This window comes from Mobilicoccus sp., assembly GCF_032060985.1.
Lineage (GTDB): Bacteria > Actinomycetota > Actinomycetes > Actinomycetales > Dermatophilaceae > Mobilicoccus.
In genome coordinates, this window is sequence record NZ_DAMBGD010000007.1 from 1 (window position 1) to 112,330 (window position 112,330).

A 112,330-nucleotide genomic window follows, 5' to 3' on the forward strand; every position below is an offset into this window, starting at 1 on the left:
CCGGGACCGTCCGGAGGGTGCCGAGTGAACCGTTGTGGCTGGGGCTGGGGCTGGGGCTGGGGCTGTGGCTGGGGCTGGGGCTGGCGTCTCGTCGCGTCCTCCCTCCGCGTCATCAGCCCGGGGCTGACGGCGTTGGCCCTGATCCCCTCCTGCGCCAACTCCAGCGCCGGTCCCCGGAGAAGGCGAGCGTCAGCACCGGCACCGTCCTGGACGTCAGTGGTGGTCGCCGACCGGTCGGCGACCGCCGGTCCGAGAGGCCCTGCGCAGAATGGTGCCCATGGCTCGCCGCTCGTTCGCCCTCGTCCCCGCCTCGTACGTGTTCCTCATGCGGGGACGAGAGGTGTTGCTGCAGAAGCGTCACAACACCGGCTACATGGACGGTTTCTGGGCCGCAGGAGCCGCCGGACATGTCGAACCGGGCGAGACCGCTCGGCGGGCAGCCGTCCGGGAGGCGCGGGAGGAACTCGGGGTCGCCATCGAGCCCGCAGGCCTGCAGCTCGTGACCGTCATGCAGCGCACCGACGGCACCGACACGCCACGGGAGCAACGCGTCGACTGGTTCTGGACCGCTCGGGAGTGGCACGGCGATCCGGTCATCGTCGAACCGCACAAGACCTGGGGCCTGGAGTGGTTCCCACTCGACACGCTCCCGACCCCCATCCCCGATCACGAACGCCTCGTCCTCGACGGCCTTCGCAAGGAGCAGCTTCCGACGGACACGGCCCACGGGTTCCCGGAGGAAGCGGCTCATCTGCGGTCGTCCTGAGGGGCCCTCCCGCGACTTCGGGTGAGTCCTCCTCTCATCGAGCGCGCACGGTGTCTCGTCGTCCAGACGGGGAGTCTCGAGGAGACGTCGTCGACGGGATCCATGCGATGACGTGAGGTGGGGGTCGGTCGGGTCGATTCCCGCGCTGTGGGCACCCACGTCCACGGCGCGAGGGGGCACACTGCGGGTGCACCGGTGGTCTGACGGGTGTGGCGGCGGATGTGGCCGTTTGCCGGAGACCGAGCGGAACGCGACACGTGTGACCGAGCGACGGACGATCCGCGGGGGACGACCATGACGACTGCTTTCGGCCAGGGAATGCCCGACCAGACCACACCGCCGCCCGGGCTGCGGCCCTCACACACGGGGCTGGTGAACAGGCGCAGAGCGTCCGACGCAGATGTCGCCGCGGAGATCATCCAGTTCGCCATCGACGGGCACTTCGTCATCTCGCCGACGATGGCGCGGCAGGGTCTGTCGCTGAGGAAAGAGCGCGCGTGGCGCCTCGACCGCACGCCACAGCCCCAGGCGGACCTCTCCGATTCGAAACGGCGCGCCGTGCTGGACGCCGTGTTCGCGTGGGCGTCCAGCACGACGGTGCGCGCCGGCATGAGAAGCAGCAGAAGGCAGGCGCGACGGCCGCGCTCGCACCTCAAGTCGGAGGCTGCACGCGCGGGCGTGGTGCGGGTCACGGGTCTGCAGAAGGGCGCCTCCTACGCGTTGTCCGGTCTCGGGCTGGTGGTTTTCGCGGCGTTGTTCGTCAAGATCGTGACGCATGGGACGTGGGGGCCGCCGTTGCCGGTGCTCTTCGGGATCTCCGCCATCACCTTGTTGTCGGGGCAGTTCGTGACCTTCCCCCGGGCCACCCCTGAAGGTGTCGACGCCAAGGCACATCTCGAGGGGTTCGCCCGATTCCTGGGCTCGGGCGACGACCGGTTGTTGCGCGGGAGGACAGCAGCGAGGTGTTCGTCCGATATCTCCCATGGGCCGTGGCGAGCGGGCAGGCCCGTCAATGGTGCCGCACGTTCGCGGTGGCGTCTCGGCGTCTTCCGCTGAACGATCCGGCGTTTCGGCGGCAGTGGGAGCAGCCTCTGTCGTGGTTCCGCGGGGGACTCGTTCCGGAGGCGGCGGGGGACGCGGGTCGGCGCGACGTCGTCTACCCCGGCGGTCTGCTGAGCGGTGGCGGTGGTGCGGCCGCCACGACCGGGGACGTCGGAGCGGCGCTCGATGCGTTCGCAGCGGATCTGAGCGATTTCGTCGACGACCTGGTCAAGGATGTGGGCCGGGCCGCCAAGATCGATGACTCCAGAAACCTCTGACGGTCTCTCGGGGCCGCTTGTCGGACGGGGAGAGGGGTGGTCATGGCCGCCACCGACATCGAGAAGGAGATCGCAGCCGGGCGCCTGCAACCGAAGTGGTCGCAGGTTGCCATCGACGAGGACGAGTCATTCGTCGGAGTGCCTCCTGGTGGGGCCGAGACGGTCAGGTCCCGCCGGCCCTTGACGCGGGGATGCGCGCCGCGACCACGCTCGGCGTCTCGACACCCGGGCGTCGCGACGCGGACCTGTCGCGTCAGGACAGCAGCGCCAGGGTGAGGACGCCGAGCGTGGTCGCGATCAGCGCGCATGTCGATCCGGCCAGGGCCAGACGACCCAGGCGCCAACGGATTCCGGCCGCGCGGCAACGCTGCAGCCACAGGAGGGTGGCGAGTGATCCCCAGGGGGTGATGATCGCACCGGCGTTCGTGCCGATGAGGGCGGCCATGAGCCGAAGGGGTGGTCCGCAGCGACGGGCTCGATGGCGAGGTAGGCGGGCAGGTTGTTGACGAGGTTCGACGCGGCCGCCGCCACGGCGCCGATCCGCAGCAGGTTGGGAATGGCGGTTCCTCGGCCGGCGAGGACTCCCACCCACGCCAGTCCACCGGCGGCCTGGGCCCAGGCGACGGCGACGGCGAGCACGCCGAACCCCGCCGCCATGAACCACGGGATCGGCAGTGAGCGCAGCAGGTGTGGTGCCCGGATCGCCGTGGCGATGAGCAGGACCGCTGCCGCCGACGTCGCGACGGCCCACGGGGCGAGACCCACCGCGAACGCCGGCCCGACGACCCCGCAGATTGCCATGCCGATCTGCAGCAGCCGCGTGTCGTGCGGCTGGGGAGGGGGATCGACCTCGTAGCGCGCCGTCGCCATCCGCGGGTGCAGGGCGAGGATCAGCGTGAGGGTCGACGCGATGCACACCATCCCGGGCACGAACGCGAGCCGGACGTAGGCCCCGTGGTCGATCCCGAGCTCGCCGAACTTCGTCAACGCGAGCAGGTTGGTGAGGTTGGACACCGGCAGCAGGAGCGAGCCCGTGTTCGCGATCCACAGCGTGGTGAGGGCGAAGGGTCGAGGGGGGACGTCGATCTGGGTGGCAACGGCGAGCGCGACGGGCGTGAGGAGGACCGCGGTGGTGTCGAGAGAGAGGAACACGGTGCAGGTGACCGCGTAGGCGGAGAAGAGCAGCCACAGAACGAGCAGGCGGTGTCGCGCGTGGCGCGCCAGCCAGTGGGCGACGGCGTCGAACACGCCCACCCGATCGCTCACCTCGGCGAGGACCGCGGCGCTGAGGAGGAAGACGACGATGGGTCCGATCCGCCCCACTGTCTCCAAGGCCACGTCGATGAGCACGCCGCCCATCTTCCCCGGCCCTCCTCCCCGCTCGCTCTGCTCGACACGCCGTCGCCGTGCGCATTCGGGGTCGCCGCCGCGTCGTCCGTCTGTCGTCACAGCGAAGGTCGGCGCGGCAGGGGAGTGCAACGAACACCCTTCAGGCGTGGCGGTGTCCGGCAGGTGCGTCATGCGCTCATCGCGGGGCGATGGGGCGTTCCACCGATGTCGAGCAGGGTCCTTCAGCGGGCTCTCGCCGCGGCGTCCTCCCGGGCCGCGCGGGCGGCGTGATCGACGTGCAGTTGCACGGCCACGTCGCGTCCTGCCGCGACGTGGTTGCGAGGCGCGTGGGCGTAGAGGTCGATGGTGCGGCCGCGCACCTGCCACCGTGCGGTGAACCCCTCCACCGGCCGATCCGTCGGCGGCTCGTCGACGGGTTCGCCGGCGACGTCGGAGAGGAGATCCCGCAGCTCCGTCGCGCTCGCGAGGACGTCACTCCACGGCCGGCCCTCCCACAGGAACCAGTGCAGCCCGACGAACTCGTCCTCGAAGACGTGCCAACCGCAGGACGGGCTTCCCCAGGCCCGCGGTCCGACACCGGAGAAGGCACCGGCCTCGTGTCGTACGTCCTCGACGTCGAGGTGCTGTTCGGCGAACCAGGCGCCGCGATCGGCTTCGGTGGTCGGCCACGTCGACTCGACCAGTCCCCGGACGAGCGCAGCCACGGCGGGGGCGGTCGGCACGAGCGGCGGGTCGGTGGTCATGCGTCATGGTAGCGGCGGGTGCCCCGGCTCTCCCCGGTGCAGACGCCGGCTCTCCCCGGTGCGCGAGCCGCGCCGACGGCGGTCATCCGGCCTACGCCCACGCGTACGTGTGTCGCGGCGTCCCCATCCCGTTCCCCCCTGCCCTGGGTGCACATTTGCGCGGCCAGCTGGGTCGGCTGCGAAGGCTGAACATCCCGTGCGCGAGGCAGGGGGACGCTACCGGGAAAGGCCGGGCACGACGTCGTCGTCGCCAGCATCAAGGGCGGCGTGGTTTCGATGCGGCGTGGTCGCGGATGCGATCGGTCACGTCAGGCTGGAACGCTGTCGCTTCAACCGCGCGGGGAACCCGGCATCGAAGGCGTCGACCTCGACTGGGTCGACGTCGAACAGCGAGCTTTCGACGAGCTTGCCGCCCGCCAAGGCGTCGTCGATCAGCTCGAGACCCATGAACTCGGGGAAGTTGTCGCCCTCGGTGGTCGTCACGTCGAGGTGTTTCGCATCGTGGAATCCGAAGCGGGGGTAGTAGTGCGGGTCGCCGTAGAGGAACGCTGCGGGGAACCCCGACGCCCGGGCCGCGTCCAACGTGGCGTTCATCAGGGCAGTGCCGATCCCGTGGCCCTGATACCTCGGCGCCACCGCCACGGGGCCCGGGGTCGAGACCTGGATCTCGCCGGCGGCCGGTACGCCGAGCGAGGTGCGGACACGCTCGGCATTGAACGAAGCCCTTGATCCCAGTGCCGCGCCAGCCATCGATCCGCTGATGGGGTTGTGGATTCGCGGCGCGAGGGGGAACTGCCTGTGCAGCGATCGGCCCATGGTCTGCCGGGTGCGGCAGCGGGGGTGGCCGCTTGGTGGAGACTGAGCGTGACGCCACACGCGTGACAGAACGATGGACGATCCGCGGGGACGACCATGGCGACTGCTGTCGGCCAGGGACTGCCCGACCAGACCACACCGCCGCCCGGACTGTCGCGGCCGCTGGCCGTCCCGGTGGCCGGCCTCCCACCCGAGTGCTGGGGCGGTGGTGGCCGACGCGGTGAACGCTTCCGATCGGGCGGTGACATCCGCGGTGGGCTCCGGGGATGGAGGTGTGCGTTGCGAGCGATCTGTCCGAGACGCATCGCTCTGACCTGCGGAGGGACAGAGAGTGGGGACGCTTGCCGTCCCACCATTTTGCCCGAGTCCTCGGTGGCGCCCACGATGACGCCACAGTCACACTCGCTCGCTCATGTCGAATTCCGTGCGTTGACGCGTGTGGGAGGATCAACGAGTGGGCGACCTTCATGTGCGGCCTGCGACACCTAGCGACGACGCAAAACAACTGCTGCTCGATGCCTGGTATGGGCCCGACGTGGTCGTGCACGGCCGCACGTTTCGTCTCGACCGGCTGCCGACCCTCGTTGCTCTCGACGGCGAGCAGGTCATCGGAGTGCTGACATACGAGCTGCGCGTCGGCGAGCTGGAGATCGTCTCCTGCAACAGCCTGCGTCGCAGGGCGGGCGTCGGACGGGCTCTCGTCGAGACGGCGCGCAACGTCGCGTCCACAGCCGGGGTCGGCCGGGTTGTCTGCACCACGACCAACGACAACACCGATGCCCTCGCGTTCTGGCAACGCATGGGATTACGCCTCGAGGCAATCCGCTCGGGTGCGGTCGACGAGGCGCGCCACATAAAGCCGTCTATCCCCTTGATCGGTGATCACGGCATCGAGATCCACGACGAGATCGACTTGATCGCTCCTACCGACGACGTTGCGCGCCGCCCTGCCGCTCTGCGCGCAACGCGCGACTGAGCCACTCCCGAGTCGCTGCCAGGCCGCCGAGATTCGGGTCTCGCTTCCGTCCACGGAGACACGGAATCGGGACGTGAGACATGCGTCATACGCCAAGTTGGGATCGGGACGAACCCGCCCGCCGCTGTAGGTTCCCGCTGGTCTTGTCACCGGAACACGCGGACGTCCTCAGCTCCCCGCGCTCCGCCGTGGAGCAACTCCTCGGGAGCCACTGAACGCGCGGACATGCCGCGTCCCGGTGGTGACAACAGCGCCCTGTCGATGAGCGGGAGTCCGCGCGATCTTCGCAGCATCTTGTCCGGTGGAGGTCCATGTAGGTTCGCGGTCCAGCAGCAGACCGAGAGGTGGTCCGATGGGCAGAATCGATCAGGCACGGCTCGAGACGGCTGCCCAGGATGCCGGGGCACGGTTCACCGTCGAGGCCGTCGACATCGAGGCGTATCTGGCCTCACAGGTGGCCGACACGACCCACCGTGAAGTCGCCGGTCCGCTGTCGCCGGCCACCGGAGCCAGCGGGGTGGTCATCGTCGACCGCCGTCGGGTGGTTTCGTGGGGTGATCCCGCCGCGGTGGAGATGACCTTCAGTGTCACCAAGACCGTGGTCTCGCTCGTCGCGGGCGTCGCGTTCGACGACGGGCTCCTCCGGCCGGACGAGGCCGTGCACGTCACGGTCCCCGTCGCCGAGTTCGAGGGCCCGCACAATGCGCGGATCACGTGGCGACACCTTCTGCAACAGACCAGCCAGTGGGAGGGCACGCTGTGGGGCAAACCCACCAGTGTCGATGCCCAGAGCTACCGGGAGGGGACCGAGGTCCACGGCACCCCACCCGGCGAGGGGTGGGCCTACAACGACGTCCGCATGAACCTGCTCTGTTATGCGCTGACCCTGCTCTTTCGCCGTTCCCTCCCGGACGTGCTGCGCGAGCGGGTGATGGACCGCATCGGAGCTTCCCCGAGCTGGTCGTGGCACGGCTACACCCTCAGCACCGTCACCGTTGGCGGTGAGGACGTCGAGGTCGTTTCGGGCGGTGCGCATTGGGGCGGGGGCCTGTTCATCAATGCCGAGGACCTCGCCGCGATCGGTCAACTGTTTCTGACCAGAGGTCTTCACCACGGTCGACGGATCCTCAGCCAGGAATGGATCGAACAGTCCTGGACGCCGTGCCCGGTCAAGCCCGAGTGCGGCTACCTGTGGTGGCTCAACGATCGGCAGATCCCGTGGCCCGGTGCTCCGGCGACGGGTCGCAGCGCCCGGGGAAATGGTGGGCGGCACTTGCTGTGGGTCGACCCGGACCGCGACCTCGTGCTCGCCTCCCACTGGACCAACGACCCCCTCCACCTCATCCGCGCCATCTCAGACTGCGTGGCCACCCGTTGACGACATGCTCGCTCGTGCCGCTGAGGGACTGCTGCGGCGGACGGCATTCAGCACGGGACGAAGGGCTGGCAGGACTGCCTTCGCAGGCGGAGGCAAGGAGCGCGTGAGCTCGGTACGAACCATTGCCTCAGCGCGCCGGGCTGACCTTCGTCTTCGACCACGACGCGCACATGACCACGATCGAGTCGTCTCGTTCACGCGTCGCCGCGTTCCTACGACCATCTGAGCCACCACGGTCGCGACTTCCGATGGCCTTGGCAATGGGGTTGGCGACTCCCGAGACGCTGACGCCAGCCACAACCCGACGAACGCGCTTTCCAGTGTCGGCGCGCAGCGTCCGACCATGCCGTCCTGCGCGTCATTGGCGTGGCCGGCGGGCGACGCACGGAGCGCGTCCGTAGGTTGTCGGCATGAACGAGCCGGGGCAGTGGGCCACCACGACTCACGTATGGGCATGGGACGTGGATCGAGAGCACCTCAGGGACCTGCGCCGGCAGCTGGGTCCAGGGACCGCCGCCGGTGGGCGACGGCACATGATCCTCGAGGTCCTCGCCTACGCACAGGACGAGGCGGCCAGCCTCGGCACGACCGGCCAGGTCGTCGTCATCCACCACCCCGATGGCGGCGTGAGCGTCGACGACGACGGTCGGGGCACGGACACCCGGACCGACGACACCGGGCGCGTCATCCGCAAACCGGTGATGGCGACTGCGGACGTGCGCTTCACCGACCCCGACTTCGCCCCCGTCCTGCCCGACGGGCTGCCCCGCCGCGGAATGTCGAGCGTGGCCGCCGTCAGCGAGGTCCTCGTTCACACGAACCACCGGGTCGATGGCTCCTGGTCGCAGACATACCGGTACGGCATCCCCGACCACGATCTCCACGCGGTCTCACCACGCGCCCACAGCGGAACGATCGTCACGTTCCATTCCGACATCACCGGCCCCAGCGGCCTGACCCCCCAAGACCTGCGCGCCTTCCCCAATCTCCTGATCCGAGTGCACTGAGAAGACTCCTTTGCCGCTGTCGGCGCGCAGTGTCCGAGCATGCCGCGGCCCGCGCCCCGATAGGTCATCAAGCAGGACGTCGTAACGACGGGGTGTCGCGGCTCCGGCACCTCGACGCCACCGTCGTCGCGGACCGCCGAGACATCCACGGACCCGGCATCGGCTGGGTCAGCATGGCCGGCCCCGAAGGAATCCAGTTCTGCGTCCTGCGCTCCGAGGAGGAGCGCTGGCCGATGTCCTGATCTGCCGCGCCGATGACGTCAACGGCCCAATGCTCGGGCGGTGTCCTTCGCCTGGGTGACGGGGTCGATGTCGGGTGCCAGCGGGATGGTCAGTGCGTCGAGCACGATGCCGTTGACGAGGTGATGTAGCCGTAGGACGTGCTCACGGCCGCCGGGCAGACCCCTGGCGGCATGGAACTCGACGTCCATGTCGAACCCTGCTCGCAAGAACTCGGTCAGGGGCTGGGCAACCTCGGGAGAGCGGGGGGCTTCCAGGCGTAGCTCGACGAGTGCGCGGGCCAGGTTCGGGTGGGCCAGGAGGCGCTCGAGGGCATACCCCGCGTAGGCCGGGCCGGCATCATCGACGGGCAGCTCGGCCAGCTCGTCCAGCCGGTCCGGGTTCGGAGCGAGCAGCACGAAGATGCGCTGTGCTATCCCCGCCAGCAGGTCCGACCTGGACCGGAAGTAATTCGCGCACGTACCCGTCGGCACCCGGGCCTCGGCGTCCACGGCGCGGTGCGTCACCGCCCTCGCGCCCTCACGTCCCAGCAGCTCCAGGGCGGCATCGGTAACGGCGGCACGGCGGGCAGGGTTGGCAACCATGGGCAGACACTACCGCCCAACCACAACACCTGCTTTAGTTGCAGAGACCGATACATCTGTGGTGATTGGAGCCCCCATGCGCGACCTCGTCTACTACGTCGCCGCCTCGATCGACGGCTTCATCGCCGACACCCACGGCGACGTCTCCGCATTCCCCCAGGACCGGGCGACCCTCGCCGCGCTCTTCGATCGTTACCCGGAGACCTGCCCAGCCCATCTGCGCGACGTTCTCGGGGTGATCGGGGCTCCACGCCGGTTCGACACCGTGCTCATGGGCTACCGCACCTATGAACCGGCCTTGGCCGTGGGCCTGCCCGGTGGCGTGTACCCGCACCTGCACCAGGTCATCGTCACCCACCGGGACGTGCCCGCCTCGCCGAACCTCACCGCGATCAGCAGCGATCTGCCCCACCGGATCACACGACTCAAGGACCAGCCAGGACGCGACATCTGGCTGTGCGGCGGCGCGAACCTCGCCGCCCAGCTCATCGACCACATCGACGAGATCCAGATCAAGGTCAACCCCGTCATCCTCGGCGCCGGCACACCCCTCCTGCCCGTCCCCGGCGCTGCACGGGACCTCCGCCTCGCCACCATGGAGGAACTTCCCGGTGGGGTCGCACTGCTGACCTACCGCAGCGGGAACCATCGTGAGGAGCCGGCTCGATCGGCTCAATAGGGTTTGGGCCTGTGTGCGACGCGAGTGACAGGGCACGGCCGGCGGTCGCTGCTGTCGACCGGCGGTGCGACGGTGGCCCGTTGGACCGGTCGCTGCGGATCACAGTCAACTTCCACCCGGACCGCACCGCCGGTGAAGGCCGCGCCGACGGGAACGTTCTGGAAGCCCTCGCCGACGGTGGCGTGTACCGCTCCCAGCTCGAGACCGGCACCGGCATCGGCGGCCTGACCGCGCACCCCGGCGGGGACCGGTGGCTGTGGGAACGAGCCCTGTTCGACGGCGCCTACGATGACGCGCCCCCAACAGAGCGACCCAGGTACGGGGCGCTCAACCACCGCCGGTGGCCCCTCGGTTGCGTCTCTGGCGTCCCGGTGGGCGTCCAGGGCGGTGGTGCGCTGGAGCTTGGAGCGGGGTTCGCCGTCGGCGAACCGACGGGCGGAGTGAAAGGCGGCGGTGATCCTCAGGTCGGGCGCCTCGCCCAGCAATGCGAGGACGTCCTCGACCGGCCCGGCAGCGAAGCGGGCGACCTTCCTGATCTCGTCATCATGTGCCGGACCATGTGTTCGAGCGCGCCATCGCCGACCGCTAACGGGTCCTCGTGCCTAGAGGCGTCCTGCTGCTGGGTGGTCACGTCGGAGACACCCGGTCCGTGAAGACCCAGGGCTACGGGGCCCCTCATGGACGTTCAGATCAATCGGCGCCCAGCCGGCAGCTGGGAGGATGCCGTCCGCGCAGCGGGCCTTGCTGTCGAAGCCCACACCGTCTACGACCCCGGCACCCCAGACGTGAGCCACGCCGTGTTCGCAAGGAAGTCGTTCCATACGACGTCCTGACTCACCGTATGCCGGGTGTCCAGCCGGGGGCGGGCTCGGCCATGATGTCGCATGACATCTTCCGGACCCGACCTTGAGGCGAGGGCCGTGGCGGCGGTTCTCGCCGACCCCGTGTGCGTCGCCATCCTCGAGCGCATGCCTTCCCTCGGGTTGAGCGAGTGGTGGCTCACCGCCGGCGCCGTCTTCCAGAACGTCTGGAACCTCGTTGAGGGACGCGCACCCGGATGCGGCATCAGGGACTACGACGTCTTCTATTTCGACGCCAGCGACCTGTCCTGGGAGGCCGAGAATGCGGTCATCGAAGAAGCCGCTGCGCTGTTCGCGGACGTGCCCGCCCGCGTCGAGGTGCGCAACGAGGCCCGCGTCCACCTCTGGTACGAGGACAAGTTCGGCACTCCTGCCGCCCCGTTCACCAGCGCCGCTGATGCGATCGACGCCTTCGCCTCGACCACGTGCTGCATCGGCATCACCCGCGCCCAGGGTCCGATCCACGTCTACGCGCCGTTCGGTCTGGACGATGTGCTGGCCATGCACATGCGCCCGAACCGACGCCTTGCGCCGCAGTCCGTCTACGACACCAAGGTCGCGCAGTACCAGCAGCGATGGCCCGCACTCACCAGTGACCCGTGGCGGGGTTGACTCCGGCCCTTGCAGCTCGTCGCGAAGCCGTCCGCTCATGCCGCTGAAGGCGCGTCCTGGCATGGTCATCTCCGATGGGGTCCGACAGTGTTGGAGGTTACCGCGGGTCTTGTCACCGGAACACGCGGACGAGGAGGTGAGTGACATGTGCACGAGCATCCGGGCGTCTCACTTTCCTGTACGCATCCTCGGCCGGGGCTGCGGCCGCGGCCTCGGTCGGTCCCGGTGGCGAAAGGACGGCTCTCCGCGCCTGCGCGCCTGACTGGCGGCGATGGCGAAGGCGAGGTCGAGCGCACAGCTGGGGTCTGCGAACATCGGGGCGTGAGTGCTGCCGAGATCCTCGCCGCGTTGTGCACCGCAATCGACGAGCGCAGGTGGGACGACCTGGCGCCGATGCTCGCTGAGGACTTCGTCTGCCGCTACGTGCACACCGGCGAGCAGTTCGATCGGGACGGTTGGGTCCGACTGAATGCCGAGTACCCCGGTTTCGATCACCTGACAGTCGAGGACCTGGTGGACGGTGGTGACCGGGCCGTGGCCAGGTGTCACGTCACCGGCCGCGACGGTGAGGGGCTCGCTCACTTCGAGGTGGCGACTTTCGTGCACGCACGCGGCAGCGTGCTGGCCGAAATGACCGAGGTCTGGACGGATGCGGGCCAGCCGGTGCCTCAGGAGAGTCGACCCAGCTGATCTCACTCATCTGCTGCGGACGTGTGTTTCATCCGGAGTCGGTGTCCGGTGGATCAGGTCTCGCGGAGGGTGAGGTCGAGCTCGCACCAGGTGGGCTACCCGGTTGCGGCCCTGAGGGAACGGCGGGTACCGGTGCAGGACCTCCCTGTAGGTTCCCGGTGGACTTGTCATGGGTGCTTGGCGCTGACCTGCGCGATGGCACGTCGCGTGGACGGCGGCCAGTCCCACGTTGGTGTCCGAATCCTCAGCGGTCGACCTCAGCACGACCATGGACGGGCGTGGACTCACGCTTCTGTTCTATGTGCCGACGTGGGAGGCGGGCCTGTTGGACTGGTGACGCCGGGCGTCAGACGGGAGGATGCCCGCATGGGCTCGATCATCGATGTACCCACGAATCTCGGACTGCGCCCCCCAGAGCCCGGTTGCGTGCCCGGGGCGGACAAAGCTCCGCAGGCTCTGCGTGCGGCGGGGCTGCACGCTGCGCTTTGCCGGCAGGGCTGGATCGACGGCCCGCCGGTGCTCGCAGGCCGCTATCACCCCGAGATGTCTCCGGGGCAGGTGCGCAACCAGGCCGCAATCGTTGAACACGCGCACCGGCTGGCGTCCCGCGTCGCGCAGGCCCTGGACCGCGGAGAGCGGCCTCTGGTGCTTGGGGGAGATTGCTCCACCCTGTTAGGTGTGGGCCTTGGACTCGCCGCCCGTGGGCGGTACGGCCTTGTCCACCTCGACGGTCACACCGACTTCCGGCATCCCGGCAACGCTTCGCAGCCGGCCAATCTGGCTGGCGAAGACCTCGCATGCGCTGTCGGCCTGCACTACCCCGAGCTGTCACAGATCGACGGACTGGGCCCGTACTTCGAGCCGCAGGACGTGGTTCACGCTGGATGCCGCGATGACGACGCCCACCTGGATGAAGCCCGCGGCCAACTGGGCGCGGTCGTGAGCGCTTCCCAGTGGGTCGCTGACCCACGAGGCGCCCTCGCGGCGATCGTGGCTTGGACAGAGCGCGACGGCCTCGACGGCTTCTGGGTTCACGTCGACGTCGATGTTCTGGATCCCGCCTACATGCCAGCCGTCGACAGCCCCGACCCGGGCGGCATCAGCCCCTCCCTATTGAGCGAAGCGTTGGCCGGGCTGTGGCCACGGGCCGCAGGTATGACCGTAGGGATCCTCGACCCTGATCTGGACCCCGACGGGCAGTACGCGGGTCAGGTGGCGAGCATCATCCTCGGCGCCGTCGCCGGCTCGGGGCCACAAGCGAAGACTCTTTGACCGGGCAGCCCAACCGGGGCCCGCCGTGCCATGGTCGCGGCGGAGCGCGACCAGCAACTTCGGCAACCGCTCATGCCGTTGACGGTGCGTCCTGGCATGGTCTCAAACGGAGTGATCACAGGCGGCCCATGCCAGGTACGTGGAACTGATGACACGCCGGCGACAACTCCGATGGGACGGTGACATCTCCGATGAGAGTCGTCGACGAGGGGGCGTTGAGGTTGCCCGTCGGCCCGGGGAATGAACCCGCCCCACCCGTAGTTGAGTCCAGTAAGCGCAACTTTGCAGCGTGGATCGCCCGCACAGTTTGACAGCGGGCCCGACGCCTCGCAGAGTTGAGTGCTAGAGCATCAACCTTGCCGCCGCGGCGGGCGAGGCGCCTCCCGGGCGGGTTCGGCACCGGGTTCGTCACGACGAACCCGGCAGCACGGACCGACCCCGAACGGGTGGCGTTTCGCTCAGCGGCGACATCCCCCACAGACACGAAGGAGCACACCCCATGGCTCGTGCAGTAGGCATCGACCTCGGTACCACCAACTCGGCCGTCTCCGTCCTCGAGGGCAACGAGCCGACGATCATCGCGAACGCCGAGGGCGGTCGCACCACCCCGTCCGTCGTCGCGTTCTCCAAGAACGGCGAGGTGCTCGTCGGCGAGATCGCCAAGCGCCAGGCCGTCACCAACGTCGACCGCACCATCCGCTCGGTCAAGCGCCACATGGGCACCGACTGGAGCCAGGAGATCGACGGCAAGAAGTACACGGCGCAGGAGATCAGCGCCCGCATCCTGATGAAGCTCAAGCGCGACGCCGAGTCCTACCTGGGCGAGCCCGTCACCGACGCCGTCATCACGGTCCCCGCCTACTTCGACGACGCCGAGCGTCAGGCCACCAAGGAAGCCGGTGAGATCGCAGGCCTCAACGTGCTGCGCATCGTCAACGAGCCCACCGCCGCGGCCCTCGCGTACGGCCTCGACAAGGGCAAGGAAGACGAGCTCATCCTCGTCTTCGACCTCGGTGGTGGCACGTTCGACGTGTCCCTCCTCGAGGTCGGCAAGGACCCGGAGGACGGCTTCTCCACCATCCAGGTCCGCGCCACCCACGGTGACAACAAGCTCGGTGGCGACGACTGGGACGACCGCATCGTCAAGCACCTCCTCACCACGGTGAAGAACAACACCGGTGTCGACCTGTCGAACGACAAGATCGCCATGCAGCGTCTCCGTGACGCCGCCGAGCAGGCCAAGAAGGAGCTGTCGACCGCGACGTCGACGAACATCTCTCTCCAGTACCTCTCGATGAGCGAGAACGGCCCCATCCACCTCGACGAGAGCATCAGCCGCACGCAGTTCGAGCAGATGACCTCCGACCTCCTGGACCGCTGCAAGGCGCCGTTCCACCAGGTCATCAAGGACGCGGGCATCAAGCTGTCCGACATCGACCACGTCGTCCTCGTCGGCGGCTCCACCCGCATGCCGGCCGTGAGCAGCCTCGTCAAGGAACTCACCGGCGGCAAGGAGCCCAACAAGGGCGTCAACCCCGACGAGGTCGTCGCGGTCGGCGCGTCCCTCCAGGCCGGTGTCCTCAAGGGCGAGCGCAAGGACGTCCTCCTCATCGACGTCACCCCGCTCTCCCTCGGCATCGAGACCAAGGGCGGCCTCATGACCAAGCTCATCGAGCGCAACACCGCGATCCCCACGAAGCGCTCCGAGGTCTTCACCACGGCCGAGGACAACCAGCCCTCGGTGCTCATCCAGGTGTTCCAGGGCGAGCGTGAACTCGCCTCGGCGAACAAGAACCTCGGCACCTTCGAGCTCACCGGCATCGCGCCCGCCCCCCGCGGCGTGCCGCAGATCGAGGTCACCTTCGACATCGACGCCAACGGCATCGTCCACGTCTCCGCCAAGGACCGTGGCACCGGCAAGGAGCAGTCGATGACGATCTCCGGCGGCTCCGCGCTGCCGAAGGACGAGATCGACCGCATGGTCCGCGAGGCCGAGCAGCACGCCGAGGAGGACAAGTTGCGTCGCGAGGAGGCCGAGGCCCGCAACACCGCGGAGCAGCTCGTCTACTCCACCGACAAGTTCCTCGCCGACAACGGCGACAAGGTCCCCGAGGACACCAAGAAGCCGGTCGAGGAAGCCCTCACCGACCTCAAGGTCGCGCTCGGCAAGACCGGCGACGAGGCTCCCTCCCCCGAGGACCTCAACACCAAGGTCGCCAAGCTCAACGAGGTCTCCCAGGCGATGGGTGCCGCGATGTACGCCGCCGCCCAGGCCGAGGGTGAGCAGGCCGGTGCGCAGTCCGGTCCGTTCCCCGGAGCCGGGGACGCCGGTGCCACCGGTGGCGCGAGCGCCGGTGGCCAGAGCGGTGCCGACGACGACGTCGTCGACGCCGAGGTCGTGGAGGACGACGACAAGAAGTGATCGTCCGGGGCGGGACACGCCCGTGTCACGCCCCGCCGTTCCGCCCCGGTCTCACCCATTCCGTGAGGCCGGGGCGGAGCCCCACCCCCCACCGTTCCGCCCGCCCACCCCCGCGCAGGAACCCTAGGAGCCGCACATGAGCACGCACGACAACCAGAAGGGCGCCGGTGACCACGCCTTCGGGTGGCCCGGTCAGGACCCGCAGGCCCACGCCGATGGGGACGGCATGGCGAACACTCGCCCGACCTCCCCGGCCACGGGCGCCGCGTCCGCCGCCGCCGCGCGCGCCGCCTACGCGGGCGCCGAGAAGGACGCCGCCTTCGACGGCCCCGCCGACGTTCCCGACACCGGTGACGGTGCCTCCGTCGGCGCCGAGGACGACGGCAGCCTCCCCGACGAGGCCGTCCAGGGAGACCTCGCCGGGGACACGTCCCCGGCCGACCGCCCCACGGGCCCGTCCGTCGAGCCGCCGAGCGCCTCGTCCGTCCCTCAGGCCGGTGCGAGCGACGCCGAACGTCTCGCCGCCGAGCGCCTCGCCGACTATCAGCGTCTCAACGCCGAGTACGTCAACTACAAGCGTCGGGTCGACCGCGACCGCGCCGAGGACCGCAACCGCGCCACCATCGGCGTCGTCGAGTCCCTCCTGCCGGTGCTCGACGAGATCCACTTCGCCCGCCAACACGGCGAACTCACCGAGGACAGCCCTTTCTCCAAGATCGCGGCCAAGCTCGAGGGAGTCCTCGCGGGCTACGGCGTCGCGATGTACGGCGAGGTCGGCGAGACCTTCGACCCCGTCGTCCACGAGGCCCTCATGCACACGACCGCCGAGCTGCCCCCCGGCACGACCGACACCACCGTCGTCATGGTCATGCAGCCCGGATACCGCATCGGCGAGCGCGTCGTGCGTCCCGCGCGGGTGTCCGTCGCGGACCCCGCGTGAGGGTCGCGGGCATCGACGCTCGTCCCCACCACCCCGTACCCGTTCCCACGATCACCCACTGAGGAGGCGAGATGGCCAGCCAGGACTGGTTCGACAAGGACTTCTACGCCGTGCTGGGCGTCTCGGCCGACGCCGACGCCAAGACGATCAAGGCGAAGTACCGCAAACTCGCCCGCACGTACCACCCCGACAGCAACGCGGGGGACGCGGCGGCCGAGCAGCGCTTCAAGGAGGTCGGTGAGGCGTACTCCGTCCTCTCCGACCCCGAACAGCGCAAGCAGTACGACGCCGTGCGTGCCATGTCCCGCGGTGGCGCCCGGTTCACCGCCGGCGGCGCCGGTGGCGGGACGCCCGGGGCCGGCTTCGAGGACGTGTTCAGCACGCTCTTCAACTCCGGCGAGGGCACCCGCTTCACCACCGGTGGTGGCGGGTTCTCCGGACGACCCGGTGAGGACCCCGACCTCGAGGACCTGCTCAACATGTTCTCCCAGGGCGGATTCGGCGGCGGGGGCGGGCAGTACGGCGCGCCCGGCGGACGGCCCGGCGGGTTCGGCGGCACCGGATTCCGTGCGCCCCGCAAGGGTCGCGACGTCCACGCGACGGCCGGACTGAGCTTCCGGCAGGCCGTCGAGGGTGACACGGTCGTCGTCAACGGCGTCGGCGGCGGCAAGCCGATCACCGCCCGCATCCCCCCGGGCGTCAAGGACGGCGCGACGATCCGACTCCCCGGCAAGGGCGAGCCCGGCCCGGGTGGCGCTCCTGCGGGGGACATCCTCCTCAAGATCACCGTGCACCCGCACGAGGTCTTCACCCGCGACGGCGACAACCTCCGCATCGAGGTCCCCGTGACGTTCGCGGAGGCCGCGCTCGGCGACACGATCACCGTCCCGACGCTCGGCGGCGACACCGTCAAGGTCAAACTCCCCGCCGGGATCTCGAGCGGAAAGACGTTGCGGGTCAAGGGGCGTGGTGTGCGCCGAGCCAAGGGCCAGCCCGGTGACCTCCTCGTCAAGGTGCTCGTCACCGTCCCGCAGCGACTCACCGACGAGGCCCGCGCCGCCCTCGAGGCCCTCAAGGCCCAGGAGGCGGGCGTCGATCCCCGCGAGGCCCTCTTCCGCAAGGCCCGCGCCTGAGACGAACGGCGGGCCACACCGGCCCGCCGTTCGCTCATCCCACCCGTTCGACCCATCCCCAGACCCCGAGGCCGACGACACCGACCCGCCTCACCGTCCGCGACGAAAGGAGATGACATGGCCGCCGCCAGGAACGCCGGTTCCACGTTCGCCCCGGACGACGACACGCCCGTGTTCGTCATCTCCGTCGCTGCGCAGCTCGCGGGCATGCACGCCCAGACCCTCCGGCAGTACGACCGCCTCGGGCTCGTCGTCCCCTCCCGCACCCGCGGGGGAGGGCGGCGCTACTCCAACCGCGACATCGCCCGCCTGCGCGAGGTCCAGCGTCTCTCCCAGGAGGAGGGTGTCAGCCTCGCCGGCATCCGCCGCATGCTCGAGCTCGAGAACGAGGTCGAGGTGTTGCGGGCGCAGGTCGGGGAGATGCACGAAGAGCTCGGCCGGGTCCGCGCTGCCTTCGGCATGAGCGGTCGGGTGTTCGCGGCCGGTCGCGCCGGAGACGTCGTGGCGGTCCGAGCCGGCGAGCGTCCACGTCGCCGCTTCTCCGACTCCCGCGCCCTCGTGCTCTACGGCAGTCGCCGCGCCTGACCTCCTCGCCCCGGCGCCGCACGGCGGCCGAGCCAGCCCTTCAGATGGGCCGAGCCGTTCCGCGTGACCACGAGGGTGCCGAGTGAACCGTGTGGGCTGTCGCTGCCGTCCGCATCCGGACGCGAGGGTGCCCAGTGAACCGTTCGGGTCGCTGGTCGTGTTCGCGAGCGGACGCGAGGGTGCCCAGTGAACCGTTCGGGCTGTCAGTGCCGTCGGCGTCCGGACGCGAGGGTGCCGAGTGAACCGTTGTGGCTCCGCCGAGTCCGAGGTCGGGCGCCCGACGGCCTGTCCTTCGTGCCGTGACCCCGGCGCCGCCGACCCATTGTGCCTACCGTCCTTACTGTCTATAGTGCACATAGACAGTAAGGGGGTTCAGCGTGCGCATCGTCATCTCCAATGCCTCGGGGAAGCCGATCTACGAGCAGATCGCCTCGCAGATCAAGGCCGCGATTGTCGCGGGCGAGCTCAGTGAGGGTGAACGACTCCCCTCGATTCGCGGCCTCGCCCGCGATCTGCGCGTCTCCGTCATCACGACGACCCGCGCCTACTCCGACCTCGCCACCGAGGGCTTCGTCGCCAATGTCCAGGGCAAGGGGAGTTACGTCCTCGCCCGTGACGCCGACCTCATGCGGGAGCACGCGCTGCGGGAGGTCGAATCCCATCTCTCCCGGGCCGTCGATGCGGCCCGCCTCACCGGTGTCGCCGATGCCGATGTGCGCACCGCGCTTGACGCCCTCCTCGCCGCCGACGAGGACTCCGACACGACAGGGGAATCGCGATGAACGACAAGCCGATCGATTCCGCCGTCACCTCCACCGGTGCAGCCGCCGACATCCCGCGCTCCGACGCCGGTGTCACCGACGGTCCTGCGTCCCGGGCGGCCACGGCCGGCACGACGGAGGCCGCGTCGACGGGGGTAGCGTCGGAGAGGGCAGCGTCGACGAGGGCAGCGAGTGAGGCCGGCGACATCACGACCTCCGCGCTGGCGATTCGCGGCCTGGTGAAGCGCTTCCCCGGTTTCACCCTCGACGGCATCGACCTCGACGTGCCACGCGGCTACGTCGTCGGACTCGTGGGCGCGAGCGGCTCCGGCAAGACGACGACGATCGGGGCCGCCATCGGCACGATCGTGCCGGACGAGGGGCAGATCGCGGTTCCGCCGATGGATCGCGTGGGTGTCGTCCTCGACACCCCCTACTTCATGCGTTCCTGGACCCCGGGCCGCATCGAGCAGGCCGTGCGGCCGTTCTATCCGGCCTGGTCGGAGGACCGATACCGCGACCTGCTCGCCCGTTTCCGCATCCGGACGAGCATGAGACTCAGGACCTCTCTCGCGGTCAGGGGATGAAGCTCCAGGCGGCCGTCGCGCTCGCACACGACCCGGCCCTCCTCATCCTCGACGAACCGACGGCGGGCCTCGACCCGCTCGCCCGCGACGAGTTCCTCGACGTCGTCGCCGAGGTTATGGAGGACGAGGCCCACGCGGTCCTCTTCTCCAGCCACATCAGGAGCGATCTCGAACGCGTCGCCGACTACGTCACCGTGCTGGACCACGGGCGTGTCGTCACCTCCGCCCCGACGCAGGACCTCATCGACGGCTTCCGCGTCGTCCGCGGCGACGTCCGCGGTCTCGCCGACGACATGCGGCGCGCGATGTACGGATTCCGCCTCTCCAGCGCCGGATTCGAGGGGTTGGCACGGACGGAGGAGGCGGCCACGTGGCGAGGGGACCTCGTCTGTGACCCGCCGACCCTCGACCAGATCGTCGTCGGCGTGGCGAAGGGTCGGCCGTCGTCATGAGCGAGTCCACGCGGACCGACACGCTGATGTTCGTCGACGGCCGCGATCTCGCCCGAGGTCGGCTCGAGGACAGCGCGGGAGCCGCCCGCCTCGACCACCTCAGCACCGGCAACGGGGTTCGGGGCGGCGCGGTGCTCGTCGGTGTCATCGTGGGTCTCATCGGCCTGTTCGGCGAGGTGCACGCGGCGATGTTCGGCGCGATGTTCCCCGCCTACGTCTCGGCGCTCGGCATGGCCTGGGACGCCGAAGCGAAGGAGCATGGTGGGGTCCTCCGCCGCGTGGTCGGGCTGTCCCGCCGCAGCATCGTCACGGCGCGCTACCGGGAGATGGGGGTGGTGGCGGCCCTGGCGCTGGGCGTCGCCGCGACCCTGAACGTGGGCGTTCTCGCGCTCATGGACGAGGACCCCACGCCCGCCGCGTTCGCCTACTGGGCGATGGCCTGCTTCGTCGTCGTCTGCCTCTGTGTCGGCATCCCGATGCGGATCCGCGACAACGCCGGCCTCACCTTCATCGCGACGGCAGTCGTCGGGGTCGCGGTGGTGGTCGTCGTGCTGCTCGTCACCGAACCGTGGATCGGTGGAGGCGGGCCGCCCTTCCCGGGTGGGCCCGCGGCCCTCGCCCTCGCGTGCCTCATGGTGCTCGGCCTCCTGGTCGCCGTCGGGGTGCCGATCTCGCACCGGGTCGCCGTGCGTCTCTATGAGGAGAGGGACCTCTGATGCTGCGCGCGTTCGTGCTCGACCTGCGCCTGTCAGGCACACACGTCTCCTACGGGGGTCTGACCCTGCTGCTGCTCGCGGTGGGCGCGATCAGCGGAGATCTGTCTCTCGCCGGGACCTTCGCCTTCCTGTGGCTGGCCGTCGCGGGGCAGGTACACCACGCTCCGTCGGCCGCGGGGCCGGTGCCGACGTTGCAGAGCGTCCTCGGGGTGCCCCGACGGCATGCCGTCCTCGCCCGGTTCGCCCGTCTCGTCGCGCTGGCGGGGCTGCTCGGTGTCGTCGCCGGTGTCGTCGCGGTGGCGTGGCACGTCGCGGGGGTGGGAGATTCGTGGTCGCTCTGGAGCCTCGTCCTCTCCCTCCTCGCGGGGACACTCGCCGGCGCGGTGTCCCTCACGCTCGGCTACGGCCTGCCCGGACGCACGCAGCGGGTGGTCGCGACGGTCGCCATCGTCGGGTTGTTCCTCGCGTTCGCCCTGCCATGGCGCACCGTCACGGAGGAGGGAGGAACCGTCCGGACCGACCCGCTCTGGTGGGGCTCGGCGCCCATGGCCGGAGTTCTCCTCCTCCTCGTCACGGTCGTCCTCCTCGTCGGTGCCCGCTTCTCGGTCCGTGCCTTCGAACGCACCGACCTCTGACCCGGGGGAGAGATCGCAGCCAGGGATGTGGGGAGGCGGTCGCGATGGCGACCACGAGGCCACATCCCTGGCTGCGACGTCCGTTGCCGGAGACGGGAGTCTACGAACCGGAGTCCGGCCCCGCGTACTCGAGGTGTAGGTGGTGGGTGCCGTCGTCGTCGATGACGACGGCACCGGTGCCGGTGAGGCCCGCGAGGTCACCGGTGCCGCTGCCCGGGACGATGACGACGAGCTCGTGCTCGCGGCCGCGTTCGGGGCGCGTCGTCGCCGAATGGGCGATGGCGAGAGTGCCGGCGCGTCCGTCGACGCTGCCGGTGAAGGACTCGATCGCGAGGTAGGTGCCGGTGTTCGTCGTGGGGTCGTAGGCGGCGAGGAAGTGCGTCTGTGACCACCCCTCGATGTCGCCGTGGAACTCCTTGCGCATGAGTGCCAGGCCGATCGGTGTCCCGGTCGTGACGGTGGACTCGACCGGCTGGTCCTGCCAGTCGACCACCTCGAACGTGGCCTGCGTCCGGTGGGTCATCGCGCACCTCCCGAGCCGGCCGTCGCGGAACGCGGCGGGGTGAGGGTGCGATCGGGTGACCACCCCGGATCGCGACCCGAGAGACCGACCAGCCGGTCCAGCGCAGGCGCCTCCTCCGGAACCGGTACCGGTGGCGCGAACGGCTTGCCCTCGCCCTGGTAGTCCGGCGTGAGCATGGCCGGCGCGAAGAGCAGCGACGCGGCCACCCCGTCCTCGTCCGGATCCCAGGTCGCGCCCGTGGCGGCGGCGAGGTCCCAGCCGTGCACCTGGTACTCCCAGAGGATCATCGACAACGCCATGTCGCCGGGCATCCCGGCCTCACCGATGACGAGCGGCGAGGCCGCCGCCCCCGGAAGCACCCCCGCAGCCGGGCGGCGAGGTCTCGGACCTGCCGGGCGCCGTCACCGTCGATCGCGACCTGCTCGGGGTCCGAACAGCGTCCCTCGGGGTCGGTGAAGCCGTCGGTGAACGCCGTGAGCCACCCGAGGACGTGGCCGCGCAGTGCGGCGACGTCGTACTCGTGGCACGGCGTGCGGGCGTGGGCCCGGTCGGCGCTGACGCCGCTCATCAGGTCCGCCAGCTCGATGAGGACCGCGTCGAGATGACGGGCGGTCGTGGTCGTGCTCGTCTCGTCCATGGCGCCGACGGTAGGGCGAGCGCCCGCGGCGGTGATTGAAGAATCGCGACACGGTGAGCGCTCTTGCGCGCGGCCACGGGTGCGCCTCCGCGTTACTGTCGCCACCGTGGACCCGAGGCAGGACACGCGCGGCATCGTCGCCCCGACGCGGATGATGCAGCACGTCCGGTTCGCCCGGTTCCCGACGCCGGAACCCCTCACCGGACTCGTCGACTGGTACTGGCTCGTCGAGTGGGATCTCCCGCCGGGGCGCAGACACCCTCAACAGGTCCTCTCGCATCCGGCGGTGAACATCAGCGTCGGGGTCGCGCCGCCCCCGGGCGTCGACCCGCCGCCGGGGCCGTATCCCCTCCGCACCATGGTCAACGGGGTCGACGTGACGATGACGACCCGGACCCTCTCGGGACGGGGCTGGAACCTCGCCGCGAAGACGACGACCGGTGGTTTCGGTGCCTGGGTGGACGACGTCCGAGCTCTCAACGGCGCGTTCCTCCCCCTGCGCGCGGTGATGGACGAGGACGGGGACGCCCTCGCGCGCCGCTGCGCCGGAGACGCCCGAGACGCCCGAGACACCGGAGACGCCGGGTCCGCCAGGTCTGCCATGTGCGACGCGGTCGAGGACGGGTCCGACGGCGACACCGACCCGTGCGACGAGCCCCGAGCCCCCGGCGAGGACCGGCTCCACGACGTCGATCACGCCGTGAGGACCCTCGATGCGGCGCTCCTCGCGGCGCTGGTGGCACGGCCGGCCGAGCGGATCGCACTCTCCCGCGAGGTGGCCCGGATCGCCGCGGTCGCCGAACGGGATCGGTCCGTGCGACGCGTCGGGGAGCTGGCCCGCCTCGCCGGCGTCACGACCCGCACCCTCCAGCGCATGTTCGCCTCGTGCGCCGGTGTCTCACCGACCTACGTGGTGCGGCGGTTCCGCCTCCTGGACGCCGCCGAGATGGTCCGCGACGGTCAGAGCGTCGAGTGGGCCTCGATCGCCCACCAGCTCGGCTACGCCGATCAGGCGCACCTGACGAGGGACTTCACCGCGTCCCTGGGGCGCACGCCCGCGGCCTACGCCCGGGAATGCGCGACCGCCGATCCGACGCCCCCGATGATCGCAGCCGAGGATGACCCCGAGGGGTCGCCATGACGACCATGCCGCAGCATCCTCGCCTGCATCCCTCGTCTCGACGCCGTGCACGGATCCCCGTGACGGCACCGCACGGGCGGAGGTCCCGCGCCATCCCGAAGGAGTCGCCCACATGGCCGAGCACCGCATCTTCACCACCGCATTCGCCGACATCTATCCGCACTACGTGGCCAAGGTGACGCGCAAGGGCCGCTCCGAGGAGGAACTCGTCACCGTCATCGAGTGGCTCACCGGCTATGACGAGGCGGCGTTGCGACGGGTGGTCGCGAACGGCGTGGACCTGCGCACCTTCTTCGCCGAGGCGCCCGAGCTCAATGCGCGGGCCGCGCTCATCACCGGGGTGATCTGCGGGCACCGGGTCGAGGACATCACCGACCCCCTCATGCAACGGATCCGCTGGATGGACAAGCTCGTCGACGAACTCGCCCGAGGGAAGAAGCTCGCGTCCATCCTGCGCGGCAGCGACGTCGAGCCACCGTCGGCGACGCCGGCCTGAGGGCGCCCGAACCCGCCCGACTCCGACCCCGGGCGCCCTGAGGAACGCCTCGAGAGCGCCCCGTCTCCCCTCGTCACGTCGTGACGGCGGCCGCGTGGAGTGGCGCGAAACGAGGGGCAGGTCAGGTCGATTCCGTCGGGGCCGCGCGGCGGAGGACGGGCCAGACGACGAGCGTCGTCACGGTCATGATCGCCGCGCCGACGAGGCACGTCGTCGCGACGCCCTGCTCGAACGCCGTCCGGGAGGCGGCGCGGACGGCCTCGGCGAGGGGGGCGGGGAGGCGGTCGGCCGCGGTCATCGCGGTGCCGATCATGTTCTCGACGTCGGGCCGCACCTGCGCGGGCACACCGTCCGGCACCTGGAGCTCGGCGCGGTAGACCGCGGTGAGCAGGCTGCCGAGCACGGCGACCCCGAGCGCCGATCCGAGCTCGTACGCGGTCTCCGAGATCCCGGACGCCGCGCCCGCGCGTTCCGGCGGGACCGAGGCGAGGATGACGTCGTTCGTCAGCGTCTCCGCGAGCCCGGCCCCGCTGCCGACGAGGACGAAGATCGTGATGACGAGGGTCACCGGCGAGTCGGCCGTCATCATCGCGCCGAACGCGTACCCGACCACTGCGAGGGACAGCCCGACGCCGATGACCGTCGACACCGCGAACACCTTGGCCGCGGCCACGGCGAGCAGACCCGCGAGGATCGCGGCGGCCGCACCGGGGATGAGGACGACCGCCGCCTCCATCGGGGAGCGGCCGTCGACGAACTGCAGGTGTTGGGTCATGAAGAACATGAGTGCCGCGAACGCGAAGATCGAGAAGAAGTTCGCGGAGACGGACGCGGTGAACGCCGGACGCACGAACAGTCGCAGGTCGAGCAGGGGGTCGGGGCGGGTGAGCTGACGCCGCAGGAAGACGCCGCCGAGGATCGCGCCGGTGAGGAAGGCGGCGACCGTCATCGGCTGGAGGCCGCCGACGACCCCCTGCTTGATCGCGAAGACCATCGGCATCATCGCGCCGATCGAGAGGAACACGCTGGGGATGTCGAGGCGGCCGGCGTCGGGGTTGCGCGATTCGGGGAGGAGGAACGGCCCGGCGACGAGCAGGACGAGCACCGCCGGCACCGAGATGAGGAAGATCGCGCCCCACCAGAAGTGTTCGAGGAGCCAGCCGCCGAGGATCGGGCCGATGGCCGACCCGCCGGAGAAGCCCGTCGCCCAGATCGCGAGGGCGAGACGACGTTGGGTCGCGTCGAGGAAGAGGTTGCGCAGCAGCGACAACGTCGACGGCATGAGGGTCGCGCCGAAGATGGCGAGGAGGACCCGGGCGGCGATGAGGTGTCGGGCGTCGGGCGCGAGGGCCGCATACACGCTGACGGCCCCGAAACCAGCCGCGCCCACCATGAGGAGCAGCCGCCGACCCACCCGGTCGCCGAGCATCCCCATCGTCACGAGCAACCCGGCGAGGACGAGGCCGTAGACGTCGACGATCCACAACAACTCCTGCGCCGTGGGGGCCAGCGAGGTGGAGAGCTGCGGGACGGCGAACGAGAGGGCTGTGTTGTCGATGCTGACGACGAGGACCGGGAGGACGAGGGTCGCGAGTGCCGCCCACTGCCGAAGTCCCGCCCTCGGGGGGATCTCCTGGCCGAGGGCCGGGGGCGTCACGTCGGCCACGGGGGTACCTCCTGATCGGTCGGTCGGGGCGGGACGTCGTCCGCGCCGCGCAGAACCGTCCAGACGGCACAGTAGGCCGCGGGTCGGAGTCGGGGCGAATCGCCTCGTCGGTGAGAATGGGGGGACGACGACGTCAGGAGTCACCGCCGTGCGCGAGACCAAGGACCGCATCCTCGACGCCCTGGAGTGCGTGCTCATCGAGTCCGGACCAGCCGCGGCCACACTCGAGACCGTCGCGGCACGGGCACAGGTCTCCAAGGGCGGGTTGCTCTACCACTTCGGCGGCAAGGAGGCCCTGTTCAACGGGCTGCTCGACCGGCTGCGGGAACTCGGCGCCAAGGATGCGTCGACCCAGAACGATCGCGGCGCGCTCGCCGCCTATCTCGCGACCTCCTCCCGGGCCGAGGACGCGTACACCCGCACGCTCCTCGCGTCGATGCGACTCATCGGCACCCCCGGCATCGACGTCGAGAACGCCATTGCCGACAGCCTCGACCACTGGGCCGACGTCCTCGCCACGACCATCGACGACCCGCTCGTGCGTCGTCTCGTCATGCTCGTCGGCGACGGCCTCTACCTCCGGGCACTCCTCGGTGCGCAACGTCGCCCGCTGGACGACGACCTCGTCGGGCTCATCGAGTCCCTCGCGACGCGCTGACGCCGGCGATCGCCCCGTTCACGGCACGCCGAGCCCACCAGGTCGGGGGGCGACAGACGCGGATGCCCGGCCCGCGAGAGGACCGGGCATCCGGGAGCGTGGATCGCGTGGGTCAGAGCGAGGTGACAGGCGTCTCCGGTGCCGTCCCCGCGAGCACGGCGAGCGCGTTGCGGGCGGCGAGTTCGGCCATCGCCGTACGCGTTTCGACGGTCGCCGAGCCGAGGTGGGGGAGCAGGACGACGTCGTCGCGGCCGATGAGGCCCTCGTGGACGGCGGGCTCGTTCTCGAAGACGTCGAGGCCGGCGCCGGCGATCTCGCCGTTCTCGAGCGCCTCGACGAGGGCGGCCTCGTCGATGATCGGCCCGCGAGCCGAATTGACGACGTAGGCCGTCTTCTTCATCGCCGCGAGCGCCGCCGCGTCGATGAGGTGATGCGTCGACCCCTCCTGGCCCTTCGGGATGAGGGGGCAGTGCAGGGAGACGACGTCGGCGGTGGCGAGCAGCTCGTCGAACTCGACGCGGCGCGCGCCGAGTTCGGTGGCGACGGCCGGGTCCATCTCGAAGGCGTCCGTGTAGACGACGTCCATCCCGAACGCCTTGGCGCGGCGGGCCATCGCGATGCCGATCTGTCCGGCGCCGACGATGCCGATCGTCTTGCCCTGCAGGCCCATGCCGAGCATGTAGAACATGCCCCACTGCCAGGGAGTCCGGGAGCGGATGACCCGTTCGCCCTCGCCGAAGCGGCGGGTGACCATGAGCATGAGACCGAACGCGGTGTCCGCGGTGGTCTCGGTGAGCACCTTGGGGGTGTTGGTCGCGACGACCCCGCGCTTCTCGCACGCGGCGACGTCGATGTTGTTGAACCCGACCGCGACGTTGGCGACGACCTTGAGCTGCTCCCCGGCGGCCTCGAGGAACTCGTCGTCGACCTTCTCGGTGAGCAGGGTGAGGATCGCGTCGGCGCCTGCGATCATCCTCAGGCACTCCTCGCGGGGGATGCACTCCTCGTGGTCCCACATCGTGACGTCGTGCTCGGCCTCGAGCAGCTCGACGCCCTCGCGGGGGATGCGGTTGGTGATGACGACCTTGGCCATGGTGTTCCTCAGCTCTCGATCCACTGCTTGAGAAGGCCGAGGCCCTCGCGGATGTCCTCCTCCGGCAGGCCGGAGTAGGCGAATCGGACGTAGTGGCGGTCCTCACCCGGCTGCGGGCGGCCGAAGTGCTTGCGGGTGCAGAACGAGACGCCCGTGGCGTGCAGGGCCTCGGTGGCGAAGGCGTTGACCTCGTCGATGCCCTTGCGTTCCATGACCTCGGTGACGTCGGGGAAGAGGTAGAACGTCGACTCCGGCTTCGCGAGGCGCACCCCCGGGGTCTGCGAGAGGACGTCGAACGCGGCGTCTCGGCGTCCGCGGAGGGTGTCGCGGATGGCGGTGACCTCGCTCTGGTCACCGGTGAGACCCGCGGCCCCCGCGTACTGGATGAAGTGCGTCGTACACGACTCGTTGTTCGTGTTCATCGTCGAGATGACCCGCGCGACTTCGGGCGGGGCGATGGCTGCGCCGAGGCGCCAGCCGGTCATCGCGAACTTCTTGCTGAACGTGTAGAGGATGACCGTGCGCTCGGCCATGCCCGGCAGCGAGGCGATGCTCGTGGACGTCCCGGAGTACCGCATCTCGAAGTACGCCTCGTCGGAGAGCACCCACAGGTCGTGCTCGATCGCGAGCTGGGCGACGGCCTCGCGTTCGGCGTCGGTGGACTCCGCCGAGATCGGGTTCTGCAGGTCGTTGTAGATGATCGCCCTGGTCCTGGGGGTGATGAGCGAGCGGACCTGGTCGAGGTCGATGGCGAAGCCGCGTTCGGTGGGGACGTACCGGTACGCCTTGGCGACTCCGCCGAGGTACTCGATCTGCGACTCGTAGATCGGGAAACCGGGGTTGGGATACAGCACCTCGTCGCCGGGGTTCATCACGGCCTGGAGGAACTTCGTGATGACCGGCTTGCCGCCCGGCTGGACGACGACGGCGTCGGGGGAGTAGCTCGTGCCGCGGCGCGCGTTGACGTCGTCGGCGAGGGCCTCACGCAGGACCGGGATGCCGGCACCGGGGCAGTAGCCCGTCTTGCCGTCGGCGATCGCCTTGGTCATGGCGTCGGTGATGACCCGGGGGGTGGCCAGATCGATGTCGCCGAGATGGAAGGGGAAGATGCGGTGGCCCTTCGCCCCCCACTCACTTGCCGCGAGCGACACCGCGAACGCTGTCTCCGTTCCGAGCCTGCTCAACCGCTCCGCCAATGCCATGGCGATCTCCTTTCGGGTGCTGTCCGGCCAGCGTATCGACGGGGTGATGTGGCGTCCGGTGCTTCCGGAAATCGCGGCCTCACCTGCGAAGATGTCCCGGTGGGGAGGCCGGTGACTCGACCTGCGGGGAACGGGAGCGTCCCCCTGCGACGCCCCCCGCGACGTCGTGTCCGCACCCGGGACGTCGCGGTCTCCGCCCATCTCGTCGGAGCCGACGAAGACACATGGGTGGAGAGGTCTCGACCGTCGAGCCGGGCACGGGATCCGGAGAGCTAGGGTGGACGGGATGTCCGCCCTGCGCGACCGACGACGTGCGCCTGCAGCCGGACCGGACGACGTTCGACGACACCGAGGACCCCGATGACCCCGACGACCAGCGACCTGCACCCCACCTTGCGGCCCATGTACGAGACGGTGCTCCGTCGTAACCCGGGTGAGTCGGAGTTCCATCAGGCGGCACACGAGGTGTTCGAGAGCCTCAGCCCCGTCGTCGCCAAGCGGCCGGAGTACGTGCAGGCCTCGATCATCGAGCGCATCTGTGAGCCCGAGCGGCAGATCATCTTCCGGGTGCCGTGGGTCGACGACGCCGGCAAGGTGCAGATCAACCGTGGTTTCCGCGTGGAGTTCAACTCGGCGCTCGGCCCGTACAAGGGCGGGCTCCGCTTCCACCCGAGCGTGCTGCTCGGCACGGTCAAGTTCCTCGGCTTCGAGCAGATCTTCAAGAACGCCCTCACCGGCCTGCCCATCGGCGGCGGCAAGGGCGGTTCGGACTTCGACCCCAAGGGCCGCTCCGACGGCGAGGTCATGCGCTTCTGCCAGTCGTTCATGACAGAGCTGTACCGCCACCTCGGCGAGTACACCGACGTGCCCGCCGGTGACATCGGCGTCGGCGGCCGCGAGATCGGCTACCTCTTCGGGCAGTACAAGCGCATCACCAACCGCTACGAGGCCGGCGTCCTCACCGGCAAGGGCCTGAGCTGGGGCGGATCGCAGGTGCGCACCGAGGCCACCGGCTACGGCCTCGTCTACTTCGTCGACGAGATGTTGCGCGCGCAGCAGACCTCGTTCGAGGGCAAGAAGGTCGTCATCTCCGGCTCGGGCAACGTCGCGATCTACGCCGCCGAGAAGGTGGCCCAGCTCGCCGGCACGGTCGTCGCGATGTCGGACTCCGGTGGCTACGTCGTCGACGAGAACGGCATGGACCTCGAGGTGATGAAGGACCTCAAGGAGATCCGTCGCGGGCGCATCTCCGAGTACGCCGAGGGCCGCGAGGCCCGCTACCTCGAGGGCGGCACGATCTGGGACGTGCCGTGCGACATCGCCCTGCCGTGCGCGACGCAGAACGAACTCGACGAGACCCACGCCGCGACCCTCGTGAAGAACGGCGTCCGCATCGTCGCCGAGGGCGCGAACATGCCGACGACGCAGGCCGGCACCCGTGCACTGCGTGAGGCGGGCGTGCAGTTCGCGCCGGGCAAGGCCGCGAACGCGGGCGGCGTCGCGACCTCGGCCTTGGAGATGCAGCAGAACGCGTCACGCGACTCGTGGAGCTTCGAGACCACCGACGCCCGACTGCGCGACATCATGCAGGGCATCTACGGCAGCTGCATGATGACGGCCGAGGAGTACGGCATGCCCGGCGACGTCATCGCGGGCGCCAACATCGCCGGGTTCACGCAGGTCGCCGACGCGATGCTCTCTCAGGGCGTCATCTAGTCACCGGAAGTCATCCAGTCACCGGAAGTCATCTAGTCACCGGCTGTCATCACACCGGCCGGCACGACTCACGACCGGTTCCCGACGGGCCTTCTCGACGCGGCCGCGTCTCTCACGACCCCCGGATGGCATCGGCGTAGGGGTCGGAGATGCCGCCGGGCGGTTCGGTCGAGCGGTCGCCGGAGAGGAGCCAGGCCCCGTCGGCGTCGTGGACGAACTCGGCGCGCCGGTTCTCGCCCATCCCCATGGTCTGGGGGGCGCCGGCGGCGACCTCGGAGGCCGGACGGACGAACTCCGTGATCACCCGGTCGTCGACCTCGCAGGTCGACCCGGCGCACGAGGGGTCTGCGGGGTCGACCGAGGCGATGACGGCCTCGTAGCGATCCGTGGTGAGTCGCGTGGCCGCCTCGTGGATCGCCGTCTGTTGCCGGGAGACCTCCTCGGTCATCGTCGCGGTGAGACCCCCCGGCACCGTCGCGGTCGTCATCCCGAGTGCGTAGGCGGAGGCGCGCGCCTGGTGAACGGCGTGCAGGGTACGGGTGGCGGCCGCCACCTCGAGCGGGGCAGGCTCCGCCATCGCGGTGGAGGACAGGGCGAGGGCGACCGCCCCGAGGCCGCCGAGGACGAGGCCGGTCACGGTGCGCATGCGTTCATCATCGACGCCAGGTGCCCTCCCGATCGGGGGATCGGGAGGGCACCTGGTGTGTGTCGTGTCTCAGCTCCCCGAGACCGCGGAGGCGAGACGCGACAGGGTGTCCTCGAGGGCGTCCTCCTGGATGAGCGGGAACCTCACCTTCTTGAGCAGCTCCTTGTCGGTGACCTTGCTCCAGTCGTAGGTGAGCTGCACCTGCGTGGAGTTCGGTCCCTCGGGGGTGAGCTGATAGAGCCACTCCCAGCCCTTGGGCTCGGTGCCGGCGGGCGCGGTCTGCCAGGCGAGGAGCCGGCTCTCGTCGTACCCGGTGACATGGTTGTCGGTCTGGTAGTCCCCACCCATGTGGGGGGCGTTCATGTTCATCGTGAAGACCTGCCCGTTCGCGGTGATGCGGTCGGTCTTCTCGTCGGACACGATCTGGCCGGAGCCGTCGATCTCGCGGTGTCGTGCGGGGTTGGAGATGACGGCCCACACCTCCTGCGGGGAGGCGTCGATCGTGCGGCTGACGGTGATCTTCTTGTCGTCGCTCATGATTCCCACCCTGCCCCCTCGTCGGAGGAGACGCCAGCGGGGCCGTCGCCGAACACGCCACCCACCGGCACGTCGTCGGTCCCGTCGAACGCGGCCGTCACCGTTCCCGGGTCGCCGCTGCCCAGGAGGATCCGCGTCATGCGGCTGCGGGTGTCGAGGAGACCGTCGACCGCGGCGTCGAGATCCTCCGCCGTCGCGATCGGAGGCCCCGCGACCGATGTCGCGTCGTGCCCTCCGCCGCCGAGACGGTCGGCCCGCTCGGCCGCGACGAGAGCGGTGCGCCGCAGCAGTTCCTTGAGGAACGAGGCCGTGACCCCGGCCGCCCGGGCGAGCGCGGCGTCGATGCGCGCATCGGACGCCTCGAGCACGAGCGACCGGCGGTAGAGGTCGAACAGGCGCCGACGCGCGTCGAGGTCGGGCAGGTCGATGGCGACGGCCTCGTCGATGCGGCCGGGCCGGGCGGCGAGGGCGGGTTCGAGCAGGTCGGCCCGGTTCGTCGTGAGGACGAACGCGACGTCGACGTCACCGGCGATCCCGTCCATCTCGTTGAGGAGCTGGAAGAGCAGCGGGTGCTGCCCGGGGTGCATGCCGCGGTCCTCGGCGATGAGGTCGACGTCCTCGATGACGACGAGCGACGGCGCGAGCGAGCGGGCCGCGGAACACGCCTCGGAGATGAGGTGCAGGGCGCTGCCGCTCACCTCGAGGACGGTGACGTCGGTGAGGGTGCTGACGAGGTACCTGATCGTGTGCGTCTTGCCGACACCGGGCGGACCGTAGAGGAGCAGCCCGCGCTTGAGGTGTTGACCCGCCGCGAGGAGTGCCTCGCGGTGGCGCGCGACGCCGACGACCTGCCGTTCGACGGCCTCGAGCACGGCGTCGTCGAGGATGAGGTCGGCCCGCGTCATCTCCGGGCGCCGGTGGAAGGCGAGGACGGAGTCCCCGCCGTCGAACATGTCGCCGCCGAAGGAGAGGACCTGGCCGCGGAACACGTTCAGTTCGGAGGACAGCGCCTTGATGCGGGCGACGACGCGTCGCGCCGCCGCGGCGTCGTCGGCCGTGACCTCGACGGAGGCCCGCGTGATCCCGTACTGCGGCGTCGCGCTGCGGACGAAGACCACGTACCGGCCCTGCTCGTCCTCGACGAGGTACAACGCCCGGTCGACGCAGGGCAGGGTCGCGCCGTCGGGCCCGGAGGAACGGTTCGTGCGCTGAACGGCTCCGAGGCGCGCCTGGTCGGCATCGCGGGGCTCGAGCAGGCCCGCGAGTCGCACGGCCTCGTCGTACCCGTGGACGCCGTGGACGCGGTGGGTGCAGCCGGGCCGGGCGAGCCAGGCGTCGACGGCGGTCTGCACGTTGACCATCTCGTAGGACGCCCACGTCTCGGCGACGACGTCGCTCGTCTCGGCGGCGCCGAGGTGCTCGCGGATCGCCGCGCTCGGCACCGGCCGGTCCTCGAGGCGCGCGACCTTGACCGCACTGCGTACCCCTCGACGGGCAAGACGCCCGAGGTCCGCGAGTTCCGGCGGCCGGTTCTCGTCCAAGCCGGGCGCGACGGTGACGGTCGTCGTCCCGCCGCCCATGTCACCCGTGTCCGTCGATGACGACGGTGCCCCCGGCACCGTCGTCGGCGTCGCTGCGAACCACCCGAAACCACTGCCGCGCATGGCGACTCCCTTACCCGATCGGCCCGCCGTGCGGGCGCCGGCCCCCGTGACCGGACTCCTCACCCTGGGCCACGGCGTGGGCAGGGCGCAACCGAGTTCCCCCAGCTCGCCGCGGGCGAGGAGGGCCGTCGTGCCGTCACGCAGTGCCGGGCATGGCTGGGGCCCGCCCACGGCGTGCGCCCGGCCCCAGCCCGGACGGCCCGCGAGCGACCGCGTCTCCCAGACCGCGGATGACGTCATCGCTCATGCCCCCTCCGTCACAGGGGACTCAGGGGGAGGGGTGGGGCAGGGCGGGGATGCGGCGCAGCACGAGGGTGAGGAGGAAGGCGAGCCCGAAGAGCCCGGCGCACAGGAGGACGACGGAGTCCCACCCGCCGGACTCCCACGCGTGACCGGCCATCGCGCCGAACACCGACGATCCCGCGTAGTAGGTGAAGAGGTACCCCGAGGACGCCTGTCCCTTGGCCGCGCTCCCACGCGCCGCCCGCGCCGCCACCCAGCCGCTCGCCACACCGTGCAGGGCGAAGAAGCCGCCGGTCATGACGGTGAGGGCCACCGCGACGAGCAGGATCGGGGTGAACCACGTGCCGAGCAGGCCGACGAGGGTGATGAGCGCGCACACCGGCGCGACGGTGCGCTGGCCGAACCGCGCGGCAGCCCGACCGGCGTAGGTCGAACTCACCGAGCCCACGGCGTAGGTGAGGAAGACGAGTCCCACGACGCCGACCGAGTACCCGTACGGCGGGGCCATGAGCCGGTAACTCGTCGCGTTGAACACCCCGACGAACGCCCCCATCGCCGTGCCGCCGATGCCGAACAGGCAGAGGAACGCGGGGTCGCGGAGGATGACCCGCGCGGCCGCGAGGAGATGAGCGGCGCTCGCGGGCGCCGGGGTGAACCCCCGGCTGCGGGGGAGGAGGACGCGCACGGCTACGGCGCACGCGAGGCTCACGAGACCGACGCCGAGCAGCGCCGTGCGCCACCCGGTGACCTCGGCGATCGCTCCGGTGACGAGCCGCCCCGACATCCCGCCCATCGCCGTCCCGCCGATGTAGAGGCCGGCGGCGCGAGCGGTCGCGGACGGGTGGACCTCCTCGGCGAGGTAGGCCATCGCGACGGCGGGGAGCCCGGCGAGAACGACACCCTCGACGAGCCGCAGCGCGAGCAGCACGTTCCAGCCCGGCGCGAGGGCCCCGGCGAGGGCGATCGAGGACGCCGCGAACAGCGACGCGTGCATGAGCGGCGTGCGGCCTCGGACCTCCGACATCGGGCCCGCGACGAGCAGCGCGAGCCCGAGCCCGGCCGTCGCGACCGACACCGACAACGCGGCGGTGCCGGCGTCGAGGCCGAACTCCTCGGACAGCAACGGGAGGATCGGTTGGGTGCTGTAGAGCAGCGCGAACGTCACGACCCCGGCGAGGAACAGCGAGACCGTGATACGGCGGTACTCCGGGCTGCCCGGCAGGTACCCCTCGAACGCCGCCCCGGAGGGGGACGGTGTCCCGCCGGCGGCGCTCATTCCCCCTCCGGCAGGCGGAAGCGGCGGGAGAACCAGACCGCCCACACGAGGGCGCCGACGATGTACACGAAGAACGGCCACGAGCCGATGGCCTCGCGCCCGCGCAGGGTGAGCGTGACGAGGTCGTACATCCCCGCGGCGACGAGGAGGTTGGTGGCGGCGAGCAGGAGCGACAGGTGGCGGGAGACGAGCGCGACCGTGGCGTCTCTCCGTTCAGGGGCGAGCCAGTAGTCCCTGTTCGGCATGTTGAGAAAGGTCGCGGGCGGCCGGATCGCCGCCTTGACCACGATCGGCATGACGACCAGCAGGAGGAGGGCGAGCCAGGCGTTCACGCCGAGGAAGCCCGCTCGGGTGCCCCAGCCGTTCACCGTGCCGTCCAAGCCCACATGCGACGCGACCCCGTCGGGCGGCAGCACGAATCCCGCCCACACGACGACGCCCGCGTAAAGGAGCGCACTCGCCACCCACACCGTTTTCGCCATGGTCACAGGTCTACCAGCACCGCCCGATCCCCGATGCCGTGGTCGATCATGTCGACCTCATCGACCGCCATGACGCCCGGATACCGCCCGGGTGACGCCGGGATGCCGCCCGGCGACCTCCGGTCGCCCGCCGCGCCCGAGGAGGTCGTGGGTCCGTCCACGATGACCGGGCGCGCCCACCGTGAGAGCGCCCCGCGACCCCGGTCCTCTCGGGGCGTGCGACGACCTCCCGGCGACGCGCGCCGTCAGCCGACGGCGACCTCGCTGCCGTCGCCGGACCAGAGCGTGTGGAAGCTGCCCTCGGCATCGGTGCGGCGGTAGGTGTGGGAGCCGAAGTAGTCGCGGAGGATCTGGGTGAGGGCCGCGTTGACGCGCGGCGCCCGGGCCATGTCGTAGTAGGCGAGCGCCCCGGCGAATCCCGGCACGGGCACCCCGGCCTCGACGGCGCGGGCGACCGAGCGGCGCCACCCGCCCTGTGCGGCGGCGAGGCCTTCGGCGATCGAGGGGGCCTCGAGGAGGGTGACGAGGTCGTGGGCGGCGTACTCGTCGCGGATGCGGTCGAGGATCTTCGCCCGGATGATGCAGCCGTCCCGCCAGATCTTCGCGAGCTCGGCCATGTCGACGTCCCAGCCGTACTCCTGGCCCGCCATGCGGATCTCGTCGAGGCCCTGGGCGTAGCCGACGACCTTCGCCGACCACAGCGCGGCGCGCAGGTCGTCGACGAACGCCTCGCGGTCCTCCACCGACAGGGTGGCGTCGGGCCCGGTGAGGGCCTGCTGCGCGTGGGCGCGGAGCTCGTCGTGCGCGGACGTCGCACGGGCGAACACGGCCTCGGCGATCGCGTTCAACGGCGTCGCGAGCTCCAGGGCGTTCTGGACGGCCCACGTTCCGGTGCCCTTCATGCCGGCAGCGTCGACGATGACGTCGATGAGGGGGGCGCCGGTCTTGCGATCGACCGCACGGAGGACCTCGGAGGTGATGCCGATGAGGTAGGAGTCGAGGTCGCCGCTGTCCCAGGTCTCGAAGACCTGGGCGATCTCCTCGAGCGAGAATCCCGCGGCGCGGAGCATCTCGTACGCCTCGCCGATGAACTGCATGTCGGCGTACTCGATCCCGTTGTGGACCATCTTGACGAAGTGACCCGACCCGTCCGGGCCGATGTGCGTGCAGCAGGGCTCGCCGTCGACGTGCGCCGAGATCGCCTCGAGCATCGGGCCGACGATCTCGTAGCTCTCGGCCGGCCCGCCGGGCATGATCGACGGCCCCTCCAGCGCGCCGACCTCACCGCCGGAGACCCCGGCCCCGACGAAGTGGATGCCGCGTTCGCGGAGGGCGGCCTCACGGCGCCGCGTGTCCTGGAAGAAGGAGTTGCCACCGTCGACGAGGACGTCGCCCTCGTCCAGCAGCGGGGTGAGGGTGTCGATGACCTGGTCGGTGACCTCACCGGCCTTGACGAGCAGGATGATGGACCGCGGTCGCGACAGGCTCCGGACGAAGTCCTCCACGTCGCCCGCGGGGACGAACGCGCCCTCGGACCCGTGGTCGCGCATCATCGTCTCGGTGCGGTCGGGCCAGTGGTCGTACAGGCCCACCGCGTACCCGTGCCGGGCGAGGTTGCGGGCGAGGTTGCTCCCCATGACCGCCATGCCGACGACGCCGATGTCGGCCGAGGCCTCGGCCGGAGTCGGGATCTCGTGGGAGGGCCGGTGATCCGGGCCCCCGACGTCGGTGCCGGTGTCGGCCGCCGCCGCGCGCTGCTGAGCCGGGCGGTTCTCCTCGGTGGCGAACTCCTGATCGCCGTCGTGGGTGTCGCGGACCTGCTCGTCGGGCGTCGTCATCCTGGCTCCTGTGTGCGTCGGTGAGCTCTCGCTGGGACCCACGCTACGGCCCGTCCACCCGGGCGTGCGGCGGGACCTCCGTCGTCGGGATGCCGGCCCGTCGACGAAGCACCGGCGCGTTTCCTCCCCGACAGGCCCTGCCGGGGGCACGATGCTCCGGAGCACGCGACGGCGTGCCGACCCCTCCGAGAGGAACCAGCTGATGCGTCACCTCCGTCCTGTCACCGCGGTCGCCCTGAGCGCCGCGCTCCTCACCGCGCCCGGGATCGCCACCCTGTCCCCGGTGTACGCGGCCTCGTCGGCGACCACCGTCGCCACGGCGAACCCCGACCCCGCCGCCCTCAAGGCGCGCATCGCCGCCCTCATGCCCAAGGGCGACACCGCCACGAAGCGGGCGTTGGACCGCCTCATCAGCGAGCCGAGCAGCATCGACGGCACCCAGTACCAGTGCGGTCCGACGGAGTTCGCCGCGTGGCAGAAGCGATCGACCGCGAACTGGACGGCCGACGACTTCACGATCCTCGACAACCTCGGCGCGTTCGACCTGCCCACCTACGACGCCCTCGTCGACGGCTCGGAGAACGACCCCGCCTACGCCCTGCGCGCGGACGCCCAGGTCATGACCAAGACGATGCGCAAGCTCGAGAAGTTCTGGGACATCAAGAGCGACGACATTCAGCTCATGGCGATGCACGGCGACATGCTCCGCGACACCGCCCGCACCTCCCGCATGTATCAGATCGCGTACGAGCTGCCCAAGGCCCAGGCCGACGAGCTGGCCGCGATCCTCGCGCAGTACATCGCACAGCCGAAGTTCGAGTACGGCAACCACCCGATGTTCACGCTCAACGCCTTCGCGTTCACCACCTACGGCGAGCCGATCGAGGGCGTCGGCGTCGTCGGCGACCGCATCGTCATGGGCGACGGCATCCTGCGCGCCTACCGCGAGATGGGGTACGGCGATGTGGCCCCGCAGGCGATCCTCGCGCACGAGTTCGGCCATCACGTGCAGTTCGAGCTCCGCATGCACGACGACCACCCGAGCCCCGAGGCGACCCGCCGCACCGAACTCCACGCCGACGCCTCGGCCGCGTACTTCCTCTCCCACCCGCGGGGGATGAGCATGCAGATCAAGCGCGTGACCCAGTTCCTCCGCGTCTTCTACTCGATCGGCGACTGCGGGTTCTCCAGCGACGGTCACCACGGCACGCCGCTCCAGCGCGAGCGCGCCGGCAACTGGGCCTACCAGCTCCAGGAGAGCGCCCGGCCCAAGGGCAGGATCCTCGGCTCCGTGGAGTTCGCGCGTCTCTTCGACGCCGTCCTTCCGCGCCTCGTCGCCCCCGACGCCAGGGCCGCCTGAGCCCACGCTCGAAGACGTCACCGCGGCGGCGTCAGGTGCAGGTCCCTCATCGGGGCCTCGCGCGCGGGGCCGTCAGGTGTGGGCGATCTCCGCGGGGTCGTCGACGCGACCGAGCGCGGCGTCGCGGCGGGTGAGGGCGACGTGGGCGACGCGGTGGACGAGCAGAGCGAGCAGGGCGACGAGGGCGATGACCCACAGGATCGTCGCGTAGCGCATCCCGGCCGGCGTGGTCGCGGTGCTCGCCCACGTCATGAAGCGGGGATCGACGTCGAGCAGCGCCGCGGTGGCCGCGATGCCGAGCGGGATGGCGATGTTGATCGTGAGGTTGTAGAACCCGATCGCGACGCCGGAACGCTCGGGCGGGATGTCCCGGATCGCCGTCGACACGAGGGGCGCGTACAGCAGGGCGAAACCCGAGCCGAACAGCGTGATCGACACGATGAAGATCCACGTGCCCGCCTCCGGTGCGATCGCGGGGCCGGCGAGGGCGACCACGATCATCCCGATGGCGAGGGTGATCGCCGGGGCTGAGTCCAGGCGGCGCGCGATCCGACCCGACGCCACGCCCACGAGCACGGCGCACAGGTAGCCGGGGACGAGCAGCAGGGAGGCGGTGCTCTCCGGCAACCCGTACAGGTCGCCGACGAGGAACGGAAGCATGAACAGGTAGGCGAGCTGCGCCGAGTAGAGGATGAAGACGACGGCGAGCATGCTCGGGTAGCGCGGCTCGGCGAAGAACGATCGGTCGACGATGGCGCCGTCGTCGCGGCGCACGTGCCAGACGAACAGTCCGGCCGCGGCGGCGACGGGCAGCATCCACCACCACGAGAACTCCTGGAGGAACATCATCACGCCGGTCGCGACGACCGCGACGAGGAACAGCCCCAGGGCGTCGACGCGGTTCGCGGTCACCTCGTGCTTGGGCACCGTGCGCAGCACGCTCGGGAGCGCGAGGAGGCAGACGAGGGGCACGAGGAAGAACATCGTCCAGTGCACGTAGGTCGCGATGAACCCGCTGGCCAGAGCCCCGATGAGCAGGGACGACTGGAACGCCGCCGTGCTGAATCCCAGGTAGGTCTTCTGATCCGCGCGCGGCAGGTACTTCGTCACGTAGATGACGTAGAGCGTCTCCGCGGCGGCGAGGCCGGTGGTCTGGACGACGCGGCCGGCGAGGATCCCCGGGAACGACGTGCGGAACGCGAACCCGATGAGCGATCCGGCGCAGATGAGCCCCACCGCGACGATGAGCAGCTTGCGGATGCTCACGCTGTCGGCGAGCGCGGCGTAGACGACCGCCCCGATGCCGACGATGACGCCGGCGAGGGTCGCCTGCAGGCTCACGGTGGAGGCGGACAGGCCGAGGTCGTCGCCGATCGACTTGGAGACGAACTTGAATCCGTTGTCGATGACGAGGGAGAAGACGAAGAGGAACAGGATGACGGGGACGGCCCGCTTGGGGTTCGGGCCGCTGAGCACCCGGGTGGAGGCGTCGGAGGAGGCGGGGTGGTCGGCGGGGGTGCTCATGCGGTCACCGTCGCGAGGGCGACCTCCATCATCGCGGTGAACGCGGTCTGGCGTTCCTCCGGCGTCGTGTGGGTGCCGGTGACGAGGTCGTCGCTGACGGTGAAGACACCGAGCGCCTCGACGCCGGCGGCGGCCGCGTTGGCGTACAGACCGGCCGACTCCATCTCGACCGCGAGGACGCCCATCCGCATCCACCGCTGGAGCGCCGACTCGTCGGCGTTGTAGAAGATGTCGCTCGAGAGCACGTTGCCCACGTGGACCCGGTGCCCGCCGTCTCGGGCGGCGGCGACGGCGCGCTCGATGAGCCGGTAGGAGCCCGTGGGGGCGTACGTGCCGGGGACGCCGAACTGGGAGAGGTAGTTGCTGTCGGTCGAGGCGGACTGGCCGATGACGATGTCGTAGAGCCCGACGCCCTCCTGCATCCCGCCGCACGATCCGACTCGGACGAGGGTCTTCACGCCGAAGGTGTGGATGAGCTCGTGGCTGTAGAGGGAGATCGAGGGGATGCCCATGCCGCTACCCATCACGGAGACCTCACGCCCCCGGTAGGTGCCCGTGAAGCCGAGCATGTTGCGGACCTGGTTGAAGCAGACCGCGTCCTCGAGGTACGTCTCGGCGATGAACTTGGCGCGGAGGGGGTCGCCGGGCATGAGCACGACGTCGGCGATCGGGGCGCCCTTGGGGTCGATGTGCGGGGTGGAGGGCGAGGTCACGGCGGTGCTCCCTTGGACGGCGACGATGGGGTCGCAACCGACGCTATGAGGCGATGGAACATCGATCAAGGGGGTTGGAAACAAATGTTCCGCACCTGATCCGACGGGTGTCTCGGGGGGCGCCGCGCCTCGCCACTGGCTACCCTTTCGAGGAACGAGCGTGCCCGTCCCCAGACGTGTGCGCCCCTGACGAAAGGACGCATCCATGGTCGTCTTCGGTCTCCTCCTCGTGCTTCTCGGCCTGGGAGCCGGCGCGTTCGCCATCTGGGTCGCCACGGCCGGCACTGCTCAGACGACGGTCGAGGGCGCCTCCGGCATGGCCGTCGACATCGGCGGAAGCAGCCTCGTCGTCCAGACACTCACCCTCGTCATCCTCGGCATCGTCGGCCTCCTGCTCATCGCGTTCGGGTTGTGGCTCATGGTCGCCGCGAGCAAGCGCAAGATGCGCGAGTCCAAGGAGCGCCGCGAGCTGCGCAAGACGCAGAAGCGCCAGGAGAAGGACCTCGCCGAGACCCGTCGTCGCCTGGGTGAGGAGCCCGCCCGTCCGACGGCCCCCGCGCCTGCCCCCGCCCCTGCTCCGGCGGCGACCACCGCGCCCCCTCAGGCCCGCCCTGCCGGCCGTGAGGAGGTGCGTCGTGTCGACGTCGGTCATGACGAGGCGCGTCGTGAGGACGTGCGTCGCGAGGACGTGCGTCGTGACGGTCACGGCCGTGGCGGGCTCGACCGCGAGGGCGTCGTCGAGGAGCGCGACGGTCGCCCCGCCGCCGACGGCACCGAGTACGAGGGTGGCAGCTCGCCTGCCGGCCGTGACGACCGCATCCCGCCGGTGGACGGCCCCGGCCGGCGCTGACGCACCCAGCCCGCGGCGCGGCCGCGACATCCACGCGATCCCCCGTCCTCACCTTCGAGGGCGGGGGATCGCGCATCGGCCGTGTTCGTCTCGGTCCGTGGTCGTCGTCGTGCCGGCGTGCGGAACTGTGGGCGCCGCGGGTCTCGTCACCGGGGCGCGCGGATGACCAGGCGCGTGGCGTGTGCACGAAGGGCCGGTGTCTCACGTTCGTGTCCGAGTTCCCGGCCGCAACCACGTCGGGGTCGACCCGGTCGAGTGTCGTCGGCGCCCGGTCATGCCGAGGATCGGCCGTCTGGTGGCGGGCGATCAGCGCCCGCGATTGCGGGGGTGGTCTCGGGCCTGGCGCTCGTTCCCGCGTCGATAGTTGCCCGTGAGCCGCGCCATCAGTTCCTGCGGGTCGTCCTTTTCGACGTCTTCGAGAAAGGCAGCTGCTCTGGCCCCTCGGAGGGTCGTGGCAGGCTTCCCGCTGTGAGTGATGACGATGTCCTCGCCGCGCTCGAAGTAGTCGAATCCGACAGGTGCGGGCATGTCCGTGAGTCTACGGACGGCACTGGTCCCGACCACCGAATATTCGCCCGCGCCGCCGATGGTGCGGTCCCGTGTCGAGGTGTCGAGGGGCAGGTTCGCCGGGACCCGGGACCATCCGGCCGGTCAACCGTCGGGAATGCTGGGATGCCGGACCGAGAGGTCTGTTCCCACGACGAATCCGTCTCGGGCACCCGTACGGCAGTCATCGAGGATGAGCCGCGATCCCGTGTCTCCCTCCACGGCGGCGAGTCCTGCACTGCCGGCCGGACCGACACCATCGACATCACCGTCGCCGACCTTGCCCACGTCATCGACCGGGCCCAGCGCCGGACTCACGGCGACGAGACCCACGCAATCGCTCTGGTGGTCGACGACGAGGCCGAGGAGTCGCTCGACCGCGGACACGGCTCCCTCGGCGCCGATCCACGGCGTCCCATGGTCCTGAGCGCCCGCATCCGCCGCTGACAGAGGGCGCGTGTCTGTGCCAAAGTTGAGTGGAATAGACGCAGGTTTAGGGTCGTTGTGACTGGTGACACGTGGACTGTGGTCCACCGACACATCATGACGACAGATTCACGCCCATGAGGAGGGCCCGGATGTCTCTTCAGCTCACCACGAAGGCGCAGGACGCCTTCTCGACGGCCGTGCGTACCGCCGCCGCGGACGGGCACGCCCACGTCGAGGCGGCCCACCTGCTCAAGGCCCTCACCGACCAGGCCGACACCACCACCGGTCCGCTGCTCGACGCCTCCGGCAGCTCGATGCTCGCCGCCCGTCGCGCCGCCGACGCCAAGCTCGCGCAGCTGCCCACCGTCTCCGGCTCCACGGTGACCTCGCCGACGCTGTCCCGTGGCGCGCAGAGCGTGCTCGAGCAGGCGCGGCAGGTCATGGAGGCGATGGGGGACACCTACGTCTCCACCGACCACCTTCTCCTCGCGCTCGCCCGCACGGGCGAGTTCGGGCTCGACGCCGAGGCCATCGACCGGCTCGTCCCGCAGATGCGCGGCGGGGGCAAGGTCACCTCGGAGGACCCCGAGGACCAGTTCAACGCCCTGCAGAAGTACGGCACCGACCTCACCCTCGCCGCCCGCGAGGGCAAGCTCGACCCGGTCATCGGGCGTGACTCCGAGATCCGCCGCGTCATCCAGGTGCTCTCGCGGCGCACGAAGAACAACCCCGTGCTCATCGGCGAGCCCGGGGTCGGCAAGACCGCCGTCGTCGAGGGTCTCGCCCAGCGCATCGTCGCGGGCGACGTGCCCGAGTCCCTGCGTGACAAGCGGCTCATCGCGCTCGACCTCTCGGCGATGGTCGCGGGCGCGAAGTACCGCGGCGAGTTCGAGGAGCGGCTCAAGGCCGTGCTCACCGAGATCCGCCAGGCCGAGGGCAAGGTCATCACGTTCATCGACGAGCTGCACACGATGGTGGGCGCCGGCGGTGGCAGTGAGGGCGCGATGGACGCGGGCAACATGCTCAAGCCCCTGCTCGCCCGCGGTGAGCTGCGGCTCGTCGGCGCGACGACCCTCGACGAGTACCGCAAGTACATCGAGAAGGACGCCGCGCTCGAGCGCCGGTTCCAGCAGGTGTTCGTCGGCGAGCCCAGCGTCGAGGACACGATCGCGATCCTCCGCGGCCTCAAGGAGCGTTACGAGGCGCACCACAAGGTCGCGATCGCCGACTCGGCGCTCGTCGCGGCCGCGTCGATGTCGGACCGGTACATCCAGGCGCGCCAGCTCCCCGACAAGGCCATCGACCTCGTCGACGAGGCCGCCTCCCGGCTGCGCATGGAGATCGACTCCAGCCCCGTCGAGATCGACGTCCTCCGTCGCCAGGTCGACCGGCTCAAGATGGAGGAGCTGCACCTCTCCCGCGAGACCGACGAGGCCTCCCTCGACCGCCTCGACCGGCTCCAGGCCGACCTCGCCGACCGGCAGGAGGAACTCGCCGCCCTCACCGCACGATGGGAGGCCGAGAAGGCCGGACTCAACCGCGTCGGTGACCTCAAGGCCCGTCTCGACGAGCTGCGCAGCACGTCCGAGCGGCTCCAGCGCGAGGGCGACTTCGCCGAGGCGTCGAAGATCCTCTACGGGGAGATCCCCGCGCTCGAGAAGGAGATCGACGCCGCCAGTGCGGCCGAGGACGCGGCGGTCGCGGCCGACCCGATGGTCAAGGAGGAGGTCGGCGCCGACGACATCGCCGACGTCATCTCCAGCTGGACGGGCATCCCCGCCGGGCGCCTGCTCGAGGGGGAGACCGAGAAGCTGCTCCACATGGAGGAGTACCTCGGTGCGCGCCTCGTCGGGCAGGGTGAGGCGGTGCGAGCGGTGAGCGACGCCGTGCGGCGCAGTCGGGCCGGGATCGCCGACCCCGACCGCCCGACGGGCAGCTTCCTGTTCCTCGGCCCCACCGGCGTCGGCAAGACCGAACTCGCCAAGTCGCTCGCCGACTTCCTCTTCGACGACGAGCGCGCCATGGTGCGCATCGACATGAGCGAGTACAGCGAGCGGCACGCGGTCGCTCGGCTCATCGGCGCGCCTCCCGGCTACGTCGGCTACGACGAGGGCGGCCAGCTCACCGAGGCCGTGCGTCGACGCCCGTACTCCGTCGTGCTCCTCGACGAGGTCGAGAAGGCCCACCCCGAGACCTTCGACATCCTCCTGCAGGTGCTCGACGACGGTCGCCTCACCGACGGCCAGGGCCGCACGGTCGACTTCCGCAACGTCATCCTCGTGATGACCTCCAACCTCGGCAGCCAGTTCCTCATCGACGAGACCCTCACGTCCGAGGCCAAGCGGGAGGCCGTCATGGCGGCGGTGCGGGTCGCGTTCAAACCGGAGTTCCTCAACCGCCTCGACGAGACGGTGATCTTCGACCCGCTGTCGACCGACGAGCTGTCGCGCATCGTCGACCTGCAGGTCGACGCGCTGGGTCGTCGACTCGGCGACCGGCGCATCACCCTCGAGGTCACCGACGGTGCCCGCGAGTGGCTCTCGATGACCGGCTACGACCCGGCCTACGGTGCCCGCCCGCTGCGCCGGCTCGTGCAGAAGGAGATCGGGGACCGGCTGGCCAAGGCGCTGCTCGCGGGGGAGGTGCGCGACGGTCAGAGGGTCACGGTCGACGTCGACCTGCTCGAGGACCAGCTCGTCCTCACCGGCGCGGAATCTGTCCCGACCTCCGAGTCCGCCCCGGCCGACGCCGAGGAGGACATCGTCGACGCGGAGGTCGTCGAGGACTGACGCCCCGTCTCCCGGCGGTGCGCCCCGCCCGTCCCATCGACGGGCGGGGCGCACTCCTATGTCGGTGAGAGCGCTCACAGTCGGCCGGTCGACCTGCGGGTCAGGCCCCTTCGCCTCGGTGGCGCTGACAGAATCCCCTGGGCGGTGGCCCCGCGTGTGCCGCTCCGAGGCCGGGCCACCCGTCGTGTGCGCCGACGATCAAAGGGACGGGTGGATGCAGGACTTCCTCGAGGGCTTCCTCGACGCCAACAAGGCCGTCAACGGGTTCGTGTGGGGACCGGTCATGCTCGTGGTCCTCGTGGGCACGGGTGTGTACCTCTCGGTGCGGACGGGCTTCTTCCAGGTGCGCCGATTCGGCTTCGCCATGCGAAACACCATCGGCCGCGTCCTCACCCGCCGCAGTCGTCAGGCCGACTCCGAGAACATCAGCGGCTTCCAGGCCGTCTCCACCGCTCTCGCCAGCACCGTCGGCACCGGCAACGTCGTGGGCGTCGCCACCGCCATCAGCCTCGGCGGGCCGGGAGCCGTGTTCTGGATGTGGATCAGCGCCTTCTTCGGAATGATGACGAAGTACGGCGAGATCGTCCTCGCCCTCAAGTACCGCGAGGTCAACGCCGAGGGCCGCTACGTCGGTGGACCGATGTACTACATCGCCAACGGCCTCAAGCAGCCGTGGCTGGCCTACCTGTTCGCGATCTTCGCGACCCTCGCCACCTTCGGCATCGGCAACATGACCCAGGCCAACTCCATCGCCGGAGCGGTCGAATCCAGTTTCGGCGTCGACCGCCTCATCACCGGGATCGTTCTCGTCGTGCTCACCGCGGTCGTCATCCTCGGCGGCATCAAGAGCATCGCCCGAGTCACCGAGAAGCTCGTGCCGTTCATGGCCGTCTTCTTCATCGCCATGTCGATCGTGCTGCTCGTCCTCAACGCCTCCGAGCTCATCCCCTCCCTCGTCCTCATCGTCGAGGCCGCGTTCAACCCGTCCTCCGCCCTCGGCGGCGCCGCCGGATACACCATCGCGAACGCGATCCGGATGGGGATCGCCCGCGGCGTGTTCTCCAACGAGGCCGGCCTCGGCTCGGCTCCGATCGCTCACGCGGCCGCCAACACGCGTGAGCCCGTCGAACAGGGCCTCTGGGGCATCTTCGAGGTGTTCGTCGACACGATCGTCATCTGCACGATGACCGCGCTCGTCATCGTCACCACCGGCGTGTGGCGCTCCGAGCACGAGGGCCCCGCGCTGACGATCGCCGCGTTCAACCACGGGCTGCCCGGCACGGCCGGTGGCATGGCCCTCACCGTCGGCCTCGCGATGTTCGCCTACTCGACGATCCTCGGCTGGTCCTACTACGGCGAGAAGAGCCTGGAGTTCCTCTTCCGGCGCACCTCCCAGGTCAAGACCGCGATCTGGATCTACCGCGTCGTCTTCGTCGCGGCCGTCCTCGCCGGATCCGTCGGCAGCCTCAAGGTCGTGTGGGACATCGCCGACACGCTCAACGGGCTCATGGCCATTCCCAACCTCATCGGGGTGCTCCTGCTCTCCGGCGTCGTCATCCGAGAGACGAAGAGCTACCTCCAGCGTCACGCCGCCGGCGAGATCGAGGACTGAGGCGACGCCGCCGGCCGATCGCACCGAAGGGGGCCGTGGTGGGACATCCCACCGCGGCCCCCTCCTCGTCCCTCCGGATCGGCCTGTCCCTGGCCACCCCACCCCTTGACAGCCATCGGAGCGTCGTCATCCGGGGTTGCGGCGAGGCGCTCAGATCGGCCAGGTCTCCGTGCGCCAGGCCGCGTCCCAGAACATCCACTCGAACTTCGAGGCCGTCTCGTAGGCGACGTGCATCCGCTCGACGGTCGAGGCCGAGGCCTCCTCGGCGCACCGGTCGGCGACGGCCTTGGCCTTCTCGACCGATTCGGCGAACGCCGGATCCGAGTACATGCCGATCCAGTCACCGTAGGGGTGCCTGTCCAACGGCGCCGCCTGTTCGAGGAGGTGCTCTCCCACGTCGGCGTAGATCCAGAAGCAGGGCAGCACGCCCGCGACGGCGACGGCGTAGGAGCCCTGGGTCGTGAGCGACTGCAGGTACGACGTGTACGCGAGGCACGTGGGCGAGCGGGTGAACGCGGCGAAGTCCTCGACGTGTGCGCCGTGGAGTTCTCGCTCGACGACGAGGGTCGTCTTGGCGTCCTCCGCCCAGAACAGCAGCTCGTCGGGATCGGTCGCCTGGCCGGCGAGTGTCGCGAGAACCCGACCGTAGTCGGCGAGGTAGAGCGCGTCCTGCGCCATGTAGTAGACGAATCGCTCGCGGTCGAGGCTGCCGTCGGCGAGGCCGCGGACGAACGGGAGGTCGTCGATGGCCCGGCGGATCGGCAGCGAGCGCTCCCAGGTGTCGGTCGAGAAGGACATGTCAGCTCCAGAGGGCGTGGAAGTGGTGGACGGGACCGTGACCGTGGCCGACGTGCAGCTCGTCGGCGCGCTCGAGGGCGCCCGTGAGCCAGGCCTTGGCGTCGTGGGCGGTCGTGCCCCAGTCGGGGCGTTGCGGGCGGAGCGCGGCGAGCGCGGAGGACAACGAGCATCCGGTGCCGTGGGTGTTCGGCGTGTCCACCCGGGTGGCGGTGAGTTCCTGGACGTCGTCGCCGTCGAGGAGGACGTCGATGGCGTCGTCGGTGAGATGCCCACCCTTGAGGTACACCCGCCGCGCTCCGAGATCACGCAGTCGGTGGGCCTGCTCGTGCATCCCGGAGACGGAGGTCGCCGGATCGCGGTCGAGGAGGACGCCGGCCTCGGCAAGGTTCGGCGTGATGAGGCTCGCGAGCGGCACGAGGTCGCGCACGGCGTCGACCGCGTCGTCGGACAGCAGCCGGTCGCCGCTCGTCGCGACCATCACGGGGTCGAGGACGATCGGCAGTTCGGCCCTGCCCTCGTCGGCGCGCAGCCTCTCGAGGAACGCGCGGACGGCGGCGGTGACCTCCGTGTCGGCGAGCATCCCGATCTTGACGGCATCGGGCCGGATGTCGTCGTAGAGCGTGTTGAGCTGATCGGTGACGAACGCCGCCGGAATCGGGTGGACCCCATCCACCCCGCGCGTCGACTGCGCGGTGAGCGCCGTGATCACACACATGCCGTAGGCGCCCAGGGCGCTGAACGCCTTGAGGTCGGCCTGGATGCCAGCCCCGCCCGAGGGGTCGGAACCGGCGATGGACAGGGCCTTGGGTGGGGTGGTCGCGGGTGTGGTCATCGTGCGTCCTTCCAGCGGGTGAGCAGGGCGGCGGCGGCCTCGCGCGGGTCGGGGGCGGCGCAGATCGCACTGACGACGGCGGCGCCGTCCACCCCGGTCGCGGCAAGCATCCCGATGCGGTCGATCGTGATGCCGCCGATCGCGACGCACGGCCATGGACTCGCGGCGACGAGGTCGGCGAGCGCGGCGAGGCCCGAGGCCGTGGCGGCATCGGGTTTGGTCGTCTGGTCGAACACCGGCCCGAGGCCGAGGTGATCGAGCGTCCCGGTGGGCAGGGCGTGCGCGGCCTCGACGTGGGCGAGGGTCTGGCACGACAGCCCGAGGAGGCGGTCCGGCCCGAGGAGGTCCCGGGCGGTGACCGGATCGAGGTCGGTCTGCCCGACATGCGCGCCCTCGGCGCCCGCCGCCTCGACGAGGTGGACCCGGTCGTTGAGGAGGACGGGGACTCCCGTTCCGTCGAGCGCGTCGACGACGGAGCGGGCCATCGTGACGAACTCGGTGTCGTCGCACCGTGGGTCGCGCACCTGGACCAGGGTCGCGCCCCCGTCGACGGCGGCCCGAGCGACGTCGGCGACACGGTGGGGCCCGCCGCACATCGCGGTGTCGGTGACGAGATAGAGGGTGAGGTCGCAGGCCGGGCGGCTCACGACAGACGCACCGCCTCCGCGAGGTCGTCAGGGGTGAGGAGCGCGAGGTGGTCGAGGAGGGCGACGGCGAACGATCCGGGGCCACGACACTCCGTGGCGGCGCGGTCGGCGGCCACGGTGAGGTGCGCGGTCGCGGCCGTGGCCGCGGTGAGGGGCCGCGTCACCGCCGCGTAGGCGGCCATGAGCGCACCGAGCGCACAGCCCACGCCGGTGACGCGCGTCATGAGCTCGTGGCCGTTGTGGACGCGCGTGAGCACGGCGCCGTCGGTGACGTGGTCGACCGGGCCGGAGACCGCGACGACGCATCCGTGCTGCTCGGCGAGGGTGCGGGCCTGCTCGAGAACGGCCTCGGGGGTGTCGGCCGAATCGACGCCGCGCCCACCTCCACCACCGAGCAGCCCGGAGATCTCCGACGCGTTCCCGCGGATGATCGTCGCCGGGTGTTGCGTGAGGAGGTCCCGCGCGGTCTTCGTGCGCCACGGGAGACCGCCCGCGGCGACCGGGTCGAGCACCCACGGCGTCCCGGACTCCCGGCATCCGTCCACGGCGGCCTTCATGGCCTGCGTCGTGTCGTCGTACGGGGTGCCCGTGTTGACGAGCACACCGCTCGCGACCTGCGCGAAGATCCCCGCCTCGTGGGGGTTGTCGACCATCGCGGGCGCGGCCCCGGCTGCGAGGAGCACGTTCGCCGTCCACGGGGCGACGACGATGTTCGTCAGCGACTGCACGAGCGGAGACTGGCCCCGTAGCCGCGCGAGAGCGTCCGCGAGGTCGGTGGGGGAGATCCCTGCGGGAGGCAGGGGTGGGGCATTCATGCGACGTCCCTTCGCTAGCACGACCTAGGCAGGTTCGACGGGTGTGATCTCAGCGCCTCCTCGGGCGCACCCCGCGTCGTCCCACCACTCTAGACGCCCCCTCGACCGTCCGCCCGCGCACCCCGAGCCCGCACACCCCGAGGCCGGTGACGTCGTCGATGACATCATCCGGTCCGGCTGGGGGTGACGTGGGGTGCGGAGGGGGTCAGTCCGAGAGTGAGACGAGGACCGGGGCGTGGTCGCTCGCGCCCTTGCCCTTGCGTTCCTCACGGTCGATGGCCGCGCCGTCGACACGCGCGGCGAGGGTGGGGGAGGCGAGGGCGAAGTCGATGCGCATGCCCTGCTTCTTGGGAAAGCGGAGCTGCGTGTAGTCCCAGTACGTGAACTGTCCCTCGGTGTGGGGTCGCACGACATCGGCGAATCCGGCGTCGACGACGGCCTGGAACGCGGCGCGCTCCGGGGCTGACACGTGGGTCTTCCCGACGAAGAACCCCGGATCCCACACGTCCTCGTCGCGCGGCGCGACGTTCCAGTCGCCCATGAGGCATACCTGAGCGGCGGGGTCCGCGGCGAGCCACCCGGCTGCGGTGTCGCGCAGGGAGGCGAGCCAGTCGAGCTTGTAGGCGTAGTGCCGATCCTCGAGGCTGCGGCCGTTGGGGATGTACAGCGACCAGATGCGCACCCCGGCGCACGTCGCCCCGATCGCGCGGGCCTCGGCGACCGCGTCGGGCTCACCCCAGCGCGGCATCCCCTCGAAGCCGATCTCCACGTCCGCCAACCCGACCCGGCTGACGATCGCGACACCGTTCCACTGGTTGAGACCGTGGAAGGCGACCTCGTATCCGGCGTCCTCGAACACCTGCAGGGGGAACTGGGCGTCCTTGCACTTGGTCTCCTGCAGCGCGAGAACGTCGAGGTCATGACGTTGCAGGACGCCCACGGCCCGCTCGGCTCGGCTGCGGACGGAGTTGCAGTTCCAGGTCGCGATACGCACGCAGCCACCCTAGTCGCCACCTCCGACGTGCCTCGAAATGCGTTGGGAATGAACGAATTACTCAAGTTCCTGCGCCGGCGGCCGATCAAGAGGGGACGCCGAGCCAGGAGCTGTCATGCCCACCTTCCCTCGCCGCCCCCTCGGACCGGTCAGCGCAAGCGTCGTCACCGCCGCTGCCGCGCTCGTCCTCCCCCTCGCCGCGCCCGCAGTCAGCAGCGTCGCCGCCGACAGGACGACCCCCCAACGTTCCGTCGCGCAGCGGCAGTGGGCGGACGCCCGATGCGGTGCACCGGCCTCCGAGCCCGTCCGCAATGGGAAGCCGATGACGGTGAGAGTGCCGCCCACCCGTCCGTTCACCGTCGGGCGCATCCCGGCGAGCGCCTGGTCACGGCCCGCCTCCTCCGACCCGACGTGGCAGCTGAGCTTCTACGGCCTCGACTGGATGAAGCCGCTGGCGAAGCGGGCCTTCGACGACCGCCAGGACGCCCAGCTCGCCGCGCTCGTCGCGCAGGCCGACAAGTTCTACGTCCAGCATCCCGATCGTGGGTCGAACGCGCTCGGATGGGACGAGGGCACATCGCTGCGGCGCCTGCACGTCCTCACCTGTCTCTCGATCGTCACCGGGGACCCGCGGCTCACGTCGCGGATGGCCACCGAGGTGCGTCTCCTGTTCGGGCCTCGCTACTACGGCCCGCCGAACCATCCCGTGCACAACCACGGGCTCATGGCGAACGTCAACATCCGCGCCGCCGGTGAGATCGTCGGACGGGAGGATTGGGTGCGTGCGGCCGAGGCTCGCATGCGCCGCGAGGCCGGCATGGCGTTCACGAAGGCGGGGACGTCGTACGAGCAGTCGGCCTGGTACCACCTCGTCAACACGATGATGTGGCGGTCGGCAGGTGAACGGATGGCGAAGGGCGCCTCCGCCGACCCCGCCGTGCGCGCGATCCTCGCGCAGACGGAGCGCTCGATGGCCGTCGGTCGGTGGCTCACCGAACCCGACGGTGATCTCGTGCAGATCGGCGACACCCCCCGCAACCCCGGATGGAAACCGGTCGGCAGGGAGAGGCCCGGCGTCTTCCGCGACAACGAGGCCGGGATCGCCGTGGGCAGATGGTCGTGGACCGACCCGAAGACCACGTACTACACGGTGCGGTACGGACCCGCCCGGTTCGCGCACGGGCATCCCGACAAGGGCGGGGTGACCTGGTCGGCCCGCGGCACGCGGGTGCTCGTCGGACCCGGCTACTACGGCTACGACTGGCGCAACTCCTATGCCGCCTACGCCCGTCAGGCGCACTCCCACAACGTCGCGTGGCCGACGAGGGGGCGGGCCAACCCTCGCGCGACCGCCGCGGTGCGGTCCGCCTCGACCAAGGGCCGAACCCACACGTGGCGGGTCCTCGACCGGGAACACGGCGTCGCCCACACCCGCGACGTCCGGGTCGATCACCCGAGCGCGACGCTCACCGTCTCCGACACCTACCCGAGGCGGACGGCGCTGCGGCAGTCATGGCACCTCGACCCGGGGTGGCGTCTCGTCACCAGGCGCCCCCGGAACCTCGTCTTCCGCGATCATGCGGGGCGTACGCTGCGTCTCGTCACCGACGGCGCCGTCGTCGACATCTCGCGCGGCCGCACCCGTCCCGTGGCCGGGTGGAACTATCCCAGTGCCGGCAGTCGGATTCCCGCCTACGAGATCACGACGGGTGGCACCGGCACCGTACGGACGACCTTCACGGTGCGCTGACCCCGCCCGCCGGGCACCGCGATCGATCCCGTCCCCGCGACGACGGTGACCCCGACGCGATCACGGGCGAGGGCAACGTCGTGCCACGCCGGGTCGTCCGGACAGCGCGCGGGTGGTCAGCGGGCGGGCCTAGGCTCGCGGCATGACCATCGCACTCGTCACCGGGGCCAGCGCCGGGATCGGCCGGTCCTTCTGCCGCGAACTCGCCCGCACGGGCCACGACGTCGTCCTCGTCGCGCGCGACCGCACCCGTCTCGACGATCTCGCCCGCGAGCTGGAGTCCTCCTACGGCGTGGCCACCGAGGTGCTGCCCGCCGACCTCTCCACCGACGAGGGCCGCGACGCCGTCGCCGCGCGCCTGGGGGAGCAGGGCGACCGCGCGGTCGACCTGCTCGTCAACAACGCCGGTTTCGGGCTCAAGACGTCGTTCTTCAACTCCGACGTCGCCGACGAGCAGCGCCAGCTCGCCGTGCTCTGCGAGTCGGTGCTCGTCCTCACCCACGCCGCCGGACGGGCGATGCGGGCGCGGGGTCGTGGGCACATCGTCAACGTCTCCTCGGTCGCCTCCTACGTGACCATGGGCAGCTACTCCGCGTGCAAGTCGTTCGTCACCACGCTCACCCAGTCGCTCGCGATCGACCTGGCCGGCAGTGGCGTCGGCATCACGGCCCTGTGTCCGGGCTACACGCACACGGAGTTCCACTCCCGTATGGGGGCCGGCATGGAGGACGTGCCCGGATTCATGTGGCTCGACTCCGACCGCCTCGTGCGCGACTGCCTGCGCGACGTCCGCGCCGGCAAGGTGATCTCCACGCCGGGCGCGTTCTACCGCAGCGCCGAGATGATCACAGGCGTGCTGCCGCGTGGGGCGGTGAGGCGGCTGTCCGCGGCGATGATGGGTTCCGAGGGCCCCTCGCGCGAGCGAAACGGGCGATGACGCCTCCCCTGGGTGCTGACCTAGTCTGAGCCCATGACCGCACGCGACCAGCTGCTCGAGCTCATCAAGGACAAGGCCGTCGTCCACGGCAAGGTCACCCTCTCCTCCGGCAAGGAGGCCGACTACTACGTCGACCTGCGCCGCATCACCCTCGACGGCGAGGCCGCCCCGCTCGTCGGGAAGGTCATGCGCGAGCTGACGACCGACCTCGACTTCGACGCCGTCGGGGGCCTCACGATGGGCGCCGACCCCGTCGCCACCGCCATGCTCCACGCCGCTGCGGCCGACGGTGCGCGTCTCGACGCCTTCGTCGTCCGCAAGGCGGAGAAGGCTCACGGTCTGCAGCAACGCATCGAGGGGCCGTCGATCACGGGTCGCCGGGTGCTCGTCGTGGAGGACACCTCGACCACCGGCGGATCCCCGCTCACCGCGGTCGAGGCGTGCCGGGAGGCCGGTGCCGAGGTCGTCGCCGTCGCGGTCATCGCCGATCGGTCCTCCGGGGCCGCCGAACGCATCCAGGCCGAGGCGGACGTCCCCTACCGCGCGGCGTACGGTCTCGCGGACCTCGGCCTCGCCTGAGGCCCGGCCGCACCCGGACCGGCATGACATGGCCCGCCCCGCGTGTTCGTGGGGCGGGCCATGTGCGTCGGCATGAGGTCGGGGCCGCAGGGGGGGCTCCGGCCCCAGACCACGTTCCGCCCGTGCTCCTCCCATGGGGGGAGCGCGGGCGCGGGTTCGCGCGCATCACGGCGATCGCACGCGGCCGGAGGTCCTGCCGCCGGAGATCATGCGCCACCCGCAGTCGGGTCGACGCCCGACGACAGCCCGCTCAGGGCTCGCGGCGGCGGGCCTCGACGGCGTCGTCGACGGCATCGACCGCCTCGCGCACGATCGCCTTGCTGCGGCGCTTGTGGACGACGAACTCGAACACCATCGGCAGGACCGAGACGAACACGATGAGCAGGATCGCGGCCTCGAGGTTGTCGTGGACGAACTGGATCCCGCCGAGGAAGTAACCGAGAAGCGTGATGCCCGTCGCCCACAGCACGGCGCCGACGCCGCTCCACGTGAAGAACCGGCGGCGGTCCATGCGGCCGACGCCGGCGACGACCGTGATGAACGTGCGCACGATGGGGACGAATCGCCCGATGACCAGGGCCTTGTTGCCGTACTTGTCGAAGAAGTCGATGGTCTGGTCGAAGTACTTCTTCTTGAGGAACCGACCGTCCCGGTGGTAGAGGGGCTCGCCGATGGCGCGGCCGATCTCGTAACCGACGACGTTGCCGAGGAACGCGGCGATCGAGAGGATCACGCACGCCGGGGCGATCCCCATCGCGACGTCGCCGCGCTTGATGAAGAGGCCGACGGAGAACAGGAGCGAGTCGCCGGGAAGGATCGGGAACAGCAGACCGCACTCGATGAAGACGATGGCGACGCTGACCCAGAAGAACTGGGTCCCGAACTGGTCGAGGAGGTATTGGGGGTCCATCCAGTCGGGACCGAGGGCAGGCATCACGTCTTCAGGGTAGCGGTGCGTCCCTGAGTGGCCCCTGGGCGAAATCGTGGGTGGCTCGACTCGCGCACCCGCACGCGGCGCGCACGTGGTGCTGCTCCCGCCGGAGGGCGGTGGCGCGGGGTCGGGGTCCGTAGACTCACCGCTCGTGGAATCGCGCATCGTCGGTGTCGGGCCGTGGCCGGGTGGGCCGGAGGCGTGGCCGCGCGATCCCGGCGGCGACGTGGCCGCACGGTACGACCCCGATCTCCTCGCCGCGGGCGACACCCGCAACGTCGAGGACCGGTACCGCTACTGGCGGCACGACGCGATCGTCGCCGACCTCGACACCCGCCGGCACGCTCTTCACGTCGCGGTCGAGAACTGGGAGCACGACTTCAACATCGGCTCGATCATCCGCACGGCCAACGCCTTCAACGTCGGCGCGTTCCACATCGTCGGGCGTCGGCGATGGAACCGGCGGGGGGCGATGGTCACCGACCGCTACCAGCACGAACACCACCACGCCGAGGTCGCGGGACTCCTGGCGTGGGCGCGCGCGCAGGACTACGCGGTCATCGCCGTGGACAACGTCCCCGGCAGCGTGCCGCTGGAGACCTTCGACCTCCCGCGGCGGTGCGTCCTCGTGTTCGGGCAGGAAGGGCCGGGGCTCAGCGTCGAGGCACTCGCCGCCGCGCAGGCCGTCGTCCACATCACCCAGTTCGGCTCGACCCGGTCGATCAACGCCGGGGCCGCGGCGGCGATCGCGATGCACGCCTGGGTGCGTCGGCACGCGGAGATCCCGCCGGGATGAGTCGGCCGGAGGGGGGAGGACTCATGGGTGGGACACGGTGAACGACCTCGTCGTCGAACACGTCCTGAGGGCGGTGGAGTGCGTCCCACCCGGGCGGGTCGTCTCCTACGGCGCGATCGGGGCGCTCGTGGGCGTCGGCCCGAGGCAGGTCGGCGCCGTCTTGCGGGAGTACGGCGATGGAGTGACGTGGTGGCGGGTGACGAACGCGTACGGCGACCTGACCCCGGAGCTGCTCCGCGGCGCTCGTCCGCACTGGGCGCAGGAGGGCATCCTCGTCAAGCGGAACGGGCGCGGTTGCGTCCTCGCCGACCACCGTGTCGACGAGGAGGCCTGGTCGGCGGCCTACCGCAGTGCCACCGCCGACCTGCCTCCCTGCCGCTGAGGCGTGACCCGTGCCGCGCCGACCTCACGCCGAGCTGATCGAGCGCGGCGTTCCCCGCGTGCGGCGTTCGCCGCGTGTCGCGTTCACCGCGTGCCAGGATCACCGCATGTCCCGCGTCGTTCCGGCTCGCGACCGGCACCCGGGGTGGAGCGGTGCGGACCGCGCGCGGTCCTGCGGACGGCTGCTCAGTACTGCAGCACGACCCGGCCGTCGATGCCGCCCGCGCGCATCTCGTCGAAGACGTCGTTGATCTCGGCGAGCTCGCGGCGGTGCACCCGCGGGTGGATCTTGCCCTGGGCGTAGAAGTCGGCGGCCTCGACCATGTCCTGGCGGGTGCCGACGATCGATCCGCGGATCGTCAGCCCCTGCAACACGATGTCGAAGATCGGGGCGGGGAAGTCCCCCGGAGGCAGGCCGTTGAACACGATCGTGCCGCCGCGGCGGGACATCCCGATCGCCTGGCCGAAGGCCGACGGGTGACGGCCGTGACGAGGACGCCGTGAACGCCGCCGGTCTGCTCCTGGATCGCGGCGATCGGATCCTGCGTCGAGGCGTCGACCGTGACCTCGGCGCCGAGTTCCCGCGCGAGGGCGAGCTTGTCCTCCGCGACGTCGACCGCAGCGACCCGCAGGCCCATCGCGACCGCGTACTGCACGGCGATGTGCCCGAGCCCCCCGATGCCGGAGATCGCCACCCACTGCCCGGGGCGGGTGCCGGTGCACTTGAGGCCCTTGTAGACGGTGACGCCGGCGCACAGGATCGGTGCGACCTCGAGCGGGTCGCAGCCCTGGGGCAGGCGGGCGGCGTACGTCGCGTCGACGAGCTGTACTGGCCGAACGACCCGTCGACCGTGTAGCCGCCGTTGCGCTGCTGCTCGCAGAGGGTCTCCCAGCCGGTGCGGCAGTACTCGCACACACCGCAGGCCGACCACAGCCAGGCGTTGCCGACCAGGTCGCCCACGGCAAGGCCCTCGACGCCGTCACCGAGCTTCTCGACGCGTCCCACCCCCTCGTGGCCGGGGATGAACGGCGGGGTGGGTTTGACCGGCCAGTCGCCGGAGACGGCGTGGAGGTCGGTGTGGCACACCCCGGAGGTGAGTGTGCGGACCAATGCCTGGCCGGGCCCGGTTCGGGCACAGGGACGGAGGTGACCTCGAGCGGTGCTCCGAAGGCGGTGGCGACGGCGGCCTGCATGTCGGCCATGACGTGCTCCTCTCTCACCGGGGCCGGGTCCCACCTCTCGGGACGAGGTGCCCGCCCCGATCCGGGACGACGCTATGAGGACGAGATCGGCCCGAAAAGGGCCGTAGTGCCCGGGTGATCCGGACGTGTTCACCCGCTGCGGACGGCGCTGGTGATCGGCGCCCGGTCTCCCGGCCCGGGCGTGAGCCCGGCCACCTAGGATGGAGAGCAGCCCTGCTCCGCGCATCGGGCGCGGACGAGCCGACGAACAGCAAGGAGCAACCGTGCCCATCGCAACTCCCGAGGTCTACGCCGACATGCTGGACCGGGCGAAGGCGGGATCCTTCGCCTACCCGGCGATCAACGTGTCCTCCAGCCAGACGCTCAACGCCGCGATCAAGGGCTTCGCCGACGCCGGCAGCGACGGCATCGTCCAGGTCTCCACGGGTGGGTCGGAGTACCTCTCCGGTCCCTCGATCAAGAACATGGTCACCGGTGCGTTGGCGCTCGCCGCCTACGCGCAGGAGGTCGCGAAGAACTACGACGTCAACATCGCGCTCCACACCGACCACTGCCCCAAGGACAAGCTCGACGGGTTCGTGCGCCCGCTGCTGCAGGCCTCCGCCGAGCAGGTCAAGAAGACGGGTCTGCCGATCTTCCAGTCGCACATGTGGGACGGCTCCGCGGTGCCGCTCGACGAGAACCTCAAGATCGCCCAGGAGCTCCTCGCGCTCGCGAAGGCCGCCGACATCATCCTCGAGGTCGAGATCGGCGTCGTCGGTGGCGAGGAGGACGGCGTCGCCAACGAGATCAACGAGCAGCTCTACACGACGCCCGAGGACGCCATCGCCACCGTGGAGGCGCTCGGCCTCGGCGAGAACGGCCGCTACATGGCCGCGCTGACCTTCGGCAACGTGCACGGCGTGTACAAGCCGGGCAACGTCAAGCTGCGCCCGGAGATCCTCAAGCAGTGCCAGGACGCGATCGTCGCCAAGTACGGCGACAAGGCCGGCGACAAGCCGCTCGACCTCGTGTTCCACGGTGGCTCCGGCTCCCTGCCGCAGGAGATCTCCGACGCGGTCGACTACGGCGTCGTCAAGATGAACGTCGACACCGACACCCAGTACGCCTTCACCCGCCCGGTCGCCGGGCACATGCTCCGCAACTACGACGGTGTGCTCAAGATCGACGGCGAGGTCGGCAACAAGAAGCAGTACGACCCCCGCGCGTGGGGCAAGGCCGCCGAGGCCGGCATGGCTGCCCGCGTGGTCGAGGCGTGCGAAGACCTCCGCAGCGCCGGCACGCACAAGTGAGCCGTCGCGTTCCGCGCACGTGAGTCGCGGCGGTCACCGACCGCCCGCGCCGACCAGGGCCCCCGTCACCGATCGGTGACGGGGGCCCTGGCATGGGTGTGCCCGGGTGCCTCGCGGGAGGTCGGGTCCGTTCCGTCGTGAGGCGGCGTCGGGGTCAGATGCCGGACCCGGGCATCGCGTGCCCGGTCTCGAGGTAGGTCTTCATGCCTGCGAGGATCCAGGGCCACCCGCCTCCTCCCTGACGCGCGTCCCCGGTGCCTTCGACGTCGCGGGCGGTGTTCTGGGCGCCCGTGCAGTCGTGGGTGAGGGTCAGCGCGGTGAGGGGTCCCTCGTGCTCGACGAGTTCCCAGGTGAGGGTCGTCTCCTGCTGGTGCCAGGCCGCGACCCAGGTCTGGACGAGACGGGAGGGCGGATCGGACTCGAGGACACGACCGGTGACGGCGACGTCACCCATGCCCATCCTCTTCATCTCCTCGGTGGTGTGGCTGACGTAGTCGCCGCCCTCGCGGAGGTCGTACTCGACGATGCCTCCGTAGCCGTACTTCGTGCTGAACTCGCCCGTCGTGATGGCGTCCCACACGCGCTGCGCGGGGGCCTCGATGTAGATGCGGAAGACCTGGATCTCCGGCGCCTGACGTTCGGTGCCGTCGTGCATCGTCTGCGGCGTGGTCTCGTTGCTCATGGTGAATCCTCCAGTGCACGTTTCAGTTCGGTGAGGGCCGTGACGTGGTGCCGGGTGTACTTGTCGATCCAGCGGTCGTGGATCAACCGGATGGGGACCGCGTTGAGGTGGTGGAGCTTCGTGCGTCCCTGTCGGCGAGTGACGATCAGCCCCGCGTCCTCGAGGAGCCGCAGGTGCTTGGCCACGCCGTAGCGCGTCATGTCGGTGTGCGTCGCGACGACGGCCTCCAGGTCGCTCTGGCTCCGCCCGTCCTGCTCGAAGAGGGCGTCGAGGAGCAGCCGCCGCGTCCGGTCGGCCAACGCCTTGAACACCAGGTCGTCGTCCATGCCGCGACAATAGGTGACCAAAAAGTCACGTGGCAATGGTGAGCGGCGTCCTGGCGTCCTGGGGACCGGCGTCCGCCGACACCCGCGTCGTGTCGCGGCGCAGGGCGCGCTGGGAGGGGTGGGTGGTCTTCGGAGGACGGGGTCGGTGACCATGGAGGGACGACGAGGAGAGGGAGAAGAATGAGTCACCAGAACCTGCTCGAGCCGCCGGAGACCCTGCTCGAGGTCGATCCGGCCGCGGCCGAGCTGCTCTCGGGCGCGGACCCGGCGATCACGGCGGGACGGTTCCCGCAGTCCGCGCTCGCGTGGGCGACCCTCGCCGAGGCGGCCCTCGCGGCGGGCTTCACCGTCGAGGCCTACGCCTATGCCCGCACGGGGTACCACCGCAGCCTCGACCAGCTTCGCCGCGCGGGGTGGAAGGGGGCGGGGCCGGTGCCGTTTCGGCACGAGCCCAACCGCGGATTCCTCCGCAGCGTCGCCGCACTCTCCCGCGCCGCCGGAGCCATCGGTGAGGAGGACGAACGTGCCCGCTGCGCGCAGTTCCTCCGTGATTCGAGCCCGGAGGCCGCCGACGCGCTCGGTCTCTGACGGCCCCCGCTCCCCGAGGCCCCGGGGAGGGGCTCGGGGGCCCTGGTCGACGGCGCAGACGACGACGCAGCCGGGTGGTCGCCATCGCGACCACCCGGCTGCTTCTCTGCTTGTGTTCCCACCGGCGTTCGCGCCGGGGGTGAGATCAGTCCACCTTGATGCCGATGATGCCGCCCGTGCGCCCGGCCTTGACGGCGGCGCGGTCGAAGGTGAACGTGACCCGCTTGCCGTCCTCGTTCGCGTAGCTGCACATGTCTCCGTCGCAGGCCACGCGCAGGAGCTCGGTCGCGAGCGTCGACGAGGTCGCCGCCCGGGCCTTCGGCGAGACGTACTTCGCGAGGGTCGCGCGATCACCGGCGGCCCACGCCTCGATCGCCGCGTCGCCGTAGTCCTCGATGCTGCGCTGCTTGACCGTGCCGGCCTTCTTCGCCGGGGTCGAGGCCGAGCGCGTGGGGGTGGCGGTCGGGGTGGCGCTGTGGGTGAGCACGGTGGTCTCGGGCTCGCTGGTCCTCGACACGTCCGGGGACGTGGTGACCTCGTCCGACGTCGACGTCGTCGCCTCGGGGGACGGCGGGGTGGTGGTGGCGGCCGTCACCGTCGGCGACGTCGCCGTGGCGCTGGAGGTTCCCGCCTGCGCGTTCCCGCAGCCCGCGAGGGCGACGCAGGCCAGGAAGGCGGTGGCGGTGGCGGGCAGGGCGAGGCGAGCGGTCATCGGTGCTCCTCCGGGTGTGAGGGGTCGGGCACGGTGGATCGGCGCTGGCGCCAGGTCCTCCCGTCTCCGATCGACCGGATCCCGACGCACTTGAACGAAATCGACGCGAAGCCCATGATGCCCGGCGAACGGCGTCGTCGCCCGGAGCCACCCCGCGTCGCGTCCTCGCCTCGAAGGGCCGTCGCCGTGAGGCGGTAGGCTCGGCGAGGCGTCCGGCGGAGGATCGGGTGCCGCGCGGGCGCCTCGGGCGACCGCGCACGAAAGAACACCGTGAGATCCGGAAGAGGGTGGCGACGATGCCGGCGATCGTGCTGGTCGGAGCCCAGTGGGGTGACGAGGGCAAGGGCAAGGCGACCGACCTCCTCGGCGACCGTATCGACTACGTCGTGAAGTTCAACGGCGGGAACAACGCCGGGCACACCGTGGTCGTGGGTCAGGAGAAGTACGCGCTGCACCTCCTGCCGAGCGGCATCCTCACCCCGGGGGTCACGCCGATCATCGGCAACGGGGTCGTCATCGACCTCTCGGTGCTGTTCCAGGAGCTCGACGACCTCACCGCTCGCGGTGTCGACTGCACGCTGTTGCAGGTGAGCGCCAACGCGCACGTCATCCCGAGCTACAACACCGTGCTCGACCGGGTCAACGAGCGCTTCCTCGGCAACCGCAAGATCGGCACCACGGGTCGCGGCATCGGGCCCACCTACGCCGACAAGATGAGCCGCGTCGGCATCCGCGTCCAGGACCTCTACGACGAATCCATCCTGCGCCAGAAGGTCGAGGCCGCGCTCGAGTTCAAGAACCAGGTGCTCGCCAAGATCTACAACCGTCGCGCGATCGACGTCGACGAGGTCGTGAGCGAGCTGCTCTCCTACGCCGACCGTCTCGCGCCGATGGTCACCGACACCTCCCTCGAGATCAGCCGCGCCCTCGACGAGGGCAAGACGGTGCTGTGCGAGGCCGGCCAGGCCACTCTGCTCGACGTCGACCACGGCACCTACCCCTACGTCACGAGCTCCAACGCCACCTCCGGGGGGGCCTGCACGGGCGCGGGCCTGCCGCCCACGCGGGTCGACCGGGTCATCGCCGTGCTCAAGGCGTTCACGACGCGGGTCGGCGAGGGGCCGTTCCCCACCGAACTGCACGACGAGGTCGGCGACCGCCTCCGCGTCATCGGCGGCGAGTTCGGCACGACGACGGGGCGTCCGCGCCGCATCGGGTGGCTCGACGTCGTCATCGGGCGGTACGCCCAGCGCATCAACGGCGTCACCGACTTCGTCGTCACCAAGCTCGACAACCTCGACACGTTCGACGAGATCCCCGTGTGCGTCGCCTACGACATCAACGGCGTCCGCCACGACGAGATGCCGGTGAGCCAGAGCGACTTCCACCACGCCACCCCGATCTACGAGGTGCTGCCGGGCTGGAAGACCGACATCTCCGGGTGCCGCACGTTCGAGGAACTGCCCGAGAACGCCCGCGCCTACATCGAGTTCGTCGAGCAGCGCATCGGGGCCCGCATCTCGGCCATCGGCGTCGGCCCCGGCCGCGACGAGATCATCCAGCGCCACAGCCTCCTGTCCGACTGAGCGACCGCACGCCCGAACCCCCCTGAGGACCTCGATGAACGACACCACCGGACCGGCCGACCCCACCCCGCCCGAGGCGCGGCGATCTCGCCGGGGGCGTGGGAAGGGCGCGTCGCAGCCCGAGGTGGACTGGGTCGCGCGCATGGCCGACGAGGTCGTCGCCACGGCCCACGGTCGCGACCCGCAGCGCACGATCGTGTGCGCGTCCGGGCTGTCTCCGTCGGGCCCGATCCACCTCGGCAACCTCCGCGAGGTCATGACCCCGCACCTCGTCGCCGACGAGATCGCCCGCCGCGGCATCCCGGTCGAGCACGTCATCAGTTGGGACGACTACGACCGGTTCCGCAAGGTGCCGTTCGGGGTCGAGGGTGTCGACGAGTCGTGGAGCGCCCACATCGGCAAGCCGCTCACGAGCGTCCCGGCGCCCCGCGGCTCCGCCCACCCCAACTGGGCCGAGCACTTCAAGGCCGCGATGGCGGAGTCCCTCGCACGCATGGGGGTGGAGTACCGCGGCATCAGCCAGACCGAGCAGTACACCTCCGGCGCCTACCGCGATCAGGTGCTCCACGCCATGCGCTCGCGTCACGAGATCGACGCGGTGCTCGGGCAGTACCGCACGAAGAGCGCCGAGCCGGGTGCGCCCGGTGCCGTCGTCGATGCGGCGGTGGCGGAGGCGGCGGCCGAGGGGGCCGAGGGCTCCGACGACACCGAGGCCATGCAGGCCGCCGCCGAGGGGAGCGGCGCGGCGAGCGAGGAGGACGGCGGCGGCGCCTCCGGGTACTTCCCGTTCAAGCCGTACAGCAAGGCCTTCGGTACGGACGCCACCCGGGTCCTCGCCTACGACGACGACACGACCGAACTCACCTACGTGGCCGTGGGCCCCGACGGTGAGGAGGTCACCGAGTCGATGCACCTCGACCGCGACTTCCACGGCAAGCTCGTGTGGAAGGTCGACTGGCCCATGCGGTGGGCCTACGAGGGCGTCGACTTCGAGCCCTCGGGCGTGGACCACAGTTCTCCGGGATCGTCCTTCCAGGTCGGGGGCCAGATCGTCGGGCCGATCTTCGGTGGCCACCAGCCCATCGGCCCGATGTACGCCTTCGTCGGCATCGCCGGCATGGCCAAGATGAGCTCCTCCCGCGGTGGCGTGCCCACCCCGGCCGACGCGATGCGGATCATGGAGCCCGCCGTGCTCCGGTGGCTCTACACGCGTCGACGTCCCAACCAGTCGTTCTCCGTCGCGTTCGACGCCGACATCCAGCGGCTCTACGACGAGTGGGACGCCCTCGGCCGCAAGGTCACGACGCCGGCCGCCCAGCCGGGCGACCTCGCGATGCACGCTCGCGCCGTCGGCACGGCCGCGGGTGAGCTGCCCTCGACACCGGTCCCGGTGCCGTATCGCGCGCTCGCCTCGGTCGTCGACATCACCGGCGGCGACCCCGAGCAGACGCTGCGGATCGTCCAGGGCATGGTGGGTGACGACGTCGAGCTCACGAGCCTGGACCAGCTGCGTCCCCGCCTCGACTGTGCGCAGACGTGGGTTCTCACGCAGATGCCGCAGGAGGATCGCACACAGGTGCGCACCGAGCCGGACACCGAGCTGCTCGCCTCCTTGGAGCCGGCGCAGCGCGAGGCGGTGGAACTGCTCGCGGCACGACTCACCGACGACTGGTCCCTCGGCGGACTCACGTCCCTCGTCTACGGCATCCCCAAGATCCAGGGCGGGCTCGACGTGGCCGAGAAGAAGCTGCCCCCGGAGGTCAAGACCGCCCAGCGGGAGCTGTTCGCGCTGCTCTACCGGCTGCTCGTCGGCTCCGACACGGGCCCTCGCATCCCCACGCTGCTGCTCTCCCTCGGTCCCGACCGCGTCCGCGCCCTCCTCACCCCCTGACCGTCCCGCCGTGGGCCGAGGCCGGGTCAGGTGGGGCGGAGGACGTGCATGCGGTGAGCGGCGCGGGTGAGGACGACGTAGAGCACGCGCACACCGCCGGGTGACTCGGCGACGATGGCGTCGGGATCGACGACGAGGGTCGCGTCGTACTCGAGGCCCTTGCTCGACAGCGGGTCGACGAGCACGAGGCGGTCGCCCAGCCCCGGGGCGATGGCCTCGGCGTCGGCGACGAGCTGCGCCATCGGCTCGGCCCAACGGGCGGGCGCGATGATCGCGACGCTGCCCTCGACCTCCTCGGCGAGGTCGGCGACATGCGCCCGGACGGTGGCGGCGAGCTCCGCCCCCGGGACGGTGACGTCGACGGGCTCGACGCCGGTCTCCCGCACGGCCCGGGGGATGTCGGCGTCGGGAACGTGCTCGGAGATCACCCGCTCGGCGTAGGCGAACACCTCACGGGCATTGCGGTAGTTCGTGTCCATGTGGAACTCGCGCCGGGGCGCGGTGCCGAAGGCCTCGTCGCGGGCGGTCGCAGCCTCGGCGAGGTCCTCCCAGGAGGCCTGCGCGAGGTCGCCGACGACGGTCCAGCTCGCCCACCGACCCCGCCGGGCGAGCATGCGCCACTGCATCGGCGAGACGTCCTGCGCCTCGTCGACGAGCACGTGGGCGTACTCGCTCGGCCGGTCCACGTGGCCGCGGAGCAACAGGTCGCGGGCGTCACCGTGCGTGACGCGCCGCGTCGGCGTGAGCGCGGTGTGCGCGGGCACGTCGCGTTCGGGGACGCCGATCCGCAGCGAACGCTGGGCCTCGAGCTCGTCGAGTTCCTCGATCTCGAAGAACCCACGCTCGACGGGGGCCTGCTTGACCTCGCCGAGCCGGGCGTCGAGGTCGTCGACGAGTGCCACGTCGGCGACCGACCACGTGCCGGTGTCGAGCGCCGCCCGCATCGATCCGGCGAGGACGTCGGCCTCGTCCTGGGAGAACACCCCACGGGCGTAACGGCGGGCGCGGCGGGCATCGGCGAGCCAGAGGAGCACCTCACGCGGGTCCACCGGTCGCCACCACGCGTGCACGAACGCCTCGACGTCGCGGTGGTCGACGAACGTCGCGATGAACTCCTCGCGGTCGGCGTCCCGATCCTCGGGGCGCCTGACCTGCGACCACGCGTCGGCGGCGAGCGCGAGGGTCATCGCCTCCTGAGAGGCGTTGCGGTGGTGGCGCCGCAGCACCTGGGCCCGCACGCGGTCCAGTCGGCGGCTTTCGAGGCGCACGGGACGCCCGGACACCATCGCCCGCAGCGCGTCGGGTGCCCCCGGGATCGTGTCGCGCGAGGCCCGCGCGAGCACCCGCCGGATGCGGAGGGAGCCCTTGAGCGCCGCGGCGGCCGGGGTGTCGAGACGCTGCGCCGTGCAGGCTTCGACGACGTCGCCGAGGGCGCGCAGCGAGACGGAGTCCTCGCCGAGGGAGGGCAGGACCCGTTCGATGTAGGCGGTGTACGCCGCGGACGGGCCGGCGACGAGCACACCGCCGCCCTCGAACCGCCGACGGTCGCTGTAGAGCAGGTAGGCGGCGCGGTGGAGGGCGACGACGGTCTTGCCGGTGCCGGGGCCCCCCGTGATCTGGGTGACGCCCCGGGCGGGGGCGCGGATCGCCTCGTCCTGATGCGCCTGGATGGTCGCGACGATGTCGCGCATGTGCGCGCTTCGGCTGCGGCCGAGCGCCGCCATGAGGGCGCCCTCGCCGAGGACGACGAGGTCGTCGGGGGCGTCGGCGACCATGAGGTCGTCCTCGGCCCCGATGACCCGGTCTCCCCGCGAACGCAGCACGCGACGGCGCAGGACGTTCTGGGGGTCCACGGGCGTCGCCCGGTAGAACGGCGAGGCGGCCGGGGCGCGCCAGTCGATGACGAGGGGTTCGTACTCGTCGTCGCGCACGCCGAGACGGCCGACGTACCGCACCTCGCGGCCGTGGGCGTCCTCCATGTCGAGCCGTCCGAACACGAGCCCCTCGTGCTGACGTTCGAGGTCGTGGCGGCGCAGGCCGGCGCGGAAGACGAGGGCGTCACGGGCGAACAGCCCGGACATCTCCTCGTCGCGGATGTCGCCGGTGCGGTCGGTGCGCCCCCGCGACATGCCCTCGGCCTCGACGAGCGCGGCGCGCTCGCCGGCCTTGCGCAGTTCGGCGAGGACACGGTCGACGTGCGCCTGCTCGACCGCGAGTTCGCGCGCGAGGACGTCGGCCGCCTGCTCGTCCCCCCGATCCCTGCCCTCGCCCGTGTCGGTGCCGGTCACGACGCCTTCGCTCACTGATCCGCCCATTCGCTCGCCGGTGCGTCCGCGTCACCACCGGCGACGCGAGCACTCCACTTTAGTGGGCGCCGGCCGGCGGCTCTCCGCCCCCACGCGATGTCACCCGGTGTCAGACCCCCGGCTCGGTGAGGACGAGCCCCGACCCGTCCGTCGTACATCGATGGGTCGCCGGCCCCGGAGTCGCGGCTCCGTTCGGCGAGGATGCTGGTCACGGAGCCGGTGAGCCGGCGGCGCGAGCGCACGCTCCCATCGCTGTACGACGTGGGGACGCCCGGGGGAGGTTCGGGACGGAGGCGGACGGGGTGATCGGATCCACGTCCGGGAGGCGAGGGGCGTCTGCGCGGAAGGCGTGCGGGGCCAGGTGGGTTCGTGGCGGTGCCGGCCGCGGCGTCGTCGCGGTCGCCGGGCGGCTCGTGTCGTCCCGCCGTGCGACGTGGAGGGTCGTCAGATCCACCCGCGCCTGGTGGCGAGGACACCCGCTTGGAAGCGTGTGGAGGCGCCGAGACGGGTCATGAGGACGCGCACACGGCGCTCGATCGTGCGCTGGGAGAGGCCGGTCTGGGCGGCCATCGTCGCGTCGGTCGCGCCCGCGGCGAGCATCGAGAGGATGAACGCGCTGTCGCGGTCGACCTCTCCGATCGCGTCCCACGCCATCGGGCTCGCCAGCTGCCACCACGTCTCGCACAGCCGCCGCAGGGCGAGGACGAGGCGGCGGTCGTGGACGAGCATGGACCCGGCGCCGGAGGTGTCGAACGAGGTGAGGTCCACGACGGCGCTGTGGTCGTCGGCCCCGACGATCGAGAACGGCAGGTCGGCGAGGAACCGGTTCTCCTCCCCGGCCTCGGCCCGCGCACGGAGGACCTCGCCCGCGCGGGGATGGCGCAGCATCTGCCCGTCGAGGGTCGTGCGGCGTCGCAGCGGGGTGCCGGCCCTCGTGAGGAGGCGTTGGCGGTGCCGGTCGAGGTCGGTGCCGAACAGGTGCGCGGCGCGCGGGGAGTCGTCGAGCGCGGCCCAGATCTCCTGCGTCGCCGCGCCCGTCACGCCCTGGACGGCGGCCGCGAGTTCGTCCGTGTTGCGCAGCACGGTGAGCCCGGGAGACTGCTCCGCCGCGGCGAGGCGGATGCGGTGGTACTCGTTCGTGAGGTCCTCGGCGGCGTCCCGGAGGTAGAGCGCCCTGGCCTCGTAGCTCGAGGCGAGCGAGGACAACGCGAGCTCCGGGGGGATGGCCTCCCAGGCGTCGTGGCCGGTCGGGCGGAGCAGCCCGTTCTGGGTCAGGTGATCGACCGCGGGATCGATCGCGTCGGCGGGGATGCCGGCGGCGACGATCTGGGAGCGCGTCATCCCCGGGGTGCGGACCCCGAGCGTGTAGATGCGCGTCGAGATGCGGTCCATGCCGGCGTCGAGCGGCAGGGGCAGGGAGCTGTCGTGACCCGCCGCGACGGGGGTGGCCCAGGCGTTGACGGGACGGCCGGGCGTCCAGCCTCCGTTGCCGAGGGTTCCGGAGGCCGAAGACGCCCCCGTGCGGTGCCGAAGGGGGTCGACCGACTCACCCGACCCGGCGGACGCCTCGGGGGCGTCGGAGCCCGTCGCGCCCCGAGGCCCGGACGAACCCGCCGCCGTCGACCCGACGACGCTCCTGCCTCCCGCGACGCCCTTCGCCGTGGGTGTCCGCGACACGGAGGCACCCAGCGGCGTCCGTGCGCGAGGTCGACGCGTGGTCTCTCCCGGGGAGCCGGCGTCGAGGAGTGCGTTCCGGCCGGGGCCCGCAGCGGAGAGCGCAGTGGACACGGTGCCCGGGTCCGTCTCGGTGCCTGCGGTGGTGTCGGTGTCCGTGCCTCGGCCGGGGCCCGTACGGGTCTCCGTCTCGGTCTCCGGGTCGGCGCGGCCCCCGGTTCCCCGCTCGCCCCGATCCTCGTCCTCCGCCGAACCCCCACCAGGTCCGTCCCCGCGGCCGCCGCGCCCGGCTGGGCCGCCTCGCCCGTTCCGCCTGCGGCGACCACCCCGATCGACCGTGCCGCCGCGATCGACCCGGCCGCCGCGTCCTCGACCCGGTCGTGGCGGGTCCTGCTCGCTCGGGGCCGAGGGTTCGCGAGATGTGTCACCCGGACCCTCTGGGCTGCGGTGCCGTGGCTCGTCCGTCGATGTGGCGGCCGCGCTCGGCTCGGCGTCCTGGGTCATCACCCGTCCCCTCGGAATGGCTGTCCTCGATCGGCCGACACGGTCGACGGTGGGCCCGTCACGGACCTTCGTGGCGGGGATCTCGTGAGCGCACCCTAGCTCCGGGCGACCCGCCGCGGGGGGAGGATCGCGCGCCGTCTTCGCCGTGGCAGGCCGGGACGGGGCGGGGACCGGGAGGGGGTGTCCACGAGGGGGGTGGGGACCGTCGGTCGTTGCGCCTAGGCTGGGCGCGTGAAGGTCCTCGTCATCGGTAGTGGTGCCCGTGAACACGCCCTTGCTCTCGCGCTCGCGCGTGACCCGCAGGTGAAGGAGGTGTTCGCCGCCCCCGGCAACCCGGGGATCGCGCAGGTCGCCACGTGTCTCGACGTGGCCGGCTCCGGGTCCGACCCCGAGGCGGTCGCGGCCCTCGCCGTCCGGACGCAGGTCGACCTCGTGGTCGTCGGCCCCGAGGCCCCGCTGGTCGCCGGCGTGACGGACGCGGTCGTCGCTCGGGGCATCCCCTGCTTCGGGCCCACGGCCCGCGCGGCGCGGTTGGAGAGCAGCAAGGCGTTCGCGAAGGAGGTCATGGAGGCCGCCGGGGTCCCCACCGCACGGTCGGCCGTGTGCACCACGGTCGACGCCGTCATGGAGGCCCTCGACCACTTCGGTGCGCCGTACGTCGTCAAGGACGACGGGCTCGCGGCCGGCAAGGGCGTCGTCGTCACGGAGGAACGCACCAAGGCGTTCGCGCACGCCGTCCAGTGCCTCGAGCGCGAGAAGGCGCCGGGGGAGGACGAGACGCGCGTCGTCATCGAGGAGTTCCTCGACGGCCCCGAGATCTCCCTGTTCTGCCTCACCGACGGCGAGACCGTCGTGCCTCTCGCCCCGGCCCAGGACTTCAAGCGCCTCGGCGACGGTGGCCGCGGCCCCAACACGGGCGGCATGGGCGCCTACACGCCGTTGGACTGGGCGCCGGCCACCCTCACCGAGGACGTCGTCACCCGCGTCGCCGAGCCGACGATCGCCGAGATGCGCCGTCGCGGCACACCGTTCGCCGGCGTGCTGTACGTCGGTCTGGCGCTGACGAGCCAGGGGCTGCGGGTCGTCGAGTTCAACGCCCGTTTCGGAGACCCCGAGACCCAGGTGGTGCTCGCGCGGCTGCGCACCAGCTTGGGCGGGGTGCTCCTGGCCGCCGCTCGCGGTGAGCTCGCGGATCTCCCCCCGCTCGAGTGGTCCGACGACGCCGCGGTCACCGTCGTCGTCGCCGCCCGCGGCTACCCCGAGGCGCCCCGCAAGGGGGACCCGATCGTCATCGGCGACGTCGGCGAGGCGCAGATCCTGCACGCCGGCACGCGAGAAGGTTCCGACAGTCTCGTCACCGCGGGTGGACGGGTGCTCTCGGTCGTCGCGACGGGCCCCGACCTCGCGGCCGCCCGCAAGATCGCCTACGCCGCGGTCGACGCCGTCGAGATCCCCGGGAGCCGTCACCGCACCGACATCGCGCTCGCCGCCGCCCAGAACCGCATCGCCCTCCCGGGTCAGGAGCAGGAATGACGCAGGACACCGCCCCGGGTGGGGCACTCGACCTCCCCGGCTACGCCCGGGTCTACTCGGGCAAGGTGCGTGAGCTCTACGCCCCCCTCGACGCGGACGGAACTCCGTCGCAGGAGTTGTTGCTGCTGGTCGCGAGCGACCGCATCTCCGCCTACGACCACGTCCTCGACTCGGTCATCCCCGACAAGGGTCGCATCCTCACCCAGCTGTCGTTGTGGTGGTTCGAGCAGTTCGCCTCCCTCGTGCCCAACCACGTCGTCTCCGTCGACGTGCCGCCTCAGGTCGAGGGGCGCGCCATCCTCGTGCGGCGGCTGCAGATGCTGCCCGTGGAGTGCATCGGCCGCGCCTACCTCACCGGCAGCGGCCTCGCCGAGTACCGCGAGAGTGGCTCGGTGTGCGGGGTGAACCTGCCCGAGGGACTCACCGAGGCCTCGCCGCTGCCCGAGCCGATCTTCACCCCCACCACCAAGGCGCCGGTGGGGGAGCACGACCAACCCATGACGTTCGCGCAGGTCGAGGCCGAGGTCGGTCCGGAGCTCGCCGGCGCGGCTCGGGACATGACGACGCGAATCCTCACCCGTGGCAACGAGATCGCCGCCGAACGCGGCATCCTCATCGCCGACACCAAGGTCGAGTTCGGCGTCCGGGACTCACGGCTCGTCCTCGCCGACGAAGTCCTCACCCCCGACTCCTCGCGCTTCTGGCGTGCGGCGGAGCACGAGGTCGGCCGCCCCCAGACGTCCTACGACAAGCAGTACGTGCGCGACTGGCTCACCTCGCCCGAATCGGGATGGGACCGTCACTCCGGTGACGCCCCGCCCGCTCTGCCGCAGGACGTCGTCCGCGCCACCCGCGACACCTACGTCGCGGCCTACGAGTCGATCACGGGCCGCGCATTCGACTGAGCGCTCCGGCCGGGATCGAGGTCGGGGCGCGGTGCCGAGAGGTCGGGACGAGCCCGGGGCGTCGTGGCGGCCCGGGACCAACCGCACGGTGTCCGTCGCAACCCCCGGTGGGGGAGGGTGCGCGGCTAGGCTGGGAGGATCGTCCGCCGAGTGTGAGGGGTTCGTCGTGGGAAGTGTCGTCGTCGATGTCATGCCCAGGTCCACCGAGCAGGATCCGATGGGGCGTGCCGCGACGCACGAGGCCGCCTCGCAGGGGTTCCCGGGCATCCTCAACGTGCGTCAGGGCAAGCGTTTCGTCGTCACCGTGGACGGGGACGTGACGCAGGAGGTGCTCGCGCTCGTGCGGCAGTTCGCCGAGTCCTCGCTGCTCACCCCGGACGTCGACGAGATCGTCGCGATCCGCGCGGCCGGCGATGCGACGGCCCTCGACGACGACGTCGACACCGATTGGGACGACATGCCCGATCACTGGGGTGCCGGTGACTCGGTGCCCGCGGAGGCCGCGCAGCACACGCCGCGGGCGCTGCCCACTCATCGCGAGATCGACGAGGGGATGCTCGGGCACGTCGAGGCCGGGTCGTACTACGGCCGCGCCGACGACGTGAAGAGCTGACCCGCCGAGGCCGCCGGAACGACGCGCTCACCGCACCTCGCCGAGGGCGACCGGTCACGACGGTCCCGTGCGGGCGGTGTCGCGCGGTGGCGCGGCGTCGGGGCCCCCGATCCCGGGCCGCCTTGTCCCCGGTGATCAGCGCACCCGCCACCGGCCCGGGTCCGGTGCGGGAGGGGAGGGCCGGGCGTCGGCGGCGGTGAGCGGCCGTGCGCCGCGGGCCCATGGTCCGACGTCGCTGCGGATGCCCGTGGGGAACGGCAGGCGTCGCAGCCGACGGTCGAGTTCGACCGTGTCGATCCCGGTGGCCGACCCGACGAGCACGACGTTGCCGTGTCGCCGCCCCTTGAGCACGTCGTGGGTGGCGATGAGGGCCCGGTGCGGCAGGCCCGCCTCGGACAACCCGGCGGCGACCCGGGCGACGTAGCGCAACCCGGGCTCGTCGGTGATGTTCGCGAGGAAGACCCCGCCCGGCGACAACACCTGCGCCGCAGTCGTGAGGAACTCCAGCGTCGTCACGGCGGCGGGCACACGGCCGCCGACGAACGCATCGAGCACCACCGCGTCGGCGCTCGCCGGTCGCAAGGCGAGGATGCCCTCCTCGCCGGTCGTCGGCCGCACCCGGATGCGGTGCCCCCGCGGGAGTGGCGCCGCCCGTCGCACGGCCTCCGTGAGCGCGGCGTCGGGTTCGAGGACGATCTGCGGCGAGCCGGGGCGCACGTGCGCGAGGTAGCGCGCGAGGGTGAGGCCCGCGCCGCCCACGTGCGTGACGGCGACACGCTGCGGTGGCGGGGCGAGGAGCAGATCGAGGCACGCGGCGAGGTGCGCGATGTACTCGAAGGCGAGGAACTCCGGGTCGTCGGGCACGTGCGACTGCGGGTGGCCGCCCACGACGACGCTCACCCCGGACTCGTCCCGGACGAACTCGACAGCCTCGAGATCGTCCGGTTCCATCTGCCCCACGCTACCGGGCGCCGCGGCCGCGGCCACGCCCGACGGCTCACTCGGCGAGGGCTCACGACGGGGTGCTCAGCGCTCAGAAGACGCGGGATGCGGGAGCAGGTCGGCGCATGGGGCGCACGGTCACGACACGGGCGGCGGAGGGTGGACGCGAGAGGTGGGGGAGGATGACGCCCATGCCCCGCAGGATCCGCCCCGCCGACGGCGACGCCGCCCTCACGTCCTGGCGCGCCGACGCCGACGCCCCCCGCGCCGTGCGCGCGACCGCCGTGCGCTACTCCCTCGAAGAACTCGCCGACCGGGCACCGGGCCATTCCGTCGAGGTCCGCGTGCCGCCGTTCGGCGCAACCCAGTGCATCGAGGGGCCCAGGCATCGGCGCGGCACGCCGCCCGCGGTCGTCGAGACCGACGCGCAGACCTGGCTTCGACTGGTCGTCGGTGACCTGACCTGGGGCGAAGCCCTCACGACCGGTCAGGTGCGCGCGAGCGGTGAACGCGCCGCGCTCGACGGGCTGCTGCCACTGTGGGGCCCGGCGGCCTGACATGGGGACCGGTCGCCCCCGGCGCTGCACTACCGTGATCCCATGCCCAGCACCTCCTCCGCACCCGACGCGCGTCACGACGCGGGGGCGACGACCCCGGCCGACGGCACCTCTCCCGAGGCCGCCGGAACCACCGCGGACACCGGAACCGCCGAGACCACTCGGGCCCCCGAGGCCGACGGCACCGAGGAACACGAGGTCGGGCCGGCACCGGCCGGGGCACAGGTGACTCCGGCGACCGTCACGGACGAGGACGAGGGGCGCCCTGCGCCCGTCGCGCCCGCGCCGTCCCACCCCGCCCCGCGCCGCATCGTGCGGTCGGTGAACTGGGTCGCGTTCATCGGCACCGGGGTCGTCCTCGGGTTCATCCTCGGCGGGATCGCCCATGCGCTGGGGCCGGCCGCCCAGGTGGGGGGCATGAGCTACGGCTACCGCACGTCGCTGCTGTTCATCGCGATGTTCGGGGCGATGCTCGGTGGACTCCTCGGCGCCCTCATCGGGGTCGCGGCCGACTCCGCCCTCCAGCGGCGTTCGCGGCGGTGACGCCCGCGGCCGGTGGGTCTCGGGCCGTCGTCGGGGGCGCGCCCGCCGGCGGGGGCTGCCTCGGAGCCGGTCGGGGGGCCCGGCGCGGTGTGGAAGACTGAGCGACGTGCGACGCGGTGACGGACGGCTGAACCACGACATCCTCCCCGGCGAGGCGGGCCCGCAGGACGCGTGCGGCGTCTTCGGCGTCTGGGCCCCCGGCGAGGACGTCGCCAAACTGACGTACTACGGGCTCTACGCCCTGCAGCACCGCGGGCAGGAGTCCGCCGGCATCGCCGCGAGCGACGGCCACCGTGTGCTCGTCTACAAGGACATGGGACTGGTGAGCCAGGTCTTCGACGAGACGAGCCTGTCCCAGCTCACGGGGCACGTCGCCATCGGGCACACGCGCTATTCCACCACCGGCGGCAGCACGTGGGAGAACGCGCAACCGACGTTGGGCGGCGACGACGAAGACACGATCGCCCTCGTCCACAACGGCAACCTCGTCAACACCCCGGAGTTGCGCGACATGCTCGACGGCACCTCCGAGGCCTCCCGCCGCGGAGAGCTCAGCCGCGGCAACACGAGCGACACCGCCATCGTGTCGACCCTGCTGTCGGAGAACTCCGGCCAGAGCCTCGAACAGCGGGCCACGCAGGTGCTGCCCGCGGTGCGGGGCGCGTTCTGCTTCGTGTTCATGGACGAGCACACCCTGTACGCCGCCCGCGACCCCCAGGGCATCAGGCCGCTGGTCCTCGGCCGGCTCGAACGCGGGTGGGTCGTCGCCAGCGAGACCGCGGCCCTCGACATCGTCGGGGCGAGTTACGTCCGTGAGGTCGAGCCGGGTGAGCTCGTCGCGATCGACGAGGACGGGCTCCGGACGCGACGGTTCGCCGAGGCCCGTCCGCGCGGCTGCGTCTTCGAATACGTCTACCTCGCGCGTCCCGACACGACGATCAACGACCGTGGCGTCTACGAGTCGCGGGTCGAGATGGGGCGTGCCCTCGCCCGGGAGCACCCCGTCGAGGCGGACCTCGTCATGCCGACGCCCGACTCGGGCATCCCCTCCGCCATCGGGTACGCCGAGGCGTCCGGCATCCCCTACGGGCAGGGCCTCGTGAAGAACGCCTACGTCGGCCGCACGTTCATCGCGCCCAGCCAGACGATCCGCCAACTCGGCATCCGGCTCAAGCTCAACCCGCTGCGGGACGTCATCAAGGGCAAGCGGCTCGTCGTCGTCGACGACTCGATCGTCCGCGGCAACACCCAGCGGGCCCTCGTGCGGATGCTCCGTGAGGCGGGCGCGGCCGAGGTCCACGTGCGCATCTCCTCCCCGCCGGTCACGTGGCCGTGCTTCTTCGGCATCGACTTCGCCTCCCGTGCCGAGCTCATCGCCACGGGCCTCGGGGTCGAGGACATCCGTCGCAGCATCGGCGCCGACACCCTCGGCTACATCTCCGAGGACGGGATGATCGACGCCACGCGCCAGCCCCGCGAACGGCTCTGCACCGCGTGCTTCACCGGCGAGTACCCGATGGAGCTGCCCGGCGACGCCACCCTGGGCAAACACGTCGTCGAGCCGGGCATCACGCCGCTCTTCCCGGGCAACCCCGACGCCTCCGCCGTCACCGTGCCCGCCGAGGACCACCCTCGCAGCGGCACCGCCACCGTGCAGACCGCCGAGGACGTCCTCGCGACCCAGGGCGCCGCCGGTGCCCGCACCGAGGCGCGACCCATCGATCAGGAGCAGCAGGCATGAGCGAGCAGGCCCTCACCTACGCGTCCGCGGGCGTCGACGTCGAGGCCGGGGACCGCGCGGTCGAGCTCATGAAGGCGTCGGTCGCCCGCGCCCAGCGCCCCGAGGTCCTCGGCGGTCTCGGCGGCTTCGCGGGGATGTTCGACGCCTCGGCGCTGCGCGACATGCGGCGGCCCGTGCTCGCGACGAGCACCGACGGCGTCGGCACCAAGGTCGCGATCGCCCAGGCGATGGACGTCCACGACACCATCGGCTTCGACCTCGTCGGCATGGTCGTCGACGACATCGTCGTGTGCGGGGCCGAGCCCCTGTTCATGACCGACTACATCGCCTGCGGCAAGGTCGTGCCCGAACGGATCGCCGCGATCGTCTCGGGCATCGCGGCCGCGTGCGAGCAGGCCGGAGTCGCGCTCGTCGGCGGCGAGACGGCCGAGCATCCCGGGCTGCTCGGGGTCGACGAGTACGACTGTGCCGGTGCCGCGACGGGGGTCGTCGAGTACGACGACGTCCTCTCGCCGGAGCGCGTCGCACCCGGTGACGTCGTCCTCGCCCTCGCCTCGAGCGGCCTGCACTCCAACGGGTACTCCCTCGTGCGCGCGGTGTTCTCGCGCGCCGGGTGGGGGTACGAGCGTCACGTGGAGGAGTTCGGTCGCACCCTCGGCGAGGAGCTCCTCACGCCCACGCGCGTCTACGCGAAGGACCTCCTCGCGCTCATCCGCACGGAGGGCATCGACGTCCACGCGCTGAGCCACGTCACCGGAGGTGGGCTCGCGGCGAACCTCGCGCGGGTGCTGCCGGCCGGGGTGCGCGCCGAGGTCGACCGTGGGTCGTGGACGCGTCCGGCGGTCTTCGACGTCGTCGAGGCGGTCGGCAAGGTGCCCACGGCGGATCTCGAGCGCACGCTCAACCTCGGCGTGGGGTTCGTCGCCGTGCTGCCGGAGGAGCAGGCGCAGGCCGCGCTCGACCGGTGTGCGCAGCTCGATCTACCGGCGTGGGTCGCCGGTCGTGTCGTCGACGGGGACAGCCCCGCGCGGCCCGACGCCGAAGTCGTCCAGGGCGCGAAGGGCGTCGACGGGGGAGCGGTTCAGCTCGTCGGCGTCCACCGCACCTGAGTCCACCGCCACTGAGCCCCGCCACCGAGCCTTCCGCGATCAGACCCGGGTCCGGGCCACCTGCGGCCGCCGGACAGGGCCGTCCACGCCGTGCAGGGCGGAGACACACTCGTCGCCCGGCAGGCCCACATGGGCACCGCCGGGCGGCGTGACGGATCGCGACGACTCGATCGAACGGGCGGAGCTCAGCGCTCGGGGGAGCCCCACTCGTCATCGCTCTCGTGGTCGTTGTCGTCGGTGTCGACCTCGCGGTCGACCCGATCCGACGTCGAACCGTGGAGCTCACGCTCAAGCGCTCGGAGGTCGGTGTCCGGGCTGAAGTACTTCAGCTCGCGAGCGACCTTGGTCTGCTTGGCTTTAGCTCGGCCGCGCCCCATGGCGTCGACCCCCTCACGCGTCGTCTGCCGGGGCGGCATCACGACGGCCGGGCACCCTCGCGGTCGAGGCGCGCCTGGCCGTCACGGAGCGGCTCCGGAATGTCATTTCTTCGTGGGGCCTACGGTACATGCCCGACGCAGGATCGGAGAACCGGCACGGTCGACCCGGCCGCGCCGCTGGTGGACGCGGTGAGGCGACGTCGTCACCCGTCGAGGGTGCCGTCCCCGCGGCCCGGTGGTCGCACCGGTCCTCGTCTCGTCGACATCGATCCGTATGCCCGCCCCCGGCAGGGCGGTACGCTGACACGGTATCGACGCTGAGCAGCATGCGTGGAAGGCGACGCCATGGCACACCCCAACGACATCGACGTGACCGAGGACTATCTGATGACGCCGGCCGAGGTGGCGGCGTTGTTCCGGGTCGATCCCAAGACCGTCACGCGGTGGGCCGTCGCCGGTCGCCTCCAGTCATTGCGAACGCTCGGCGGTCACCGTCGCTACCGCTCCTCCGAGGTCCACGCCCTCCTCGACCAGGCCTCCACGCGGGGATGACCCGACGGGGACGGCCTCGCGGGTCGCGGCGTCCCGGGTCGGCGTGCCCCCGGTCGTCGGCCCCGATCCCGTCTGTGCCGGGTCCGTGACGGGACGATCGCCGAGACCCTCGGGCCTCGTCCCCCGCGACCCGCCCTCCCCACGGCGAAGGCCGGCCCACCCGAAGAGTGGACCGGCCTTCACGTACGTACGGGCAGGGGTGTTCCTCGCCTCGATGCGCCCCCGGCGGCGTCAGTGTGCCTCGCTCGTCGTGCCGCCCTCGGCCGCCGATCCCTTGGCGCGCATGCGTTGCGCCAGTGCGGCCGCCGCGCCGGGCTGCGCGGTGGAGGCCTCCTGGTTGGCCTTCTGCAGGTCGCGGTAGATCTCCTCCCGGTGGATGTCGACGTCGGCGGGCGCCTTGATCCCGATGCGGACGGTGTCGCCGTTCACCTCGAGGACGGTCACCACCACGTCGTGGCCGATGAGAAGGCTCTGCTGTGGGCGGCGCGACAAGACCAGCACGGCGGTTCCTTAGGGTGAGGGGAGTGAGGAACGTTGTCCGGCAAGGCTACAGCTCAGTCGAGCTGAAGGGTCGCTCGCAACGGCAAGTCCTGATCGGTGAGGACGACCTGGGCGGCCTCCTTGGTGTGGCGGTTGACCACGACCGGGGCCAGGAGGTTCGCGGCGGGCTGCTCACCGTCGACACCGAGGTTGACGAGGAGCAGGACGAGGGCGTCCTCGGCGGTCTCGAGGCCGAGTCGGCTCGCGGTCTCGGGGTCGATCGCCGGCGAGTAGTCGGGGAAGAACGGGCTCGGTGCGATGACGACGAAACCCATGTCGGGCATGTCGAGGCACTGCATGTCGTAGAGCCCGCCCGGTGTCTCCGACAGGCGGAAGTGCTGCGCGAGCGGGAAGCCCACGAGCCCCGAGGGCAGGCTCAGATCGACGCTCTCCACCTGCTCGGTGGACATGGTCGGAGTGCTGGTCGTACTCATCCGGTGGAACCCCCAGAGTGGAAGTGGATCAGGTCTTCTGGTCGAACAGGTGACGTCCCGAACCGCCCGCTCGCGCACCCGTGGCGGTGTACGTCGTGGTGGAGGACGGGGACGAGTGGTTGAAGCGGTCGAGAGTCTCCTGGACCGCTCGATAGCTCGCCTCGAGCATCTCGCTGTTGGAACGGCTGAGCAGAGAGAGCTCCTGGGTCGCCTTCGTCAGGGCGTCACGGTGCTCCTCGAGCACGTCGTCCCACGGCGGGGGTGCCGCGGAGGCGATCTCGGAGAGGGGGGTGTCCTCGGCCAGCCCGAGCAACTCGCACACCGGGCCGGCGTCGACGGCGCGCATGAGCTCGGCCTCCCGCATCTCACCGATGACGACCTCGATCTCGCGGGTCGAGCGACCCATCCATCGCGTCCGCCCGGTTTCGATGAGGACGTGTTGGACCTCCAGCCGGTAGGTCAGGAGCTCGAGGAGTTCCTGGATTCGCCACAGGCCGGCGGAGAGATTGGAGAGCGCGCTCGATGCGGCGTCGACAGACCCGTTCACGCGTACCTCGACTCGTTCACGGCCATCCCATCGTCACCGCGTCCCACCAGGTGAGCTTTTCGCCTCGGATTCGGCGCTTCGGCCTGTCGACGGGGTTGGCCGAAACCGGTACGAGGGTGTGCGCCGGGCACCGTCGTTTGCCCCCCGAGAAAAGCGCGGTTCAGGCCGGGCGACCGTATTGGACGCCCGTTCCAATTGACGGAAAACATGTTCAGAACGCTCTCAGAATGCATCTAAGCGGACGTCCGAGCCAGTCGAAGAATGGTCCTATCAATGCGCTGACCTGCGCGTTCGCCCCATGACTCGCCGAGTTGTGGTGAGTCGAGCCTCTTTCTAGCGTGACTGGTGTGACCGCGGGACCGGGTGGTCTGACAGGTGGAGGCGACATGAGCGAGCAAATCGTGGCCGAGCGGGCTGGTAACGACGTGGATGAGTTGTGTCGAACGCATCTGCCGTTGGTGCATTTTGAGGTGCGGGCGATTGGTGCGCGTCTTCCTGGTCATGTGTTCACTGATGATCTGGTGAGTGCGGGGATGGCGGCGTTGGCGATGGCGGCGCGGAGTTTCGATGCGTCGTTGGGGGTGCCGTTCGGGCGGTATGCGGTGCGTCGGATTCGTGGTGCGTTGTTGGATGAGTTGCGGTCTGCGGATTGGGCGACGCGGTCGTTGCGGTCGAAGGTGCGTCGTCGGGATGCGGTGCATGATGCGTTGGCGGCGTCGTTGGGGCGGCGTCCTTCTCCTGCTGAGGTGGCGGGGGAGTTGGGGTGTTCGGTTGCGGAGTTGGAGCGGCTGGATGCTGATCTGCATGCGTCGGTGGTGTTGCGCCTGGATGTGATCACGGATGTGTCTGGTGGTGGGGGTGCGGCGGATGCGATCTTGCCGAGTACGGATGCGACTCCGGAGATGGTGTTGATGGCGCGGGAGCGTCAGGCGTATCTGCGGGATGCGATCGAGGCGTTGCCGCAGCGGTTGGCCACGGTGGTGCGGGGGTGTTTCTTCGAGGATCGTCCGATGCGGGAGTTGGCTGATGAGTTGGGGGTGACCGAGTCGCGGATCTCGCAGATGCGGGCGGAGGCGTTGCGGTTGTTGCGGGATGGGATGAATTCGCAGTTGGATCCGGAGATGTTGCCTGGTGGTGCGGGTGTGGCTGCGGGTGTGGGTGGTGGTGCTCCCACGGGTGCGGTGGCGCGGCGTAAGGCGGCGTATTACGCGCAGATCGCGGCGCGGTCCTCGTATCGGGACCGGTTGTCCATGCCCACCGCCGACGAAGCCGCCGCGGCTGCATCCATGATCGGGTGACAAGACCTCGACCCATGTCGAGGATGGGGGGACGGGCCACCCCGGCGGTCCCGTGGACATCCCAGACGGTGTGAGCTCCACGATCGTGTCGAGCTCGCCTCTCGGGTCAGGTCGATCGGCAGCCCTCCCCAGCTGCGATCGATCGATTCGGCGCCGATTCCCCCATGTGGCGTCGAATCCACCGGTTTCCCCGGCCGGTGTCGAAGGCCCCTGCCGGTCGAGTTCCCCACTCGTCCGGCGGGGGCCTTCTCCTGCGTCGAGGGCCGACGACAGGGGGCGGTCGATCGCTCGGGGGATCCGCGCGGCACCCGCCTCACCCTCGCCCGTACGCCCGGTGCCCGGCGCACGTCGGCATCGGCGCGGTCCTCCGGCCGGACCGGGCGACGGCCCGCCGCAGTGGTCAGGACCGGCGGGCCCGGAAGCCGTACTCGTAGACCTCGAGCATCGTGCGGGCCTCCTCGGGGTCGGTGCCGTAGGAGGCGAGGCAGGCGACGAGGGCGTCGAGGTGGGCGGGGTCGGTGAGGGAGACACGATCGCTGCCGCAGGGTTCGACCCGGCCGAGTCCGAGGCGTCGGAACATGGCGAGCGCCTCGACCATCGTGAACAGGTGGATGCTGCCGCGGTGCAGCAGCCCGGCGTCGCGGTACTCGAACCTGTCGTGCAACAGCAGGGGGAGCATCACCGACCAGTGCTTGACGTTGGGGACGCCGGCGACGACGACCCCCTCGGGCGCGAGGGCGGGGAGGAGGGCGGCGAGGCTCGTCTCGGGGTCGACGAGCCGGTCGAGGATGTCGACGGCGAGGATCGCGTCGAAGCCACCCCGGGGGAGGTCGAGGTCGGAGAGTCGGTTGAGGTCGGCCTCGATCACCGTGTGCAGAGCGTCCCGGGCCCGCGTGAGGTGGCCGCCGGCATTGTCCAGGCCCGTGACGGCGGCGCCGGTGAGCGCGGTGAGGGCAGCACCCAGCGTCCCGTCTCCGCAGCCGAGGTGCAGCACCCGGCTCGCGGTGGGTGGGACCGCTTGGAGGAGGCGATGGTGGCGCTCCGAGACCTTGAGCCGCGCCGCCTCGGACCTACCGGGCACCGGGAGACTGCCGTAGCGTTCGGGGCGCTCGTGGGTCCCTTCCAGGCGGGCGACGTGGTGCTCGAGGGCGCCGAGTCCGACCGACCGCGCATGGCGTCCCTGCCACACGGCGGCGGCCTGGCGAAAGGTGGCGTCGACGTCGTCGGGATCGGCGTGCCGGTCGACGCCGACGGCGGTGACCGCGACGAGCCACCCCGCCTCACGCACCCGGTGGCAGAAGTCGACCTCGAAGCCTCCGGTGCCGGTGAACGCGACGTCGTCGAACCGGAACCGTCCGGCGAGATCCGGGCGCAGGACCATGCACGCGCCGTCGACGTAGTCGACGAGCACGTCGTGCGGGCCCACGCCCGCGCCGGTGGGGGGGAGGCCACCGGGGGTGTCGCGGTCGCCGCCGGGGCTGCCTGCGCCGCGGTCGCCGCGTCCGTCACCGTCCCCCCTGCCGGTGCCCCCGGCGATGCCGGAGGCGGGGCCTGCGGGGAGCGGCCGTGGCGAGGGTCCCGGCGTCTGCCACCACCGCAGGGAGGCGTCGACCCCGCCGACGCCGATGACGGCGAGTCTCGGGGCGCGCGCGAACGCCGCGAGGACGCGTGAGCGGAAGTGCGGATCGACGATCTCGACGTCGTCACGCAGGAGGACGACGGCCTCGACGCCCTCGAGGTCGAGACAGGCGTCGAGCACGTCGTTGTAGGTCTTGGCGACCGGGGTGTCGGGGGAGGACATGAGGATGGCGTCCTCACCGCCGTGGGCCGCGATCGCCGGAAGGCAGTGGCGGTCGAACCGTTCGGTGGAGTCGACGCAGACACCGAAGACGAACATTCCCGCCCTTTCGCTGGATTGCGGAGCCGCTGCCCCCTCCGGTACCCATCGGCGGCTTCTCGGCGTCGCTGAGCGTCACGGTGCGGCGGCACGTCGACCGGGGAGGATCGCGAGAAGACGGTCGACGCGTTACGGCCGCAACCTTTTTCGTTGTCCGGTCGTCGGTTCAGAACGTGCGTCCGACCCTGTTGATCAGGTCTCGAAAAGGCAGGCGGCGCAGTCGTGTATCAAGATTGCGCAAAGTCTTCGTCTCTGGTTCTCATGCATTCATGCGATCGTCCAGAAAGGTATGTTTTTGGTAAAGCGCGATCCGCTGACCTGCGATGTCTCAACTGACGGACGACCTTGGAGGGGGGGCTCCACGTTCTTAGCTTGTCGAGTGTGACCGCAATACCGACTGGGGTGGAGAACATGGAACTGGACGACACGACAGAGCAAATCGTGGCCGAGCGGGCTGGTAACGACGTGGATGAGTTGTGTCGGACGCATCTGCCGTTGGTGCATTTTGAGGTGCGGGCGATTGGTGCGCGTCTTCCTGGTCATGTGTTCACTGATGATCTGGTGAGTGCGGGGATGGCGGCGTTGGCGATGGCGGCGCGGAGTTTCGATGCGTCGTTGGGGGTGCCGTTCGGGCGGTATGCGGTGCGTCGGATTCGTGGTGCGTTGTTGGATGAGTTGCGGTCTGCGGATTGGGCGACGCGGTCGTTGCGGTCGAAGGTGCGTCGTCGGGATGCGGTGCATGATGCGTTGGCGGCGTCGTTGGGGCGGCGTCCTTCTCCTGCTGAGGTGGCGGGGGAGTTGGGGTGTTCGGTTGCGGAGTTGGAGCGGCTGGATGCTGATCTGCATGCGTCGGTGGTGTTGCGCCTGGATGTGATCACGGATGTGTCTGGTGGTGGGGGTGCGGCGGATGCGATCTTGCCGAGTACGGATGCGACTCCGGAGATGGTGTTGATGGCGCGGGAGCGTCAGGCGTATCTGCGGGATGCGATCGAGGCGTTGCCGCAGCGGTTGGCCACGGTGGTGCGGGGGTGTTTCTTCGAGGATCGTCCGATGCGGGAGTTGGCTGATGAGTTGGGGGTGACCGAGTCGCGGATCTCGCAGATGCGGGCGGAGGCGTTGCGGTTGTTGCGGGATGGGATGAATTCGCAGTTGGATCCGGAGATGTTGCCTGGTGGTGCGGGTGTGGCTGCGGGTGTGGGTGGTGGTGCTCCCACGGGTGCGGTGGCGCGGCGTAAGGCGGCGTATTACGCGCAGATCGCGGCGCGGTCCTCGTATCGGGACCGGTTGTCCATGCCCACCGCCGACGAAGCCGCCGCGGCCTCGCTGGGCTGACCCCGCGCTCGGATCGGGGTGTCGGCTCGGGCAGGGATCACGCCGCGGTGTGCGACGCCCTCCGGGGGCGGGTCGCGGGTGGCGCGGGTGGGTGGCGGGTCGAGCGTCCCGTCCCTCGTCGCGGGGGTTGACGCATGCGAGGTTCTTTATATTAGAGTGCGCTTATGAGTCATGACGGGGGGCTCGTCGACCACCGGATCGACGGCCACGCGATCGACGGCCACGCGATCGACGCGGAGCGGAGTTGGGCGGACGCGGCGGAGCTCTTCCGCTGCCTGGCCTCTCCGATCCGGGTCGGGATCGTCGCCCAGCTGATGGACGGCGAGCGCAGCGTCGGCGACCTCGTCGCCGTGCTGGGGGTCTCCCAGCCGCTGGTGTCCCAGCACCTCAAGATCCTCCGTGAGCAGTGCCTCGTCGTCGGATCACGCGAGGGGCGGCGCACAGTCTACCGGCTCATGGACGACCACGTCGGCCACATCGTCGCCGACGCCGTCAGCCACACCTCCGAGCACGATCACCCGAAGCGCACCACCGAGGAGTCACCATGACCTGCACCACCGCCGAGAAGCACGCCCACACCCACGGCCCCGACTGCGGCCACCGGAGCGTCATCCACGAGGACCACGTCGACTACCTCCACGACGGGCACGCCCACCGCGAGCACGACGGCCACTACGACGAGTGCGCCACGTGCCGGTGCGACAACTGCACCGACGTCTGTGCGCAGTGCACCTGCGAGGACTGCACCTGCGCCACGTGCAACCACAACGCCTGTCAGTGCGACGGCTGCAGCGACTCGTGCGCCAACTGCACGTGCGAGAACTGCTCCTGCCCCACCTGCAAGCACGCGGCCTGAGCGACGCCACGCGCGGCCGGGGTTGCTCGACCCCGAGCCGCTGACGGGCGCGATCTGGCAGAGTCCCGGCCATGGCCGCCCGCGATGCTTCCCGACCCGCACGAGAGGCGACTCCGCCGCACGTGCGGTGGGACGTCGCGGTGGCCGGGCTGGGGCCCGCCGGTGCCGCGCTCGTCCATCGCCTCCTGCGGCGGGGCCTTTCCGTCCTCGCCGTCGACCCGCGTCCGGGTGCGCCGTGGCGGCAGACCCTCGGGGGGTGGACCCGGCAACTGCCCTCCTGGCTCCCCGCGGACGTCGTCGGCGCCACGGCCTCCGACCCCGTCATCCGGGCAGGGGCCACCTACCCCATCCCACAGCAGTACGCCGTCCTCGACAACGCCGCGCTCGCGCGGGCGCTCGACCTCGGCGGCGCCGTGGTGGAGACGCGTGGGGTGGGCGACGCCGAGCTCGCCGACCTGCCCGCCCGGGTCGTCATCGACGCCCGCGGCAGTCGGCCGGGGGACTCGCACCGCCGCGACGACCGGGCTCGCCCCGCCCGGGTCCCCCTCCAGCGTGCCTTCGGCGTCCTCGTGGACCCGGAGGTCGCCGCCCCCGTGCTCGGCGGGGCGAGCGCCGTCCTCATGGACTGGCGACCCGTCGACGGCGCCCCCTCGTGGGGCGCGACCCCACCCACGTTCCTCTACGCGATCCCGATGCCGGACGGGCGCCTTCTGCTGGAAGAGACCTGCCTTGCCGGTGTGCCCGGCCCCGACCACGCCGACCTGCGGGAACGGCTTCGGCATCGCCTGAACCGCTCCGGTCTGCCCGCGTCGACCGTCGACGAGGCGGCGGCTCGGTCGGACGCCGAGTACGTCTCGATCCCGATGGTGCGCGCGCCTCGGCCCCGGGGCGGGCCGTTGCGGTTCGGTGCGGCCGGCGCTCAACACAACCCGATCACCGGGTACTCGTTCTTCGCCTCCCTCCGCGCGGTCGACGACGTCGTCGACGCGGTCGCGGTCGCGGTGCGCGACGGCGGACGGCCCCGCGTGCCCGACCGGCCGCCCGTCGTGCGTCAGGCCGCGCTGCGCGCGCTGCTGCGGCTCTCTCCCGACGACACCCTCGCGCTGTTCGACGCGTTCGGTCGCCTCCCCGCCGATCGCCAGTGGGCGGTGCTCGACGCCCGGGCCGCGACTCCCGACCTCCTCGCGGGCCTCACGACCCAGTTCACCCGGCTGCCCCCGCGCTCGGCCGTGGGTCTGCTGCGGGCCACGACCTTCTGACCCGACCCGTTCGGGCGTCCCGATGCCCACGGCCCGAACCCCTTCCGGGGTGCCGCGCCCGACGAGCCGAGACCGGTGGGACGTCGCGGCGGGACGTCGCCGCCGCAGCCGGAGCGATCGTCCGGGACGGCCTCCAGCGCGGACCTCCGGCGTGGGGTGGCGAGACCTCACAGATGTCCGATTTCGACCGATAAGGGCCTCGACCCGCCCCCGCGACCTGCGCCGGGGTGGACCTGACTCCGAGGGAGAACCCCGTGTCCGTCACCCCACGCTCGTCCTCGCTGCGCGGCAGCAGGCGCCTCAGTCTCCGAGCCAAGATCGTCTCGGTCGGGCTGGTCGGCCTCCTCGGCGCCATGCTCATCGGGCTCGTCGCCGCCGTGCAGGCCGTGTCGGTCTCGCGCGCCATGTCCGAGGCCGTCGAACTCAACCAGCTGCAGCACTCCGCCGAGCGTCTGCGCTTCGGGAACGCCGAGGTCTCCGGCTGGGAACTCGGCGTCGTGGGCGACGTCTACCGGCTCGGCCACGAGGCCGGTCTCAGCGGTGAGAAGGCCTACAACCGCAACGGGTTCCTCGCCTCTCGGGACTCCATCAACGCCGATCTGTCGGCCTTCCCCGTCGGGGAGCTCACCCCCGCCGAGGCGCAGACGTTCGAGACGATCAAGGACCGCTACGAGGCGTTCTTCGCGGCCGACGACGCGGCGATGGCCCTCTACGCGACGGGCGACCCCGCCAAGCGCAGGCAGGCCGACGCGAGCATCAACGGCGGAGCCGCCGGCAGCGCCTACAACGACCTCGCCACCTCGACCGACGCCCTCATCTCCTCGATCTCGCAACGGCACACCGAGGCCACCGAGCAGGGCACCGCGGCCGTCCGTCGCATGCTCCTGATCCTCGGGATCACGACCGTCGCCCTGCTGGTCGCCATCCCGCTGCTCGCGCACCTGTTCGCCTCGCCGATCCGGCGGGGTGTGCACTCCGTGCGCCACAGCCTCGAGTCGATGGCCTCGGGCGACCTCACGGTCGCCGCCGAGACGAAGACCCGCGACGAGATCGCCGACATGGCCGTCGCGGTCGAGCGCACCCGCGCCACGATGCGCCGACTCGTGGGCGAGGTCAGCGAGGCCTCCGAGTCCGTCGCGAGCTCCAGCGACCGCCTCACGGCCGACTCGCACGCGGTCGGTGACTCCGCCACCGACGCCTCCGAGGAACTCGCCCAGATCAACTCCTCCGCGGGTGGCGTCTCGCGCAGCATCGACACCGTCGCCGCGGGCACCGAGGAGATGACGAGTTCCATCCGGGAGATCAGCAAGAACGCCAACGACGCCGCAGGTGTGGCCGCGAGCGCGGTGGCCGTCGCGGAGCGCACCAACGCCACCGTCGCCAAGCTCGGGGAGAGCTCCCTCGAGATCGGCAACGTCATCAAGACGATCACCTCGATCGCCGAGCAGACCAACCTGTTGGCGCTCAACGCGACGATCGAGGCCGCTCGGGCCGGTGAGGCCGGCAAGGGCTTCGCGGTGGTGGCGAACGAGGTCAAGGACCTCGCGCAGGAGACGAGCAGGGCGACCGAGGACATCGGGCGCCGGGTGGAGGCGATCCAGGTCGACACCGAGGCGGCCGTCGCCGCGATCGGGGAGATCGGTTCGATCATCGCCCAGATCAACGACACCCAGGCGACGATCGCGAGTGCCGTCGAGCAACAGACCGCGACGACCAACGAGATCAGCCGAAGCGTCCACGACGCCGCCGCCGGCGCGTCGGGGATCGCGTCCGGGCTCGCCCGGGCGACCCAGGACTCCACGACCTCGATGGAGGCGGCCCGCCACACGGCCGACACGGCAGCCGAGCTCGCCGGGCGCGCACAGGCGCTGCGTTCGATCATCGAGGAGTTCCATGTCTGAGCCGGCCCGGCGCCCCGCCCGAGCGTCCTGAGCCGAGCGTCCTGAGCCGAGAGGCCCGAGCCGTCCGAGCCCCCGGCCCGTTCCGAGGTGCCCGACCCCCTCCCGCTCCGGCGTCGCGGGGCGCGTCGACCGCCGGCGATCAGCGGGCCGCGCCGCACTCGGGATCCGGCTCGCTGCTGCCGATAGGAACCCGCGAGAACGGCACGGACCGTTGGGAGAACGCCCCGAGGCGCGGGTGGGATGGAGGCGACGTGGCTCGCTCGGCAGTCGTGATGGTGACCCGTGGCGCGGGCGACCTCGTCGACCGTGCACTGCGGTCGGCGAAACCGTTCGTCGACGAGATGGTCGTCCTCCATCTCCGCGCCCCGCCACACGCCGCGGACACCTGGCGCCGGATCGGGGCGAGGGTGGTGCCGGGCGAGTGGTCCTCGCACGCCGCGGACTGCCGTAACGCGGCGCTCGCCGCCGCCGACGCGGACTGGAACCTCGTCCTCGAGGCCGAGGAGTGGCTCGCGAGCGGCGTCGACTCCCTGCGGCTGTTCACCGAGCGAGCGGAGGAATGCGTCGGCCTCGTCGAGATCCACCGGGCCGTCGGGGGCGCACACGAGGCCGACCACCCGCGCCATCTCGCGCCGCGGCTCCTCCCCCGCGGCGTGTGGTTCGAGGGCGCCCGCCACGAGGAACCCGTCTTCGACCTGCCCGTCGAGCCCACCGGCGTGGTCCTGCGCAGCGACGACGTCGAGACCGCCCGGTGGCGCGCCGACCATGCCCTGCGCGAGGCCGTCGTGCTCCAGGCCCTCGCGATGCGTCCCGGCGACCCCGGTCTGCTGCTCGACCTCGCGGACGAACTGCGGGTGAGTGGACGCTTCGCCGAGTCCTCCACGCACTACACCACCGCACTTCTCGCCACGCCCCGCACCGACGCGCGGCGGCACGCCGTCGTCGTGGGCGCGCTCGAGGCGTACACGAAGGCCGGTCGGATCACCGAGGCCGTCGCACTCCTTCACGCCGAGGCCCAGCAATGGCACCACTCCCCGGACCTCGCGTTCCTCGCGGGCGACCTGTTCTTCGAGATGCTGCTCAGCACGCCCCTGCCCGGACCCGACCTCGCGGGGCTCGTCGAGGCGAGCTGGCGACGGTGCCTGGAGCTGGGGGAACGGCCGGATCTCGCGGGCGCGGTCCATGGTCGCGGCAGCTTCCTCGCCGCCCAGAACCTCGGGGTCCTCCACCTCGTGCTCGGGCTCGGGGACCAGGCCGACGCATGGTCGGATCTGGCCGGGGCGATGCGCCTCGGGGTGCCGTCGGTGCCCGGCCCCCTGGGGTGAGGGCGGGACCGGCCGACGGCGGGGGTCGAGTTTTTTCCAATTGCTTGATGTTCCAGGGTGTTTCGGAGCTTGAATCCGCCGCGGCGGTGCCGATGGAGGTCTCATGGAGACCCCCTCGCTCACGTGCTGCCTCGTCGTCGGCGACGACGCGCGCGACCTCCACGGTTGCCTCGCCTCCCTCGCCTCCCTCGGAGACCTGCTCGCGGGCACGGTCGTCGTCGGCATGGGCGCGCCCGAACGTGTCCTCGAGTTCGCCCGCCGGGCCGGCGCGACCGTCCACTCCAGGGCGGACGACGGCGACCTCGCCGGTGCCCGCAACGAGGCGGCCGGCATGGCCGAGACGGAGTGGGTGTTCCTCCTCGAGGGCGACGACCGGGTGAGCGCGGACCCCGCGCTGCTCGCCAAGCTCCTCGACCCCCAGCCCGGTGAGGTCGTGCGTCCCGAGGCCCTCCAGATCGAGGTCGTGGGTGGGGAGACGCCCACCCGGGAGGTGCGGCTGTACCGCACGGCCGCCGCTCACTTCCTCGGCGGCGTGCGTCCTCGTCTGTTGTCGCGGGAGTCCGGGCACACGCTGCGCACCCTCAACCCCGGTGGCGACGTCGTCCGGGTCACCGCGGCCTACGCCGGTGATCCCGCCGGTGAACGGATCCGTCTGCTGCGTCGCGAGTCCCGGGCCACGCGCATCGTCGACGTGCTCGACAGCACCGGTAGCGGGGGCGACGAACTCGTCTCCGCCCTCATCGAACGCGCCCGTGCCCGTAGGGCCCTCGGCGACGGGAACGGCGCCCTCGCCGACCTCAACCGCGCCCGAACCCTCCCCTGCGGGGACCGGTACCGCGACACCGCCCGGGAGGAGCTCGCGGGCCTGCTCGTCGAGTACCGTCACTTCGACGGCGCCCGCACGCTCATCGGCCAGCTCCGCGAGGCCGGCGCCGACCCGGGCTACAGCGACTGGCTGGAGGCTCAGGTCCACGCCGCCGAGGGGCAGGCGCAGGACGCGCTGCGGATCGTCGACCGACTCCGCGACGGTGGTCTGCTCACCCGCGCCGACGGCGGGGTCGTCGCCCCGCCGGAGATCCTCAACGAGACGATGATCCTCGCCGCCCGGGTCCACGACTACGAGAAGGCGTTCGAGTGCTGCCTCGAGCTCGTCTCCCGGCACGGGCAGGCGCGTCGCTACGGCCGTCTCCTGCTCAAACTGTGGGGTCGCCGCTCGCCCGAGGGCCTCGCCGCCGAACTCGACCGCGCCGGCGCCCCCGTGGAGTCCGTCGCCGCGGCCCTGCGCCAGCTACCCGAGCCGGGCCCCGCCGCCGCGGCCGCCCTCGAGTCCCGCAAGCCCGCGCTCACCACCGTCGCCGCCTCGCTGTGACGCCCTCCCTGTGAGCGCCACCTCGTGACCCGACCCGACGACGGCCCCGCACCCGGGCCCAAGGACGCCTCCATGCCACACGACCTACGCACCTCCACCGTCGACGACGGAGCGGGGGAGGGCTCCCCGATTCCGGGCACGGACGAGACGAGCGACGCCGTGTCCCGGGACGAGGTCCGCGCCGCCGCCACCGAGGCCGCCGAGGCGCCGGCCGCCGCCGCCGCGGCCACCGTGTCCGGCGGCGGGATCACGGCAGACGAGGCCGAGGCGGGTGACCAGGTCGGATCGGGTGGTGAGACCGGGGTGGGTGACGAGGCGACCTCGGGGGACGAGACGGCCGGCAGCGGTGCGGCCGACAGCGGTGCGACCGACGACGGTGACGCGACCGACGACGGTGACGCGGCCGACGACAGGGACGTACCGCACGGTCACGCCGAGAGCGCCGAGAGCGCCGAGAGCGCCGAGAGCGCCGAGAGCGCGGAGAGCGCGGAGAGCGCGGAGAGCGATCTGACGGACGTCGGGACGGGCCCCGAGGGGGTGGCTGAGTGGACGACGACGAACGAGGCCGGGGACGAGCCCGAGACCTCCGGGGAACGGGTCTGGGTCGTCGGGGCCGAGGGGCCCGGGGAGCAGCTCCCGGGTGATCTGCTCGCCGTCGACGTCGGGCCTCGGGGGCTGCGGGCCCGCCGCGTCGGGACCGAGCCTGAGTCGCGGTTGGACATCCCGGAGTTCACCTCCGCGCCTCGCGTCGGGGATCTCCTCGGTGCGGCCGGAATGCCCACCGAGGGTCGTCCGCCGTCGGTCGCCGTGTGGACCCTCGGTGGCGTGGCGGCAGGTCTCGACGCCGCGGCGCTCATCGCGGCCGCGGCCCCGTCGACGCGGACCATCGTCGTCGACGCGCCGGTCGCGACCCTCGTCGGTGCGCTCGGCGGGGTCGAGCCGGGTGTCGTGCTCGAGATGACGACGGGCGTGCGCACGATCGCGACCGACTTCGATCGGGTCTGGCACGAGATCGACGGCTGGGGGCCGATCCTCGGCGACCGCGGCTCGGCGTCGTGGCTCGGCGGCCAGGGCCTCGCGGCGGGACTGCGGTTCCGCGACGGCGTGCCCGGTGGTTCCGAGCCGCTGCTCATGGCAGGTCGGCGAGCGTTCGGCGACGAGCGCACGTGGCCCGAGATGCTTCGTGTCCACCCTCAGGCCGAACTCCTCGCCGACTTCGCGCCCGTCGTCGGCGACCTCTCGCGGATGGACCCGGTCGCCGAGGGACTGTGCCGTCTCGCGGGAGAACACCTCGCGGACGCCCTGTGCACGGCGTCGGCCCTCCTGCCCGGGCGTCCGCTCACGGCCACGGGGGCGTTGCTGCTCGTCGACGCGATCAAGATCTCCCTCGCTGGGGCCCTCGGCAAGCGGTACAAGGTCCTCGCGCCGGCCCTCGGCGACAGTCTCGCGGGCACCCGGACGATCGCCGAGCACGTCCTCACCGGCGGCCACCTTCCCCACCGCCCGCCGCACATCCACCTGCGGGGTCCGGAGGCCATCTGCGCGGGGCGCTCACGCCCGTAGGCGTTCAGACCGCCTGCGCCCGGCGCCGACCGCATCGAGCGACGAGTCACCATTCCCCGGGTGGTGCGGTGTCGACGCCCGCGCATCGGCGCGGACCCGCCCGTCCGGCGGCATGGGGTCCGAATCACTCCGGGGGGCGGGGCGCACGCGTGCCACCGGAGGCGAGCGCGCCCGGCGATCGGGGCCACACCGGCCAGGCGCATCGTGCATGCGAAAGGGGCGGACCGAGTGGTCCGCCCCTTCGACGTGTGGCGGAGGATAGGGGATTTGAACCCCTGAGGGTGATTAACCCAACACGATTTCCAATCGTGCGCACTAGGCCACTATGCGAATCCTCCGTCGGAGAGCGTACCCGATCGCCCACCCCCGAAACCAATCGGCGCCGACCCCGCCAGAGGGTCGGCGCCGATCGGAGGGCGCCCAGCGCCGCAGGTCAGAACGGGATCACGATGCCCAGGGAACCCGTGCCGTAGCCGTCGACCGCCAGGGTGAAGTCCTCCCGCTTGCCGAGACCGCGCATCTGCATCGCCGCCTCCCGCGGGAGGATCATCCCCGGCTGGTACACCGTCTTGAGCTTGAGGTTGGCGCCCGTCTCCTCGTCGAAGAACAACGACGAGAAGATGTTGAGCACCTCGTAGAAGTTGTCGTACAGCGCGGCGGGCAACTCCTTGTTCTGGATCGCCGTGTCGGCGCCCGTGGACGGCACGAGACCGAGCGCGGCACCCACGCGGGCCGACAGCTCCAGGTCCGCCGCGACGAGGGCCCTCGTCTCCTCGTGCGCGTCCATGTAGGTCCCGACGCAGCAGGCGCGCCGCGCCGTCGGCACCACCTTCTCCGTCTGCGTCGCGATGGTGACATCACGCCCGAGCAGGCTCTCGAAGAGGTCCTTGATGGGCTTGTGGTCGGGGATCTTGGCCATCGTGCCGTCGCTTCGCGTCGTCGGGGTGGGAGAGGGCGCGGGGCACGCGCCGTGAGGTGCTCGCCCGCGCTCAGCCGAAGACGGGCTTGAGCGCGTCGGCGAACATGTCGGCCGTGAACGGCTTGGCGATGAGGAACAGGGCTCCGCTGTCAGCGGCCTGCGCGCGCATCGTGTCCGATCCCTCGGAGGTGACGAAACCGAACGGTACCTGGTCGCCCTGCGCGCGCAACGCCTGCAGGAACTCGATGCCGTTCATGTTCGGCATGTTCCAGTCGGAGAGGACGAGGTCGGGGGAGTTGGCCTTGACGGCGGCGAGGCCCTCGGCGCCGTCCTCGCACTCGATGACCTCGGCGCCCTCGTAACCGGCCTGACGGAGGGTCCGGACGACGATCATGCGCATGGCGCGGCTGTCGTCGGCGACTACTACCTTCACGGGAATCTCTCTTTCCGATGGTTCTGCGGGAGCGGATCCCTCGGCGCGGCGCCGGGGACGGACGAACTCAGGACAGGCGGTTCCACACGGTGACGACGATGGGCTTGTCACCGCAGAGGTACGTCGAGTGCAGGAGCTTGGTCGCGGAGGGGACCTTGAGGGTGGGGGACGTCCCCTGCGCGACGACGGGCAGGGACAGGGCGCTCGGCTCGGGCAGGAGGCTCTTGATGTTGCCGCCGACCATGTTGGTCAGCTCACCGATCGCGTCGGAGATGTCATCCTCGGAGGCCTCCTCCTCGGACAGGCCGAACATCGTCGCACCGAACAGACGCGCGGCCTCCGCCCCCATCTCGACACAGATGAGGCAGTCCGTCGCACCGTTCACGCCGACCGAGCCGGAGACCGCCGGACCCTCGATGTGCGGCGGGTTCTCGACCTCGAGGGGGTCGACGGGGAGGCCGAGCATGGAGCTCCAGACCTCGTTGACGATCGCTGCGACATCGTCGTTTGACAGGTGCATGCTCGGCCCTTCGATGGCGACACGTGGTCTGCGGGGACTCGGACGACCCCGCGCCGGTGAAGGGCCGCCCCGCACGGCTGCGGTGAGTCGGCGTCCGGGCATGGTCATCCGCTATCGGACACCCTCTCTATCGGCGACGCCTCGGACGACCTGAGCAGCCACCCTGACCAGTGTCGTTGCCGCTCAAGCCCGCCCGAGGGGCCCTTGCGGAGGTGGCGGGAGGTCGTGGCGGAGGCCCGGGAGGGGACGAGGTCGCGGGTGGGTCCCTGGGGTGGGTGCCCCACACGCGACCGACGCCCGGGGTACCGGGGCCTCCGTCCGTGTCGTTCGGTCGGGCGTGTGGATGGTGGGTGAGGGGCCCGCGTCGGGGGGGGTCCCCGCGGCGGTGGATGCGGCCGACGTGGGCCGGCGGGCGGGGGCTGTGGGCCGTCGCGGCGGGTGAACTCACCCTCAGGTCACCGATGCTGCCGCCGATGAGTGGTCGAGCAAGATCAGCGACCAGGAAGGTGCCCATGGACGGCATGGAGGAGATCGTTCAGGAATTCCTCGTGGAGAGCCACGAGAACCTGGACCAGCTCGACCAGGACCTGCTCGCGCTCGAGCGGGAACCCGACTCGAGAGAGCTGCTCTCGAGCATCTTCCGCACGCTGCACACGATCAAGGGGACCAGCGGCTTCCTCGCCCTGCACACCCTGGAGCGCGTCGCCCACGCCGGTGAGTCCCTGCTCTCCAAGCTGCGCGACGGCGAGATGACCCTCAACCCCGAGATGGCGACGGCGCTGCTCGAGATGGTCGACGCGGTGCGCTCGCTGCTCGGGCACATCGAGCGGGACGGTGGCGAGGGCGAGGAGGAGTACCACGAGCTCACCGCCAAGCTCGTCGCCCTCCTGGAAGGCCGGTCCCCGCGGGCCGAGGCCGCCGGGGCGCCGGCGGAGGCGGTCGAGGTCACCCACGTCGCGACGGCCGAGGAGGTCGCCGGCGCAGGTGCTCCCGTCGTCCTCGAGTCCCACCAGGAGTCGGTGACGACGACGACCGACGGCGCCTCCACGACGACCGTCTCGACGTTCGAGGACTCGATGGCCGCCGCCGACGGCACCGCGGTCACCGTCACGACCGTCGCGACCGAGCAGCGCCCGGTCGAGGAGTTCGACGCCGCCGGCGACCACGGTGACGACGACGCCGATGACGACGACGCCGGTGACGACGACAGCGACGAGACCCCCGAGCACTCGGACGCGAGGTCCGATGCCCAGGCCGCCGCCATGGTCGCCGCCGCCGCCCAGGCCGACGTCGCCAAGACCGCGAAGCGGGCCCCGGCGGGCGAGGCCGCCTCGTCCTCCGGTGACGACAAGAAGCCCTCCCGGTCGGTCGCCGATTCCAGCATCCGCGTCGACGTCGATCTTCTCGACTCGCTCATGAACCTCGTCGGCGAACTCGTGCTCTCCCGCAACCAGCTCGTGCAGCGGGCGGCGGCGAGCGACGACCAGGAACTCCAGCGTTCGATGCACCGCCTGTCCCTCGTCGCGAGTGAGCTGCAGGAGGGCGTCATGAAGACGCGCATGCAGCCCATCGAGAACGTGTGGAACAAGATCCCCCGCGTCGTGCGCGACCTCGCCAACAGCCTCGGCCGTCAGATCCGCGTCGAGATGGAGGGCAAGGAGACCGAGCTCGACAAGACGATCCTCGAGGCGATCAAGGACCCGCTGACCCACCTCGTGCGCAACTCCTGCGATCACGGAATCGAGCAGCCCGACGTCCGCCTCGCCAAGGGCAAGCCCGCCGAGGGTGTCCTGCTCATGCGTGCCTTCCACGAGGGCGGCCAGGTCAACATCGAGATCATCGACGACGGCGCCGGCCTCGACGCCGACAGGATCCGCGACAAGGCCGTCGAGAAGGGCCTGCTCTCCCGCGACGACGCCGACCGGCTCTCCGAGCGCGACGCTCAGCACCTCATCTTCAAGCCGGGCTTCTCCACCGCCGCGGCCGTCACCAACGTGTCGGGCCGAGGCGTCGGGATGGACGTCGTCAAGACGAACATCGAGAAGATCGGCGGCGTCATCGACGTCACCTCCGAGTTCGGCAAGGGCACGACGACCCGCATCAAGATCCCGCTGACGCTCGCGATCATCCCGGCCCTGCTCGTCCGCGGCAAGGACAACATGTTCGCGATCCCGCAGGTCAACCTGCTGGAGCTCGTGCGGCTCGACAAGGACCAGATGGCCGAGCGTCTCGAGACCATCCAGGGGACCCCCGTCTACCGCCTCCGTGGCCAGCTCCTCCCGCTCGTCGACCTCCGTGACCAGCTCGGCGTGGAGAAGGAGGACCACGACACGACGTTCATCGCCGTGCTCCGCGCCGACCAGCGCCAGTTCGGTCTCATCGTCGACGACATCGAGGACACCGAGGAGATCGTCGTCAAGCCGCTCGGCAAGCAGCTGCGCGGTATCGACCTGTACGCCGGCGCCACCCTCATGGGTGACGGCCGTGTCGCGCTCATCCTCGACGCCAACGCGCTCGCGGCCCATGCCGGCATGGTCAACGAGAGCGCCGAGGCCGCCCGTCGCGCCGCGGAGGAGGCGATCCTCTCGACGAAGGACTCGACGTCGCTGCTCGTCGTCAAGTTGAGCAACGGGCGTCGCGTCGCCCTGCCGCTCGCCTGCGTCGAACGCCTCGAGGAGTTCTCGATGTCCCGCGTCGAGACGGTCGGCCCGAACCAGGTCGTCCAGTACCGCGGCGTCATCCTTCCCCTCCTGCGTCTCGCCGACGACTACGGCAGCTACGACGCGCTGGAGGCCCAGGACTCCTCGCTGCAGGTCGTCGTGTGCCACCACCAGGGCCACCTGTTCGGGTTCGTCGTCGCCCAGGTCCTCGACATCGTCGAGGACGAGCTCGCGATCCGCACCCACCTCGACACCGGCGGCAACCTCGGCTCGGCCGTGGTCAACGAGCACGTCACCGAACTGCTCAACATCGACGCCACCCTCGCGGGACTCATGCCGCCGACCGCCTCGGAGTACACGGGCGCGATCTCCGGCGGGTACTGACCCGCGCTCACCCCGACCGGGGCGACAGCGCAGTCGACCAAGCCTCCGACGACTCCTCCACGTCACGCCCGCACCCGCTCTTCCCGCCAGAAACGAGGAATCATGGCCACGCTGTTCCGGCCTGCCACCACCACAGCGGCCTCCACCGCGCCGCAGCAGGATCCCGACAAGAGGTCGCTGGGCCTTCGTGGCCGCATCCTGCTCCTGGGAATCATCGGCGCCATCGCCTCGCTGGTCATCGCCGTCATCGCGCTCGTCAACGTCTCCAAGATGCAGACGACGACGGAGCAGATGCGCACGTTGGAGAAGACCCAGAGCCTCGTCCAGGACATCCGGTTCGCCAACGGCGACGTGAGCGGCTGGCAGCTCGGTGCCGCCTGGACCGCCTACAGCGTCAACGGCAAGGAGGCCGCCGACCCGACGAAGAAGTACCGCAAGAACTTCCTCACCGGCGCCGAGGACCTCATGGCGAAGATCGACGGCGTCCCGCGGGACAGCCTCACCTCGGCCGAGTCCGCGCAGCTCGACACCGTCAAGGCGCAGTGGCAGGAGTACCTGTCCTTCGACCCGAAGATCGCCGAGCAGTGGTCCACGGGGACCCCCGCGGCGCTCGCGACCGCGGACGACATCCTGCACAAGCAGGCCCTGCCGCACTACGGCCAGATCCTCGACGCCACCGATGCGCTCGCCGATTCCCTCGACGCCCGCAGCGCGCAGGCCGCCCAGGATGCGGCCGACGCCGCCCACACGGCCCGCATCGCGATCATCGTCGCCCTCCTCGTGGCGATCCCGCTGCTCGTCCTGCTCGCCCTGCGCCTCGCGAAGGCGATCCTCGACTCCGTCCGGTCGGTCCGAGACTCCCTGCGCGCCATGGGCAGCGGCGACCTCACCGTCCCCTGCGTGGCGATGTCGCACGACGAGGTCGGCGAGATGGCCCGGGCCGCCGAGGACACCCGTCTCTCGATGCAGGCGATCATCGGCGACGTGAGCCACGCGGCCTCGTCGGTCGCCGCCGCCTCCGAGGAACTCACGGCGACCGCCGCCGAGCTCGACCAGGCGACGAACACCGCCAGCCACCAGGCGGGCACCGCCCGCACCTCGGCGCAGGACATGGCCCGCAACATCGACACCGTGGCCTCCGGTACCGAGGAGATGACCGCGAGCATCCGCGAGATCTCCAAGAACGCCAACGACGCCGCCGGTGTCGCCGCGTCGGCCGTCCAGGTCGCCGACCGGACGAACTCCACCGTCGCCCAGCTCGGGACGAGCTCGGCCGAGATCGGTGAGGTCGTCAAGGCGATCACCTCGATCGCCGAGCAGACCAACCTGCTCGCGCTCAACGCGACGATCGAGGCCGCCCGGGCCGGTGAGGCCGGCAAGGGCTTCGCGGTCGTGGCGAACGAGGTCAAGGACCTCGCGCAGGAGACGAGCAAGGCCACCGAGGACATCGGCCGCCGGGTCGAGGCGATCCAGGCCGACACCGAGGCCGCCGTCGCCGCGATCAGCGAGATCGCCTCGATCATCGCCCAGATCAACGACACCCAGGCCACGATCGCCTCGGCCGTCGAGGAGCAGACCGCGACGACCAACGAGATGGGCCGCAACGTCACCGACGCCTCCACCGGCGCCGGTCGGATCGCCGAGTACGTCGGCGAGGTCGCCGCCGCCTCGAGCGAGACGACCCAGGCTGCGGGCGACACCTCCCGGGCCGCGCACGAGCTCGCGGAGCGCGCGCACGAACTCCAGACGCTCGTCAGCCGGTTCAGCTACTGACCCGACCCGCCTCCGCGGGCCGGAGCGGGTACCGGGGCACCGGCGGCGCCCCGGTACCCTCGTGCACATGACTTCGCGTGCGGCCTGGGGCTTCGGACTGGTGACGACGACCGTCGGTGAGGGTGGCGAGGGCACCGTGCTCGACACGTGGTTCCCCGAGCCGCGCCTCGGCGAGGCCCCCGCCGGCGAGGAGGCACCGGCCGACCTCACGGCGCTCGCCGGCGAGGACGAGCGCCGCGGCGTGCGGCTCTCCGTGGAGCGTGTCGAGATCGACCTCGACGCCGCCCCGGCGAACGTCCCCGACGCCTACCTTCGCCTCCACCTGCTGTCCCACCGGCTCGTCGAGCCCAACTCGATCGACCTCGACGGACTCTTCGGCGTCCTCACCAACGTCGTGTGGACCAACCACGGCCCGTGTGCCGTCGACGGCTTCGAGGCCACGAGGGTCCGTCTGCGCGCCGCGGGAGCGGTGCAGGTCTTCGGTATCGACAAGTTCCCCCGGATGACCGACTACGTCGTCCCCGCGGGCGTGCGCATCGGCGACGCCGACCGGGTCCGGCTCGGCGCCCACCTCGCCGAGGGCACGACTGTCATGCACGAGGGGTTCGTCAACTTCAACGCGGGCACCCTCGGCCACTCGATGATCGAAGGGCGGATCAGCCAGGGCGTCGTCGTCGACGACGGGTCCGACGTCGGCGGCGGGGCCTCGACGATGGGCACCCTGTCCGGCGGTGGCACCGAACGCGTGCGCATCGGCAGGCGTTGCCTGCTCGGCGCGGAGGCCGGCATCGGCATCGCGCTCGGCGACGACTGCGTGGTCGAAGCCGGGCTCTACGTGACGGCCGGCACCAAGGTCACCTTGGCGGACGGCCGTGTCGTCAAGGCCGCCGAGCTCTCCGGTCAGGACGGGTTGCTGTACCTCCGCAACTCGGTCACCGGCGCCGTCGAGGCCCGCGCCCGCGACGGGCACGGGATCACGCTCAACTCCGACCTCCACGCCAACTGAGGCCGGCCTCCGCCTTGCCCATCGATGCGAGCACGCGTCGTCGACGCCGAGGCGGGTGCCTCGTCACGATCGCGCTGCTCGTCCTCGGCCTCGTCCTCGGTGTGTGGGGCGTCGACCGGCACCTCGTGCCCGCCCTCACCCCCGAGATGTGCACGGTCGAGATCGGCGATCAGTCCACCACCCTCGCGCCCGAGCAGGCCGAGAACGCCGCGACGATCGCGGCCGTGGGCGTGCGCCGCGGACTCCCCCAGCGAGCGGTGACGATCGCACTCGCGACCGCGCTGCAGGAGTCCAAGCTGCGCAACCTCGACCACGGCGATCGCGACTCCCTCGGCCTGTTCCAGCAGCGCCCCAGCCAGGGCTGGGGCACACCGGCACAGTTGCAGGACCCGGTGTACGCGACCGAGGCGTTCTACGACCATCTCGTGCGGGTACGGGACTACCGAGACCTGCCGCTCACGGTGGTCGCGCAGAAGGTGCAGCGCAGCGGTTTCCCCGACGCCTACGCCCGCCACGAGGAACGCGCGACCCTGCTGTCGACCGCGTTCACCGGTCGGGAGCCGGCCGCGGTGACGTGCAGCCTCGGTGACCCCGAGGCGCGCTCCTCAACGGCCGAGATCCGCGCGGCACTCGAGGCGCAACTCGGTGTCTCCCCCGCTGCCTCGGGCGATCGGATCACGGGTGTGGTCGCCTCACCGCAGCTGGCCTGGGCCACCGCGAGCTGGGCCGTGGCCCACGCCGACAGCACCGGCATCACCGAGGTCACCGTGGCCGACCGCACATGGAGTCGAGGACACACCGCCCGGGCGACGCGGTGGGCGACGGGCCCGGACACCGGCGCGAGGTCCGTGACGATCTCGACGACGCCCTGACCGACGGCGCACTGACCGACGACTCACTGACCGGCGACTCACTGACCGACGTCGCCCTGAGCTTCATGCCGCCGACACGACGAGGCACGACCTTCCTGAGGGCGCCGACCGGCGTGAGGGCGCGACCTCTCGATCAGGAGGTCGTTCGTGCCGGGTCGCGGCGTTCGTCGGAGCGCGGCGGACTGAGCTCCCCCGCGCTCAGAGCCCGAGGTCGGCGAAGCGGCGGGCGGCGGCGTCGACGCGCTCGTCGGGGGCGGTGAGCGCGATGCGGACGTGGTGGCCGCTGCGGGTGCCGTAGAACGTGCCGGGGGCGACGAGGATGCCGACCTCGGCGAGGGCGTCGACGGTCTCGAGCGCGGGACGCCCGAACGTCGTCCACAGGTAGAGGCCCGCGCGGGAGTCGTCGATCCGGCCTCCGGCCGCCTCGATCGCCAAGGCGAGCACGGAGCGCCGGCGCCGGTAGATCTCCACCTGCGCGGCCACGTGGGCGTCGTCGGAGAGGGCGGCGAGCATCGCGCGCTGCACGGGCCAGGGCATCATCATCCCGGCGTGCTTGCGGACCTCGAGGATCCGCCCGAGGAGCCGGGGGTCGCCGGCGGCGAAGGCCGCGCGGTAGCCCGCGAGGTTGCTCTGCTTGGACAGGGAGTAGCAGACGACGAGCCCCGTGTGGTCGCCGTCGCAGACCCGGGGGTCGAGCAGGCTCGGCACGCCGGTGAACCCGGACCCGCCCGCCTGCTCGAGGCGCTCGTCCTCGTCCCGCCAGTCGATCTCGGCGTAGCACTCGTCGCTGACGACGATGGCGCCGCGCTCCCGCGCCCACTGGACGACCTTGCGCAGGTGCGGCACGCCGAGGACCTTGCCGGTGGGGTTGCTCGGGGTGTTGACCCAGATCAGCGCAGGCGCAGCATCGCCGCCCGCGGGGCCGAGCTCGGTCAGTCCCTCGAAGGGCACGGGGGCGGCCCCCGCGAGGCGGGCACCCACGTCGTAGGTCGGATACGCCACGGCCGGATGCGCGACGGCGCGGCCACGGAGGTCGAGCAACGTCGGCAGCCAGGCGACGAACTCCTTGCTGCCGATGGTCGGCAGCACGGAGTCGGGGTCGACGGCGGGGACGCCGCGGCGCCGCTCGAACCACGCAGCGACGGCCTCACGCAGGTCGGCGGTCCCCCACGTCTGCGGATACCCATGGGCCTCCGAGGCGTCCGCGAGGGCTTCGCGGACGAACGGCGGCGTCGGGTCGACCGGCGTGCCGACCGAGAGGTCGACGAGGCCGTCCGGGTGCGCCGACGCCGTCGCCTTCGCCGCGGCGAGGGTGTCCCAGGGGAAGTCGGGAAGGTCGTGGCCCACCGGGCTCACTCGTCGTGGCTCTGCGGGGGCAGCGCAGCGATGATCGGGTGGTCCTTGTTGATGAGGCCCATCTTGGCGGCGCCGCCGGGGCTGCCGAGGTCGTCGAAGAACTCGACGTTGGCCTTGTAGTACTCGGTCCACTCGCCCGGGACGTCGTCCTCGTAGTAGATCGCCTCGACGGGGCACACGGGCTCGCAGGCGCCGCAGTCGACGCACTCGTCGGGGTGGATGTAGAGCGATCGCTCACCCTCGTAGATGCAGTCGACGGGGCACTCCTCGACACAGGCCTTGTCCTTGAGGTCGACGCAAGGCTGGGCGATCACGTACGTCATGGAGAGTTCCTTCTTCGCGAGCCGTGGCTGGGTGGACCCAGTATGCCTCTCACCCGCCGAGGAGGGTGACGCGCCCCGAGGGCCGGACGGCGCGCGGGTGACCGACCTCGTCAGGGACGGTCGGCGGAGGTGCGGAGGCGGCCCCGAAAGCTCACGAGGGGGCCGCGGGGATCGTCGTCCCCGGCCTCACCCGCGGCTGCGGGGACGTCTCGGTCGCTGCCCGGTCCCACCGAGGTCGCAATGACGGCGCCGACGACGATGTCGTGGTCGCCCCCCGGATAGGTCGCGACGGTGCGGCACTCGAGGGTGGCGAGGGCGTCGTCGAGCAGGGCGACGCCGGTGACCCCGCGATGATGGGCGACCCCGTCGAGCACCGGTCCGGCGGGCCCTCCGCGCGTGGCCAGGCGGGTGGCGAGGTCGGCGGCCTCGAACGGCAGGATGCTCACTCCCCACAGGCCGGACTCACGCAGGGGCGTGCCGAACCGCGAGGCCGCCCCGATGCACATGAGGACCAGCGGTGGGTCCAGCGACACCGACGTGAACGAGTTGATCGTGATCGCGTGGTCGTGGCCCTCGGCGGTGGTCGTCGCGACAGCGACCCCCGCCGCCCAGTTGCGCATGACCGCACGCAGGTCGTCGCCGGTGGGCTCGGGGGACGTGGCCCCGACCTCACCGCCGGCACGGGGGTCGGTCGGGTCACCGCCCGCGCGGGGGTCACGGGGGGCGCCGGGCATCACGGCACCTCGAGCGGGCCGGGGTCCGGCGCACCCGGGTACGGGGCGCCGGTGCCGGGCTCGACCCGCACGAACGCCTCGGCCTGGGCGAGCCGGGTGGCGATGCCGTTGCTCAGCGCGAACCAGCCGTCGCGCACGACGACCTGGGTGCGGTGCTCGGCGAGGGCCGCGTCACGCACCGCGAGATCGCCGGGCGAGGGGCGCAGGACGTGCGTCACGGTCTCGTCGTCGACCGCCGACGGCAGGATCTCGTCGTCGAGAGCCGGGATCAGGGACGGCGATTCCCCCGTGACCGACCCGACGGTGTCGATCACCCACCGCCGGTCGCGCGTCACCCACGAACGCGGTGTGACGACGGTGTAGAGCGCGGGCGTCCGCGGCAGCCGCGCGGTCGCGGCGACCGTCGCCTCGTGCACCCGCACGTGGTCGGGGTGCCCGTAGCCGCCGGTCGGGTCGTAGGTGACGACGATGTCGGGGTCGAGGGCCTCGAGTGCGGCGGCGAGCCGGCCGACGACCTCCTCGAGGTCGACGTACGCGAGCGCACCCGGCCGCTCGTTGGCGGGGGTGCCGGCCATCCCGGAGTCCCGGAAGAAGGCCGGGCCCTCACCGGGGGTCTCGACCTCCTCGTCGGCGAGGAGCACCCCGCGGGCGCCGAGTCGGTACGTGGCGGCCCAGAGCTCGCCTCGCCGATAGGCCCCGAGGCGGTCCTCCGCGTCGGGAGCCAGGTGCGCGAGTTCGGGCGGGATGACCTCGCCCTCGTCGCCGAGGGTGCACGTGAGCACGGTGACGTCGTCACCGCGTCGGACGTGGTGGGCGATGCTCACGCCCGTCGCCAGGGTCTCGTCGTCGGGGTGGGCGTGGACGAAGACGAGGCGTCGCGGGCGCGCCTCCGGTGCGGCATCACCGTGAGGCGGGGGCTGCGGGGTGTGGGAGTGCTGGGTCATGACCGACTCACCGTATCCGCCCCCGCGAGGCGCGCGGACCCCGGACCACGATGACGTCCTCCGCTTCTCCCGCTCGCTGCGCCCGCGCGCTTGCCCACACTCCGTTCGGGAGGGTGGGGAGGGTGGGCCGGAGCATTCACGCCCGCGTGGGGCCACGGCTGCTTAACCTGGCGGTGGACGGGAGTTCACCGCCGACGCCGAGCATGGACCGGTGTCCGGGCCCCGGCCGCCTCGGGCATCACGAAGGCGTCGCCCGCGCCGTCGCCGGCCGCCGGCGGAGGAGGGATCGTCATGCAGATGGGTCTGCGCGAACACATCGATCGGATGCGGGCGGAGGGATACACGGTCCGCAGCGACGATCACGGTTCGGATCCCGACCTCATCGATCCCGGCGGCCGGGCCGTCGACACGTGGCGCGAGTCCTACCCGTACGACGAGCGCATGCCCCGCGAGCAGTACGACGACGAGAAGTACCTCCTCCAGGTCGAGCTGCTCAAGTTCCAGTACTGGACCCAGGACGTCGGCGGTCGCCACGTCATCGTCTTCGAGGGCCGCGACGCCGCGGGCAAGGGGGGAACAATCAAGCGCTTCACCGAGCACCTCAACCCGCGCGCCGCGCACGTCGTCGCCCTCGCCAAGCCGACGGAGAAGGAACACGGCGAGTGGTACTTCCAGCGGTACATCCAGCATCTGCCCACCGCCGGTGACATGACGCTCTTCGACCGCTCCTGGTACAACCGGGCCGGGGTCGAACGCGTCATGGGCTTCTGCACCGACGACGAGTACGAACTGTTCATGGATCAGGCGCCGATGTTCGAGAAGATGCTCGTCGACGCGGGCATCACGCTGACGAAGTTCTGGTTCTCGGTCACCCCTCACGAGCAGCGCACCCGATTCGCCATCCGGCAGATCGACCCGGTGCGGCAGTGGAAGCTCTCCCCCATGGACCTCGAGTCGCTCGACAAGTGGGGCAAGTACACCGAGGCGAAGGAGGAGATGTTCCGGCGCACCGACACCGACTGGGCGCCGTGGACCACCGTCAAGAGCAACGACAAGAAGCGGGCCCGCATCAACGCGATGCGCTTCTTCCTCGACCAGTTCGACTACGAGGACAAGGACACGACGATCGTCTACCCGGCCGACGACCGCATCGTCCGGCGTGGTCGCGACGCCGTCGACGACTGACTCGAGGCGACCCACGCGGGACGACCGGCCTGGGTCGAGGTGATGGACGTCAAGCCGCACCTGACCTGGGGAGACGGGAGGGGCCGGGCTACCCTGGGAGCAGGATCCGGCCTGCCTCCAGCGGTCGGCCGACGCGAGAGGAGCCGCCCGTGGAGGTCGCCGCAACGATCCTGTCGGTCACGTTCGTCCTCGGGTTCCTCGCCTCCCTCCTGCGGCTTCCCCCACTCGTCGGCTTCCTCGCCGCCGGTTTCGTGCTCAACGGACTCGGCCACATCCAGGTGCCCCAGGTCCACGTCATCGCCGACCTCGGCGTGACGCTGCTGCTGTTCGCCATCGGACTCAAGCTGGACGTGCGCACCCTCCTCGCCAAGGAGGTGTGGCTGACGACCATCTCGACGCTCGTGGTCAACGTCGTCGTGGCGTTCGGATTCCTCTCGGTGCTCGCCCTGGCCGGCATGTCGCTGCTGGTCGGCGAGGGCGCCGCCGTGTTCGCGATCATCGGGTTCGGTCTCTCCTTCTCGAGCACGGTCTTCGTGGTCAAGCTCCTGGAGGAACGCGGTGACGGGCACGCGTTCTACGGGCGCATCGCGGTCGGCGTGCTCGTCGTGCAGGACATCCTCGCCGTCGTGTTCCTCACCGCGACCAGCGGACATCTGCCGAGTCCGTGGGCATTCGGTCTCGTGCTGCTGTGGCCGCTCGTCAAGGGTTTCCGCGCCGTGTGGGGCCGGGTGGGGCACGGTGAGATGCAGTCGCTGTTCGGCATCCTCATGGCTCTCGTGCCCGGCTACATGCTCTTCGAGCTCGTCGGCCTCAAGGGAGACCTCGGGGCCCTCGTCATCGGGATCATGCTGGCCTCGCACCCCTCGGCGGTCGAGCTCTCCCGCGCGCTGTTCCACGTCAAGGAGTTGCTGCTCGTCGGGTTCTTCCTCTCGATCGGCATGTTCGGCGGGCTCCCCACGCCGTCGCAGGTGTGGCTCGCGGTGCTCCTCCTGCTGCTCCTGCCGGTGCAGGCGCTCGGTTACGTCTCGGTCCTGCGGACGATGCGGGTGCGGCACCGCACCGGATGGCTGGTCGCCGCCGCCCTCATGCAGTTCTCGGAGTTCGGCCTCATCGTCGTCGCCGTGGGCGCCGACGAGGGGCTCCTCTCACGGGACTGGCTCGTCATCATGTCCCTCACCCTGTCCCTCGCGTTCGTGGTGTCGTCCCTCGTCAACGGCCGGGGCCAGCCGCTCGTCGAACGGCTCGCGAGTCGGATGCCGGCGCAGGACCCCGACAGGTTGCACCCCGAGGACCGTCCCGGTGACATCCGGGGCGCCGAGGCCCTCGTCGTCGGGCTGGGTCGCGTCGGCCGCAGTGCCTACACGCAACTCGTCCAGACGTACCGGCTCGACGTCGCGGGCATCGAGAGCGACGAGACGCGCGTGCGCAAGCTGCAGACCCAGGGCTTCAAGGTCGTCGAGAGCGACGCGAGCGACGAGGAGTTCTTCACCCGGCTCCGCGGCCGCGAGAACGTGCGCATGGTCGTCCTCGCCCTCCCGGCGCACAACGCCGAGGTCGTCGCCATCCTGCGTGCCTCGGGGTTCGAGGGCATCGTCGCCACCGCCGCCCGGTACGAGGAAGGCGTCGCCCGCTCGCTCGCGGCGGGTGCGGACGCCGCGTTCAACGCCGCCGCGGGCGCGGGGCTCGAACTCGCCGACCAGGTGGCGCGCCTGGACGTCGGGGCTCCCGCCACCGGACCCGTCGGCGCCGCGCACCCCCCCGAGACGCCACCCCCGCGACCGCAGCATCCGCAGGTGGGTGGCTGAGCGTTCGCCACCCCCGCGGACCCGGGGCGGACGACAATGGGGCATGACCCTCACGGAGATGCTCGATCGCAGCGTGCGCACGTTCGGGCCGGCCACCGCCCTTCGCGACGACACCCGCGCCGTGACGTACACCGAGCTCGGGGCGCGGGTCGGGGACGTCGCTGCGGCGCTCGTGGCCCGCGGGTGCCGTCCCGGGGACCGAGTGGCACTCGCGCTCCCCAACGTCCTCGAGTTCGCGTACCTCTACTACGGCATCGCCCGTGCGGGCGGCATCGCGGTGCCGCTCAACCCCGGGTTGCGACGTGCCGAGATGTGTCGGCTCCTCGCGGACTGCACGCCCAGGCTCCTCCTCACCTGGGCGGGGATTCCGTTCCTCACCGAGGGTGAGGGTGCGGCCAACGGCGAGGGTGCGGCGAACGGTGGGCACACGGACGACCTGGGCATCGATGTCGTCGTCCTCGATCCGACGTCGCTCGCGGACTTCGCGCCGCGCGATGAGAGCCCTCCGCTCGTCCCCCGGCGCGGCGACGATCTCGCCGTGCTGCTCTACACCTCGGGGACGACCGGCGAACCCAAGGGCGCGATGCTCACCCACGACAACCTCGTCGTCAACGCACAGGTCGATCAGGGACTCGTCGAGATGGGCCCGCACGACGTGCTGCTCGGGGCGTTGCCGTTGTTCCATGCGTTCGGGCAGACGTGTTGCCTCAACCTGCCCCTCGTCTCGGGCAGCGAGGTCGTCCTCCACGCGACGTTCAACCCGCGGCACGCGCTGACGGCGGTGGGCGAGAACGGCATCACCGTGTTCCTCGCCGTCCCCGCGATGTACACCGCCCTGCTCCATCTGCTGTCACGCTCGCCCGAGGAGTACGACCTCGACAGCCTCCGCATGACGATCAGCAGTGGCGCCCCGTTGGCGGTCGAGCTGCTCCACCGGGTCGAGGAACGGTTCGGCGTGGTCATGCTCGAGGGGTACGGACTGTCCGAGACCTCCCCCACCGCGACGCTCAACGTCGAGGGGCGCCGTCGTCCCGGCACGGTGGGCACGCCGCTGCCGGGAGTGCAGATCCGGATCCTCGATCAGGAGACGGGCGAGCCGGTCGGGGGCGACGGCGGCGGGGTCGACGTCGTGGGCGAGGTCGCGATCCGCGGCCACAACGTCATGCGCGGGTACTGGAACGCCCCCGAGGCGACGGCGGCCGTGCTCTCGCCCGACGGGTGGTTGCGGACGGGGGACCTCGGCCGTCTGGACGCCGACGGCTTCCTCACGATCGTCGACCGCAAGAAGGACCTCGTCATCGTCGGCGGCGAGAACGTCTTCCCCCGGGAGGTCGAGGAGGTGCTGTACGCGCATCCGGCCGTCGCCGAGTGCGCGGTTCTCGGCGTTCCCGACGCCCGGCGCGGCGAGGTCGTCGGCGCCGCGGTGGTGCTCGCCGAGAACACGGAGGCGACCGAGGCCGAGCTGCGGGCACACGTGCGGGCTCGGCTCCGGAGCGTCAAGGTCCCGCGCCACGTCTGGTTCGTCGACGCGCTGCCCAAGGGGGGCACGAACAAGATCCTCAAGCGCGAGATCGCCCTCCCGGAGGAACTCCGTCTGCCCGTGTGAGATCGGAGCGCGCGTGGGCGCGTCCTCGCCTCAGGCGTCGAGGAGTCTCTCCCCCGCCGCGAGAATGACGCAGGTCGTGAGGACCTCCAGGGCCTTCTCGAGCTCGTCGGTCGTCGGGAACGAGGGGGCGATTCGGATGTTGCGGTCCTCCGGGTCGTCACCGCCGGGGAACGTCGCACCCGCGGGCGTCAACGCGACGCCCGCCTCCTTCGCGAGCTGGACGACACGCCGTGCCGTGCCCGGGACGACGTCGAGGCTGACGAAGTAGCCCCCGCGAGGCTCGCTCCAGCTCGCGACGCCGAGTGCCGCGAGGTCGGTCGCGAGGGCCTTGCCGACGGCCTCGAACTTGGGCTCGAGGATCGCGCGGTGCGCCTCCATGTGCGCCTCGACGCCCGCCGTGTCGCCGAAGAACCGCACGTGGCGGAGCTGGTTGATCTTGTCCGGGCCGATGGAACGCATCGAGTCGCGGGCGAGGAACCACGCGACGTTGGCCGGGGAGGCCCCGAAGAACGACACGCCGCCACCGGCGAAGGTCACCTTCGAGGTGGAGGCGAAGACGAACGGGCGGTCCGCGTGGCCCGCCTCCTCGCAGGCGTCGAGGATCGAGGCGAGGTGGTCGTGCTCACCGGTGAGGTGGTGGACCGCGTACGCGTTGTCCCAGTAGATGCGGAAATCCGGTGCGGCGGTGGGCATCTGGGCGAGGCGGCGGACGACCTCGTCGGAGAACGTCACGCCCGTCGGGTTGCTGTACTTGGGCACGCACCAGATGCCCTTGATCCGGGGGTCCTCGGCGACGAGGCGCTCGACCTCGTCCATGTCCGGCCCCTCGGGCGTCATCGCGACCGTGCGCAGCTGCACCCCGAGCTCCTCGCACACCGAGAAGTGACGGTCGTACCCGGGCGACGGGGCGAGGAAGACGACCTCCTCGCCGGCCCACGGCCTCTCACCGCCGGGGAGGGCGTGGAAGAAGCTGCTCGCCACGCAGAAGTGCATGAGCGAGAGCGAGGAGTTGTCGCGGGCGACGAGCTGATCGACCGGCACGTCGACGAGGGGCGCGAACATCTCGCGGAGGGTGAGGACGCCCTTGGCGGCGCCGCCGTAGTTGCGGACGTCGCCCTCGGCCTCGGTGCGGTGGTCGCCGGGCGCGAGGGAGGCGAGGAGGCCTTCGGCGAGGTCGAGCTGTGCCGTGCACGGCTTGCCACGAGTGATGTCGAGCTTCAGCCCGGAGGAGGCGAAATCCTCGTACCGCCTGCGGGCGGACTCTCGGGCGGCGGCGAGGCCCTCGCGGTCGATGTGGTCGGTCGTCGGCACGTCTGCACTCCTCGGCATCGGATCTGCGGCAGGGCGAGCCTATCCGCTCGCGCCCGACACGCACCGCCGCGAGGGGCCCGTGTCACGCGCGGCGGATCGCCGACGGCGCGGACGGAGCCGGCGGCTCGCGGTGTCCACGGCGAGGCGCTCGCGCCGCGGTCCGGCGCCCAGGCACCCGGGGGCGTCGCGGCGGACGCACCCGCGTGGCTCGGGACGCCGGACCATGGCGGGAGTGACCTCAGACCAGTCCGGCCTCCGTGACCAGGCGACCGATCTGGGTGTTGCCGAGCTTGTCGACGAGGCGCTTCGGCACGAACCGCGCGAGCGGCACGTGGATCTTCTCGCCGTCGCGCAAACGTGCCGTGGCGGCGAGCAGGGTGCGGACGTCGTAGGTCGAGCCGAAGGTCTCCGGCACGCCCCGCTCGACCCCGAGCAGGCTGTAGACGGCCTCCATCCCGGTGCGCACGGAGTACTCCGTCGTGAAGATGCAGTCGCGCCCGGTCTCGGCGAACTGGCCCAGGAAGGCGAAGTTCGTGGCGCCGGCGGGCACGACCTGGGGCCGATCCCCCGCGTGCCGAGGCATGAAGAACGACGTGACGTACGGCATCATCACCGGCACGCACTTGGCGCCGTTGGCGGCGAGATCGGGGATGTCCGCCACGGGGACACCCATGTGGTAGAGCCACTCCGCGGTGATCTCCTCGCCGGTGCACTCCTGCATCGTCTTCTTGACGTAGTCCCCCGGGCGGTCGGCGAACAGGCCGTAGACCCACACGACGATCTGGTCGGGCTTCTGCGCCTTGAAGTGCGGTTGCCGGTTGACGGTCCAGGACATGAGCCAGGAGGAGTCGCGGGCGGTGACGATGCCGCCGGTGACGACGCGACCGCTGAACGGGTCGCGCTTGGCGATCTTGCGGATGTACTCCGGGATGCGCGCGTCGAGCGTCGTGACCGTCGCCGACTCCCACTTGGTCTCGTCGATGGAGCTGCAGAACACCTCAGGGCGCCCGAACGAGGGGTCCTTGCGGGCGATGCGTCGCCACAGGTCCCAGGCCGAGGCGGGGCCGCGGTCGAGCTTGGCCGGCGTGTGGTGGTCACCGTTGTCCGAGTTGTCGACGAGCGAACCGATCGTGAGGAAGACGTAGTCGTTCTCGCCGAGCTCGACGCTCCGCTTCTCGCCGTCCTGGGTGAGGTGCAGGCGGGTGGCGGTCTTGCGGGGACCGGCGAAGTCGAAGTCGACGTCGGTGACGTCGGCGCCGTAGGTGAACGTGACCCCCTGGTCGATGAGCCAGCTCGTCATCGGCAGCACGAGCGACTCGTACTGGTTGTACTTCGTGAACTTGAGGGCGGAGAAGTCCGGCAACCCGCCGATGTGGTGGATGAACCGGTGCAGGTAGAGCTTCATCTCCAGCGCCGAGTGCCATTCCTCGAACGCGAACATCGTCCGCCAGTACATCCAGAAGTTGGAGTCGAGGAAGTCCCGGCCGAAGACCTCGTTGATGCGCTTGCCCTCCATGTCCTCGCGGGTGGCGAGGAAGACCTTGACGAGCTCCTTCTGCGCCTTCTCGCTCAGGGTGAAGAGGTCCTTGGTGTGCGCGTCCTGGCCACGGTTCACGGTGGCCCGGCAGAGGCTGTAGTTCGGGTCGTCCTTGTTGAGCCAGTAGAACTCGTCGAGGACGGAGGCGCCCTCGATCTCGAGGCTGGGGATGCTGCGGAAGCAATCCCACAGCGTCTCGAAGTGGTCTTCCATCTCGCGGCCGCCACGGATGACGAATCCGCGCTCGGGCTCCTCGATGCCGTCGAGGGCACCGCCGGCGAGCTCGCTCTTCTCGAGGATCGTGATGTTGTGGCCCGGGACGCCGGCGTCGCGGATGAGGAACACGGCGCTCGACAGGGACGCGAGGCCCCCACCGACGTA

The 112,330-nt window shown here is 71.1% G+C and carries 106 protein-coding genes, 1 tRNA gene, 3 pseudogenes and 1 riboswitch (1 of these 111 cut by a window edge); of the genes and pseudogenes, 63 read left to right on the top strand and 47 right to left on the bottom strand.

The window, feature by feature from the left end:
• Positions 1-277: 277 nt before the first annotated feature.
• From RT054_RS07155 to RT054_RS07165, 3 genes are all read left to right on the top strand, one after another.
• Positions 278-766, top strand: coding sequence for an NUDIX domain-containing protein (locus tag RT054_RS07155; protein WP_313022781.1), 489 nt, complete (start codon positions 278-280; stop codon positions 764-766).
• Positions 767-1,060: 294 nt separating this feature from the next.
• Complete coding sequence (locus RT054_RS07160; protein ID WP_313022782.1) at positions 1,061-1,822, top strand: DUF2207 domain-containing protein; 762 nt, start codon at positions 1,061-1,063, stop codon at positions 1,820-1,822.
• Complete coding sequence (locus tag RT054_RS07165) at positions 1,798-2,085, top strand: hypothetical protein (RefSeq protein ID WP_313022783.1); 288 nt, start codon at positions 1,798-1,800, stop codon at positions 2,083-2,085. The genes RT054_RS07160 and RT054_RS07165 overlap by 25 nt, the downstream gene beginning before the upstream one ends.
• Before the next feature lie 297 nt (positions 2,086-2,382).
• Here the strand turns inward: RT054_RS07165 and RT054_RS07170 are convergent, their stop codons facing one another.
• The 3 genes from RT054_RS07170 to RT054_RS07180 all read right to left on the bottom strand — a co-directional run bounded on the left by RT054_RS07170 (position 2,383) and on the right by RT054_RS07180 (position 4,994).
• Positions 2,383-3,444 (bottom strand): SLC13 family permease, encoded by a 1,062-nt coding sequence (locus RT054_RS07170; protein WP_313022784.1) that lies wholly within the window; start codon positions 3,442-3,444, stop codon positions 2,383-2,385.
• Between the two features lie 212 nt (positions 3,445-3,656).
• Complete coding sequence (locus RT054_RS07175) at positions 3,657-4,178, bottom strand: hypothetical protein (RefSeq protein ID WP_313022785.1); 522 nt, start codon at positions 4,176-4,178, stop codon at positions 3,657-3,659.
• Between the two features lie 303 nt (positions 4,179-4,481).
• Complete coding sequence (locus tag RT054_RS07180) at positions 4,482-4,994, bottom strand: N-acetyltransferase (RefSeq protein WP_313022786.1); 513 nt, start codon at positions 4,992-4,994, stop codon at positions 4,482-4,484.
• Between the two features lie 454 nt (positions 4,995-5,448).
• Between RT054_RS07180 and RT054_RS07185 the strand changes: the two genes are divergently transcribed.
• The 4 genes from RT054_RS07185 (at position 5,449) to RT054_RS07200 (ending at position 8,597) form a co-directional block, all read left to right on the top strand.
• Positions 5,449-5,970: a GNAT family N-acetyltransferase gene (locus RT054_RS07185; protein ID WP_313022787.1), complete on the top strand. Its 522-nt coding sequence runs from the start codon at positions 5,449-5,451 to the stop codon at positions 5,968-5,970.
• A gap of 352 nt (positions 5,971-6,322) precedes the next feature.
• Positions 6,323-7,348: a serine hydrolase gene (locus RT054_RS07190; RefSeq protein ID WP_313022788.1), complete on the top strand. Its 1,026-nt coding sequence runs from the start codon at positions 6,323-6,325 to the stop codon at positions 7,346-7,348.
• 533 nt (positions 7,349-7,881) lie between these two features.
• A complete protein-coding gene (locus tag RT054_RS07195; RefSeq protein WP_313022790.1) occupies positions 7,882-8,355 on the top strand; it encodes a hypothetical protein in 474 nt (157 codons plus the stop codon).
• Positions 8,356-8,447: 92 nt separating this feature from the next.
• A complete protein-coding gene (locus RT054_RS07200) occupies positions 8,448-8,597 on the top strand; it encodes a hypothetical protein (RefSeq protein ID WP_313022792.1) in 150 nt (49 codons plus the stop codon).
• 18 nt (positions 8,598-8,615) lie between these two features.
• Here the strand turns inward: RT054_RS07200 and RT054_RS07205 are convergent, their stop codons facing one another.
• Positions 8,616-9,179 carry a TetR family transcriptional regulator gene (locus RT054_RS07205; protein ID WP_313022793.1) on the bottom strand — a complete coding sequence of 188 codons (564 nt, stop codon included), beginning with the start codon at positions 9,177-9,179 and terminating at the stop codon, positions 8,616-8,618.
• A gap of 76 nt (positions 9,180-9,255) precedes the next feature.
• Between RT054_RS07205 and RT054_RS07210 the strand changes: the two genes are divergently transcribed.
• On the top strand, positions 9,256-9,858 hold the full coding sequence (locus tag RT054_RS07210; RefSeq protein WP_313022794.1) for a dihydrofolate reductase family protein: 603 nt from the start codon (positions 9,256-9,258) through the stop codon (positions 9,856-9,858).
• 11 nt (positions 9,859-9,869) lie between these two features.
• A pseudogene (locus RT054_RS16495) lies at positions 9,870-10,202 on the top strand (DUF3626 domain-containing protein); the annotation flags it as partial.
• A 63-nt stretch (positions 10,203-10,265) separates the two neighbouring features.
• Here RT054_RS16495 and RT054_RS16500 read toward each other — a convergent pair.
• Positions 10,266-10,343: pseudogene (locus RT054_RS16500) on the bottom strand (hypothetical protein); the annotation flags it as partial.
• Between the two features lie 399 nt (positions 10,344-10,742).
• Here RT054_RS16500 and RT054_RS07220 point away from each other — a divergent pair.
• The 12 genes from RT054_RS07220 to RT054_RS07275 all read left to right on the top strand — a co-directional run bounded on the left by RT054_RS07220 (position 10,743) and on the right by RT054_RS07275 (position 21,523).
• On the top strand, positions 10,743-11,330 hold the full coding sequence (locus RT054_RS07220; protein ID WP_313022796.1) for a nucleotidyltransferase family protein: 588 nt from the start codon (positions 10,743-10,745) through the stop codon (positions 11,328-11,330).
• 321 nt (positions 11,331-11,651) lie between these two features.
• Entirely contained in the window at positions 11,652-12,020 is a 369-nt protein-coding gene (locus RT054_RS07225) for a nuclear transport factor 2 family protein (RefSeq protein WP_313022797.1), read from the top strand.
• A gap of 366 nt (positions 12,021-12,386) precedes the next feature.
• A complete protein-coding gene (locus tag RT054_RS07230; protein ID WP_313022798.1) occupies positions 12,387-13,292 on the top strand; it encodes an arginase family protein in 906 nt (301 codons plus the stop codon).
• A gap of 499 nt (positions 13,293-13,791) precedes the next feature.
• On the top strand, positions 13,792-15,714 hold the full coding sequence (gene dnaK, locus RT054_RS07235) for a molecular chaperone DnaK (RefSeq protein ID WP_313022799.1): 1,923 nt from the start codon (positions 13,792-13,794) through the stop codon (positions 15,712-15,714).
• 136 nt (positions 15,715-15,850) lie between these two features.
• The gene (locus RT054_RS07240) at positions 15,851-16,654 is read left to right on the top strand and encodes a nucleotide exchange factor GrpE (protein ID WP_313022802.1); all 804 of its coding nucleotides are present in this window, start codon (positions 15,851-15,853) and stop codon (positions 16,652-16,654) included.
• A 71-nt stretch (positions 16,655-16,725) separates the two neighbouring features.
• Positions 16,726-17,787 carry a DnaJ C-terminal domain-containing protein gene (locus tag RT054_RS07245; RefSeq protein WP_312722608.1) on the top strand — a complete coding sequence of 354 codons (1,062 nt, stop codon included), beginning with the start codon at positions 16,726-16,728 and terminating at the stop codon, positions 17,785-17,787.
• A gap of 117 nt (positions 17,788-17,904) precedes the next feature.
• Positions 17,905-18,372: a heat shock protein transcriptional repressor HspR gene (locus tag RT054_RS07250; RefSeq protein WP_313022804.1), complete on the top strand. Its 468-nt coding sequence runs from the start codon at positions 17,905-17,907 to the stop codon at positions 18,370-18,372.
• 377 nt (positions 18,373-18,749) lie between these two features.
• Positions 18,750-19,154 (top strand): GntR family transcriptional regulator, encoded by a 405-nt coding sequence (locus tag RT054_RS07255; protein ID WP_312718745.1) that lies wholly within the window; start codon positions 18,750-18,752, stop codon positions 19,152-19,154.
• The gene (locus RT054_RS07260; RefSeq protein ID WP_312718744.1) at positions 19,151-19,720 is read left to right on the top strand and encodes an ATP-binding cassette domain-containing protein; all 570 of its coding nucleotides are present in this window, start codon (positions 19,151-19,153) and stop codon (positions 19,718-19,720) included. The genes RT054_RS07255 and RT054_RS07260 overlap by 4 nt, the downstream gene beginning before the upstream one ends.
• Complete coding sequence (locus RT054_RS07265; RefSeq protein WP_313022806.1) at positions 19,717-20,172, top strand: AAA family ATPase; 456 nt, start codon at positions 19,717-19,719, stop codon at positions 20,170-20,172. The genes RT054_RS07260 and RT054_RS07265 overlap by 4 nt, the downstream gene beginning before the upstream one ends.
• Positions 20,169-20,888, top strand: a complete 720-nt coding sequence (locus tag RT054_RS07270; RefSeq protein WP_313022807.1) for a hypothetical protein — start codon at positions 20,169-20,171, stop codon at positions 20,886-20,888. The genes RT054_RS07265 and RT054_RS07270 overlap by 4 nt, the downstream gene beginning before the upstream one ends.
• On the top strand, positions 20,888-21,523 hold the full coding sequence (locus RT054_RS07275) for a hypothetical protein (RefSeq protein ID WP_313022808.1): 636 nt from the start codon (positions 20,888-20,890) through the stop codon (positions 21,521-21,523). The genes RT054_RS07270 and RT054_RS07275 overlap by 1 nt, the downstream gene beginning before the upstream one ends.
• Before the next feature lie 100 nt (positions 21,524-21,623).
• Here the strand turns inward: RT054_RS07275 and RT054_RS07280 are convergent, their stop codons facing one another.
• From RT054_RS07280 to RT054_RS07290, 3 genes are read right to left on the bottom strand one after another with little or no spacing between them, the layout of a single operon-like run.
• Entirely contained in the window at positions 21,624-22,046 is a 423-nt protein-coding gene (locus tag RT054_RS07280; RefSeq protein WP_313022809.1) for a DUF3224 domain-containing protein, read from the bottom strand.
• Complete coding sequence (locus tag RT054_RS07285; protein ID WP_313022810.1) at positions 22,043-22,357, bottom strand: hypothetical protein; 315 nt, start codon at positions 22,355-22,357, stop codon at positions 22,043-22,045. Before RT054_RS07285 ends, RT054_RS07280 begins: the two co-directional genes overlap by 4 nt.
• Positions 22,330-22,683: a maleylpyruvate isomerase N-terminal domain-containing protein gene (locus tag RT054_RS07290; RefSeq protein ID WP_313022811.1), complete on the bottom strand. Its 354-nt coding sequence runs from the start codon at positions 22,681-22,683 to the stop codon at positions 22,330-22,332. Before RT054_RS07290 ends, RT054_RS07285 begins: the two co-directional genes overlap by 28 nt.
• A 106-nt stretch (positions 22,684-22,789) precedes the next feature.
• Here RT054_RS07290 and RT054_RS07295 point away from each other — a divergent pair, with 106 nt between their 5' ends.
• Positions 22,790-23,824 carry a helix-turn-helix domain-containing protein gene (locus RT054_RS07295; RefSeq protein WP_313022812.1) on the top strand — a complete coding sequence of 345 codons (1,035 nt, stop codon included), beginning with the start codon at positions 22,790-22,792 and terminating at the stop codon, positions 23,822-23,824.
• Between the two features lie 112 nt (positions 23,825-23,936).
• Positions 23,937-24,320 (top strand): DUF2200 domain-containing protein, encoded by a 384-nt coding sequence (locus tag RT054_RS07300; RefSeq protein ID WP_313022813.1) that lies wholly within the window; start codon positions 23,937-23,939, stop codon positions 24,318-24,320.
• 121 nt (positions 24,321-24,441) lie between these two features.
• Here RT054_RS07300 and RT054_RS07305 read toward each other — a convergent pair whose 3' ends face one another.
• On the bottom strand, positions 24,442-25,986 hold the full coding sequence (locus tag RT054_RS07305) for an MFS transporter (protein ID WP_313022814.1): 1,545 nt from the start codon (positions 25,984-25,986) through the stop codon (positions 24,442-24,444).
• Positions 25,987-26,134: 148 nt separating this feature from the next.
• Between RT054_RS07305 and RT054_RS07310 the strand changes: the two genes are divergently transcribed.
• Complete coding sequence (locus RT054_RS07310; RefSeq protein ID WP_312718733.1) at positions 26,135-26,644, top strand: TetR/AcrR family transcriptional regulator; 510 nt, start codon at positions 26,135-26,137, stop codon at positions 26,642-26,644.
• Positions 26,645-26,756: 112 nt separating this feature from the next.
• Here RT054_RS07310 and RT054_RS07315 read toward each other — a convergent pair whose 3' ends face one another.
• Positions 26,757-27,737 carry a D-glycerate dehydrogenase gene (locus tag RT054_RS07315; RefSeq protein WP_312718732.1) on the bottom strand — a complete coding sequence of 327 codons (981 nt, stop codon included), beginning with the start codon at positions 27,735-27,737 and terminating at the stop codon, positions 26,757-26,759.
• A gap of 8 nt (positions 27,738-27,745) precedes the next feature.
• Positions 27,746-28,939 carry an aminotransferase class I/II-fold pyridoxal phosphate-dependent enzyme gene (locus RT054_RS07320; protein ID WP_313022815.1) on the bottom strand — a complete coding sequence of 398 codons (1,194 nt, stop codon included), beginning with the start codon at positions 28,937-28,939 and terminating at the stop codon, positions 27,746-27,748.
• Between the two features lie 360 nt (positions 28,940-29,299).
• Between RT054_RS07320 and gdhA the strand changes: the two genes are divergently transcribed.
• Positions 29,300-30,655, top strand: coding sequence for an NADP-specific glutamate dehydrogenase (gdhA, locus tag RT054_RS07325; protein ID WP_313022816.1), 1,356 nt, complete (start codon positions 29,300-29,302; stop codon positions 30,653-30,655).
• 112 nt (positions 30,656-30,767) lie between these two features.
• On the opposite strand, the gene RT054_RS07330 is transcribed toward gdhA, so the two are convergent.
• The 6 genes from RT054_RS07330 to gndA all read right to left on the bottom strand — a co-directional run bounded on the left by RT054_RS07330 (position 30,768) and on the right by gndA (position 37,341).
• A complete protein-coding gene (locus RT054_RS07330; protein WP_313022817.1) occupies positions 30,768-31,301 on the bottom strand; it encodes a hypothetical protein in 534 nt (177 codons plus the stop codon).
• Between the two features lie 69 nt (positions 31,302-31,370).
• Positions 31,371-31,838 (bottom strand): SRPBCC family protein, encoded by a 468-nt coding sequence (locus RT054_RS07335; RefSeq protein ID WP_313022818.1) that lies wholly within the window; start codon positions 31,836-31,838, stop codon positions 31,371-31,373.
• On the bottom strand, positions 31,835-33,502 hold the full coding sequence (locus RT054_RS07340) for an ATP-binding protein (protein WP_313022819.1): 1,668 nt from the start codon (positions 33,500-33,502) through the stop codon (positions 31,835-31,837). The genes RT054_RS07335 and RT054_RS07340 overlap by 4 nt, the downstream gene beginning before the upstream one ends.
• Before the next feature lie 268 nt (positions 33,503-33,770).
• A complete protein-coding gene (locus RT054_RS07345) occupies positions 33,771-35,021 on the bottom strand; it encodes an MFS transporter (protein WP_313022820.1) in 1,251 nt (416 codons plus the stop codon).
• Positions 35,018-35,503, bottom strand: a complete 486-nt coding sequence (locus tag RT054_RS07350; protein ID WP_313022822.1) for a hypothetical protein — start codon at positions 35,501-35,503, stop codon at positions 35,018-35,020. The genes RT054_RS07345 and RT054_RS07350 overlap by 4 nt, the downstream gene beginning before the upstream one ends.
• A 245-nt stretch (positions 35,504-35,748) precedes the next feature.
• Positions 35,749-37,341 carry an NADP-dependent phosphogluconate dehydrogenase gene (gene gndA / locus RT054_RS07355; RefSeq protein ID WP_312718719.1) on the bottom strand — a complete coding sequence of 531 codons (1,593 nt, stop codon included), beginning with the start codon at positions 37,339-37,341 and terminating at the stop codon, positions 35,749-35,751.
• 202 nt (positions 37,342-37,543) lie between these two features.
• Between gndA and RT054_RS07360 the strand changes: the two genes are divergently transcribed.
• On the top strand, positions 37,544-38,701 hold the full coding sequence (locus RT054_RS07360; RefSeq protein ID WP_312718717.1) for a hypothetical protein: 1,158 nt from the start codon (positions 37,544-37,546) through the stop codon (positions 38,699-38,701).
• A gap of 72 nt (positions 38,702-38,773) precedes the next feature.
• Here the strand turns inward: RT054_RS07360 and RT054_RS07365 are convergent, their stop codons facing one another.
• Together RT054_RS07365 and deoD are read right to left on the bottom strand one after the other, a co-directional pair.
• Positions 38,774-40,225: an MFS transporter gene (locus RT054_RS07365; RefSeq protein WP_312718716.1), complete on the bottom strand. Its 1,452-nt coding sequence runs from the start codon at positions 40,223-40,225 to the stop codon at positions 38,774-38,776.
• Complete coding sequence (gene deoD, locus RT054_RS07370; RefSeq protein ID WP_313022824.1) at positions 40,222-40,938, bottom strand: purine-nucleoside phosphorylase; 717 nt, start codon at positions 40,936-40,938, stop codon at positions 40,222-40,224. The genes RT054_RS07365 and deoD overlap by 4 nt, the downstream gene beginning before the upstream one ends.
• A 205-nt stretch (positions 40,939-41,143) precedes the next feature.
• Here deoD and RT054_RS07375 point away from each other — a divergent pair, with 205 nt between their 5' ends.
• From RT054_RS07375 to RT054_RS07390, 4 genes are all read left to right on the top strand, one after another.
• Positions 41,144-41,788: a hypothetical protein gene (locus RT054_RS07375; RefSeq protein ID WP_313022825.1), complete on the top strand. Its 645-nt coding sequence runs from the start codon at positions 41,144-41,146 to the stop codon at positions 41,786-41,788.
• A 468-nt stretch (positions 41,789-42,256) separates the two neighbouring features.
• On the top strand, positions 42,257-42,781 hold the full coding sequence (locus tag RT054_RS07380) for a hypothetical protein (RefSeq protein WP_313022826.1): 525 nt from the start codon (positions 42,257-42,259) through the stop codon (positions 42,779-42,781).
• A gap of 131 nt (positions 42,782-42,912) precedes the next feature.
• Entirely contained in the window at positions 42,913-45,552 is a 2,640-nt protein-coding gene (gene clpB / locus RT054_RS07385; RefSeq protein WP_312718712.1) for an ATP-dependent chaperone ClpB, read from the top strand.
• 214 nt (positions 45,553-45,766) lie between these two features.
• Entirely contained in the window at positions 45,767-47,164 is a 1,398-nt protein-coding gene (locus RT054_RS07390; RefSeq protein WP_313022827.1) for a sodium:alanine symporter family protein, read from the top strand.
• A 150-nt stretch (positions 47,165-47,314) separates the two neighbouring features.
• Here RT054_RS07390 and RT054_RS07395 read toward each other — a convergent pair whose 3' ends face one another.
• The 5 genes from RT054_RS07395 to RT054_RS07415 form a co-directional block, all read right to left on the bottom strand.
• Positions 47,315-47,962 (bottom strand): TenA family protein, encoded by a 648-nt coding sequence (locus RT054_RS07395; protein WP_313022828.1) that lies wholly within the window; start codon positions 47,960-47,962, stop codon positions 47,315-47,317.
• A gap of 1 nt (position 47,963) precedes the next feature.
• Positions 47,964-48,794 (bottom strand): bifunctional hydroxymethylpyrimidine kinase/phosphomethylpyrimidine kinase, encoded by an 831-nt coding sequence (gene thiD / locus RT054_RS07400; RefSeq protein WP_313022830.1) that lies wholly within the window; start codon positions 48,792-48,794, stop codon positions 47,964-47,966.
• Positions 48,791-49,441 (bottom strand): thiamine phosphate synthase, encoded by a 651-nt coding sequence (gene thiE / locus RT054_RS07405; protein ID WP_313022832.1) that lies wholly within the window; start codon positions 49,439-49,441, stop codon positions 48,791-48,793. Before thiE ends, thiD begins: the two co-directional genes overlap by 4 nt.
• Positions 49,438-50,256, bottom strand: coding sequence for a hydroxyethylthiazole kinase (gene thiM / locus RT054_RS07410; RefSeq protein WP_313022836.1), 819 nt, complete (start codon positions 50,254-50,256; stop codon positions 49,438-49,440). The genes thiE and thiM overlap by 4 nt, the downstream gene beginning before the upstream one ends.
• Positions 50,246-50,340: riboswitch (TPP riboswitch) on the bottom strand. (Overlaps the previous gene by 11 nt.)
• A gap of 121 nt (positions 50,341-50,461) precedes the next feature.
• Positions 50,462-51,250 carry an exodeoxyribonuclease III gene (locus RT054_RS07415; RefSeq protein WP_312718703.1) on the bottom strand — a complete coding sequence of 263 codons (789 nt, stop codon included), beginning with the start codon at positions 51,248-51,250 and terminating at the stop codon, positions 50,462-50,464.
• A gap of 115 nt (positions 51,251-51,365) precedes the next feature.
• Here RT054_RS07415 and RT054_RS07420 point away from each other — a divergent pair, with 115 nt between their 5' ends.
• The 3 genes from RT054_RS07420 (at position 51,366) to pyrE (ending at position 54,516) form a co-directional block, all read left to right on the top strand.
• Positions 51,366-53,000 (top strand): heparinase II/III family protein, encoded by a 1,635-nt coding sequence (locus RT054_RS07420; RefSeq protein ID WP_313022840.1) that lies wholly within the window; start codon positions 51,366-51,368, stop codon positions 52,998-53,000.
• A gap of 142 nt (positions 53,001-53,142) precedes the next feature.
• The gene (locus RT054_RS07425) at positions 53,143-53,937 is read left to right on the top strand and encodes an SDR family oxidoreductase (protein ID WP_313022843.1); all 795 of its coding nucleotides are present in this window, start codon (positions 53,143-53,145) and stop codon (positions 53,935-53,937) included.
• A 33-nt stretch (positions 53,938-53,970) separates the two neighbouring features.
• Entirely contained in the window at positions 53,971-54,516 is a 546-nt protein-coding gene (gene pyrE / locus RT054_RS07430; RefSeq protein WP_313022845.1) for an orotate phosphoribosyltransferase, read from the top strand.
• Between the two features lie 250 nt (positions 54,517-54,766).
• Here the strand turns inward: pyrE and RT054_RS07435 are convergent, their stop codons facing one another.
• Positions 54,767-55,450 carry a VTT domain-containing protein gene (locus RT054_RS07435; RefSeq protein WP_312718749.1) on the bottom strand — a complete coding sequence of 228 codons (684 nt, stop codon included), beginning with the start codon at positions 55,448-55,450 and terminating at the stop codon, positions 54,767-54,769.
• A 148-nt stretch (positions 55,451-55,598) separates the two neighbouring features.
• Here RT054_RS07435 and RT054_RS07440 point away from each other — a divergent pair, with 148 nt between their 5' ends.
• Both RT054_RS07440 and RT054_RS07445 read left to right on the top strand, forming a co-directional pair.
• Positions 55,599-56,243 carry a TrmH family RNA methyltransferase gene (locus tag RT054_RS07440; protein ID WP_312718698.1) on the top strand — a complete coding sequence of 215 codons (645 nt, stop codon included), beginning with the start codon at positions 55,599-55,601 and terminating at the stop codon, positions 56,241-56,243.
• A 37-nt stretch (positions 56,244-56,280) separates the two neighbouring features.
• Positions 56,281-56,625, top strand: a complete 345-nt coding sequence (locus RT054_RS07445; protein WP_313022848.1) for an MGMT family protein — start codon at positions 56,281-56,283, stop codon at positions 56,623-56,625.
• Between the two features lie 185 nt (positions 56,626-56,810).
• Here RT054_RS07445 and adhP read toward each other — a convergent pair.
• A pseudogene (gene adhP / locus RT054_RS07450) lies at positions 56,811-57,827 on the bottom strand (alcohol dehydrogenase AdhP).
• A 263-nt stretch (positions 57,828-58,090) separates the two neighbouring features.
• Between adhP and fbaA the strand changes: the two are divergent.
• A complete protein-coding gene (gene fbaA, locus RT054_RS07455; RefSeq protein WP_313022850.1) occupies positions 58,091-59,119 on the top strand; it encodes a class II fructose-bisphosphate aldolase in 1,029 nt (342 codons plus the stop codon).
• Positions 59,120-59,273: 154 nt separating this feature from the next.
• On the opposite strand, the gene RT054_RS07460 is transcribed toward fbaA, so the two are convergent.
• Entirely contained in the window at positions 59,274-59,801 is a 528-nt protein-coding gene (locus tag RT054_RS07460; RefSeq protein WP_312718693.1) for an SRPBCC domain-containing protein, read from the bottom strand.
• Complete coding sequence (locus RT054_RS07465; protein WP_312718691.1) at positions 59,798-60,127, bottom strand: helix-turn-helix domain-containing protein; 330 nt, start codon at positions 60,125-60,127, stop codon at positions 59,798-59,800. Before RT054_RS07465 ends, RT054_RS07460 begins: the two co-directional genes overlap by 4 nt.
• A gap of 180 nt (positions 60,128-60,307) precedes the next feature.
• Here RT054_RS07465 and RT054_RS07470 point away from each other — a divergent pair, with 180 nt between their 5' ends.
• A complete protein-coding gene (locus RT054_RS07470) occupies positions 60,308-60,715 on the top strand; it encodes a DUF3151 domain-containing protein (protein ID WP_312718689.1) in 408 nt (135 codons plus the stop codon).
• 145 nt (positions 60,716-60,860) lie between these two features.
• Here the strand turns inward: RT054_RS07470 and RT054_RS07475 are convergent, their stop codons facing one another.
• Positions 60,861-61,427, bottom strand: a complete 567-nt coding sequence (locus tag RT054_RS07475) for a hypothetical protein (RefSeq protein ID WP_313022854.1) — start codon at positions 61,425-61,427, stop codon at positions 60,861-60,863.
• A gap of 296 nt (positions 61,428-61,723) precedes the next feature.
• Between RT054_RS07475 and RT054_RS07480 the strand changes: the two genes are divergently transcribed.
• Both RT054_RS07480 and RT054_RS07485 read left to right on the top strand, forming a co-directional pair.
• A complete protein-coding gene (locus RT054_RS07480; protein ID WP_312718685.1) occupies positions 61,724-63,013 on the top strand; it encodes an adenylosuccinate synthase in 1,290 nt (429 codons plus the stop codon).
• Positions 63,014-63,047: 34 nt separating this feature from the next.
• The gene (locus tag RT054_RS07485) at positions 63,048-64,904 is read left to right on the top strand and encodes a lysine--tRNA ligase (protein ID WP_313022857.1); all 1,857 of its coding nucleotides are present in this window, start codon (positions 63,048-63,050) and stop codon (positions 64,902-64,904) included.
• Between the two features lie 26 nt (positions 64,905-64,930).
• Here the strand turns inward: RT054_RS07485 and RT054_RS07490 are convergent, their stop codons facing one another.
• On the bottom strand, positions 64,931-67,219 hold the full coding sequence (locus RT054_RS07490) for an AAA family ATPase (protein WP_313022859.1): 2,289 nt from the start codon (positions 67,217-67,219) through the stop codon (positions 64,931-64,933).
• Between the two features lie 435 nt (positions 67,220-67,654).
• Positions 67,655-68,887, bottom strand: a complete 1,233-nt coding sequence (locus tag RT054_RS07495; RefSeq protein ID WP_313022862.1) for a helix-turn-helix transcriptional regulator — start codon at positions 68,885-68,887, stop codon at positions 67,655-67,657.
• Positions 68,888-69,619: 732 nt separating this feature from the next.
• Here RT054_RS07495 and purD point away from each other — a divergent pair.
• The 3 genes from purD (at position 69,620) to RT054_RS07510 (ending at position 72,439) form a co-directional block, all read left to right on the top strand.
• Positions 69,620-70,921 carry a phosphoribosylamine--glycine ligase gene (gene purD, locus RT054_RS07500; RefSeq protein ID WP_312718679.1) on the top strand — a complete coding sequence of 434 codons (1,302 nt, stop codon included), beginning with the start codon at positions 69,620-69,622 and terminating at the stop codon, positions 70,919-70,921.
• The gene (locus tag RT054_RS07505) at positions 70,918-71,826 is read left to right on the top strand and encodes a phosphoribosylaminoimidazolesuccinocarboxamide synthase (RefSeq protein ID WP_313022865.1); all 909 of its coding nucleotides are present in this window, start codon (positions 70,918-70,920) and stop codon (positions 71,824-71,826) included. The genes purD and RT054_RS07505 overlap by 4 nt, the downstream gene beginning before the upstream one ends.
• A gap of 166 nt (positions 71,827-71,992) precedes the next feature.
• Positions 71,993-72,439, top strand: a complete 447-nt coding sequence (locus RT054_RS07510) for a phosphoribosylformylglycinamidine synthase subunit PurS (protein ID WP_313022867.1) — start codon at positions 71,993-71,995, stop codon at positions 72,437-72,439.
• 135 nt (positions 72,440-72,574) lie between these two features.
• Here RT054_RS07510 and RT054_RS07515 read toward each other — a convergent pair whose 3' ends face one another.
• Positions 72,575-73,390 carry a fused MFS/spermidine synthase gene (locus RT054_RS07515; RefSeq protein WP_313022870.1) on the bottom strand — a complete coding sequence of 272 codons (816 nt, stop codon included), beginning with the start codon at positions 73,388-73,390 and terminating at the stop codon, positions 72,575-72,577.
• Positions 73,391-73,563: 173 nt separating this feature from the next.
• On the opposite strand from RT054_RS07515, the gene RT054_RS07520 reads away from it, so the two are divergent.
• The 4 genes from RT054_RS07520 (at position 73,564) to purM (ending at position 77,331) form a co-directional block, all read left to right on the top strand.
• On the top strand, positions 73,564-73,938 hold the full coding sequence (locus RT054_RS07520) for a sterol carrier family protein (RefSeq protein ID WP_396837239.1): 375 nt from the start codon (positions 73,564-73,566) through the stop codon (positions 73,936-73,938).
• A 42-nt stretch (positions 73,939-73,980) separates the two neighbouring features.
• Entirely contained in the window at positions 73,981-74,481 is a 501-nt protein-coding gene (locus RT054_RS07525; protein ID WP_312718670.1) for a hypothetical protein, read from the top strand.
• Positions 74,482-74,587: 106 nt separating this feature from the next.
• Positions 74,588-76,222 carry an amidophosphoribosyltransferase gene (purF, locus tag RT054_RS07530; protein WP_313022875.1) on the top strand — a complete coding sequence of 545 codons (1,635 nt, stop codon included), beginning with the start codon at positions 74,588-74,590 and terminating at the stop codon, positions 76,220-76,222.
• Positions 76,219-77,331, top strand: coding sequence for a phosphoribosylformylglycinamidine cyclo-ligase (gene purM, locus RT054_RS07535; RefSeq protein WP_313022876.1), 1,113 nt, complete (start codon positions 76,219-76,221; stop codon positions 77,329-77,331). The genes purF and purM overlap by 4 nt, the downstream gene beginning before the upstream one ends.
• A 185-nt stretch (positions 77,332-77,516) precedes the next feature.
• Here the strand turns inward: purM and RT054_RS07540 are convergent, their stop codons facing one another.
• Positions 77,517-77,708: a DUF3073 domain-containing protein gene (locus RT054_RS07540; RefSeq protein ID WP_312718747.1), complete on the bottom strand. Its 192-nt coding sequence runs from the start codon at positions 77,706-77,708 to the stop codon at positions 77,517-77,519.
• 345 nt (positions 77,709-78,053) lie between these two features.
• Between RT054_RS07540 and RT054_RS07545 the strand changes: the two genes are divergently transcribed.
• Complete coding sequence (locus tag RT054_RS07545; RefSeq protein ID WP_312718664.1) at positions 78,054-78,260, top strand: BldC family transcriptional regulator; 207 nt, start codon at positions 78,054-78,056, stop codon at positions 78,258-78,260.
• Between the two features lie 231 nt (positions 78,261-78,491).
• Here the strand turns inward: RT054_RS07545 and csrA are convergent, their stop codons facing one another.
• From csrA to flgN, 3 genes are read right to left on the bottom strand one after another with little or no spacing between them, the layout of a single operon-like run.
• A complete protein-coding gene (csrA, locus tag RT054_RS07550) occupies positions 78,492-78,761 on the bottom strand; it encodes a carbon storage regulator CsrA (protein ID WP_313022879.1) in 270 nt (89 codons plus the stop codon).
• A 53-nt stretch (positions 78,762-78,814) separates the two neighbouring features.
• The gene (gene fliW / locus RT054_RS07555) at positions 78,815-79,234 is read right to left on the bottom strand and encodes a flagellar assembly protein FliW (protein WP_313022881.1); all 420 of its coding nucleotides are present in this window, start codon (positions 79,232-79,234) and stop codon (positions 78,815-78,817) included.
• Between the two features lie 28 nt (positions 79,235-79,262).
• A complete protein-coding gene (gene flgN, locus RT054_RS07560; RefSeq protein ID WP_312718661.1) occupies positions 79,263-79,781 on the bottom strand; it encodes a flagellar export chaperone FlgN in 519 nt (172 codons plus the stop codon).
• 386 nt (positions 79,782-80,167) lie between these two features.
• On the opposite strand from flgN, the gene RT054_RS07565 reads away from it, so the two are divergent.
• The gene (locus RT054_RS07565) at positions 80,168-81,079 is read left to right on the top strand and encodes a sigma-70 family RNA polymerase sigma factor (RefSeq protein ID WP_312718660.1); all 912 of its coding nucleotides are present in this window, start codon (positions 80,168-80,170) and stop codon (positions 81,077-81,079) included.
• Positions 81,080-81,479: 400 nt separating this feature from the next.
• Here RT054_RS07565 and RT054_RS07570 read toward each other — a convergent pair whose 3' ends face one another.
• Complete coding sequence (locus RT054_RS07570) at positions 81,480-82,976, bottom strand: methyltransferase (protein WP_313022883.1); 1,497 nt, start codon at positions 82,974-82,976, stop codon at positions 81,480-81,482.
• Between the two features lie 411 nt (positions 82,977-83,387).
• Here RT054_RS07570 and RT054_RS07575 point away from each other — a divergent pair, with 411 nt between their 5' ends.
• From RT054_RS07575 to RT054_RS07610, 8 genes are all read left to right on the top strand, one after another.
• Complete coding sequence (locus RT054_RS07575) at positions 83,388-84,308, top strand: sigma-70 family RNA polymerase sigma factor (RefSeq protein ID WP_312718658.1); 921 nt, start codon at positions 83,388-83,390, stop codon at positions 84,306-84,308.
• Positions 84,309-84,472: 164 nt separating this feature from the next.
• Positions 84,473-84,856 (top strand): metalloregulator ArsR/SmtB family transcription factor, encoded by a 384-nt coding sequence (locus RT054_RS07580; RefSeq protein WP_313022886.1) that lies wholly within the window; start codon positions 84,473-84,475, stop codon positions 84,854-84,856.
• Positions 84,853-85,164 carry a hypothetical protein gene (locus tag RT054_RS07585; protein ID WP_313022887.1) on the top strand — a complete coding sequence of 104 codons (312 nt, stop codon included), beginning with the start codon at positions 84,853-84,855 and terminating at the stop codon, positions 85,162-85,164. The genes RT054_RS07580 and RT054_RS07585 overlap by 4 nt, the downstream gene beginning before the upstream one ends.
• A gap of 71 nt (positions 85,165-85,235) precedes the next feature.
• Positions 85,236-86,423: a lycopene cyclase family protein gene (locus RT054_RS07590; RefSeq protein WP_313022889.1), complete on the top strand. Its 1,188-nt coding sequence runs from the start codon at positions 85,236-85,238 to the stop codon at positions 86,421-86,423.
• Between the two features lie 254 nt (positions 86,424-86,677).
• The gene (locus tag RT054_RS07595; protein ID WP_312718651.1) at positions 86,678-88,324 is read left to right on the top strand and encodes a HAMP domain-containing methyl-accepting chemotaxis protein; all 1,647 of its coding nucleotides are present in this window, start codon (positions 86,678-86,680) and stop codon (positions 88,322-88,324) included.
• A gap of 251 nt (positions 88,325-88,575) precedes the next feature.
• Positions 88,576-89,649 (top strand): hypothetical protein, encoded by a 1,074-nt coding sequence (locus RT054_RS07600; RefSeq protein ID WP_313022894.1) that lies wholly within the window; start codon positions 88,576-88,578, stop codon positions 89,647-89,649.
• A gap of 103 nt (positions 89,650-89,752) precedes the next feature.
• Entirely contained in the window at positions 89,753-91,018 is a 1,266-nt protein-coding gene (locus tag RT054_RS07605; protein ID WP_313022896.1) for a hypothetical protein, read from the top strand.
• Positions 91,019-91,090: 72 nt separating this feature from the next.
• Positions 91,091-92,581 (top strand): hypothetical protein, encoded by a 1,491-nt coding sequence (locus RT054_RS07610; protein ID WP_313022898.1) that lies wholly within the window; start codon positions 91,091-91,093, stop codon positions 92,579-92,581.
• 249 nt (positions 92,582-92,830) lie between these two features.
• Here RT054_RS07610 and RT054_RS07615 read toward each other — a convergent pair.
• From RT054_RS07615 to RT054_RS07630, 4 genes are all read right to left on the bottom strand, one after another.
• Positions 92,831-92,919: transfer RNA gene (locus tag RT054_RS07615), tRNA-Ser, on the bottom strand.
• Positions 92,920-93,014: 95 nt separating this feature from the next.
• Complete coding sequence (locus RT054_RS07620; RefSeq protein ID WP_313022901.1) at positions 93,015-93,500, bottom strand: hypothetical protein; 486 nt, start codon at positions 93,498-93,500, stop codon at positions 93,015-93,017.
• A 70-nt stretch (positions 93,501-93,570) separates the two neighbouring features.
• On the bottom strand, positions 93,571-93,933 hold the full coding sequence (locus tag RT054_RS07625; RefSeq protein ID WP_312718645.1) for a response regulator: 363 nt from the start codon (positions 93,931-93,933) through the stop codon (positions 93,571-93,573).
• 67 nt (positions 93,934-94,000) lie between these two features.
• Complete coding sequence (locus RT054_RS07630) at positions 94,001-94,453, bottom strand: chemotaxis protein CheX (protein ID WP_312718643.1); 453 nt, start codon at positions 94,451-94,453, stop codon at positions 94,001-94,003.
• 512 nt (positions 94,454-94,965) lie between these two features.
• On the opposite strand from RT054_RS07630, the gene RT054_RS07635 reads away from it, so the two are divergent.
• From RT054_RS07635 to RT054_RS07650, 4 genes are all read left to right on the top strand, one after another.
• Positions 94,966-97,497, top strand: a complete 2,532-nt coding sequence (locus tag RT054_RS07635; protein WP_313022906.1) for a chemotaxis protein CheW — start codon at positions 94,966-94,968, stop codon at positions 97,495-97,497.
• Positions 97,498-97,599: 102 nt separating this feature from the next.
• Complete coding sequence (locus RT054_RS07640) at positions 97,600-99,270, top strand: methyl-accepting chemotaxis protein (protein WP_313022908.1); 1,671 nt, start codon at positions 97,600-97,602, stop codon at positions 99,268-99,270.
• Between the two features lie 67 nt (positions 99,271-99,337).
• A complete protein-coding gene (gene dapD, locus RT054_RS07645; RefSeq protein WP_313022909.1) occupies positions 99,338-100,276 on the top strand; it encodes a 2,3,4,5-tetrahydropyridine-2,6-dicarboxylate N-succinyltransferase in 939 nt (312 codons plus the stop codon).
• Positions 100,277-100,290: 14 nt separating this feature from the next.
• The gene (locus tag RT054_RS07650) at positions 100,291-101,148 is read left to right on the top strand and encodes a hypothetical protein (protein ID WP_313022910.1); all 858 of its coding nucleotides are present in this window, start codon (positions 100,291-100,293) and stop codon (positions 101,146-101,148) included.
• 198 nt (positions 101,149-101,346) lie between these two features.
• Here the strand turns inward: RT054_RS07650 and dapC are convergent, their stop codons facing one another.
• The 4 genes from dapC to mshB form a co-directional block, all read right to left on the bottom strand.
• Positions 101,347-102,495 carry a succinyldiaminopimelate transaminase gene (dapC, locus tag RT054_RS07655; RefSeq protein ID WP_313022911.1) on the bottom strand — a complete coding sequence of 383 codons (1,149 nt, stop codon included), beginning with the start codon at positions 102,493-102,495 and terminating at the stop codon, positions 101,347-101,349.
• Positions 102,496-102,500: 5 nt separating this feature from the next.
• Entirely contained in the window at positions 102,501-102,827 is a 327-nt protein-coding gene (gene fdxA / locus RT054_RS07660; RefSeq protein WP_312718906.1) for a ferredoxin, read from the bottom strand.
• 110 nt (positions 102,828-102,937) lie between these two features.
• Positions 102,938-103,561, bottom strand: a complete 624-nt coding sequence (locus tag RT054_RS07665) for a flavin reductase family protein (RefSeq protein ID WP_313022912.1) — start codon at positions 103,559-103,561, stop codon at positions 102,938-102,940.
• Positions 103,561-104,505 (bottom strand): N-acetyl-1-D-myo-inositol-2-amino-2-deoxy-alpha-D-glucopyranoside deacetylase, encoded by a 945-nt coding sequence (gene mshB, locus RT054_RS07670; RefSeq protein ID WP_313022913.1) that lies wholly within the window; start codon positions 104,503-104,505, stop codon positions 103,561-103,563. The genes RT054_RS07665 and mshB overlap by 1 nt, the downstream gene beginning before the upstream one ends.
• A gap of 291 nt (positions 104,506-104,796) precedes the next feature.
• Here mshB and ppk2 point away from each other — a divergent pair, with 291 nt between their 5' ends.
• The 3 genes from ppk2 (at position 104,797) to RT054_RS07685 (ending at position 109,101) form a co-directional block, all read left to right on the top strand.
• Positions 104,797-105,690, top strand: a complete 894-nt coding sequence (gene ppk2, locus RT054_RS07675) for a polyphosphate kinase 2 (protein ID WP_313022914.1) — start codon at positions 104,797-104,799, stop codon at positions 105,688-105,690.
• 149 nt (positions 105,691-105,839) lie between these two features.
• On the top strand, positions 105,840-107,495 hold the full coding sequence (locus tag RT054_RS07680) for a cation:proton antiporter (RefSeq protein WP_312718912.1): 1,656 nt from the start codon (positions 105,840-105,842) through the stop codon (positions 107,493-107,495).
• 43 nt (positions 107,496-107,538) lie between these two features.
• Positions 107,539-109,101, top strand: a complete 1,563-nt coding sequence (locus tag RT054_RS07685; RefSeq protein WP_313022915.1) for a long-chain fatty acid--CoA ligase — start codon at positions 107,539-107,541, stop codon at positions 109,099-109,101.
• Between the two features lie 30 nt (positions 109,102-109,131).
• Here RT054_RS07685 and RT054_RS07690 read toward each other — a convergent pair whose 3' ends face one another.
• Together RT054_RS07690 and RT054_RS07695 are read right to left on the bottom strand one after the other, a co-directional pair.
• Positions 109,132-110,430 carry an aminotransferase class I/II-fold pyridoxal phosphate-dependent enzyme gene (locus RT054_RS07690; protein ID WP_396837240.1) on the bottom strand — a complete coding sequence of 433 codons (1,299 nt, stop codon included), beginning with the start codon at positions 110,428-110,430 and terminating at the stop codon, positions 109,132-109,134.
• Between the two features lie 220 nt (positions 110,431-110,650).
• Positions 110,651-112,330: the 3' portion of an oleate hydratase gene (locus tag RT054_RS07695; RefSeq protein ID WP_312718917.1), read on the bottom strand. It continues 78 nt past the right edge of the window; 1,680 of the gene's 1,758 nt are visible here — the last part of the coding sequence; its start codon lies beyond the right edge, outside the window; its stop codon occupies positions 110,651-110,653.

What these genes read in the sequence shown, in the direction of transcription:
- RT054_RS07155 (WP_313022781.1), top strand. Translation starts at nt 278, where the DNA reads ATGGCTCGCCGCTCGTTCGCCCTCGTCCCCGCCTCGTACGTGTTCCTC.
- RT054_RS07160 (WP_313022782.1), top strand. Translation starts at nt 1,061, where the DNA reads ATGACGACTGCTTTCGGCCAGGGAATGCCCGACCAGACCACACCGCCG.
- RT054_RS07170 (WP_313022784.1), bottom strand. Translation starts at nt 3,444, where the DNA reads ATGGGCGGCGTGCTCATCGACGTGGCCTTGGAGACAGTGGGGCGGATC.
- RT054_RS07175 (WP_313022785.1), bottom strand. Translation starts at nt 4,178, where the DNA reads ATGACCACCGACCCGCCGCTCGTGCCGACCGCCCCCGCCGTGGCTGCG.
- RT054_RS07180 (WP_313022786.1), bottom strand. Translation starts at nt 4,994, where the DNA reads ATGGGCCGATCGCTGCACAGGCAGTTCCCCCTCGCGCCGCGAATCCAC.
- RT054_RS07190 (WP_313022788.1), top strand. Translation starts at nt 6,323, where the DNA reads ATGGGCAGAATCGATCAGGCACGGCTCGAGACGGCTGCCCAGGATGCC.
- RT054_RS07195 (WP_313022790.1), top strand. Translation starts at nt 7,882, where the DNA reads ATGATCCTCGAGGTCCTCGCCTACGCACAGGACGAGGCGGCCAGCCTC.
- RT054_RS07205 (WP_313022793.1), bottom strand. Translation starts at nt 9,179, where the DNA reads ATGGTTGCCAACCCTGCCCGCCGTGCCGCCGTTACCGATGCCGCCCTG.
- RT054_RS07210 (WP_313022794.1), top strand. Translation starts at nt 9,256, where the DNA reads ATGCGCGACCTCGTCTACTACGTCGCCGCCTCGATCGACGGCTTCATC.
- RT054_RS07220 (WP_313022796.1), top strand. Translation starts at nt 10,743, where the DNA reads ATGACATCTTCCGGACCCGACCTTGAGGCGAGGGCCGTGGCGGCGGTT.
- RT054_RS07230 (WP_313022798.1), top strand. Translation starts at nt 12,387, where the DNA reads ATGGGCTCGATCATCGATGTACCCACGAATCTCGGACTGCGCCCCCCA.
- dnaK (WP_313022799.1), top strand. Translation starts at nt 13,792, where the DNA reads ATGGCTCGTGCAGTAGGCATCGACCTCGGTACCACCAACTCGGCCGTC.
- RT054_RS07240 (WP_313022802.1), top strand. Translation starts at nt 15,851, where the DNA reads ATGAGCACGCACGACAACCAGAAGGGCGCCGGTGACCACGCCTTCGGG.
- RT054_RS07245 (WP_312722608.1), top strand. Translation starts at nt 16,726, where the DNA reads ATGGCCAGCCAGGACTGGTTCGACAAGGACTTCTACGCCGTGCTGGGC.
- RT054_RS07250 (WP_313022804.1), top strand. Translation starts at nt 17,905, where the DNA reads ATGGCCGCCGCCAGGAACGCCGGTTCCACGTTCGCCCCGGACGACGAC.
- RT054_RS07260 (WP_312718744.1), top strand. Translation starts at nt 19,151, where the DNA reads ATGAACGACAAGCCGATCGATTCCGCCGTCACCTCCACCGGTGCAGCC.
- RT054_RS07265 (WP_313022806.1), top strand. Translation starts at nt 19,717, where the DNA reads ATGAAGCTCCAGGCGGCCGTCGCGCTCGCACACGACCCGGCCCTCCTC.
- RT054_RS07270 (WP_313022807.1), top strand. Translation starts at nt 20,169, where the DNA reads ATGAGCGAGTCCACGCGGACCGACACGCTGATGTTCGTCGACGGCCGC.
- RT054_RS07275 (WP_313022808.1), top strand. Translation starts at nt 20,888, where the DNA reads ATGCTGCGCGCGTTCGTGCTCGACCTGCGCCTGTCAGGCACACACGTC.
- RT054_RS07280 (WP_313022809.1), bottom strand. Translation starts at nt 22,046, where the DNA reads ATGACCCACCGGACGCAGGCCACGTTCGAGGTGGTCGACTGGCAGGAC.
- RT054_RS07285 (WP_313022810.1), bottom strand. Translation starts at nt 22,357, where the DNA reads ATGCCCGGCGACATGGCGTTGTCGATGATCCTCTGGGAGTACCAGGTG.
- RT054_RS07290 (WP_313022811.1), bottom strand. Translation starts at nt 22,683, where the DNA reads ATGGACGAGACGAGCACGACCACGACCGCCCGTCATCTCGACGCGGTC.
- RT054_RS07300 (WP_313022813.1), top strand. Translation starts at nt 23,937, where the DNA reads ATGGCCGAGCACCGCATCTTCACCACCGCATTCGCCGACATCTATCCG.
- RT054_RS07315 (WP_312718732.1), bottom strand. Translation starts at nt 27,737, where the DNA reads ATGGCCAAGGTCGTCATCACCAACCGCATCCCCCGCGAGGGCGTCGAG.
- RT054_RS07320 (WP_313022815.1), bottom strand. Translation starts at nt 28,939, where the DNA reads ATGGCATTGGCGGAGCGGTTGAGCAGGCTCGGAACGGAGACAGCGTTC.
- gdhA (WP_313022816.1), top strand. Translation starts at nt 29,300, where the DNA reads ATGACCCCGACGACCAGCGACCTGCACCCCACCTTGCGGCCCATGTAC.
- RT054_RS07330 (WP_313022817.1), bottom strand. Translation starts at nt 31,301, where the DNA reads ATGCGCACCGTGACCGGCCTCGTCCTCGGCGGCCTCGGGGCGGTCGCC.
- RT054_RS07335 (WP_313022818.1), bottom strand. Translation starts at nt 31,838, where the DNA reads ATGAGCGACGACAAGAAGATCACCGTCAGCCGCACGATCGACGCCTCC.
- RT054_RS07340 (WP_313022819.1), bottom strand. Translation starts at nt 33,502, where the DNA reads ATGCGCGGCAGTGGTTTCGGGTGGTTCGCAGCGACGCCGACGACGGTG.
- RT054_RS07345 (WP_313022820.1), bottom strand. Translation starts at nt 35,021, where the DNA reads ATGAGCGCCGCCGGCGGGACACCGTCCCCCTCCGGGGCGGCGTTCGAG.
- RT054_RS07350 (WP_313022822.1), bottom strand. Translation starts at nt 35,503, where the DNA reads ATGGCGAAAACGGTGTGGGTGGCGAGTGCGCTCCTTTACGCGGGCGTC.
- gndA (WP_312718719.1), bottom strand. Translation starts at nt 37,341, where the DNA reads ATGACGACGCCCGACGAGCAGGTCCGCGACACCCACGACGGCGATCAG.
- RT054_RS07360 (WP_312718717.1), top strand. Translation starts at nt 37,544, where the DNA reads ATGCGTCACCTCCGTCCTGTCACCGCGGTCGCCCTGAGCGCCGCGCTC.
- RT054_RS07365 (WP_312718716.1), bottom strand. Translation starts at nt 40,225, where the DNA reads ATGAGCACCCCCGCCGACCACCCCGCCTCCTCCGACGCCTCCACCCGG.
- RT054_RS07375 (WP_313022825.1), top strand. Translation starts at nt 41,144, where the DNA reads ATGGTCGTCTTCGGTCTCCTCCTCGTGCTTCTCGGCCTGGGAGCCGGC.
- clpB (WP_312718712.1), top strand. Translation starts at nt 42,913, where the DNA reads ATGTCTCTTCAGCTCACCACGAAGGCGCAGGACGCCTTCTCGACGGCC.
- RT054_RS07390 (WP_313022827.1), top strand. Translation starts at nt 45,767, where the DNA reads ATGCAGGACTTCCTCGAGGGCTTCCTCGACGCCAACAAGGCCGTCAAC.
- RT054_RS07395 (WP_313022828.1), bottom strand. Translation starts at nt 47,962, where the DNA reads ATGTCCTTCTCGACCGACACCTGGGAGCGCTCGCTGCCGATCCGCCGG.
- thiD (WP_313022830.1), bottom strand. Translation starts at nt 48,794, where the DNA reads ATGACCACACCCGCGACCACCCCACCCAAGGCCCTGTCCATCGCCGGT.
- thiM (WP_313022836.1), bottom strand. Translation starts at nt 50,256, where the DNA reads ATGAATGCCCCACCCCTGCCTCCCGCAGGGATCTCCCCCACCGACCTC.
- RT054_RS07420 (WP_313022840.1), top strand. Translation starts at nt 51,366, where the DNA reads ATGCCCACCTTCCCTCGCCGCCCCCTCGGACCGGTCAGCGCAAGCGTC.
- RT054_RS07425 (WP_313022843.1), top strand. Translation starts at nt 53,143, where the DNA reads ATGACCATCGCACTCGTCACCGGGGCCAGCGCCGGGATCGGCCGGTCC.
- pyrE (WP_313022845.1), top strand. Translation starts at nt 53,971, where the DNA reads ATGACCGCACGCGACCAGCTGCTCGAGCTCATCAAGGACAAGGCCGTC.
- RT054_RS07435 (WP_312718749.1), bottom strand. Translation starts at nt 55,450, where the DNA reads ATGCCTGCCCTCGGTCCCGACTGGATGGACCCCCAATACCTCCTCGAC.
- RT054_RS07460 (WP_312718693.1), bottom strand. Translation starts at nt 59,801, where the DNA reads ATGAGCAACGAGACCACGCCGCAGACGATGCACGACGGCACCGAACGT.
- RT054_RS07465 (WP_312718691.1), bottom strand. Translation starts at nt 60,127, where the DNA reads ATGGACGACGACCTGGTGTTCAAGGCGTTGGCCGACCGGACGCGGCGG.
- RT054_RS07470 (WP_312718689.1), top strand. Translation starts at nt 60,308, where the DNA reads ATGAGTCACCAGAACCTGCTCGAGCCGCCGGAGACCCTGCTCGAGGTC.
- RT054_RS07475 (WP_313022854.1), bottom strand. Translation starts at nt 61,427, where the DNA reads ATGACCGCTCGCCTCGCCCTGCCCGCCACCGCCACCGCCTTCCTGGCC.
- RT054_RS07480 (WP_312718685.1), top strand. Translation starts at nt 61,724, where the DNA reads ATGCCGGCGATCGTGCTGGTCGGAGCCCAGTGGGGTGACGAGGGCAAG.
- RT054_RS07485 (WP_313022857.1), top strand. Translation starts at nt 63,048, where the DNA reads ATGAACGACACCACCGGACCGGCCGACCCCACCCCGCCCGAGGCGCGG.
- RT054_RS07490 (WP_313022859.1), bottom strand. Translation starts at nt 67,219, where the DNA reads ATGGGCGGATCAGTGAGCGAAGGCGTCGTGACCGGCACCGACACGGGC.
- RT054_RS07505 (WP_313022865.1), top strand. Translation starts at nt 70,918, where the DNA reads ATGACGCAGGACACCGCCCCGGGTGGGGCACTCGACCTCCCCGGCTAC.
- RT054_RS07515 (WP_313022870.1), bottom strand. Translation starts at nt 73,390, where the DNA reads ATGGAACCGGACGATCTCGAGGCTGTCGAGTTCGTCCGGGACGAGTCC.
- RT054_RS07520 (WP_396837239.1), top strand. Translation starts at nt 73,564, where the DNA reads ATGACGCCCATGCCCCGCAGGATCCGCCCCGCCGACGGCGACGCCGCC.
- RT054_RS07525 (WP_312718670.1), top strand. Translation starts at nt 73,981, where the DNA reads ATGCCCAGCACCTCCTCCGCACCCGACGCGCGTCACGACGCGGGGGCG.
- purM (WP_313022876.1), top strand. Translation starts at nt 76,219, where the DNA reads ATGAGCGAGCAGGCCCTCACCTACGCGTCCGCGGGCGTCGACGTCGAG.
- RT054_RS07540 (WP_312718747.1), bottom strand. Translation starts at nt 77,708, where the DNA reads ATGGGGCGCGGCCGAGCTAAAGCCAAGCAGACCAAGGTCGCTCGCGAG.
- RT054_RS07545 (WP_312718664.1), top strand. Translation starts at nt 78,054, where the DNA reads ATGGCACACCCCAACGACATCGACGTGACCGAGGACTATCTGATGACG.
- fliW (WP_313022881.1), bottom strand. Translation starts at nt 79,234, where the DNA reads ATGAGTACGACCAGCACTCCGACCATGTCCACCGAGCAGGTGGAGAGC.
- RT054_RS07565 (WP_312718660.1), top strand. Translation starts at nt 80,168, where the DNA reads ATGAGCGAGCAAATCGTGGCCGAGCGGGCTGGTAACGACGTGGATGAG.
- RT054_RS07570 (WP_313022883.1), bottom strand. Translation starts at nt 82,976, where the DNA reads ATGTTCGTCTTCGGTGTCTGCGTCGACTCCACCGAACGGTTCGACCGC.
- RT054_RS07575 (WP_312718658.1), top strand. Translation starts at nt 83,388, where the DNA reads ATGGAACTGGACGACACGACAGAGCAAATCGTGGCCGAGCGGGCTGGT.
- RT054_RS07580 (WP_313022886.1), top strand. Translation starts at nt 84,473, where the DNA reads ATGAGTCATGACGGGGGGCTCGTCGACCACCGGATCGACGGCCACGCG.
- RT054_RS07585 (WP_313022887.1), top strand. Translation starts at nt 84,853, where the DNA reads ATGACCTGCACCACCGCCGAGAAGCACGCCCACACCCACGGCCCCGAC.
- RT054_RS07590 (WP_313022889.1), top strand. Translation starts at nt 85,236, where the DNA reads ATGGCCGCCCGCGATGCTTCCCGACCCGCACGAGAGGCGACTCCGCCG.
- RT054_RS07605 (WP_313022896.1), top strand. Translation starts at nt 89,753, where the DNA reads ATGGAGACCCCCTCGCTCACGTGCTGCCTCGTCGTCGGCGACGACGCG.
- RT054_RS07610 (WP_313022898.1), top strand. Translation starts at nt 91,091, where the DNA reads ATGCCACACGACCTACGCACCTCCACCGTCGACGACGGAGCGGGGGAG.
- RT054_RS07620 (WP_313022901.1), bottom strand. Translation starts at nt 93,500, where the DNA reads ATGGCCAAGATCCCCGACCACAAGCCCATCAAGGACCTCTTCGAGAGC.
- RT054_RS07630 (WP_312718643.1), bottom strand. Translation starts at nt 94,453, where the DNA reads ATGCACCTGTCAAACGACGATGTCGCAGCGATCGTCAACGAGGTCTGG.
- RT054_RS07635 (WP_313022906.1), top strand. Translation starts at nt 94,966, where the DNA reads ATGGACGGCATGGAGGAGATCGTTCAGGAATTCCTCGTGGAGAGCCAC.
- RT054_RS07640 (WP_313022908.1), top strand. Translation starts at nt 97,600, where the DNA reads ATGGCCACGCTGTTCCGGCCTGCCACCACCACAGCGGCCTCCACCGCG.
- dapD (WP_313022909.1), top strand. Translation starts at nt 99,338, where the DNA reads ATGACTTCGCGTGCGGCCTGGGGCTTCGGACTGGTGACGACGACCGTC.
- fdxA (WP_312718906.1), bottom strand. Translation starts at nt 102,827, where the DNA reads ATGACGTACGTGATCGCCCAGCCTTGCGTCGACCTCAAGGACAAGGCC.
- RT054_RS07665 (WP_313022912.1), bottom strand. Translation starts at nt 103,561, where the DNA reads ATGCCCGGCGCCCCCCGTGACCCCCGCGCGGGCGGTGACCCGACCGAC.
- mshB (WP_313022913.1), bottom strand. Translation starts at nt 104,505, where the DNA reads ATGACCCAGCACTCCCACACCCCGCAGCCCCCGCCTCACGGTGATGCC.
- ppk2 (WP_313022914.1), top strand. Translation starts at nt 104,797, where the DNA reads ATGCAGATGGGTCTGCGCGAACACATCGATCGGATGCGGGCGGAGGGA.
- RT054_RS07685 (WP_313022915.1), top strand. Translation starts at nt 107,539, where the DNA reads ATGACCCTCACGGAGATGCTCGATCGCAGCGTGCGCACGTTCGGGCCG.
- RT054_RS07690 (WP_396837240.1), bottom strand. Translation starts at nt 110,430, where the DNA reads ATGCCGAGGAGTGCAGACGTGCCGACGACCGACCACATCGACCGCGAG.